This window comes from Puia sp., from assembly GCF_035546395.1.
In the GTDB taxonomy this organism is placed as follows: Bacteria; Bacteroidota; Bacteroidia; order Chitinophagales; family Chitinophagaceae; genus Puia.
On record NZ_DASZXR010000002.1, the window covers coordinates 230686 to 346028 of the forward strand.

Below are 115343 nucleotides of genomic sequence, written 5' to 3' on the forward strand. Positions count from 1 at the left end.
CCCTGATGCTGACGCCCTTCTTCATGTCCATCATGTTCCCGACCATCTTCGCCCTGGGCATCAAGGATCTCGGTGAAGAGACCAAACTGGCCTCCTCCTTCCTCGTGATGGCCATCATCGGCGGCGCCTTCACCCCCGTGATGATGGGGCTCATCTCCGATAAGACCGGAAGTATGCAAACCGCCTATATCATGCCCCTGATCTGTTTCCTCTTCATCCTCTATTTTGGAATAAAAGGATATAAGATCAAACCCATTAAAAAACCCCAACCCGCGCTCGCATGAGATACTGCCTCGCTCTCGACCTTCGATCCGACCCGGCCCTCATCGCCGAATATGAGAACTGGCACCGCGAGGTCTGGCCCGAAATAAAAGCTAGCATCCTGGACAGCGGGATCACGCAGATGGAAATTTACCGGCTGGAGAACCGCCTCTTCATGATCATGGAGACAAACGCAACCTTCAGCTTCGAAAAGAAAACCGCCGCCGACGCCGCCAACCCCGCCGTCGAAAAATGGGAACACCTTATGTGGAAATACCAGCTCGCAATACCCGGCGGCCGCCCCGGCGAAAAATGGCGGCTCATGAACAAAATATTTGAATTGAAATAATGATGTTTAGTTTAACAGGGAAACACGCAGTCGTAACAGGGGCAGGCAGTGGCATCGGCAAAGCCGTCGCCATCCTGCTGGCAAAGCAAGGCGCCACCGTGTATGTGGCCGATATCAACGAAGACCAGGCAAACGAAACGGTACGGGAAATCGGCAGCAAAGTCACAGCGCTCATCGCCGACCTCTCAGACCAACAACAGACAAACAAGATCTTCGCCAGCCTCCCAAAACTCGATATCCTCGTCAACAGCGCCGGCGTATCCCACATCGGCACCGCCGAATCCACCGAAGAAGCCGATATGGATCGCCTCTACAAAGTCAACATAAAAGGGGTCTACAACTGTCTCCACGCGGCCATCCCGCTGCTGAAGAACAACGGCGGCGGCGTCATCATCAACATGTGCTCCATCGCCGCCACCATCGGCATCCCCGACCGCTTCGCCTATTCGATGACAAAAGGCGCGGTCTACTCGATGACCCTCTCCGTGGCAAAAGACTACCTCAAAGACAAGATCCGCTGTAACTGTATCTCCCCCGCCCGTGTCCACACTCCGTTCGTCGACGGTTTCCTGAAAAAGAACTACCCGGGGAAAGAACAGGAGATGTTTGAAAAATTATCAAAGACCCAACCCATCGGCCGCATGGCAAAACCCGAAGAGATCGCCGCACTGATCCTCTATCTTTGCAGCGACGAAGCCTCGTTTATCACCGGCACGGATTATCCTATCGACGGTGGGTTCATAAAACTAAATAACTAGCAGTATGTTTCTCATCAGACACGGTCAGCTCAATAACGAAAAGCCCGGCATCATCCTTGACGGAAAGCAATACGACGCCGGCGCCTTTGGCGAAGACTATAACGAACGGTTCTTCGCCACCGACGGCCTCAGAAGACTGAAAACGTTCATAGATCAAAACAAAGGCAAGCTCCCCGAGCTTCCCAAAGACGCCCGACTCGGCTCGCCCATCGCCCGGCCCTCGAAGATTGTCTGCATCGGCCTCAACTATATCGACCATGCCAGGGAGACAAACGCAACCCCGCCGCCCGAGCCGGTCATCTTCATGAAGTCTACCACCGCCCTCGTCGGTCCCAACGATGACATCGTTATTCCCCGCAACAGCAGAAAAACGGACTGGGAAGTCGAGCTCGCTCTCGTCATCGGCAAAAAAGCCAGCTACGTGGAAGAAGGCGAAGCTTTGCAGTATGTGGCGGGTTACTGCCTGCACAACGATGTTTCTGAACGCGAATTCCAGATCGAACGCAGCGGCACCTGGGACAAAGGCAAAGGCTGTGACACCTTCGCTCCCATGGGCCCCTGGCTCGCGACCTCGGACGAGATCGCCGACCCGCACAAGCTCCGCCTCTGGCTCACCGTCAATGGCAAAAAGATGCAGGATGGCAACACCTCGAATTTCATCTTCAACATCCCCTTCCTCGTCGCCTATACCAGCCAGTTCATGACCCTGCTGCCCGGCGACGTCATTTCCACCGGGACACCGGCCGGGGTAGGACTCGGTATGAAGCCGAACGTCTACCTCCAGCCCGGGGACATCGTCGAACTGGGGATCGACCACCTGGGCCAGGCCCGGCAAAACGTAAAAGCGTATGTCGCCCGTTAAACCACAAACCATCGACGCCCACCAGCATTTCTGGCGGTTCGATCCCAACCGGGATACCTGGATCACCGACGAAATGCACAAGATCCGGCGCGACTTCCTGCCTTCTGACCTGCACCCCATCCTGCAGGCTAACGGGATCGATGGCTGCATCGCCGTCCAGGCCGATCAATCAATCGACGAAACCGATTTCCTGCTGGATCTGGCCAATCAAAACGATTTCATCAAAGGCGTAGTAGGCTGGATCGATCTTCAATCGCCAAGCCACGAAGAAACACTTTCACAATACAAAAAATACCCAAAACTAAAAGGGTTCCGTCACGTGCTACAAGGTGAAACCGATCGAGCCCTCATGCTCAAACCTGGATTCAAGCGTGGCGTAGCCGCGCTTGGCAAACACAACTACACCTACGATATTTTAATATATCCCGACCAGCTCGGCTACACAAAGGACTTCGTGGCCGCCTTCCCTGACCAACCCTTCGTCCTCGACCACATCGCGAAGCCCCATATCAAACACCGCTACATCACCGACGAATGGAAGGACGCCATCCGCGCCGTAGCCGCTTTCCCCAACCTCTATTGCAAGATCTCCGGTATGGTCACCGAAGCCGACTGGTTTGCATGGAAGCCCGAACACTTTAAAGTCTATATCGATACCATAGTGGAAGCCTTCGGAACAAACAGAATAATGTATGGCTCCGACTGGCCGGTCTGTTTGGTAGCCGCAAGCTATGATCAGGTAATTGGAATAGTCCGCGATTATTTCGCCCAATTTTCAAAAGACGAGCAAGCCGCCTTCTTCGGCGGCAATGCCGTAAAATTTTATAATTTATGAACCTCGAATTAAAAGATAAGGTGATCATCGTCTCCGGCGGCGCAAAAGGCATCGGCGAAGGCATCGTAAAAGTCCTCGCCGCAGAAGGCGCGATCCCCTTTATCGTCGGCCGCAATGAGAAAGATAACAAAGCAACCATCGCGGCGGTTGAAGCCGCCGGCGGCAAAGCATACCAGACGGTCGCCGAACTCACCGACCCAAAAGCCAGCGAGCAGGCAGTAAAAACAGTGCTCGATACCTTCGGCCGCATCGACGGCCTCGTCAACAACGCCGGCGTCAATGATGGAGTAGGACTCGAGAACGGCAACTATGAGGCTTTTGTAGCCTCGCTCCACAAAAACCTTGTTCACTATTATCTGCTGGCCCACCACGCCCTGCTCGCACTAAAGGCCTCCAAAGGCGCCATCGTCAATATCGGCTCGAAAACAGCCGAGACCGGCCAGGGCGGCACCAGCGCCTACGCCGCGGCAAACGGCGGCCGCAGCGCCCTCACCCGCGAATGGGCCGTGGAACTGCTCAAATACGGTATCCGCGTCAACGCCATCATCGTCGCCGAATGCTGGACGCCGCTGTATGAAAAATGGATCCAAACCCTGCCCAACCCCCAGGAAAAACTCAAATCCATAGTCAAAAATATCCCGCTGGAAAATCGAATGACCACTGCAGAAGAGATCGCCAACATGACGGCCTTCCTCTTATCCAAATGTTCCAGCCACACCACCGGTCAGCTCATTCACGTCGACGGCGGCTATGTCCATTTAGACCGTGCGTTAGCAGGCGCTGACAAAGTCGGCGCGTCCGAAGCCTGAGCCGACACAGTCGGCGCGTCCGAAGGACAAACATTAGCGCTTCACAAACGGTCCGCCAAAGGCGGACAACAAGAAAGGAAAATGAAGATATTAGTCTGCATAGAACCAGGTCACTTCGAATACCGCGAAGCCGACGCCCCACTCGCCCGCCCGGGCGAGTCGATAATAAAAATTAAACGCATCGGCATCTGCGGCACCGACCTTCACGCCTTCGAAGGCACCCAGCCGTATTTTGAATACCCCCGCATCCTCGGCCATGAACTCGCGGGCGACCTCGTCGACCTGGATCAGGCCCCCGGCTTCCAACCCGGCGAAGCCGTCACCATCATCCCATATTTCAACTGCGGCAAATGCATCGCCTGCCGCACCGGCAAGCCCAACTGCTGCACAACCATAAAAGTGGCCGGCGTCCACATCGACGGCGGCATGGTCGAGTACCTCAGCGTCCCGAGCAACGCGCTCGTCCACGGCAACGGCCTCTCCCACCATCAGCTCGCCCTCATCGAACCCCTCGCCATCGGCGCACACGCTGTCCGCCGCGCAGCGATCCAAAAAAATGAATTCGTCCTCGTAATAGGCGCCGGCCCCATCGGCCTCGGCGCCATGGAGTCCGCCCGCATCGCCGGCGGCGAAGTCATCGCCATGGACATCAACGACGACCGCCTCAAATTCTGCCGCGAAAAACTACAGATCCTCCACACGGTAAATCCGTCAACCAATGCAGTAGACCAAATAAGGCACATCACCCGCGGCGACATGCCCACCGTCGTCATCGACGCCACCGGCAACCGCAAGGCGATCAACGACGGCTTCCAGTACATGGCCCACGGTGCCCGCTATGTCCTCGTAGGTCTGCAAAAAGGAACCATCGAATTCAGCCATCCCGAATTTCACAAACGCGAAGGCACCCTGATGAGCAGCCGCAACGCGACAAGAGAAGACTTCGAAAAGGTCATCGCCTTCATGAAGCAAGGCCTCATCGATCCCACTACCTATATCACCCATCGGATACCCTTTGACCAGCTGAAAGATGGATTCAAAAGCCTGCTGGACCCCGCAAACGGCGTCATAAAAGCAATGGTTGAACTATGATGAACAACAAAAAGATATTATCGGTCGGCGAGCTCCTGCTCCGCATCTGCCCGGGCGGCGACTGGCTGGAAACCAACAGCCTCCCCTTCTACGTCGGCGGCGCGGAAGCGAACGTGGCCACCGCCCTCGCCCTCTGGGGTCTCCCCTCGGCCTATTTTACCGCCCTTCCCGACAACGCGATGAGCCGCGAGCTGGCCCGGTACCTCGAAGAAAAGACCATCGAGACCAGCCGTATCCTCTACCGCGGCGAACGCATCGGCATCTACTACCTGCCAAAAGGAAAGGACCTCAAGAACGCCGGCGTCATCTACGACCGCGCCCACTCCTCCTTCGCGTCGCTGAAACCCGGCTCCATCGACTGGGACACCGTCCTGGAGGACATCGGCTGGCTGCACTTCAGCGCGATCTCCCCGGCGCTGAACAAGAACGCCGCCACGGTCTGCACAGAAATGTTAGAAGCCGCAAGCACAAAGAACATCACGATCTCCCTCGACCTGAACTACCGCGCCAAACTCTGGCAATACGGCGCTGCCCCAACGGAGATCATGCCCGCCCTCGCCGATCACTGCGACCTCATCATGGGCAACCTCTGGGCCGCCGAAAAAATGCTCGGCATCCCCGTCGACCAAAGCCTCGTCGGCACCGACACAAAAAAGGACTACCTCCGGCACGCCTGGCTGACCAGCGAACAGATCATGGAGAACTTCCCAAAAGTGAAGTACGTAGCCAATACCTTCCGTTTCGACAGCGGCGAAAAAGGCATCCGCTACTTCACCACGCTCTATAACAATAAAACTCTGTATACAAGCAAGGAGTACCTCTCGGAAAAAATCCTCGATAAAGTAGGGAGTGGAGATTGCTTCATGGCCGGTCTCATCTATGGACTGAGCCAAAACCACGCGAACCAGGACACCCTCGAATACGCGACGGCCGCCGCATATCAAAAATTATTCATCCCGAGCGATGCGACCCACCAGCGCCCGGAAGAGATCAAACAATTCATGACAACGTATGAACGATAAAAAAGTCATCTTACAAAGCATCCTCGCCCAGGGTATCCTCCCGCTGTTCTACTGGGAAAGCCCCTCGGTCTGCCTCGAAGTCATCCGCACCCTCTATCGCGCCGGCGTCCGCGCCGTGGAATATACCAACCGCGGCGCCGCAGCCCTTGACAATTTCACCATGTTGAAGAAGACGCTCACAAAAGAGTCCCCCGACCTCTATCTCGGCATCGGCACGATCAAGTCCCGGACAGAGGCCGAAGCCTTCATCGCCGCCGGCGCCGATTTCATCGTAGCGCCCATCATCAACCCGGAAGTGGGGGAGATCGCCGCAAAAGCCGGCCTCCTCTGGATACCCGGCTGCATGACACCCAGCGAGATATACAAAGCCCAGGAACACAAGGCCGCCGTCATCAAGATCTTCCCCGCCAATATCCTCGGTCCCGAATTCGTCAGCTCCATAAAGGAGCTATTCCAGGGCCAGCTCTTCATCCCTACCGGCGGGGTGGAGATCGAAGAGAACAATATCCGCAGCTGGATCAAGGCCGGCGTCTGCGCTGTAGGTCTTGGCAGCCGCCTGATCAGCAAAGAGATACTCCTGAACGAAAACTACGAGCTTCTATACGAAAAAACTATGGTAGCCCTCACGATCGCGCGAAGCGTCCGAAATGAGACGAAGTCTCATTCATAAGATATAAGCGGAATTGAGGCAAAAAATTTCATTTTTCCAATTTTTTGCCGAAAATCAAAAAGAAACAGCAAAATGAACCTCAACAGAGAAAACCTAAAGCACATCACCGCAAAAGCCGTCACAAAACCCGCCGATGCGATCTTTTCCCTCCCGGAAAAAGTGCTCCAGTTCGGCACCGGCGTCCTGCTGCGCGGCCTGCCCGACTACTTCATCGATAAAGCCAACCGCCAGGGGCTCTTCAACGGCCGCATCGTCGTCGTCAAATCCACCGATGGCGGTGACGCCGGCGCCTTCGACCGCCAGGACAGCCTCTATACGCTCTGCGTACGCGGCATCGAAGAAGGAAAAAAGGTGGAAGAAAATATCATCTGCTCGGCGATCAGCCGCGTCCTTTCGGCCCGCGACCAATGGCAGGAAATAGTAAAACTCGCCCACAGCCCCGAAATGCAGATCATCATCTCCAATACCACCGAAGTGGGTATCCAGTTGGTAGATGACGATATCCGCCGCAACCCGCCCGTCTCCTTCCCCGGCAAACTCCTCGCCTTTTTATACCAACGCTGGAAAGCTTTTAACGGCAGCCCCGAAAGCGGCATGATCGTCATCCCCACCGAGCTGATCGTCGACAATGGAAAGAAGCTAAAAGGCATCGTAAAGGAACTGGCCCAGATGGGCCAGCTGGAAGCGGATTTCGTGGTCTGGATGGATAACCACTGCTCCTTCTGCAGCTCGCTGGTCGACCGCATCGTCCCCGGCAAGCCCGACGCAGCCACCCTCAAACAATTGGAGCACGATCTGGGTTATACAGATGGACTCCTCTCCATCTCCGAGGTATACCGCCTCTGGGCGATCGAAGGCGACGAAAAAGTGCGCAAGATCCTCTCATTCGCAAATGCCGACGCTGGCGTCATCATCGAACCCGACATCGAGGTCTATCGCGAGCTGAAGCTCCGGCTCCTCAACGGCACCCATACGCTCAGTTGCGGCCTGGCCTTCCTCGCCGGCTTCGATACGGTAAAGAACGCCATGGACGACCCCTCCTTCGCTACCTTTGTCGCCGATCTCATGCTGAAGGAAATAGCCCCGGCAATCCCCTATGACCTTCCCCTGCAGGAAGCCCGCGATTTCGGACTCCGCGTCCTCGACCGCTTCCGCAATCCGCACCTGCAACACCAATGGATCAGCATCACCATGCAATACACTTCCAAGCTGAAAATGCGCGTGATCCCGGTCCTGCTACGCCATTACGAGAAACATCACTTCCCACCGGCTCATATGGCGCTCGGTTTCGCAGCATATATCTTATTCATGCGCGCCCAGCCGCCCCACCCGGTAAACGATGACAAAGCCGGCTATTTTGCCGATCTCTGGCACAAATACCCCGCCCCCGAAGTGGCGACCATTACCCTAAAAGACAGATCCCTCTGGGGCGCCGACCTCTCCCAGCTGAAAGGCTTCGAAGGCTCCGTCCGCCTCTATCTCGACGACCTCATCGCCAAAGGCCCCGTAGCAACCTTAGCCCAACTTACTTCAAAAGTAATATTATGAGCACGCAAACGATACTGAAAGTCCACCCCGCCGACAACGTCCTCGTCGCCCTGACCAATCTCCCAAAAGACACGAAAGTATCCTATGAAGGAGAAGAATACACCCTCCGGGAGAACGTAAAAGCAAAACATAAATTCGCCACCGTCGACCTGGATCCCGGTGACAGCATCACGATGTACGGCGTTCTCGTCGGTAAGGCGCAACAAACCATAAAGAAAGGCGGCCTCATCAGCACCACCAACGTCAAACACGCCGCCAGCGATTTCAACATCGGCGACCGCCATACCGAATGGCTGAAACCCGACACGTCAAAATTCAGCGGCCGTACCTTCAACGGCTACCACCGCGCCGACGGCAGCGTCGGCACGGCTAACTATTGGGTCGTCATCCCCATGGTCTTTTGTGAGAACCGCAACCTCGACGTCCTCCAGCAAGCCCTCGTCGCCGACCTCGGCTATGGCCGTAACCGCACCTACCAGCTGCAATCCCAACAGCTGGTAAGTCTCTACAAATCGGGCAAGTCGGTCGAGGACATCCTCTCCACCGATCTGCAGGCCGACTACCAAAGCAATAACAACCAACGCCTCTTCCCCAACGTCGACGGCATCAAATTCCTCAACCACGACGGCGGTTGCGGCGGCACGCGCCAGGACGCCCAGGCTCTCTGCGGCCTCCTCGCCGGCTATATCACCCATCCCAACGTCGCCGGCGCCACCGTGCTCAGCCTCGGCTGCCAGAACGCACAGGTCAGCATGCTGGAAGAAGAGATAAAGAAACGCTCCCCCGAATTCTCGAAGCCGATGTATATCCTCGAGCAGCAGAAGATCGGTACCGAATCGGCCTTCCTTTCCGAGGCCATAAAGCAAACCTTCGCAGGACTCATCCTCGCGAACCGGCAGCAACGTAAGCCCGCGCCGCTCAGCAAGCTCTGCATCGGCCTCGAATGCGGCGGCTCCGACGGCTTCTCCGGCATCTCCGCCAACCCCGCCATCGGCTACACCTCCGACTTGCTGGTCGCCCTCGGCGGCTCGGTGATACTGTCCGAATTTCCCGAACTCTGCGGCGTCGAGCAAAATCTCAGCGACCGTTGCATAGACGTCCCGACAGCCGAACGCTTCTCTCACCTGATGCGCACCTACAACGACCGCGCAAAAGCCGTCGGCTCCGGCTTCGACATGAACCCCTCGCCGGGGAATATCCGCGACGGCCTGATCACCGACGCCATCAAATCGGCAGGCGCAGCAAAGAAAGGCGGCACCTCACCCGTCACCGCCGTCCTCGACTACCCCGAGAAAGTGACGAGGCCCGGTCTCAACCTCCTCTGCACCCCCGGCAACGACGTGGAATCCACCACGGCCGAAGTGGCCGCGGGCGCCAATATCGTCCTGTTCACCACCGGGCTCGGCACACCCACCGGCAACCCGGTGACCCCCGTCGTCAAGATCGCGACGAACACCCCCCTCTTCGAGCGGATGAGCGATATCATGGACATCAATACGGGAACGATAATAGAAGGGACCGAAACGATAAAACAGGCCGGCGAACGCATCCTCGATTACGTCATCGGCGTGGCCAGTGGCGAGACCCAGGTTGCGGCCGTCCGCCACGTCCAGGACGACTTTATCCCCTGGAAACGCGGAGTGTCGCTGTAAATACAAGCCGGGCCGGGCGCTTCTCGGCGCCTAGCTCGTCTTCCTGTAATTCAACACAGCCCACGTATTTAGCACCAACCCAAGCCCCAGCATCCAAAGTATCTCCGGCAAAATATCCTGGAACCCACTCCCCTTCAACACCACCGGCCGCATGATCTTGATAAAATGGCTCGGCGGGAACGTCGTCACTATCGCCTGCGCCCACCCGGGCATACTGTCCACCGCCGTAAAAACCCCACTCATCATATTGAAGATATTGATGAAAAAGAAGGACAGCGACATGGCCTGCTGCTGCGTCCCACAGTAGGTGGCGATCATGAATCCCAACCCCAGCATGGAAAAAAGGTACACCACCAGCGACCCGTACAACACCCACCAGCTGCCAAGAGGTACGACCCCATAAAAAAGCCAGCCCACAAGCAATCCCATCGTGAACAAAACAATGCCCAACACCATCAACGGGATCATCTTCCCGATGATGAACACATATTTTTTTATCGGCGTCACATTGATCTGGTCGATCGTCCCGCTCTCCTTCTCCTGCACGATATTAAAGGCAGATTGCATCGCCACCAACCCGGTCACCAGCGTCACCAGGATCGCCGGCACCATATACAGCTTGAAGTTCAACAACGGGTTGTACCAGTTGGAGGAAGCCACCGATATCGTAGGGGCAGGGTTGTCTACCTGCCACTGCAAACGGATATCCTCGTTGAAGTCCTTCACGATACTCCCAAGGTACGCCCCACCCAAATTCGCCTTCGTCCCCTCGATCGCATTGATCGCGACAAAGACCTGCTTCTGATTCTCCCGAACCAGGTCCCGCTCGAAATGAATAGGGATCTGCAGCGCCAGGTCGGCCTTGTCCTGCTCCACCATCTTCAGCCCCGCGGTATAACTGTCCTCATAGCCCTTTAGCCGGAAATACCCCGAAGAGACGATCTTTTCTATCAGCTTCCGCGACGTAGTGGAATGATCGTTGTCGACTACCACGATGGAAATATTCTTCACCGAATAGTCCGCCGCCATCGGCAGCAGGATCAGCTGGATCAGCGGCGCGATCAGCAGGATACCGATCAGCTGTTTACTTCTCAGCAGCTGACGGAACTCCTTCTCCAATAAGAATACCAAAGTCTTCATTGCAGCCTGATTTTAAATTTTCGGAGACTGATCGTAAAAAGAAACACACACATCCCCCCAAGGATCAGCAGCTCCTTCCAAATGGCCCCAATGCCGAGGCCCTTCAACATCACCTGCTTCACGATAATGAAATACCAGCGCGAAGGGACCAGGTTGGATAGCAGCCGCAGCGCGAGCGGCATGTTTTCGATGGGAAATAAAAATCCCGTCAGCAGCATTGTCGGCAGCATCATCCCCATCAGCGATCCGGTCATCGCCGCCTGCTGCGTCTGGGCGTTGATGGAAAGGAGTAACCCGATGGACAAACAGGTCATGATAAACAACACGCTCCCGAAAACCAACAACAGGAAACTCCCCTTCACCGGCAGGTCGAGAAAAATATCACTCAAAAAAAGAATGACAAATAAGTTGACGATCGAGATCAGTAGGTTGGGCGCCAGCTTGGAGATGATGATGTAGACCGGCCTGAAGGGTGACACGAGCAATATTTCCATCGTTCCCAACTCCTTTTCCCTCACAATCGCCACCGAGGTCATCATCGTGCAAACAAGCATGAGCACAAGCGCCATCACCCCCGGCACAAAGTTGGGCGCCCCCCGCAGCTCCGGATTGTACATCATTTGCATCGAAGGCACGATAGTCATCGGCTGACCGCTGCCCGCCGCCAGCTCGGTATTGAAGTCGGCAACGATCTGGTTCAGGTAATTGGTAATGGTCGTCGCCTGGTTCGGGTCGGAGGCATCGGCGATCACTTGCATCGTGGCTTTCCCCGTATGGATAACATCGTCGCCAAACCCCGCCGGAAAGGTCACCGCCATCTTCAGATCCCCCTTCTTGAACGCGGCATCGATCTGGTCGGCGCTGGCCAGCGTCCGCTGGATATTGAAATAAGGACTGCTCCCGATCTTGGCGATCAGCCGCTGGGTCACGGCGTCTTTTGAATAATCCACTACCGCGATCCGCGAATCCTTGATCTCATTGGACAACGCAAACCCAAAAAGCACGATCTGCGCGATCGGCAGACCGAACAACATCAGCAGCGTCTTCCGGTCCCGGAAGACATGCAGGAATTCCTTCCGTATAAAAATAACCAGTTGTCGCATTTAATCCCCCTTTCTTTTTGCCTTTCTGGCCAGTTCGTAAAAGACATCTTCCATCGTGGCCGCCCCATACTGCTGCTTCAGGTTGGCCGGGCTGTCCAGCGCCGCGATCACCCCATCGACCATGATCGACACCCGGTTGCAATACTCCGCCTCATCCATATAGTGGGTCGTGACGAATACGGTCACCCCGCTGTCCGCCGCTGCATAGATCAGGTCCCAAAACTGCCGCCGCGTCACCGGGTCCACCCCGCCGGTCGGCTCGTCCAGGAATACGATCTCCGGGTCATGTACGATCGATACCGAAAAGGCCAGCTTCTGTTTCCAACCCAGCGGCAGCTCCCGCACCAGCGTCCTGGCTTCCTGCTGTAGTCCCAACTCCTCCAACAGCTCCGTGGTCTTGGTCCGGATCGCCGGCCGGCTCATGCCATAAATGCCCCCATAAAACCGGATATTCTCTGCCACCGAGAGATCGTCATACAAAGAGAACTTCTGGCTCATATACCCGATACTTTTCTTGATCTTCTCGGTCTGCGTATATACGTCGAAACCCGCCACGGTCGCCTCCCCCGAAGAGGGCCCAAGCAACCCGCAAAGCATCCGCATCGCGGTCGTCTTACCCGCTCCGTTAGCACCCAGAAAGCCGAAGATCTCCCCCTTGTCCACCGTAAAGGTCAACTCGTTGCAGGCTATGAATGGCCCGAAACGTTTGCTCAGCTTGTCGGTCTTGATCACTGGTTCCATGCTAATCCTTTAAAAGATGAATAAAAACATCCTCGATACCCGGCTGGATACGTTCCATTTTTACATCCGGCAAACCCTTACCTTTCAACCACTCCACAGCTTCTCCTTCCTTCCCCCGTTCAAACGTCACATGCAACGCGTCCCCAAAGGCAAAACAACTCCTCGTCCCCGGATAGGCCCTGGCCTCCCGCAACAACCGATGCGTATTGGCCGCCTCCAGGCCGTACAGGTCCCCCGGGAACTGCCCCACGATCCCCGCCGGCGAATCGATCGACAGGATGCTGCCCTTTTGGATCAGCCCCACCCGGTCGCAAAGCCGGGCCTCGTCCATATAGGGCGTCGATACGAGGATGGTAATTCCCTCGGCTTTCAGCCGGGCCAACATTTCCCAGAACTCCTTGCGGGAGACAACGTCCACCCCCGTCGTAGGTTCATCCAAAAAAAGGACCGCGGGCTTATGAATCAGCGCACAACACAGTGCCAGCTTTTGTTTCATGCCACCCGATAGTTTCCCTGCCCGGCGGTCCTTAAAAGGTTCGATCTGTACGTAAATGTCTTTGATCAGGTGATAATTTTCCTCGATCGTCGTCCCGAACACCGTCGCAAAGAATTGCAGGTTCTCCTCGATGGTCAGGTCCTGGTAAAGGCTGAACCGCCCCGGCATATACCCCACACTGCTGCGGATCTTCGCAAAATCTTTCACCACGTCGTACCCGTTCACGACGGCCGTTCCCCTGTCGGCCAGCAACAGCGTGGTCAGGATGCGGAACAGCGTAGTCTTGCCCGCGCCATCGGGCCCGATCAATCCGAACAACTCCCCGGGCTTCACGGAAAGGGAAATATCCTTCACCGCAAGCACTTTCCCCTTATTATAGGTCTTGGTAATATGGTCCAGCGTGATCATGACTAGAATTTGACTTCACCATACATCCCCAGTTTCAAAAACCCGTCGTTCTTCACCCGGATCTTCACCGCATATACGAGGTTGGCCCGTTCATCCCGGGTTTGTATGGTTTTGGGGGTGAATTCCGATTTGTCGGAGATCCAGTAGACGGTCCCCGGGTACTCGCGGTACCGGTCCTTCCCTTCATCCGAAAACACCTTTACCGCCTGCCCCAGTTTCACCTGGGTCAGCTGTGCGCCGGTGACATAGGCCCGTAAGGTCACGGTATCGACATTGGCGATCTTATACAGCGCCTTGCCCATCGTCGTCATCTCTCCCTGCAACGCATACTTGATCAGCACCGTCCCGCCGATCGGGTTGACGATCCTTCCCTTGTCGATATTGTCCTGGATCTGCGCGGCCGACTTTTCCAATGGCGCCTTCTCACTCAGCACGGTCCGGTTCTCCGTAGCGACATTGGACTCGTCCAACGCGATCTGCTGCCTCGATACGTCGATCTGCTTCCTCAACTGATCGATCATCGAATTGATATCATCCAACTGCTTCTGAGTCGCCGCATCGGCCTTCAACAGGTTCTCCGTCCGGGTCCGCTCCCGAAGCTGCTGCGCCAACTGTACTTCCTGTACGGCCAGCTGCCGCTTGACGAGTTCGATCTGCGGATGCGGGTCCGTCGTCTTTTCCTTCAGCGCGGCGATCGACGCCTGCACCTGCTGTTTTTGCAAAACGGTGTTGGACATATCGATCTGCCCGACGATCGCGTTCTTCGCCAGCGTATCCCCCTCCTGGATAGGGAAGGAGAGGAGCTTGCCGTTCTGCTCTGCCGAGACGATCACCTCGTCCGACTCGAACACCCCCGAAGCATCGGTCACCAGCTTATGACTGTTACAAGCCACCAAAAATAGAGATCCCAAAAAGAGCATCTTTTTCATAAACCTGCTGTTGTTTTATAGTTATACTGCGCCATCAACAATTGCATTGCATGAATGACCCGCTGCTGACGCGCTTGCGCGGCAGCATTGACATCCAGTAAATAATCGTTGGCGCTGATCACGCCATTCTCCAGTTGCGCCGCCGATGATTTGTCCACGGACTCCCGCAGCCGCACGATCTCCTCATCGCTCCTGATCAGCTCCCGGTATTTCCGGACATCGGCGCTTTCCTGGCTCATGGTCAACCGGGTGTTGAACAAAAAGGTATTGCGCTGATTGGTCACCATCTCCTGGTTGTTCCGGCTGATCAGCTTCTCCTTCTTGTAGGTATAGCTGTTGCCGATCGTCCAGGTCAACCGCAATCCCGTCAGGTAATAACCGCTGAGCGAAGTGGACAGGAAATTCACGGGGTTCGGTTGGCCCAATCCGCCCTGGAAGAAAGCGCTCAGCGAAGGGAAGAGGTTCCGCCGTGTCAGCTCCTGCTGCTCCGCATAACTCCGCGCCTGCAGATCATAGGCCGCCAGCTCCGGCCGCCGGATCGAATCGCCCATCGCCGGTTCCATGGGCCTCACCAAAACGACGCTACTGTCCACAACCCGGTTAATAAACAACCCCAACATATCCGTATAGGCGGCGCGCGAAGCGCGCAGCTCGACACTATGTTGTTCCGTATTCAGCAACTCCGCCCGTAGCTTGTTCAGGCTGCTGTTGAAATCCGTCCCATTCTTCACTGCCGCCTCCACCTTCTTGATCCCGGTTTGGATATCGGCCGCCGCCAGCTCGTTCTGCTCCAGCTGCCCGTCGATCAGCAAGGCCCCAAAGAACAACTGGTTGACCCGATCCTTCAAAGCATACAAGTCCGTCGCAAGGTTCGCCTCCTGCAATTCCGCATCGGTTCGGCTCACCGTCCGGCGCTGCTTGTTGATCCCAAAATCCGTCAGCGTCTGCGACACCTCCCCATACAGCTTGTACTGGTCCTTCGGCACCGTGGGAATAGTGATGTTGATACCCGAGATCGGCGGGATGGCGATCTTGGTCACATCCGACTGGTAGGTCGCCGTTCCGTTCACTGCCAGCTGCGGATAAACGCCCTTCGCAATATTGGCAAGAGTATACTCCCTCGTTTTTTCGATCAACGCCCGCTGCCGCGTCAACGGATAGTTGGCCTCGGCAAGTCCATAACACTCGTCGAGCGTCAACCGCTGCTGACCCGACCCCCACAGGACCGTTACCAGCAAACCCAGCAAGAATAGGCTCTTTTTCATGTTTATTCGTTTGATTTAATCATTTGATTAATAAGCGGGCAAAAAAAATCAGGGCTTTCCCTTTACCATCATCCCGATCCACATCGGCACAAGCTTCCGGCGTTCATCCATATACGCGTGAAATTGCTCGTCACTGACATTCAATACCCGTTGCAGCAAAGGTTTTGCCACGAAGGGAAAGACCGAAAGCCCCACCAGGTTGGCCACAAATTGGAATGGATCCAACGTCGTCCTACCCTCTTTCTTCGCATCTACCAACTGCTGGAAGAACATCTGCCTCGCCGGCGCCAGCTCCTCTCGGAGCCTTACCGCCAGCTCCGATGAATTGCCCTGGATCTCATTGAGGATAAATAACGGCAGATCGGGAAATTCAGTCAGGAAATCGATGTATCCATTCACCACTCGCTTCACCTTCTCTTCCATGGTCAGCGTCTCGTCCGTGAAATTGGCCGACAACCCCCCAATGAATTGCCGGAAATTCTCCATCATGATCAGGTCGAACAGCTTCTGCTTGCTCCGGAAATAGTAGTTCAGCAAGGCCAGGTTAATCCCCGCCTCTTCGGCAATATCCCTCGTGCGCGTCGCAGCAAAGCCTTTCTGGGTGAACAGCTTGCGCGCCGCCTCCTTGATCCGCTCCTCGGTCGAGCCATCTTTCTTTTTTGCGCTTCTCCCGCTCGCCGGTCTTTTGCTTGGCATGCAGCAAAGCTAATCCGTCTTTTGGATTTAAACAAATTTTTTAATCAAATGATTAAAAATCATCCCTAAAAGATTGGATACCATTTCCCAGGGAAACATAATCCACCGTCCCCGTCCCCTGGAAACGATACAGGATGCCGATGATCTTCGAATGCAGGATATGCCGCGGAACGGTATAGGCGAGCTTATCATTGACAAGGATCTTCGCCTTCCCGCTGTCGGACTCGATCCGCAGCTTGACATAATCGTTGAAATTGACGCCGAGCGAGGAAAGGTCCTCCCGTTTCCCGCTGGTATAGAAATAAGTGAAATAAAGGTCCACCGTCGAAACGCATCCCGGCGCCACCAGCGGCACCCAGATGGCAGTTCCCTCGCAAAGCAAGTAGATCCGCGTCAGCTGGCAAACGGCCGAGCCCTCGGCATAGTCATTCTTCAGTCGCGTCTCGAAAACAAAATGGTCCGAATAAACATCCCCGAAATCCCGCACATTGGCGAACATCACCGTAGGCGGCGCAGGCTGCAGAAGAATGTTCTTGGCCCTGATCTGATCCACCGACAAGGTCATCTTCCCGCCGCCGATGGATTCCTGCGGCTTGAAATACACCGGCACCGGGTCCTGCTCCACCAGCGGCAGCCAGCCATCCGTTCTGATCAGCAGGCTATGCTGCTTCACCACCTGTCCATGCACCCGCAGCGAGGCGTGATAATAGTCCGGGTAATAGTATACAGAGGTATATTGGTGGCCGCTCCGGGGGACCTTCACCCGCCGCGTCGTATCCCAGCTTTGCTGGATCACCACCGAATCATCCGGACTGCGGCTGGCGTCATAGTCGAAGATCACCGAATTGGGCAAACCCGAAGTAACAGTCTTCTTGCTGCTGAAGGAATAATCCCGGGACTGGGGCGGAGGCTGCTGCCCCTTCAAAAAAAGCAGCACCAGCAGGATCACCACCAGCGGCGCCACCATCCAAACCACCTTCTTCCACCGCCACCGCCACCGCCGCACCTCCTTCTGTTCCGCCACCGCAGGTGGCGGAACAGAAACTTCCCCCGCTTTCACGCTAAAATCCCTCCAATTATCATATCCCAGGTACTGCACCAGCGTATTCAACGTGTGCGTATTCGGCAAACTCTCGTACTTCACCTTCCCCCAGATGCGCTTCAACGTGACATGACTGATATTCACCCCGGTCTTATCGCGAATCAGCTCGCTCAGCTGCAGAAAATCCTGGTTGCTCCACTTCTCGCTGTCACCCCAGCCGGTTTGTTCCTCAAAACGTTTTTTTACCTGTCGGATCAGGCTTTCATCGGTTGGCATAGTTGTAAAATTACTCGAGTTGAGTCGCCCGCCCGGTCGTGTACCAACTTGTACCAAAATGAACGGGTTATGATTCGCTTTTTACAGGGGGCTTGCTCAACTTTATATGAGCAATTTAACGCATTTATGGTACGCCTGTTCCTTTTGCTTTGCCTCATCGGACCGTCGGCTGTTTGTCCAGCCCGGGCACAGGAGAATGACCTCCTTCCAGCCGACCGCTACCTGACCAGCGTCCGGTTTACCCAACTCAACGGCGGCATCATCGTCGGCAAGGTCAAGCTTGATTCCTTTCCCGACTCCCTCAATTTCATCTTCGATACCGGATGCGGCGGCGCTTCCCTGGACTCCGCCACTGCCGCCCATTTTCAACTCCATCCCCGGGCAGCCGACGGCACCATCCGCGGCATCGCCGGAAAATGCCAGCAACGCGTCCTGGACAATTCCCGCCTCACCGTCGGCAGCCTCGTCGTCGACAGCCTTCGCCTGCAGGTAAATGACTATGATATTCTTAGTAGCGTCTATGGCCAAAAGATCGACGGCATCCTGGGCTATAGCTTTTTCTCCCGCTATCTCGTCCGCGTAGACTACGACAGCTCGAGGCTCGATGTCTTCACAAAAGGCCCCATCCGCTATCCCTCCGGCGGCTTCCTGCTCCGGCCCCGCCTCTTCGGCCTGCCCATGCTCGAAGGCCATCTGGCCGATGCGCGCGCATTCAAGGGCCGGTTCTATTTTGACACCGGCGCCGGCCTCTGCCTCCTCTTTTCGGCCAACTTCACCGAGGACAGCGCCGTCTTCAGGCCCAAACGAAAAAAACCGGTCCGCACCCAGGGCGCAGGCCTCGGGGGTAAGACCGACATGCAGCTCACAACCCTCCGCACCTTTTCCCTCGGACCCTTCCATTTCCGGCAGATCCCGACCTATATCTTCGAGGACTCCTTCGACGTCACCTCCTATCCACAACTGGGCGGCCTCATCGGCAACGACCTCCTGCGCCGCTTCAACCTGATCATCAATTATCCGCACTCCGAGATCTATATCCTGCCCAACGGCTCCTATAACCAACCTTTTGATTACAGCTACAGCGGGGTCTTCATCGCCCTCATCGAGGGCAAGGTGATCATCACCGATGTCATGGAAGGTTCCCCCGGCGAACGGGCCGGGCTCAAAGAAGGGGATATTATCCTGGAGGTCAACGGCGACAAACAGCAAAATCTGCAGGTCTATCAAACGCTCCTGCGGACCATCGGCCCCAAGGTCAAGGTGCTCGTGCGGCACGCCGATGGAGAGATGGCACTCTGCTCACTAAAGGTCAGTAGCATTCTCTAGTCACTCAGCCCAATCATATCTTCTCTCTGTCAACATTTTTCCAAATCCGGCCGTCCGCTTCTCCTCGGTCAGCCGGAACCCATGCCGCAGATACAACGCAGCAGCCGTCTCCTGCTCATGCGTCGTCCATAAATAAGCCCGCCGGTATCCGGATTCGCGAAGCCAATCCATAAAAAGCCCCATCAGTCTCTTCCCCAAACCGGCCCCGCGATACTCCGGCAGCAAAATAAAATAGCGCAGCTGCGCCACGCCCTCCTCCCGCCGCATCCCCAACAGGAACCCGACCATCCTTCCCTCCGCTTCACACACCCATACCCGGTCCTTTGCCGGGTCATACTCCAATGCAAACTCACCCAACCCCTTCAGCACATACCCCTCGAAACCCAATCCAAACTCGTTCTCCCGCGTATAGATCGACCCATGCAGCCACGCCACGAGCCCCAGGTCCCCCGGTAACAACTGCGTACGGATCGTCACCTCTCCCTTCGGCCCACCCAGCAAATGATTCACCGCCTCCATATGCCCCAGCAACTCCCCCTGCTGCACTTCGCTCAACGGCTCCAGCATCTGCCCGACCTGCTCATCCGAAGCCTTGTTCAACACGGCAAACTCCCGCATCCCCTTCTCCGTCAGGGAAAGCAAAAAAGCCCGGGCATCCCCGGGCGACTTCCTCTTTGTGATGATTCTTTCTTTTTCGAGTTTCTTCAGCAACCGGCTCAGGTAGCCCTTGTCGATCGACATAGCCCCCGTTAGTTTCGAAGCCTGCACAGGCTGCCCCGCTTGAATTTCATAGATCAGCCGGGCCTCCGCTAAAGACCAGTCACTGTTGAGCAGGTGCTGATCCAGCAATCCGATCAGGTCCGTATACCATCGGTTAAAAGCCCTTATCCTCGGAATGACTTTCCTTTTCATTCCTCGAATTTACGGAATATAGTTGACCAGGTCAACTATATTCCGTCCCGGCGCGCGAATGCGCGCTAGCTTGCCATAGCCACCGAGAATTTCTCCTTTTTAAATTCAGAGAAATTCATCCCCGTCGTATTCTTAAAAAACTTGCTGAAATGCGCGGAATCCGAAAAGCCGAGGTAATAAGCGATCTCCTTCATGCACACATCCGAATAAGCCGCCTGCCGCTTGGCTTCCAACGCGATCCGCTGCCGGATATGATGACTGGCCGGATACCCCGTCGACTTCTTCACCGTCTCGTTCAGATAATTCGGCGTCACCGACAACTCCCGGGCATACTCCGCTACCATCCGCATCGTCTTGAAATGAGTGTTCAACGAATCCATGAACTTCTGCACCAGCCCCATACTCCTGGCCTGCAGGTCCATCCCGTCCTGGGCTTCGAACTGCCGGCCAAGATAGATCAGGAAGATCTTGAAATACCGCTTCAGCAACTCCTGCCGGAAAAGATCGACATTGTTATATTCCTTCAGCAACTTCTCCATGATGATGGCCATATCACCCACCAATTCACTCTTCACCCGCAACGCCCGGCACCGGTCGAACAGCGCATACACCCCACCTGGGTATCCCAGGTCGAAATCTGCATCGCTAACCCCCGGAAAGGCCTTCGTGAACGCGATCACATATCCTTCCAAACCCTCTTCCGACGACAGTTCCCGCATTTCCCCCGGCCGGACGCAAAACAGCTGGTTATCGCTTATCTCGTATTGCCGGAGATCGAGCCGCAACAGGCCGCTCCCCTTCGTGATCCAGAAGATCTCGAAATAGTTATTGCTGTAAGCCGTAGCCTTCTCCGGCTCAGGATAGCTCGCCAGGGACTCCAGCATTTTGACGGTAAAGAACTGTCCCGAGTTATCAGTGGTGTATACGATGGAAAGACTTTCAGGCGCTTTCATAAATATCTTGTTTACGTACGATTATTCGAATTGCATGCCTGAAACTAAAACTCTGTTTATCAGTTTATTAATAAAGCCCTGGCCCTCCATTCTGACGAATCCTCGACGGTGTTTCGGGCAAAAGACGAAATATCGTCGTATTTTCAACAATGACCACTCCCGACCTCTCTGATGCCTGGATCGACTTTAGCAACCACCTGGCCGCCCTTACCTCCCGGGAACGGCTCTTCCCCCTCTTACAAACGACCCTCAAACGCCTCGGCCTTCCCGGTGAACCCGGCCTCATCCTGCTCGACGATCAACGGAAGCATTTTGAAGTTTTTCTTACCGAACCTTCGACCCGGCGCTTATCCCCTGACGATAGAAACTGGCTATCCACCCATTCCCATCCCTGGCCCGACGGTTTTTTCCACCTCGGGCTGGAAATTGCAGCGCCCATCGCGCTCAACCTCGACGAATGGATGCGCAAAAGGATCGTACCCCGCCACCTTCGGATCCTCTACGACGGTGGCATCCGCGAACTATTCGGCGCAGGCATCCACGCAGATGGCGCACTGATCGGCGGGCTCTTTCTGATAACCACCAACCGGCATATCTGGACCAAACAGGACACAAAAGCCCTTCACTTCATCGCTACCCAGCTCACCCTTACTATTGCGGGGCTTCGCGCTACCGCGGCGATCACCCGGCTCGAAAAGGAGAACGCAGCCCTCCTCTCGCTCAGCAGGGAACAGTTCCGGACGGCATATGACCATGAAGAGATCGTAGGTTCCAGCCCGGTGCTCCAACGGGTCTTCCAATCCATTGGCCAGGTCGCCGGCACCACGAGCACGGTCCTCATTCTCGGGGAAACCGGCACGGGAAAGGAGTTGATCGCCCGCGCTATCCACAACGGTTCACCCCGGAAGGATAAACCGATGATCAAGGTCAACTGCGCGGCCCTCCCCGCCAACCTGGTCGAGAGCGAGCTTTTCGGCCACGAGAAAGGCAGCTTCACCGGCGCTGTTGACCGTCGCATCGGCAAGTTCGAACTGGCCGACAACAGCTCCATCTTCCTCGACGAGATCGGCGAGCTGCCCCCCGAACTGCAGGCCAAGCTGCTCCGCGCCATCCAGGAGAAAGAGATCGAACGCATCGGCGGCCGAACTACCATCCGGACGGATGCCCGGATCATTGCCGCCACCAATCGCCGCCTGCAGGAAGAGGTTGACGCAGGCCGTTTCCGGACGGACCTGTACTATCGTCTCAACGTATTTCCCATCCATCTGCCGCCCCTCCGCGAACGCCGGGAGGACATCCCCGCCCTGACAGCTCATTTCATCGCGAAATATGCCCGCAGATCGGGCAAAAAGATCACCGGCATCGCCCCCGCCGCCCTCCGGCAAATGAGTGTCTATCACTGGCCCGGCAACATCCGCGAGCTGGAACATCTCGTCGAACGCAGCATCCTCATGACCCAGGGGCCCATCATCCGCGAGATCCACCTGCCCGTCGATAACAAGGAGAACGGCATCGCCGAACAACCGGAGACCACCGCGATAAAATCCCTCGAAGACAACGAACGCGACCATATCCTCGGCGTCCTTCGCAAAACAAAAGGCCGCATCCGCGGTAAAGGCGGTGCGGCCGAAATTCTTAAGCTTCCCCCGACAACCCTGCACTCCCGGATGAAGAAGCTGGGCATCACAAAGAAACACGAATGATCAAAGATTGCCTTTCTTCAACTCCCCCACAGCATGCGTCACCGCTCTGGCGGTAAAGGCCATATACAAAATAGAGGGACTCTGATTCCCCGTACTCGTCATACAGGCCCCGTCGGTGACGAACACGTTCTTACATTCATGCAGCTGGTTGTATTTGTTAAGCAGTGAGGTCTTCGGATCTTTCCCCATCCGGCATCCGCCCATCTCATGGATGTCCCGGCCCGGCGCCCAATGATTATCATGGGTCGTGATATTCTTCACGCCAATAGTGTCCAGCATCTCGGCGCTCGTGGTCAGGAAATCCCTCAGCAGCTTCTCGTCGTTGTCATCATAATCCACCTTCGTCACCAACAGCGGAATGCCCCACTGATCCTTCTCGGTGGGATGTAAGCTCACGGTATTGCTTTCCTTGGGTATCGTCTCGCCCTGCATATACATGTACATGGTCCATCCGCCCGGTTCGCCCATCGCAGCCTTATATTCGCCGCCGATCCCCTCCGCATCCGGTGTCCCCCGGCTCGCGCCCATAAAGGCCATATACCCGCCGACAAAATCGGTATCCTGCTTTTTCAAATTCCGGAAATTCGCCATCATACATTCCGAAGGCCGCCGCCCATAATAATACTTATCAAGAAATCCATCTACCGTCCCGCCCAGCGAACCCCGATAGTTCTGAAAAGCCACGTATTTACCCAACAACCCGCTATCGTTACCAAGCCCGTTCGGAAACCGCTTTGACTGCGAGTGCAACAGGATGAGATTGCTGTTCAGCGCAGATCCGTTGACAAAGATCACCTTTGCGAAATATTCGGTGGCCTGGTGAGTGTTGGTATCGATGATTCGAACTCCCGTCGCACGCCCTTTCTCCTCGTCATAGATGACGGAGTGCACCACGGAAAATGGCCGCACCGTCAGGTTGCCCGTTTTTGCCGCCCAGGGTAGGGTGGAGGAGACCGAGCTGAAATAGCCGCCGAACGGGCAGCCCCGCATGCACATATCCCGCGCCTGGCATTGGCTCCGGCCTTGTTGCAGATGTATCGGCTCGGCCTTCGTCAACTGCGCCCAGCGCCCCGCGATCATATAGCGATCGGGATAGTGCCGGCGGATCTTTGCCTGCAGATCCTTCTCCACACAGTTCATTTCAAAGGCCGGGAGATAATCCCCATCCGGCATCGACTCCAACCCGTCCTTGTTCCCGCAGATACCCGAGAAACGTTCCACATGCGAATACCAGGGCGCGATCTCGTCATAGGTAATGGGCCACTCGATACCATACCCGAACTTTGCCGGGTTGGTGAACTCGTAATGACTCCACCGCGGACAGGCCCGGCCCCAGATCAACGACTTACCGCCCACCTGGTAACCCCGGATCCAATCGAACGGCTTCTCCTGCACATACGGATGGTCTTTGTCGCGGATAAAAAAATGTGCCGTATCCTCCCCAAAACCCGCCGCCGTCGTGATCAGCGGGTTCTCATCGACAAACTTTCGCGGCATTTCCTTGCGATGCGGGAACTCCCAGGGCGCCATCGTCGCCGTAGGGTAGTCCTTGAGATGAACGACGTTCCTGCCCCGCTCCAGCACCAGCGTCTTCAGCCCCTGCTCGCACAATTCCTTCGCCGCCCAACCCCCGCTGATCCCACTGCCGATCACGATGGCGTCGTACAGGTGATCATTTCCCATATTTCACAGAGATTTCTTTGAAATACACAATATCATCTTTGCTATGATTTTGGATGCCGAAATATCCCTGGTCCGGCCGCCTGCCGCGCTGCGGCTCAAAATCGAACTTCCGCTCCGGAACCGGATCCCCCTCGCGATAGTCCGTCACTTTAACTCCATTGACCATTACGATCGTCCGCGGCCCATCCAGCGTGATATCCATCGTATTCCACTGCGGTCCCGGCTTCCCCGGCTTGGCCAGCGGCTTCGTCAGCGAATACAGCGTTCCGGTGATATGGTAGTCGTCCTCCTTTGACCGCTCGGGATGGTTGTCGATCTGCACCTCATAGCCGTAATGCACCGGCATCCACTCCTCCCGCGGCTCGATCGGAATGCGGATGAACACCCCCGAATTGTCGTTCTCGTCCTTCATCCGGTAAACAAGATGAAAAGTACAATCCCCGAATTTCTCCCCGGCCCAATACAACAGGCCCATCCCGCCGGCGCCATGCATCAGCCCTCCTTCCACGACCATGCTGCCGGGACCCACATGTTTCCAGCCGGTCAGGTCCTTCCCATTAAAAAGTTGTTTGGATTGTGGCGGCGGCTCCGTCCTGGAGCCCGTAAATCGCGGCGCCGCGGCCAGCAACAGGGCCACGCCGATCAGGTAGTGTGTTCTATACTTCATAAAGCAAGCTTGTGAATTGCGCGAATAGAGCGTTAACCGCCGGATGCGGTTCCAATGTGTTAAATTAGCATATTTTCTCAATACCCCAAGGCACAAACAATGATCTGTATCGCGTTGTTAGATAGCAAGAAAAAAATCGTTATATGAATATTGCTAAAAGGGTCGGCGCCTGGGGCGACCGGCACCACCCCAAGATCCTCGACCTGCTTCGTATGGTCCTCGGTATGTTCCTGTTTTTTAAGGGGATCATCTTCTTCAACAATGCCGGTTACCTCCGTTACCTGATCCTCGACACCGGGGCTATCAAAGGTTCGCCCGGCCTCATCAGCGCCATTATTTACTATGTCACGTACATGCATGTCCTCGGCGGCGGCCTCATCTTCCTCGGCCTGTTCACCCGCCTCTGGGCCCTGCTCCAGCTGCCGATTGTCTTTGTCGCGGTTTTTTTTGTCAATATCACCGCCCCCTACGTCAACTCAGAGCTCTGGCTCTCGATCCTGGTGTTGGCCCTACTTTGCGTTTTCCTGGTCCTCGGCTCCGGCCCGCTCTCGCTCGACCGGCTTCTGATGAAAAGTAAAAATAACGACGAACTAAGATGAAAAAACTATTGGTCCTTGTCGATTTTTCCGCACCCTCCGTAAACGCCGTTGCCTACGCCGCCGGACTGGCCCAGGATAAAGGCTTCGCGGAGATCGTGCTGATGTCGAATTGCTTTGTACCGCTTTTCGAACAGATCGTCCCCAATCACGACCTGCTGCAGATGGGAGAGGAAGAGATCGACCGGCGTATGGAAAGCCTTATGAAACAGCTGCTGGAGCTGAAAAGCGAGATCGGCAAGCAATTGCCGCATGGCATTTCGGTCAGGATCGCCATCGGGACCAAACCCCTGCTGCGCTCCGTGGTGGAAGAAGTGACGGCGGAATCACCCTCCCTCGCGATCATCGGCACCAGCCGCCGCGCCCCGGGAGACGACTGCAGTATCGGGCGCCAGATCATCCCCCTCGCCAGGGTCATCCCGGTCCCCGTCCTCGTCATTCCGCCGGAAGCCCGGTATCAGCCCATCCGGTCTGTCCTGGTCGCCGGTACGACCGAAGCCTCCACAACCCTGCTACCCCTTTTGAGTGATCTCGAGGTGATCCAATATGACCCGCCTCAGAAAGAGGTGATCAAAGGCGTGCTCAAGGCGGCCGCCGACCAACAGGTCCAGTTGATCGTCGCCCTGCCCCGCAAACACAGCTTCTTCTACAACCTGACCCATCAGAATATTATGCAGGGAGTCGTCCTCAACGCAGCCGAACCGGTCCTCATCCTAAAATAATGGTTATGGACCTACTGCAAAGTCCTCCAACCGCCGCAGTGATCCTCACCGGGCTTTAGCCCTCGTCCGCGCCGCCTTCTTCGCAGCCGCTGACCGCCCCGCCGGTCCCTTCGTCCGCGCCGCCTTCCTGGCCGCCGACGAACGGTCCGAAGACGAACGATTCTGAGCCGCCGACTTTGCCTGCTTCGACAAAGCCTGGTGGGAAGCCGCAGCCGAACCCTCCTTCTTCAACGCCCTCTCCGTCGCCTGGCTCCGGGTCTTCGACACCGGCTCATGCCGCTGCCCCTTTGTATAAGCGCTTTCCGCTTCTGGCATAAAACTGCTTTTTCATACGGCCAGCAATTAACGTGCCTTTGCATACTTCGCCAATTTCTCCAGCGACAACTCCGTTCCCTTCTCATTGTCCTCCGGCCGAATCCCGGGCGGGATATTCGAAAAGGTCAGCTCGACCCGGGTTCCGGTTCCCTCAGGAATGAAACCCACTTCCATGATCATCTCGCCCATGAACCGCGCATCCCTCGTGTCGAATTCAATAGCTTCAACGATTCGCTTGTTGGGTCGCAATTCCAAAAACCGGGCGCAATACCGGTCTTCCTTCACATCGCTCTTACCCTTCACCTCCCCATCCTTCTCGGGATAGAACAGCGACATGATATAACCACCGCCTTCGCGCAGCTCGAATTGGTGCACCTTGCCGGTCATCTCGCCGGGCGCAAGCCATTGCTCAAGGGCCTCCGCATCGGTAAAGGCCCGGAAACACGCTTCCGCAGAAGCGTCGATCAGTTTACTGTTTTTCGTCGTTGTCATAGGTCCATTTTTTCAGGCAAGCTTCGTTAGGGAAGCCCGTTTCGCATGCCTCAGCAAGCGCCGTGCCGGGGCATGGTTTTTTATGTGTAACCGTCGAAAAATTACTGTCGTGATCTTCCAACCCCTTGCCGCTGCTGCCACATGTCTTTCCTCCGCAGCGCCTCGTTATTCCATTTTTTCTCATTTCCATAATTCGATCCGCTGTTCCCTTCACTCCCCTGCCGGTTGGCTTGTTTCCCCAACTCGGAAGAGCCCTGCCCGAAATTCGATCCACCCTGCGTCGTCGATCCATGATGATGCCCGGCACGGTTGGGCGTACCCTCTTGAACTTCTTTTTGCTTGGTTAAACTCTTCTTCTTCATAACAGGAATTTTATGGCAAAACACGCGATTATCATGCCCGGCAAAAAGATCATTTTGGTGACCTTTGTCATCGCGCTCATCCTCGTGGCCGCCTTCTCCGGTGTTCAGGTTCATACGCTTTCCGAACGACAAAAGACGATCAAACGGGACTACAGCGGGGTCAACAACGTCAGCTTCGGCATCCTCTCGGTCAGCCGCTGGCGCGACCTCGTCATCGACGCCGTTGGTCAGCAGATCGACAGCTTTCGCCTTACCCCCGCCGAACGCGATTCCCTCCAGAAAGAAGTGGAAACTCTTCTCGACGCACTCATCGACAAGGCCGACAGTATCATCAGCCGCCCCCAGAAAAGCCTCGGCGGCAAGGTTCGCAAGCTGGTCTTCCACGCCTTCGTCAAACCCACCAACCTTCACAAGGAGACCCCCGCCTTCGCCAAAAAGATCATCGCCGGGGTCATGCGCCCCCGCAGCAGGCGCCGGCTCGCCTCCGTGGCGAAGAGTAAGCTCGAAGACCTTAGCGAACACACCTATGACAGCGCATACGAAGAGCAACGAACGCGATTCGACTCGGTCTTCAAACGCTATTCCGTAGCCAACCTCGATGACTTCAATAAACGGACGGACAATGACCTCACCGTGATCCATAAAAAGATGATGACATACGTATGGATCATGCTGGCGTCCCTCGCCGTTCTCCTCAGCCTTTGGTATCTCCTCAGAAAACAGAAACCCCTTCTCACAACCCTCTACATCCTGTCCATCTTCATGGCCCTTGTCTTCCTCGTCACCGGGCTGACTTCCGTCACGATCGAGCTCGACGCCCGCATCGACGCCCTGAACTTTCACATTCTCGGCGAGACGATATCATTTAAAGACCAGGTCATTTTTTTTCAATCCAAAAGCATCGTTGACGTTGTCATCCTGCTCCTTCAGAACGGAAAGATCAATACCATCTGCGTAGGCGTTCTGCTCCTTTGCTTTAGCATCCTCTTCCCAATAGCAAAACTGGTTTGCACCGGCCTCTATCTGATCGGTAAACGCCAATGGACGAAAAGCCGCATCGTCGGCTTTTTTGCCTTTCATTCAGGAAAATGGAGCATGGCAGATGTGATGGTGGTCGCACTCTTCATGGCCTATATCGGCTTCAACGGCATCCTCAACGACCAGCTACGCGACCTCAACATCAATAGCAGCGCCTTTACCAGCATCGCAACCAATCGCACCTCCCTTCAACCCGGTTACCTGATCTTCGTCACCTTCGTCCTCTTTGGCCTGGCCTTGTCCCAACTCCTCCATTGGTTGAATCCCCAGCCGGACTGTCACGAAACATCCACGCCGTTGCGTCGGGCGCATCGATAATAATGTTAAATTTGGAAAAACCGCGCGCCATGCCATCCATCCAGCCATCCCTCAAAACGCTGACCGTCCTCGTCCTCGCGGTCTTCGCCATCCTCCCCGCAAAAGCCCAATCCCAACGCCTCCTCCTCGCCCTCTCCAAAACCGACCATACCCTGGCCCTGGTCCATCCAAATACCCTCCAAATCATCACCCGCCTCCCCGTCGGCAGCGACCCGCACGAAGTCATCGCCTCCTCCGACGGCACAAAAGCCTATGTCACGATCTACGGCGGCGGCAGCCTCCACGAAATAAATGTCCTCGATCTCGTCGGAAAAAAGGCCCTCGGCAATATCGACACCCGTCCGCTCTACGGCCCTCACGGCATCGACTTCGCCGCCGGTAAGGTCTGGTTCTCCGCCGAAGGATCGAAGGCGGTCGGCCGCTACGACCCCGCCACCGGCAAGCTCGACTGGGCCATGGGAACCGGCCAGGACCGTACCCATATGATCTTCGTCACTCCCGATGCCAAACATATCTATACGACAAATATTACCTCAGGCACGGTCAGCATCCTCACCGACACGATCCTGCAGCCCGGAACAAACGCCCCTCCCGGCGCCCGCCCCCGGGAGGAATGGCGCCAGACCCTCGTCCCCACCGCCCGCGGATCGGAAGGGTTCGACGTGTCCCCCGATGGAAAAGAATTGTGGACCGCCGCCAGCGAGGACGGCTCCATCACCGTTATCGACCTCACAAAAAAAGCCCTTGCAGCCCGCCTGGACGCCAACGTAAAAGGCGCCAACAGGGTGAAATTCACACCTAACGGCAAACAGGTATTCGTGACCAGCCTCGGTACGGGCGACCTGACGGTCTTCGACGCCGCCACCCGTAAAGAAGTGAAGAGAATAAAGCTCGGTCGCGGCTGCGCAGGCATTCTCATGGACCCGGTCGCAGCCCGTGCCTTCGTCGCCTGCTCCGCCGATAACAATATCGCCATCATCGACCTCAAAACCCTCGCCGTCATCGGTCACCTCGACGTAGGCGGAACACCCGACGGCCTCGCCTGGGCAGGTCAGTAAAGAAAAAGCCCGCGCCGCTATTTCGGCAAAGCCTCCCGAACAGTTTTCGTCAGGCGCTGCAGATCAAAGGGCTTCGATAGAAAGGAATCAGCAAAACAACCTGCAACGCTCTTCTGCATCTCTATATTCGCAGAAAAAAGAACCACTGCAATATCCCGCGTCGCAGGCGATGTCTTCAGCTTCAGACAAAGATCCCGCCCATCGGCCGTGCCCAGTGACACATCCAGCAACACCAGCTCCGGCCGGTAATCATGGATCATATCCTCCAGGTTCTCCCACCGGGATAACGTCTTCACACTATACCCGTTCATGCTCAGCGCCATCTGCACCAGCTCAAGAATATCCAGGTCGTCATCCAGCACAAGAATACGTTTCATGTCGTAGAGTTTAAAATGGGTAATGAGAACCGGAAGGCAGAGCCCCGCTCCCTGGACTCCACCCAGATGTTCCCGTTATGCCGCCGGATAATATCCCGGCAGATATAAAGACCAAGACCAAAACCTGAAATATGGTCGGCAACTTCCTTCGATCGATAGAACCGGTCGAAGATCACCTCCTCCTCCCCAACCGGGATCCCCGGCCCAAGGTCCCGAACCTCGATGACCACTTCCACAGGCCGCTCCTCGCAGCTGACCACTACCTTTTCCTCCCCGGGCGAATACTTTACCGCATTCGACAAAAGATTCACCAGCACCTGTTCGATCCGCTGCCGGTCGGCCACCACCCGCCGGAACTTCGGCAACTCCTCCACAACGATCACATGCGTCCGGCTGACGATCCGGAACGCCGTCACCGCCTCTTCGATCAGTTCCCCCAGGTCAAACGCCGATAGCTGCAATTGCAACTGGCCTACCTGCATCTTGCTCACGTCCAGCAACTCCTGGATCAACTTCTCCAGCTTCCTGGCATTGGCAAAAGCCCGCTCCACCATCTGCTTCTTCGGCTGCTCCATCTCTACCATCGTCAGCATTTCCAAATAACCTTTAATGCTCGTCAGCGGCGTCTTCAGCTCATGACTCGCCACCCCAATGAATTCATCCTTCCTCCGCTCGTTCTCCTTGACTTTTTGCAACAGGTTGTTGAAGTTCCGGATCAGGCTCCCGATCTCATCCTCACCGCTCTCCTCCATGACCCGCGAATAGTTCCCCGTCTGGTTCACCTCCGTCATCACCTGCGCCAACCGCTCCAACCGGATAGACAGCGAAGCCTGCACAAGCCGGGCGATCAGGAAAGACGCCACAATGGCGATCGCCGTAAGGATCATCGCCATACTCAACAGGCTCCGTTTCATGGCCGCCAGGTCGGACAGGCGCGCCGACAATACGATCGTTCCCAACGACTCCCCATTGCTTCGGATAGGAAAGCTCACCTCCAGCTGCGCCCGGCTCGTGTCACCCTGCATTTTCCGCGCAAAAGCATTCCCCTTCTTGTCTAGGATCGTCGCGACGGCAATGTCCGGCGCCACACTCTCCAGCTCCCCAAGCATCTTCTCCGCCGCATCATTGTCCTGGAATTGCAGCATCGACACCGAATTGGCCGCAATCACCTGCGCCAAACTCGTGATGCTCTCCGCTCTACGTGTCTTATAGGCCCGGAACTCCGTGGCGACAAAGGTCCAGAACACGATGCCCAGTACCAGCATGCTGGTGAACACCTGCATCAGGATCAGCTTGTTTCGGATCGATATGTCTCTGATATTCTTCAAAACGTCGATTATTGGACCATGATCGCCAGCTTCAGCAGCTGACTGCTTGCTTTTAACCCCATTTTGCTGATAGCCTTCTCATTGGCCTCGAACTTCAGCTTTTCATTCACCAGCACGAAATTCAACGCCACTCCCTCTCTCGCATCACCTTTTCGCTCCCCGATGGTCAACACCCCCTTACCCAGCTTCGCGAGGATGGAACGCACCGAATACCCGCACTTGGCCGGGATAAAAAGGATATGACAATAGTCGATATCCTCCGGACTGTTGAAATGCCGCAGCACGATCCGCCGGTTGTTGACCAGGTAATTTCTCGCAAGGGTCCCCAAAGCCGAATCCAACCCCGAATGGCCCATCTCGCCGATGATAAAATCGGACTCTTCAGGACCGGCTTCCCAACTGATATACCGCGTAAAATTGTAGATATAAGCGGCTTTGAGATTGGGCTCCGTTTCCTCCGGCTGCGCAACGATATGCCCTCCGTAGATAATCAACGTCACAGCAATGAAAAGGGTTGTATGATGAATGAAAGCGCGCAAGACCGTTCTACTATAACGTGACACAGATTTTAAAAGTGGCATTCCTCCCCGGTTGCTCGAGCACCGTTGAGTAGACAAACCCGTCGGCGGTCCGGAACCCCGGGTCCAGCCATCGGACATTAAAAAGATTGTGAACCGCCACGCTGGCGCTGATCCGCTTGTCGAAGATCTTCCCGGTATGAAACACAAGGTTCGTCAGGAAATAACCGGCCACGGGCCCATAAGGATCGGTCGGGGGCGAGATACGCTGACCGACCCAGTTGCCTGAAAGCGTAACGCTGAAGACATCGGCCGCATAGGCGGTGACCCCCGCATTCCCTTTCACCCGGGCCACACCCGGCATCCTGCCCTTCATCCCCGTCGTCAGGTTCTTACCCGTCGCATCCTGCCAGGTGAAATTCGCAAAGGCCGAAAATTCCTTCACGGGTTTAACATTAAATACAGCTTCCACACCCGTCACATGAACGATCCCGGGGTTCTTGTCGGGATTGAACCCACTCAGGTTGGCAAGGATGATCACATCCGAAAGATCGTTGTGAAATCCATTCACCTGTGCGCTTACCCTTTCGGAAAACGAATACAAGACATTCCCTTCATATGAATCGATCTTCTCCGTCACCAATTTGAAATTGCGTCCCGTCTGGTAGATCTCGAGATTGGTAGGCGCGCGGAACGCATGACCATACTGTAGTTTGAAGGTCAGCTTATCCGTCGCCTCGTTGACGACCACGATCCTGGGACTGACATTCGAGCCAAAATAGCTGTTGTAGTCATATCGCACTCCTGCCGTCAGGGTCGTCTTATTCAAATAAGGCGTCTCGAGTATGTATTGGAGATAGCTGCCGAAATTCCTACGGATGTCATAGACCCGGGGCAGAAAGGTCGATCGCACATTCACCACCGTATCCTTCCCATCCACCACATACGCCGTCGGATCATAGGTCGAACCCCGGCCGCCCTTTTCGACATTGTCGCGGAAATACTGGATACCGCCCGATAGTTTCTGATGGCCGCCCAGCTCGTAAATGGCCGTCACCAGCCCCATCACCCGGCTGCTCCGGGTAGCGATCTTCGCCCGGATCATATGCACGCCGTCAGTCGTTATATAAACATAGCTGTCATCCCCCGTGCCCGTCTCCCGGTAAACGATCTGGCCGGATAGAGTCAGCCGGTCCGAAGGGCGCCACTCGTTCCGCAGATAAAGCGTCCGCAAAAAAGCGTCGTCCAACCCCGACCGCTCCCCTCGAAAGTCGCTGGACAGGATACCCAGCACACCGGAATTGCCATTGCCCTGCGGCGGCAGACCAAGATAGGTGGTCGGACTGTTGGAATAAGTACCCCAACCCATGGGCGTCCGGTACTCCCGGTATCCCAGCGTGGTCACCGTCTTCCCCCCATAATAGCTGAGTGCGCCCTTCAACCCGTACGCCTTGTTGACATAGGAACCCGAATAGTTCGGATCCCGATTGGCAAACACCGGTCCGTCCGAACTATACAAGGTCCCCGATGCCGAGACCTCCCAGTTTCCCTGGCGGACCCCCATGTTCAGCTTCTCGAAGAGGGTATTGAAACTGCCGAATCCCTGCTCCGCATGAAACCCATTCATCTCCTGGCCCTTCTTTGTGATCATATTGATCACTCCGCCAAAGGCATTGGCCCCGTAGATCGCCGACACCGGTCCCCAAATGATCTCGATCCGGTCGACATCATGCAGCGAATAGGCCGGACCGGCCATATCATTGCTACCGATGATATTGTTCTCCGCAATGCCGTCGATCATGAGTAACGCCCGCAGATTCTCCGCCCCATACATCCCGCGGAAATAAATAAGGGTGGGCGCATACCCGTTGATGTGGATCATGTCGATACCCGGCACATCCCGCAACGCGTCCTCCAGCTGCTCATAACCCCGCTCGCGGATCTGCTGGGCCGTTATAACCGTCACCGTAGACGGTGCCTGCGCCGCCGGCTGCAAAAAGCCCGACGCGGTCACGACTTTGATCTTCATCAATTGCTCGAGAGGAAGTCCCGCCAGCCTGTTCACTTCAGGGACGGTATCATGCTGCGCGTGGCCGGCAACCGGCAAAAGAAGATAAAGGAAATAACGGGGTAATCGTTTCATAGCAATTCTTGAAGGTTTGGGCCTTCTTGGAATGCTCAAAAAACAAGCCGTCCTTGCGCCGTACCGCAACGTAATAGGTAGGTGTGGAAGAATTGCCCCAGTCTGGGGCAATGGTCTTTATTTCTTCCTGGCTGTCTTCTTTTTCGCCGTTTTCTTCTTCGGCGCAGCTTTCTTTTTTGAGGCAGCCTTCTTCTTCGAAGCCTTCTTAGGCACCTTGGCCCCCGCCTTCCTCGCCTCGGACAGCCCAATGGCGATCGCCTGCTTCCGGCTCTTGACTTTCTTCCCGCTCCGGCCACTCTTCAACTGGCCGCGCTTCTTCTCCTGCATCGCCTTCTCCACCTTGTCACCTGCTTTTTTGGAATATTTTGCCATAATAATGATAGTTTTATTGCAATTGTTTGTGGATCAAACGTTGTGCCTCCCTGGGATTCATCTTCTCCAATGCCTTGAACTTCTTTCCTTCGAGCCGGTTGTACTCCGTAAAGAACGCCTCCAGTTGATCCGTGATCATCTTCGGCAGATCCTCCATCTTCTCCACGTTCTGGAAGATGTTCGAGCACTTCGGGATAGCCAGGAACCGGTCGTTCCGGATCATCTTTTTACTATCCTTCTCCTCCGACTGCTCCGCTTTGATCCCTCCAATGACCCGGCACTTGATGATGACGCCGGGAAAACTCTCAAACTCCGAGATGACGATCACATCCAGTGGATCGCCATCCTCACCCTTCGTCTTCGGAATAAACCCGAAGTCATACGGGAATACCATCCCCGAAGGCAATATCTTCTTCATCTTGAAGAACGGCGTGTTCGGGACATAATCGTATTTCTGGCAGCTGCCTTTCGGGGTCTCGATGACCACTTCTATACTTTCCATAATAAGCACCCGCTTAAAAAAGCGGGCCAATATTTGCCCCGGTTCCTCAGCAAAATCTCCAACTATGAATATTCTTCATACACTCTTCGGTGAAGGAAAGGACCTCGATAGCCTCCAAATGATCTGCCGGGCCATCGTCGCTTTCTTTCTCACCCTCGTGCTGATCCGCATCGCCGGCATCCGCACCTTCGGGAAAAAGACCGCCTTCGACAACGTCATCGTCATCATGCTCGGCTCCATCTTCAGCCGCGTCGTCGTCGGCGCCTCCCCTTTCATTCCCACAACACTGGCCTGTCTTTCCTTCGTTCTCGTCCACCGGCTGCTCGCCTGGATAAGTCTCTACAACGACACCCTCGGCCGCTGGATAAAAGGCGAAGCCTCTACGTTGTACGAAGATGGTAGACGAAATGAAAAGAATATGCGCGACGCGGTCATCAGCGAAAAGGACCTGCACGAAAGCATCCGCCACCAGCTTCATGAAGACAGCTTCGAACAGATCAAAGCCATCATCCAGGAACGAAACGGCGAGATCAGCATCATAAAAAAATAGGAAAGGATTTCCCCACTAGTGCCACCTTTTCGCAGCGGCATCATCGAGGATCAACACCCAGTCCTCCCGCTGCGAAGGCACCGGCGAAGCCTCGGGTAGGGGAGGAGTAAAACTCAGCGCCTTCGAATTGTCGAATGCCCCGATATATTTCGTCTTGCCCGTCCGCGGATCATACCAACCCGCATCAAGGATCGAACCCAGACCGGCGTTTGCCCGGATCGAAATATCCCGGCCATAGGCGCTATACACAAATGCATAGTCCTTCCCCCTCGTAGCCTGTATCCGTTCCGCCCCGCAACCGCCCTCACTGCCCAACATCCCCTGCGCAGGAACCCGGTCGGCCATCGGCCTCGACTCCACCAGCCGGCGCAGATATTTCATCTCATTGGCGCCGGGAAAGTCAAGCGCCTCCTTCCAGCCATGCAACGCCGCAAAGAAGTTGCTCCCCTTCGGTCCAAAAAAGATCACCGGCCCACAACCGTACGTGTGTCCGCAGGCCCCGGCAAACACGCTTAGATACGCAGACTTGCGCACATCATACGCATTGGCGTATCCCAGCTCCTTCGGATTGAAACACACCGGCATCTCCTCATAGATATTCTCGCCGTTGACCACCGGTTTGCCCGGTGTCCGGTTATAATCGTTGCTCACCGTTTCCCAAACCTCCGTATCCCGGCAATGACCCGTCTGCAGCATATTCAGATCGAGCCAGCCATCCTGCTGGAACCATTGCGACGAGCTGCCCGTCCCCTTTGGCTGCGGGTGAAAGGTCATCAACGCCTTGTCGGCCCCGCCTACGCCCTCGGTAACACCCTTTGCCAACGCCCGCCATACGGCTACATCGGCCGATCCCGGCCGAGGGTCCCGGTCACCCCCGATGATCCAGATGAGATTGGTCTTGTTCCGAAACCGCGCCCCGATCCATCGGCCGTAGGCATAAATGTTCTCCGCATGAAATATCTCCGGTCCCTTTCCCCACCAGTCCTTATACACCTTATCCCCCCAGGTCGGTAACAAAGCGATATACAACCCATACGAAGCCGCGACATCGATCATACTGTCGATATACGCGAAGTATTTTTCATTGGGTTTCGAGAAGGTTGTATCCATAAAAGGAAGATCACCGTTCGCATTCGGCGTATGAAGCCCATCCAATTCGGGCAATGCCACTGCCTGTATTACATTGAAACCCTGCTCCGCCCTTTTTTGAAAATAGGTCGTCGCCTCCGCCCGGTTCAGCTGGTGGAACAGCTCCCAACCCGTATCGCCAAGCCAGAAAAATGGCCTGCCGTCCGTAGTTTCCAGTAAATGATGCGTATTGCTGACTCGGATGGGTAACAGCTGTCCAACGCAGGAATGGACAACCAAAAAGAACGAAAGAAGAAACACCTCCCGGGCAATCGGGAGGTGCTTGAAAACCGTATGCATAGTACAATAACTTTCGGTCAGGGTCTACTGCGCCGGTTTTTCATAAGGATCGAGCTCAGGAAGTATTACGAAGGCGTCCCCCATTGCGGCTCACGACGAAAATGGACCGGTTGAAATAACACGGTCAGCGTGTTTTACAGTTTCGTCAGGACATCGGAATACGCATACCTGGCTACGGACAAAGAAACGTGTTCCGGGTATAACAACGGGTAAATCAACCGGAAATTGCCGGAAAAATACAGAAAACCTTTAGGGCTATATCGCTACCTTTTGCAGGTTTTGAAAGCTGATCTTCACATCCTCCAATGGCTTCGGCGCACCATCCTGCTCTACAAAGAAATATTTCATTCCGCTATCACCCGCATGCTCGAAGATGCGCTTGAAATCGATGGTGCCGTTCCCGATCTCCGTAGGCTGCTTCGTATCCTTGCTCAGATCCTTCACATGCCAGAGCGGGAACCGGCCCGCATGCTGCTTGAACAATTCCACAGGATCCTGTCCCGCCTTGGTGGCCCAGGCCAGGTCCAGTTCCATCTTCACTTCGTTCTTATCCGTATGCCCAAGGATATAGTCAAACGGCCGTACGCCCCCCACATTGTCGAATTCCGTCGTATGATTGTGATAAGCGAATTGAACCCCCACCTTCTTACACGCCTCACCGGTCTTGCTGAACACCTCGGCCGCAATCTTTATCTCGTCCAGCGTATTGACGGGAATCGATGAACAAACCAGGTAGCTCAGCCCCCCTTCCGCGGCCTTATCGGCCAACTCTTTATAGTTTTCCTTGAGATTCAGCGCCTTCGGCCGGTTCTTAAACCGCTCGATCATCGCCTTCACCCGCGCGGAATCCTGCGCCGTCCTGGCCATTTTCATCATCTGCTCAGGACTGAACGGCGCGCCGCCCACATGCGCGCTCCGCCAGTGCATCCCGGCTTCTTTGACGATCTTCGCCAACTCCTTCGGCTCGTATCCATAAAAATTCCCTTTTTCACTGCCCGCGCTCTCCACTTCTTTGTAACCAATCGCCGCCACTTCCTTCAGCGTACCCACCGGGTCCTTCACCATCAGGTCGCCCAGCGTATATAGTTGAAGACCCGCCGGCGGCATCGCCGGGAAACGGGAATATGCGGAAAAAGCGGCCTGCCCCAGTTTGGGCAGCCCAAGTCCGGCAAGCACCGCCAAACCGGATTGTTGGAGAAATTTCCTTCGGGTTGTCATAAAGCAAGTCTTTTTGTTAAACAAACATAATGGAAATTCGAACGTTAAGAGCATTTTATGAAGGCAATTGTTATCACCGCCCCCGGGGGCCCGGAAGTCTTACAAGTACAGGATCGCCCCGATCCCCAACCGGCCGGCGACGAAGTATTGATCGAAGTAAAGGCCTCCGGTCTCAACCGCGCCGACATCATTCAGCGTCAGGGCAACTATGCCGCACCCGACGGCGTCCCCGCCGACATCCCCGGTCTCGAGGTTGCCGGCATCGTAAAAGCGGGCGGCCCCGCCGTCAGCCAGTGGAAACCCGGCGACAAAGTCTGCGCCCTCATCGCCGGCGGCGGCTATGCCCAATATGTCACCGCCCGCGAAGGCCAGTGCCTGCCCATTCCGCCCAACTACGATTTTATTAAGGCCGCCGCCCTGCCCGAAGCCCTTTCCACGGTCTGGTCCAACGTCTTCCAGCGCGGCGCCCTGAAAGCCGGTGAGAACTTCCTCGTCCACGGCGGCAACAGCGGCATCGGCACCGCCGCCATCCAGTTGGCCAAAGGTTTCGGCGCCACCGTCTATACCACCGTCGGTTCCGAAGAAAAAGGCAGGGTATGCCTCGACCTCGGCGCGCAGCGTTTCATCAACTACAAGACGCAGGATTTCGCCGAAGAATTGAAGGACATCGGCATCGATGTCATCCTCGACATGGTCGGCGGCGACTATCTGCAAAAGAACATCCGCATTCTCCGCCCCGACGGCCGGCTGGTGTATATCAATTCGGTGGCCGGCAATAACCCCGCCATCAATCTCCACCAGGTAATGGTCAAACGCCTCATCATCACCGGCAGCACCCTCCGCGGCCGCGACTACGCGTGGCGAAAAGCCCTCTCCGCCGAGATCCACGCAAAAGTCTGGCCCCTCCTCAGCGCCGGCGCCTACAAGGCCCTCATTTATCAAACCCTGCCCTATACCGCTGCCGCGGAAGCCCACCGCCTCATGGACACCGGCCGGCATACCGGCAAGATCATGCTTTCCTGGGAATAGCCCGCCTCCCGCCAAACCCGAAGCCAGATCAGCCCCCAGTCGCCCCAGGGCCGCCGCCAGGCACAACCTATGCATAGACAATGATAAGCACAAACCACAGGTTATGACAAAGCAAAACACCCATTTTCAACCCGACGCCCGTCACATCGTCGTCGTCGAAGAAGCCCCCGACATGCAGACCGCCGAACGCGAAGCCGATCAATTCCTCATCGCCGAATCGAAAGCCGACGAAGCCGGCTGCTGCTATCAACGCGTGCACTCAAGCGGAATAAAACGCGATAGCGGTTACTATTTCAAGGTCGTCGCCACCTCCTGGGAGATTACCCGATAATCACCGGAATTTCAAACATTCTCCTGGCTTTTCGCCTGCGCGGCCGCAAGGAAGATTCCGAAGAGACGGTCGTACTCTGACATTTTTTTATCCGCGCAACGAATCCTTGTCATAAAAAAATGTCAGTTTTTCATGAAGATCGCGGCTGGCATCCTACTTGTTGCCTGCTTGATTGAATCCAAAAAAAGGAGGATCATATGACAAACATCATCAAAAAAGAAAATGCCCGCCCGGCAACTTTTGGAAGTGTTGTTGATCAACTCTTCCAACAGAATTTCGATCATTGGTTCAACGATGAATTCTGGGGCTTCAATGGACTGCAAACCCGAACGGGAGTACCGGTCAACCTGCTGGAGACCGACAAAACCTACGAACTGGAAATCATTGCCCCAGGGCTGCAAAAGCAGGACTTCCAGCTCAACTTCGCCGGCGACGCCCTCACCGTCTCCTTCGAACACAAAGAAGACAACAAGACACAGCCCGACAATCACCGCTGGGTCCGCAGGGAGTACCGGAAACAATCCTTCACCCGTAGTTTTAAGATCGACGATACGGTCGATGTGGACAAGGCCTCTGCCCGTTATGACAACGGCATTCTTCATTTGACCTTACCAAAAAAAGAACACGCACAACGGATTTCCCGCACGATCAACGTGCAATAGGCTTATCAATAGGCGAACCGAACGGGTCCGCCGCCTACTCTAATAAAGATCCCGTTGCACCGCGATTTTTCACGGACCGCAACGGGATCGCCAATTCAGGAAAGTAGTTGCCGCCGGTAAAACCGGTCGGCATAAATGAAAAGGGTCTCCACATGAGAAAGGATCGCCTCCTGGCAACACGCGCTCACCGGCGGCAAATATTCCTGCTCGATATTCTGAAGGATACCCGCCATCATCTTCTCCTCCTTACCCGCCAGCCGCAACGCCGCCGAAACGGAATCGACGAAAAATCCATATTGATCGAGGTTCCTCTCGACAGAATAATTCCACAACAACTCCGGATGGATCATAAGCCAACATCCACACTCATTCAATTCCCCTTCAACCGGCTGCCCTGGTAAAAAAAATCGCATCACCCCAATATCCGCCTCCTTCTTCAACCAAACAGAAAAAAAATTCAGGACCACGTTCGGCAACCGGTCCGCAGACAATCTTTTGATCCATTCAAAACGGATCACACTCACCAGCGGATGCTCCGGCGGCGGCAGCTCCATCAACCGGCAGAACTCCGGGATGGAATCGATAACCAACCCCTCAAATCCGTCAACTCGTTTCATGCCGCAAAAATACACAAAACGGACCACAGGTCCGTTGGCCAGAACCGGAGGTTCCGACCGAGCCAGACCGTGGCAACGCAGGTCTGGCGAAGGCCTCCCGACATTAGCCCTTGCGCCGCTGCCCGCGGCCGCACTGCGGCCGCCCTCAATTCGCGGCCGCCCCGCGGCCGCGTCTCCTCCACGCCGTAGGTATGCACCCAAACTCCTCCTTAAAATATTGCGTAAAATACTTCGGATTATTGAATCCCACCGTATACGCCACCTCCGCCACCGTCAGCTGGCTCTTCTCCAACAGCTCGGCCGCACGCCTCAGCCGGATATGCCGGATCAATTCCACCGGCGTCTTCCCCGTCAGCAACAACAGCCGCTTGTAAAAAGTGGTCCGGCTCGCATGAAACCGCTGGCAAAGCTCACTCACCGACAATTCGGGATTGCTCATCTCCGCCTCGATATATCCCAGCACCTGCCGCAGGAAGTCGTCATCGGCAGAAGTCACCTCCACCGGCGCAGGACCGGCCTGCACCTGTCGCTGATACTTCTTCTTCACCGTCTCATTGTACTCGATGATATTACGCATCTTCGAGAGCAGTACTTCGAAGTTGAACGGTTTCGTAATATAGTCGGCCGCCCCCGTCTGTAATCCCTGCAACACCCCCGTCTCACCCGCCATCGCCGTCAACAGGATCACCGGCGTCTGCCACGTCCGCTCATCCGTTCTTATCTTCCGGCATAGCTCGATGCCATCCATATGCGGCATGCTGATATCACTCACCACGATCTGCGGATGCCCCGATAACACTTTCCGCCAACCCTCCTTCCCATCCGCAGCCTCGATGATCTTATAGTAAGCACGAAGGTTATCCTTTAAATAAAATCTGAAATCTTCATTATCCTCCACGATCAGCACCGTCGGCGCGACGGCCGCTCCGACGTCTTCTTTCAACTCCTCCTTCACCTCTTCAATAGCCTCCTCCGGCCAGTCCGCAGCACCAAAGGCCGCCGCACCCAAGCTCGCCGCAGGCGCCCCCACCTCCCTAAACGGCAACTCCACCGTAAAACACGAACCCTCATTCACCGCACTCTCCACCACCAGTGTCCCCCCTTGCATCCGCACAAACTCTTGCGTGATCGACAACCCAATCCCACTCCCCTGGTTGATCAACGTCTCAGGGATCTCATTCTGAAAGAACCGCTCGAAGATCTTCTCCTGCTTCTCCGGTGCGATCCCGATCCCGTTATCCCGGATCGCGATCGACAAAAGCACATTCTCCGCCTCCCGCCGCCGGACCGACACCGCCACATTCACCGACCCATTCTCCGGCGTAAATTTAAAAGCGTTCGAAAGCAAATTAAAAAGAATGCGCTCCAGCTTATCATGGTCAAAACGGGTCACCAGCGAAGTACATTCCCCCGCATCATACGCAAAAGAGATGTTCTTCTTCTCCGCCAGGTCGACAAAGCTGTTCGCCGTGTCCCGCACGAACCTCACCACATCCCCCTCCCGCAAATGAAGCTTCAGCTCGCCCGCCTCCATCTTCCGGAAGTCCAGCAGCTGGTTCACCAGGTGCAGCAGCCGCTTGGCATTCCGACGGATCATCTCATAGCTGCGCCGTGAATCACCGCCCCCTCCATGCACCAGCAGCTTGTCCACCGGCGCCAGGATCAGTGACAATGGCGTCCGCAATTCATGACTCATGTTCGTAAAGAACCGGATCTTCATCAGGTCCATCTCATGCATCCGCCGCGTTTCCCGCCGTTCATTCTCCAGAGCAAACCGCATCCTCGCCCGCTGCAGCAACACCCGCCGCGCAAACAAAAGCGCCCCGGCCAACAGCAATACATACACCCCGTACGCCACCGGCGTCTTCCACCACGGCGGAAGTACAACAATGGTCAGCACAGCCTGCTGATCGTACCACTCCCCATCCACATCCGCCGCCTTGACCTTGAAGGTATAGGTTCCCGCATCCAGGTTCGTATACGTGGCCTTCCGGACCTTACCATCCGTGATCAGCCAGTTACGATTGAACCCCTCCAGCATATACGCATACTTGTTGTTCGCACTGGGAATATAACCCAGCGATGCAAACTCCAGCGAAAAGACATTCTGTTGATGCCGTAGCGTCAACTCGCTGGTCTCCGAAAGATTCTTCGTCAGCAGCACCCGCCCGTTCACGGTATCACCCACATGCACGCTCTTATCGAATAGCTCCAATCCCGTAAGCAGCAACGGCGGGGTATGCCGCTCCGGCTGGATATTCTCCGGCCGGAAGATATTGAACCCGTTAGGCCCGCCAAACAACAGGTGCCCATCCCTCGTCGCCAGCCCCGCCCGCTCATTGAACTCCCGCGCCTGCAACCCATCCGGCTCATGGAAATTCCGGCACCGGATGGCCAATTGCGAAAGCCCGGGCCTTGCCACGACCGTGATCCGCGAAAGCCCATTGGCCGTACTGATCCAAAGCCGGTGAAGACTGTCCTCCGTGATGTATCGTACGACGTTATCGGGCAACCCGTCATCCGTATTGAAAGTTTGAAAGGTCTTCCCGTCCGGGTTCAGGACACTCAACCCCTCCCGCGTACCCGCCCACAACCGCATTCGGCTGTCCAGGAACAGCCAAGTCACATTATTGGTGCTCAGCTTGGCGTCATCGGGAATAAAATGCCGGATCGCCCCCGTTCCCCGTTCGATGAATTCCACCCCATAACCGGTCCCCACCCAAACATTTCCCTCCTGATCGGTAATGATCGACGAGATATAATCGTTCAGGATCGAGTTCGGCAACGTGCTCTTGTAATGAGTGAACCGCCCGCTCCGCCGGTCCAGCCGGTCCAACCCACCCGCCAGGCTGCCCACCCAGATCCGCCGGTCCCAATCCTCGCAAAGACACATCACCCGGTCATCGGCCAGGCTGCCCGTATCGGCATCCCGGTGCCGGTAATGGATAAACCGCTTTCCATCAAAACAATCCACCCCCCCGAAATACGTCCCGATCCACAACTTGCCGTCCCGGTCCATCAACAGGCTTACAATAATATCGCTGCAAAGACTGTTTTTATCGTGATCATCGTGTACCCATTGCCGGAAGCTGTTCTTCTTCCGGTCGAAATAGATCAGCCCACCCCCGTTGCTTCCGATCCAGACATTCCCTTGCGCATCTTCTGCAAAATGGTTGATATCGTCAAAAGGAAGGGACCCGGCCCTGCCTCGCTCGTACCGGTATTGGGGAAATTGGAAATCATTCTGAGGTAAATAGCTCACCCCGTTTTTATACGTTCCCAACCAGACCGTACCCGTCGTCATATCCCGGAATAGAGAAGTGATGCTGTTGTCCGTCAGGCTCTTGCTGTCATCGTCGATATGGCTGACAAAATGCACCGAGAAATTCCGCTTGTCGACGATATCGACGCCGCCATGATCCGTGGCAAGCCACACGGCCCCGCCCCGATCCTGCACGGCCTGCAATACGAAATTGCTGTTCAGCACCCGCTCCCCCGCATCCAACGCCAGGTGCCGCCACTGCTCCGTCGGCGGATGAAAATAGTAAACCCCTTTAAAGACCCCGTTCGAACAGATCCATAGATCGTCCTGCCCATCGATAAACAACACCGCCTGGATCAGCGTATTCCCAAAATCCTTTTTCAACGCGTCCGACCGAAAACGTATCCTGCCGGTCCGGCCGTCGATCTTCTCCAACACTCCGTCCTGGTGAATCACCCAGCAATCCCCATGGCTATCCTCCCGCGCCGACGCCACCGGACCCGCCGCCAACACACCCGCCCGGAAAGAAACGATCCTCCCATCCGATAGATAATGATACACCCCGCTGTCCTTATATATAAACCAATACCCCTTTGCCGAAGGCGAAGGGGCGATCGTCAGCAATTGATAGGCCGGCAACCCCAACCGCCGCAAATACCCAGCATAGTCGCCGTCGAACCGGTCCAGGTCATAATCGTATAGCGCAAACCGCCCCTTCCGCGACTCCACCCACATCTTCCCCCCGGGCCCCTCGAACAACTGCTCGATATAATTGTCCCCGATCGTCCATCGGTCCCGCGGATCATGCCGGTAGGGGCGGAACTGGTACCCATCATACCGGTTCAAACCGGAAACGGTCCCGATCCACATAAAACCCTGCTTGTCCTTATAGATACCCGTGATATGATTATTGGAAAGCCCGGCCGTGACAGTAAGGTGGGAAAATAAATACTCTTGGGGCTGACCCAAAAGTCCGCCGGCTGCAAACAGGAGGAAAAGGCTTAGCAAGCACTTCAGTTTTGGCATAAAAAGACAATCGCTATCCCAAATATAAACATTTCACCCCCCATTTTAACCGATTTCACGCCCCTTTGTCCTACACAAGACTCCTACTTTTAACGGGAGATATAAACCGATTGCAGTGTGGCATTATGCGCGCAGGTAATCACCCGCTGGTAATCATCCAAAACTATTCTTGCGTATGAAAAAATTTATTAATCTATTGTTTGCTTGTTCGGTTTGCCTTTCTCTCTCCATTCCGTTATCCGCCCAGAACAAGACCGTCACCGGTACGGTCTCCGACCAGAACAACATCCCTCTCTCGGGGGCCAGCGTTACCGTCAAAGGCCGGAAAGGCGGAGTAACGACCGATGGCCACGGGTCGTTTAAGATCACCATCCCGTCCCAAACAGACGTCCTGGTCGTTTCCTATGTCGGCGCGCCGCCCCAGGAGGTTCACCTGGACGGCCGCACCGCCCTCACCGTGACCATAAATGTCGCCGACACCCGGCTCGGTGAAGTAGTGGTCATCGGCTATGGTACTCAACGGAAACAGGACGTCAACGGCGCCATCTCCTCCATCAGCTCGAAGGATATTGCCAATATTCCCCAGTCCAACGTCGATCAGATGCTGCAGGGCCGGCTGTCGGGAGTCACCGTCACGCAGAACTCCGGTCAGCCGGGTGCCGCCGTGAGCGTCCGAGTCCGCGGGATCACCTCTTTTACCGGCACCGAACCCCTGTACGTAGTGGATGGAGTGGCCATCGACGGGAATGCATCCCAGCAACCCAACTCCAACAGCCTTGCAGTCAACGTCTCTCCCGGCCCTCAGGAGACGTCCTTCAGCGTCCTGACCAGCCTCAACCCCAACGATATCGAGTCGGTCAACGTACTCAAAGACGCTTCGGCCACTGCCATCTATGGCAGCCGGGCCGCCAACGGCGTGATCATTATCACGACCAAAAGAGGAAGGGCGGGTCAGGGAAAACTCAACTATGATTTTTATTACGGCCGGCAGGACCAGGACAAATTCTTGAAGATGATGAATTTACCCCAGTTCGCCGCCTATGAGAACCAACTGGCCGATTTCTTCGGCACTACCCGGAGGATTGAATTCGCCGACCCCTCCAAACTGGGGCCCGGCACCAACTGGCAGAAAGCGATATTCAAAGGCGCACCCGAATACAACGGCGCCCTTTCCTTCTCCGGCTCCAATGGCAAGACGGACTATTACATCTCCGGCGGCTACTTCAAACAACAAGGCACAGTCATCGGCTCGGACTTCAACCGGTATACCTTCCATGCCGCCGTCAACTCCCAGACAAAAGACTGGCTCAAAGTCGGTTCCAGCCTCACGGCAAATCAGAACAAGACCAACGTCTCTCTCGGTAACCAATACGGGATCATCTACGACGCCCTGCTCCAGGCCCCGGACGCATCGATCTACAACGCCGATGGTTCGTTTGCGGGACCCGTGGTCGTCAATGGCGTGGCCCAGGGTTACCCGAACCCCATCGCGCTGGCCTCCCTCGTCTCCAACTACCTGGTCCGCACCAACGTTCAGGGAAACCTGTTCGCCGATGTCCGGTTCCTAAAGGATTTCACCGTGCATTCCGAGCTGGACGGGAATTTCAACTGGACCCAATCGCATATCTTCAACCCCACCTACTCCTACGGCGCCGCCGGCTCGGTACCGGCCTTCACCAATACCCAGAACGCCCTGCTCTTTGACAATACCTACGATACCTACTGGAGCTGGCTCGAACACCTCAACTATACCCACACCTTCGCGGCAAAGCATAATGTGAACGTGCTGGTGGGTCATGAGGTTTGGGAATCCAACTACGATGGCATCACCGCGGGGGTCAAACAATTCATCAGCGGCAATACGGTCCAAACCCTCAACCTGGGAAGCCAGCCCACTACCGTGGACGGAGAACCGAAGGGTAGCACGTCCATGGAATCCCTGCTGGCCCGCGCCATCTATACCTTCGATAACAAATACAGCATCACCGCCAACTTCCGCCGTGACCGGTCCTCCAACTTCGCGCCCGGCCATCAAACGGGCAATTTCCCCGGGGTCGCCGTCTCCTGGAAACTGTCCGAAGAGCCCTTCATGACCGGGATCAGCAAAACACTCAGCACGCTCAAAATAAGGGTGGGCTACGGTACCGTCGGCAATGCCAACATTGGTCAATATAAATATGGGTCCGCTATCAATGGCGTGGCCTCCGGTCTCGGCGAAGCCTTTCTCTTCGCCAACCTCCCCAACCCCAACCTGACCTGGGAAACCGCTCTCCAAAAAAACATCGGCCTGGACTTCGGCCTGCTCGACAACCGCATCGAAGGTTCGGTCGAGGTTTACAAAAAGAACTCGAAGCACTTCCTCTTCCAACAACCCCTGCCGGCCTACCTGGTCGGTGGTACCGCCGAATATTCCAATAACTCCGTAGTCCAGCCACCGTGGGTAAACGCTGGCGAGATCGAGAACACCGGCGTCGAGTTCAACATCAACAGCCGCAACATCGTCAACAAGAATTTCACCTGGTCGACCTCGCTGGTGTTCACCCACTATACCAACCACATCGTCTCCCTGAACGGGTTCCCCGCGCTGGCCGGTTACGTGACTACCGGCTTCGGCCCGACGATCCTGGCCACCTGGTCGAAACCGGGCGGCCCGGTCGGCGAATTCTATGGGTACAAATCGCTGGGCGTGATCAAGACCCAGGCCCAGTTGAACGATCTCATCGCCAATCCGCAAAACGTGCTCGGGCTGACGGGTGGCGCTACGCAACCCATCACCAGCGACCGGACGGTAGCCAGCGGAGTTTATCTCGGCGACCTCCTCTACGCAGGCCGCGATGCAAAAGGCGACCCCAACAAACAATACAACCTCGGCAACCCCAATCCGTCTTTCACCTATAGCATCGGCAACAATTTTACCTACAGGGACTTCGACCTCTCCATCTTCCTGGTGGGTTCATACGGCGGAAAGGTATTCAATGCCGTATCCCTCCAAACACAAGGTGAATATGGCCTTTATATGAACCAATTGGCGAAAGTCGCCAACTACTGGACACCCTCCAATCCGAGTTCGAATATCCCCACCCCCCGCGCTTCCTTCGGCAACAATAACTTGGTCATGTCCGACCGCTTCATCGAGAGCGGGTCCTTTCTGCGCATCCAAAACGTGCAGCTCGGGTACAATCTGCCGCAGAACATCGCCCGCAAAGCAAAACTTGCACGCCTGAGGGTATATGTCAGTGGCCAGAATCTGCATGTCTTCACCAGGTACAGCGGCCTCGACCCGGAAGTAGGTTCCCTGAACCAAAATCCTCTTTTGCAAAACATCGACTACGGCCGCTATCCGACCCCCCGGGTGCTCACCGCCGGCCTGAACGCAGAATTTTAATAAACCAACAAAAACAGTATGACACAATATAAAAACCTTCTTCTCGTATCCTGCTTCCTCCTGGCAATCGGTTCAGGGTGTAAAAAAGATTATTTCAATCGCCCGCCCGAGAACGCATTGACCGTAGGCACCTACTACCAAACAGTCGCCCAGGTACAAAATAGCACGGACATCCTCTACGCCGCACCCTGGTTCGGCCTTAACGGCAAGGCGTTCCTCGCCATCGGGGACCTGGCCGGCGGCAACGCCGCCTGCTATTCGGGTACGGACGGCTCCTTCGACGCCTTTCGCAATCTCTCGGAAGGCAACGCCACCCAAACCGTTCAAAGTGCCTGGAACGCCCTTTACACCGTTGTCGCACAATCCAACGAACTGCTGATCAACCTGCCCGGCGCCGCCACCACGGCCGGCATCCCAACCGCCACCATCAACAACGCCCTGGGCGAGGCCCACCTCATCCGCGGCCTGGCCTATTTCTACCTGGTCCGCCTCTTCGGCAACGTACCCATCATCACCAATCCGACTAATGACGCCAACACCTTCACCTCCGTACCCACAAACCCGGTGACCGATGTCTATAAGTTCATCACAAACGACATGGGTTTTGCCGTCCGGAACTGCACCGCGGGCGTCGCCAACACTGGCCACGCTTCCAGCAATTCCGCCGCCGGCATGCTCGCAAAGGTCTACCTGTACGAGCAGAATTACGACAGTGCGAGATACTTTGCCGAATTGGCCATCAATAGCGGCGAGTTCGGCCTGGTAGGGCTCGATGCCCCCGGCACTTTCACGTCGATGTTCGAACTGGCCGGTAATAATTGTAAAGAATCGATGATCGCTTTGCAATGGACCTCCAACGCAGGTTACGGATTCGGCAACCAGCTCCAGTCCGTTATCGCCGCCAATTCGACCATCACCGGCACCGGCGACGGCTACGGCGAACTGGGACCCAGCTGGGACCTGCAGGATGCATTCAAAACCGCCGGCGACTCCATCCGCCGTCACGGCACGATCATGCTGGGGAATGACTTCTATCCCGAACTCCAGAAAGCCGCCGGAGGCTACTCGGTACCTCCCAGCATCAACGAACAGGGCATGCACGCAGGCATGAAGAAATACGTCGTCGGCGACCCGGATGACAACGGCGGCCTGGCGGCAAAACAAGCCACCTCCAACAACACCTATCTCCTACGGCTGGCGGATGTCTACCTGGTCGAGGCCGAAGCCATTCTCGGAAAGGCGGCAGGCGTGCAACCCGGCTCAGGCATCCCGCTCTCGGCTTCCACCGCGGACCCGACGGCGCTGAAGTATTTCAACGCGGTTCGCCAGCGCGCCGGCCTGACCTCGCTGTCCAGCTTCACCTACCTGCAGTTATTGAACGAACGCCGCCTGGAATTCGCCATCGAAGGAGACTATTGGTACGATCTCTGCCGCATCGACGGTTTCAACAACCAACACCACCCCACAGCCATCAGTATCATCTCGGCACAAAACCGCGGCAACAGCAGCGGCGCGGGAACAGCACCCAACTACACGGACTTTACCCGCAACACATACACCGTTACCCCCACTGACAATCAGTTCCTGCTGCCCATCCCGGCATCGGAATCTTCCGTCGACCCTGCCTTGTTACAACCACCGGTTCCTTATAAGTTTTAATAAAATAGTTTATGAAAATATTACCCATCTTCATCGCAGTTCTGGCAATCGCTTCCTGCAAAAAATATGACTCCCTCGGCTATACGCCGGGTTCCGGCGCTCCAACCATTGCATCCGTCCACACCTATTTCAAGACGGACAGCACCCCGAGATTCGATACCATCGTTACCTATGCCCCAGGTGGCCAGCCGACCTATTCGAATAAACAATACGGCCCACGGCCCGTGCCGTTCGACTCGGCGACTACCGCCGGGCAACTGGGCAACTATTATCTCATCCAGGGCTCGAACCTGGGCGATGCGACAAAGGTCACGTTCAACGGGTACGTCGCATATTTCAACCGGGCCTTCAGCACCGACCATTCGATATTGGTCCAGGTCCCCTCAAAGACGCCTTATTATGGAGCGCAGGCCAATGACAGCCTCGTCGTCACCACCACCCATGGCGTCGCTGCTTACAAATTCACCATCATCCCGCCCGCTCCGACGGTCTCCGGTTACTCCGACTTCAATTTTACGTCAAAGAATAACTTCCAGATGACGCTTAAAGGGGTTGGCTTCGCCACCGTTACGGCCGTAAATGTACAGGGCGCCGTATCCGGTTCGAGCCCCGTGACCATCGTCAGTCAGAACGATTCGGTCATGGTCGTCTCCTTCGCATCTTCTACCGTGACCCGCGGCGTGCTGGCCTTCACCTATAGCTCGAACGGGAATTCCCTTACCGCCCTCGGCTCCCAGGAGCTGGTCAATATCGACGCGGCCTACCCGATCTTCACCGGCGGCGCGATCGCCTCGGGCTGGGGCAGCTGGTCCTGGGACAACGCAACGATCACCAATACAAAAGCAATGACCTCCTCCACCACCTGGAACGCACAGTTCAGCGGCGGTGGCTGGAAGATCGACGGCTTCCGCGAAGGTGGCGGGACCGCAACCGACGGTCTTGTGTATTCCCCGGATTATTCCTATCTCGTCTTCTGGGTCTTTGGCGGCACCGCCAAGGAAACCCTCTATATCGAATGGGGCAACGAAGGCTTCGCCAACGGCGGCGGCAACCAGATCAACGCCGTGCCCATCCTGCCTGGTGTTTGGAACTACGTCAAGATACCCATCAACACCCTGTTGTGGAATACATCTACCACCAACTGGGCGGCCAACAGCTCACAGCTGCTCAATACGGTGGCATTTTTCATGAACAGCAACAGCGTTACCGAACAATTGTATTTCGATGATGTCCTTATAGTAAAATAGAATGAGATTTCCCTTAGTCTTTATCCTTCTCCTGGGAACGGCGGCCTGCGGTAAACACGGGTCGCCGCAACCCAATAATCCCGGCAATAACTCGAACCCTGTCCGGCACGTCGATTCGAACTATAACCCCGTGGACCCCGTCCCGCCGGTCACCATCGGCTTCTTCGGCAACGCCTGGACGCCGCGCACCCTGTCACTGCCCGCCGACAGCCCCGTCGCCAATTCTTCCACCCTGGCCGTCAGCGACTCGCTCGTCATTGACGTAAACAAGGTACTCGCCAAAGTGCCGCCCACGATCTACGGCAACAACTCCAACCTCTGGATGGGCCAGATCATCACCCAACCCAGCCTCATGCAATACATAAAGGATCTTTCCCCCAATATCATCCGCGCCCCCGCAGGAAGCAACAGCGATCTCTATTTTTGGAACGGCAGCGACGCCAGGCCAAAGCCCTCCGACGCCCCCGACAGCATCCTCGATCTCAATGGCAATTCGATTCCTATCAACGCCTGGTACGGCGATAACACCCAGGACTGGACGCTCACCCTCGCGAATTATTATACCCTGCTCGCACAAACGAATTCCACAGGCATCATCACCGTCAACTACGGCTACGCCCGTTATTCTACAGGCGCCAGTCCCGTCGACTCCGCCGCCCACCTCGCCGCCGATTGGGTTCGGTATGACAACGGCCGGACAAAATTTTGGGAGATCGGCAACGAGACCTACGGCAACTGGGAAGCCGGCTACCGCATCGATCCGGCAAAGAACCGCGACGGCCAGCCCGCTATTGTTACCGGCGCACTCTACGGCCGGCACGTAAAGGTCTTCGCTGACTCCATGCGGGCCGCCGCAAACGCCACAGGCGCCACGATCTACATCGGCGCCACTCTCTACTCCTCCCAACCCCAGTCTTATGACAACAGCACGGTACAAAACTGGAACCAGGGGGTGTTGGCAAACGTAGGCAGCGCCGCCGACTATTACATCGTCCACGATTACTTCACAGCCTACAATGCGAATTCCACTGCCCCCGATATCCTCGCCACTGGCACCGGCGAACCGCCAAAGGTCATGTCCTTCCTTAAGCAACAATGGCAAAGCGCCGGCGCGGCCGCAAAGCCCGTCGCCATGACCGAATGGAATATCCAGGCGGTCGGCAGCAAACAAAACACGTCATATATCGCCGGCATCCACGCAGTCCTGGCCCTCGGTGGATTTATTAAGAACCAATATGGCGAGGCCAGCCGCTGGGACCTCGCCAACGCCTGGGCCAACGGCGACGACATGGGTATGTTCAATGTCGGGGACCAGCCAGACGCTCCTAAGTGGAATCCCCGTCCCGCGTTCTACTATATGTATTATTTCCAGAAATGTGTCGGCGATCGCCTGGTTGATGACTCCCTTAAAAAAGCCGATAACGATTTGATCACATATTCCTCTACCTTTAGCTCCGGCCAGGCCGGCACCGTCCTCGTCAATAGAAGCACGGCGATCCATGTGGTGTCTATCGATTTTCAACATTTCCCCGCCGGAGCCAGGTATCACTGGTATATCCTCACCGGCGGAACAGATAACGCGCCGTTTTCAGGCAAGGTCTATGTAAATGGCGCCGGACCTACGACCGCCACCGGCGGCCCCCCTGACTATGCATCCATAAGACCCGCCGGAGCCGCCCTTACCGGCACCATAAACATCACCGTTCCCCCAATGAGCGTCGTCTACCTGGTCGCCGACAAAAAATAACCATGAACAAATACTACGCGGTCCTCACCTTGCTCTGCCTGTTGGATCATACCTACCGCCGCCCCACAGCCGCTCCCACGATCGGCTTCTTCCTCGACAGCTGGACCGAAAAGAAATTCATCCTACCCGCCACCCTCGTCAACCCCCGTGCAACGCCCCTTACCATCCGTCTCGACATCCATCACTTCCATCCCGGCAAAAATGTTTATTGGTATACCCTCGCCGGCGCCGCCGCCGGCGAAGCCGACACCACCGAATTCCCCCGCAAAGTCTTCGTCAACAACAAATCCACCACCGTCCCCGCCCGCGGCGCAGTGTTCCTGGTGGTAGAGAAATGAAATTGAAGTAAAGATTACCGGGAATTGTTCTTGCGTGCGCGAATCTAAAAACCGACCAGGGCATCTTTATAAAGCTCGCCCAACCTATTGCGCAATTCCTCTGCTTTGTTGTGATCGATGTACACCGCATACAAATCCAGCCGGGACGGGCAAAACCCGTCCGAAAGCCAACCTGAATTCTCGCCCGCAAAAGAGCAAAAACCAAGTATATAGCTATTCTATCAAAATATCGTACTTCCCCAGCAATCCCCTCACCCCCTCCAACGAAAACCGCGCCTTTTTAACCCGGTTCCCCGCCGGATCGATCGAATAGTTGAACGCCCCCCGCAGATCCGCCTTCTCCAGCACGGTTCGCTCAAATACCGCATCCGCCAGATCACACCCATCAAACACCGCCTGGCTCAGATCACACCCGGTGAAGTCCACTTGCCGCAGTTGACATCGTGAAAAATTCGTCTTCTTCATCTTCATCGCATAAAAAGAGGAATGATCCAGTATGCATCCCCCGAACCCGCAGGCAAGACCAAACATCGACGCCTGATCGAACCGCATTCCCAGCATCTTGCACTCCCCAAATCGAACATCGCGAAACACCGTCGCCGATACCGCCGCCATCGACAGATTGCAACCCGTGAACACACAATCGACAAAAATAATCTCGGACAAATTGACCGAAGAAAGATCGCAGTGGAGAAACGTACAATGGTCATAGTGACCCTTTGCCGGTGGTTTTGCTTTAAAATCGATCGTCTCGAAAGTTTGATCTTCCACAAAGGCATCCATAATGGTAAGATAACGTATATTTAAAGAAAAAGCCATGCCTCCTGCGAGAAAAGACCTGGAGAACCCAATAGGTGGACTGTTCCTGATGATGATCTTTACCAGCATCTGGACAGTCGTTGCCGAAGTGGCGCTGGAATTCAAAGACTATGGCGCCATCGGCGTATTCTTCGGGCTCGTCGTGCTCTACTTTCTCGCCCATTATATAAAATTCCACCACGTCGAACAATCCCTCCCAAAGAACCCTGATGCGACCGACACCCAGGAAGAACGCCGCCGCTCCCGCCAGTTCCTCTACATCTTCGGCACCGAAGGCCTCGCCATCCTGGTCGTTAAAAACGTCCTCGTCAATACCAACCTCGACTATCTCTTCATCCCCAGCCTCGCTCTCATCGTCGGCCTGCACTTCTTCCCCCTCGCCCGCATCTTCAAACGAAAGTTCGACTACTTCGTCGCCGTCTGGACATCCCTCGTCGGCCTCACCGGCCTGGCGCTCATCATTCAAAAAACCCTGCCACCCAACACCGCCATCGCCATCGTCGCCGTCGGCTCCGCCCTGGCCACCGCCGCCAACGGCCTCCGCGCCGTCATCAACGGCAATCGTATCATCGGCCGCTCTTATCCCGAATAGCCGCCACCCGAAAGGTCATAGTTTCTTACTACCCACTCACCCTGGTTTTCACTGAAGGATTTTTGCATGTAAGCGATTGTAATTGACGAAAAAACGCGGTTTTTTCACACTAAGTGTTTTTCTTACACTTTGTCTGCATCCCAATTTGTCCCTCTTCCGTATCTTTTACTCAACTCTACCGATATGATCCCTTCCCAAAAAGACATCGACGGTGCATATGCTGCGAAGATTTATCTGGACAATCACCCGTTCCGTCAAGTCTCGATCCCTTTGCTCGTAGAGCATACCGGTCTTTCCGAAAGACGCCTCAAGGAAGCCTTTCTCTATCAGTTCCAGATCTCGCTCGAACACTACACCCAACTCCTCCTCGCCCGGCACTAACGCCCGCATCAGCCAGACCTCATTCGGCGGCGGCCGCAATCCGCGATGTTACTACAAACCGATGCCTCCCCGATACAACCGCCACCCGGAAAAACCCTTCCTTCCATGACCCCTTATCCAACACCCTCCCATCCAATACTACCGCATCATTAACCCCCGCCGGCACATCTACCTCCGCCCGCACATTCGGTGGGATTACAACCGTCCATCGCAACACCCCCGCTTGCCGCTCCCACTCGGAAGAAACAGCACCCCGCACTGTCGACAACGTAGCCCCCACATGCGTGAGCCCACCGACCGGCCGCATCCTCAACAACAGCTTATTCATCCCATACGCATCTTCCGCCGGATTGATCCCCGCCAACCCCCGGTAGAACCACTCACTCACCGAACCGAACATCGGGTGATTCCAGCTGTTCTGATCCGTCAACGCCCAGGACTCGATCAACGTCGTCGCTCCATGATCCCGCATATAGGCATAACCCGGAAATTCCCGCTGCGAAACGATCCGGTAAGCAAGATCATTCCGGTCCCATCGCCGTAGAACATCGAACAACATCTTCGTCCCAAAGATACCCGTCGACAAATGCCCGTGAGCATCCACGTCGATCAACCGCTCCAGCTCCGCAAAACTCCGGGAAGGATCCTTAGCCAGTCCCCACCATAGTGGAAACACCTGCGTCGTTTGATTCGCAGCCGTATCATAAAGCCCGGAATCACCCTGCCGGTAGCGCATATTGAACACAACCCCGATACTGTCCGCCAAACCCGACCAACGCCGCTCATCATCGACCCGACCCAACAATCCCGCCAGCTCCGCAAGCAGTTTCACATGCCCATAATAAAAAGCTCCGCTGGTCACCGGCACATGTTTCGGATTAACCGCCTCATGATCTCCGATCCCCCAATCGATCAACCCCTCCTTCGCCTTGCCGCGCAGCAACTCCACCAACCCCACCGTCCGCTGATATTGCTCCTCAAGCACCCGCTTGTTGCCATAAAAAGTATACAACTCCCGCTGTAAAAAAGGAAAGGCCAGCTGCCAGCCGATCGGCCCCGTACCCCCGCCAAAACCCTCATCCGCGATCCCATTATACGGCGCACATTCTGTCATCCCCCCGTTAGGCCGCACCGCATCCGCAAAATCCCCCAGCGTCTTGGGATAAAAACAGCTCATGTCGTAGTTATACATAAAGGCATCAGCCGTCGCGACAATATCCCCGCCATAACCCTGCTTCTCGCGACCCGGGCAATCCGACTGAACGCTGAACAGGTTGCTCAAAAAAGTATTCCGGACCATCTCCTGTATTCCGTTGAGCAGGGTATCGCTACAAGTAAAGGTACCAACGGCATCCACGTCCGTATTCAGCCCAACTCCCCACAGGTCGTCCCTCGCCGGCCGCCCGTCAAGCCCGGTGATCTCCACATAACGGAAACCATGAAACGTAAAATGCGGCTGAAAAACATCCTGCCCGTCACCCCGGCAGATATAACTGTCCTCCTGGTACGCCGTAGGCGGCGCGCCCGGCCCGCCATTGACATGCCACTGCTCCTTGATCTGTCCCGCCACGGTCGTCAACCCGTTCACATGTCCATTCGGCTGCAGGATCTCGCCATACCGGAAATGCACCTCCTGCCCCGCCCGCCCCCGAACCTTCATCCCTATCCAGCCGGCGAAGTTTTGCCCAATATCCACCACATACACCCCCGGCCCCGGCTCCGTAACAGCCAACACATCGAACTTTCGCTTCGAACGGATCGGCGGCATCATCGCCGCTACCAACCTTCCACCCGGCGCATCCACCGCCACCGCCGCCTTCGAAAAGTCCAATTTTACCCGCGCGTCGATCCTCTCCCCCAAAAACACATTGTTGCGCAGGATGCCGCTCTCCGCCACCCGCCAGCTTTCGTCGGTCGCAACCGTCTCCACGCTCCCGTCCATATACACAATGCGCAGATTGGCCAATACCTTCGGCCTGCCAATGCTCAGCGCCTCCCGGAAATTGATCCGCCCCCAAAACCGCAAGGGCAGGGGATTGTACCACCCATTCCCAAGCAGCACATCGAGGGTATTGGAACCCGTATGAAGCATCTTCCCGAGGTCATACACGCTGTAAAAAACGGTATGCCTATAATCCGTCCACGCCGGATCGAGCACCGCGTTCCCCACCTTCTCCCCATTCATCGACGGCTCATTATATCCCAGCCCGCAGATATAAAGTCTCGCCGACCGTATCTTCTTGGAAACAACAAACTCCCTCCTGAACACCGGCGCGGGGTCGTCCTTATAAAAGTCTTCATCCTTCGCCGGCGCCGGCTTTCCATCGCCGATCCACTTTCCCTTCCAGTTCGCCGCGACAAGCATGCCCGTCTCAAACCAACCAGCCTGACTCCAGCCCTTCGTCCGCCCATGTTGATCCCAAACCATCACCTTCCAGTAATATCTCGTAAAAGGCTCCAGCGGACTGCCAACCGGAACGATATTGATATTCTCGCTGTCTGTCACCTTTCCGCTGTCCCACCAATCCCCCTTCCCCCTGGCAAGCGACTCGGTACTCGTCGCGATCAGCACCCGGTAGGCAGACTGATACTGATCTGGCTTCGGCGAGGAAAGGCTCCACGAAAGCCGTGGATGCATCTCATCCATTCCAAGAGGATTGGCGCGATATTCACAAAAAAGCCCATCAACGGCAAGGTCCTGCCCGGCCACCACCAGCCGAAGCCCCATCGCAAGAATAAAATAGAGGTATTTTCGCATAAGGACAATTCAACCCCAAATATAGGGGTTAGTCCTGGTGCCCATCAACGCACCGCCAGCTGCTGCCGGTGCACGGCCTGGTAACTTCGCTTCCACTCCTGCCGCACCGCGGCATCCGGCCCCCGCATCAGCAGGATATAACTTTTATATTCCGTCGAATAAGGATGCGTCACGCTATCCACGATCGCCGCGGAAGCCCAGTTCTTCATACAGGTCCGGTCCGGGGTCGTCACGATGTAAACGTCCCGCTCATAATACGCCGGTGGCGTCCATAACGCATAGCTGGCCCGGCATCCCATCACCGGCGGCAACGAATACTTGGGCGCATAGTAATCCAGCGCCCCTGCTTCCCCGCAGTTCCCGCCGCCGTTCAACAATGCCCCGACCCGATCGACGCTGTCGAGCGATTCATAGGCCTTCGCCGCCTTCATCGCCATCTCCTCCCAGCCCAGCATATCCGCAAAGCAACGCGGCAGCGCATGGTCCCGCCGGTCCGGCCAACGCAGAAAGCCCAACCGTCGGAACAACGGAACCCGCGAATAATATCCCACCAGCTCCTTTGGCGGCATCATCGGCAGGAAACCCGTATCCAGCACGCATCCAACCACCACCACAAATACGGCCAAGCCCACTCGCCACCGGCGCGCCTCCCCGATGAAAAGCGCGCCAAATCCGAACAACACCGGGTAAACGCCCAACGCATTCTCCGCTCTGCTCCTCCCAATCACAACGGACGACAATACGCCCAACACCATCCAGCCCACCCATCGATACTCCTTGCCCGCATCGGTCCCAAATACCCAGTACAATCCTGCCGTCCAAATAACGAACCCCGGTAGATTGAAAACTAATTCGTCCCGCAGCAGTTCGATCCGCGACACCAATCCGTGGCCAAAGCCTGCCCCTAAAGGCCAGTCATGCAGCACCTGCCAGATCAGGTTCGGGATCAACAGCAGCACGCCGATCAAAAAAGCAAAATAGAAATGCAGGTTCCTCAACACCTTCCGCCCGGGCGTCAGCAGCATTCCGATCAATACCCACGCGGAAAATAACAACACCGTATATTGACTCAACACCCCAAGTCCAAATCCGAGTCCCGTCAGGTACAGTCCACCCGCCTTACCCGTTCGGCTATATCGCACAAGCCCATAAACCATCAGGGTCTCGAAGCAGACGCCGGGGAAATCGGGCGATAGCATAAAATGCACCCGCAGAAAAACGCCAAAGACAAAGGGAAGAAAAGCAAGCAGAAGCGCCGGCCGTCCGCCGCCGAAAAGAAGGATCATCCGTCCGACAAGTACATAGGTGATCGCGCCGAACATCGCCGGCCAGAACTTGATCCAGAAAAAGCCGCCGCCAAAAAGATTCGAAACCGCGGTCAAAAAAGACAGGAGCGGCGGCGATCCTATATAGCCCCATGACAAATGCTGACCTTCCGCCAAATATAGAAATTCGTCCCGATGCGGCTCATAGACAGGATGTTGCAAAAAGAACGGCAGCGCAAACTTCACCAAAGCAAGCCCATAGACCATCAACACAAGGCCCGGACGCCGCGATATGGAGGATGCATGCTGCACATTCCAAGGTCACGCCCGCCCCATCAAATGTTGCATCGCCCAAAAGCAAATCTACGCCGCCGCACGCACCAGCCAGCCCGCAGCATCACCCAGCCGCACACCACCCCCGCACCGCGCCGCTACTCCACCGGCAACCCCACCGCCTTACCCGGCGGCAACACGCTCAGCCGGTCCCCGATCCCCAACGCCGCAAAGGACTTCTGCAAGGTCTCGGAACTCTCGGTAAAATGCGACCATCCCTCAAAATGCAACGGCAGGATCATGGCCTTCGGAAAAGCACCGGCGGTGTCCAGCACATCATTCGCTCCCATGGTCACATTGAAAGGTCCCCTCGGCTTCGCAGCCCCCGCAAATACAAAAACGTTCTGCGGTTGAAATCGTTTCGCCACTTCCTCAATACCCTCATAGAACACCGTGTCCCCCGTCAGGTACAGCTCGAAACCCCGGTCGCCCTTCACAGTCACGATAAATCCCGTCACATCGCCGGTGATCTTCTCGATGCCCGCCGGGCCATGCCGGGCCGGTGTGCCCGTGATCACGATCTCATCCCCCTCAGGACTCTTAAAGGTCGCAGTCTCCCAGGGCGCCAGCCCCTTCGCATTACCGCCCAGCCGCTGCGCACCTGCCGGAGTAGTAAGCACAGTGCCCACCGCCGGCAGCAAAGCCCTGCCCGCATGATCGAGATTGTCACCATGCTGATCATGACTCAAAAGAACGATATCGATCTCACCGATATCCGCCAATGCCGGACCCGCCAGCTTTGAATAGCCTGGCCGCCCGTTTATCTCAAAACTCACCCCCGCAGGGTCCAATGTAGGATCGGTCATCAGCCGCAGCCCGCCAATCTCCAGGATGACGGTAGGTCCGCCAACGTAGGTAACAGTATAAGAAGGATTCATAATCAAATAAAGTCCGGCACGGTCGTGAAAAAGGTCTCGAACGCCTCCACATGCGAACAAAGTCCTTACCCAGTGCGGTGCATCAACAAAGGCAAAAACAGCTTTGTTCGATCGGTGGTCGACTTTTTCATACCGTTATATTAAACGGTTGCGGCAAAACATCGGACAATGACTATGCATTGGGTTTCGCCGGCCGGGGAAACCGGTAGAAGAAGATCCCCGCGAGAATGGGCAGCAGGTAACACTCGAAGATCGTGAGCCGCTCCCGCTCGAAGAAGGTGAAAGATCGGAAGAGGAGCATACAGGGAGCCATGGTAAGCAGCAGCGCGAGAACGGCGGTGGTGATCCGCAACCGCATCATCGTCCAATGCTGGTGAGAGAGGTATGAGGTTGACCCCCAGAAAAGCAGGAAAGAAAGGAGGGAAGAGCCAAAGGCCACAACGATGGAAAACCCCCAATAGAGCAGGAACTCACTAAATAAGGTCCCGCCGTCCTGGTCCTGCACCATCAGACAGCACCAGAAGAGCAATGGCCCGATAATAACGCTGGCAAGCCACACCTTCAGACAGTAAAAGAACACTTTTGCGGACATACTGTATCTTTAAGGCTGTACTAAATATAAGAAAAAATCCGACACAATGACGGGATTAACAATCGCAGGCTTTATTGTTTTTGGGGGGGTGGGCGCCTTGGTGGGCGGCTGCATAGCCTGGCTTTGGGCGAAGACCCGTCATTCGGACGAAAAGGCCCGGTCCGCCGCCGAAAGGTCTGCCCTCTCCGCCGACCTCCGCCTCGCCCAGGCCGCCAATACCACGCTCGAACAGCGCCTGCAGGACCAAAGCCGCGACCTCGAAGCCCTGAACCGAAAGTTCAGCGCAGAGTTCGAAAATCTCGCCAACCGCATTCTCGAAACAAAGGCCGAGCGGTTTACCCAGCTGAATAAGAATAATTTGGAAGCGCTCCTGACGCCGTTGGGCAAGACGATCAATGAGTTCCGCGATCAGGTCAACCGCGTATACGACGCCGAATCCAAAGAGCGCTTCTCTCTCGGCGTGAAGGTTAGAGAGCTTGCCCAGCTCAACCAGCAGCTGAGCGAGGACGCAAAGAACCTCACCCGCGCCCTCAAAGGCGAAGCCAAAACCCAGGGCCGCTGGGGCGAGGTGATCCTCGAATCGATCCTCGAAAGGTCCGGCTTGCGGAAAGGGGAGGAGTTTTTTATGGAATACCAGCTCTACGATGCGGAAGGCCGCCCCCTCCGAAGCGAGGCGAAAGGCAGCCGCATGCGCCCCGATGCCATCGTCCGCTACCCCGACGACCGGCAGGTCATCATCGATGCAAAGGTCTCGCTCAACGCCTTCGTCCGCTTCGTCGAGTCCCCCGACCCCGAACGCCAGCGGACGGAATTACAGTCCCACGTCCGTGCAATAAAGGATCATATCCAGGACCTCAGCACAAAGGCATATGACGATTACCACAAGACCCTCGACTTCGTCATGCTGTTCATCCCCAGCGAAGCCGCCTACATCGCCGCGCTGCAGGGCGACCCCGATCTCTGGAACTTTGCGTACGATCGCCGCATCCTGCTCATCAACCCTTCCAACCTGATCGTCTCCCTAAAGCTCATCGTCGATCTCTGGAAACGCGAGTACCAGAATCTCAACGCCCAGGCCATCGCCGACCGCGGCGCAAAACTCTACGACAAGTTCGCCGGATTCGTCAAAAACCTCCAGTCCGTCGGCCAGGCCCTCGACGCCGCTCAAACCAGCTACGAAGACGCCTTCAAACAACTCAGCACCGGCAAGGATAATCTCGTCATCCAGGCCACCAAACTCAAAAATCTCGGGATAAAAACAAAAGGAGAATTACCGTCCGCGCTTCTCAACGACGCTTCGGCAGAGGAGGAATAAACTGTACAACGTCTTCGGTCTTTAGACCACCCACACTCAATTCCTGGGCCATGCGGCCAAAACCAGCCTCCCCGTAAAGCCAAGCCACCGCCAAATCCAAAATTCATTAAATTTGATAAACCACAAGATCATGCGGAAATTCGGCATCTACCTGCTCTTCGTCGCAGTGGCGGTCGTCATCACCACCATCTACGGCGTCGTCCACCACCAGCTCACCTTTTCCGCCAGTCCCGAATACTATACGAAATTCAAATTCATCCAGACCAACCTCGCCGATACCGTCGCCGCCCAGCACATGACCCAGCCCCGCAGCGCCGTCGTCATCGCCGCCGTCAAGACCAGCTATCCCATCGGCCTCGCCATCGGTATTGTCATCGGCCTCATCGCCCTGTTCTTCCCCACCGCCGATACAATGTTCCCCTCCGCCCTCCAGGCCCTCGGACTCATCCTGGTGATCTCGGCGGCTATGGCCCTCTTCTGTTACTATTCCACCTCCAACGCCCATATGGGCTCGGGTATCTACGATCCCTTACCCGGCCATCTCCCCGACCTTGCCAACAAACAGGCCTTCCTCCAGGCAGCCTCGATCCAATATGGCATCCTCCTCGGCTATGTCGTCGGCGGGGCCGCCGCCCTCCTCTTCCTTTTCGTCCAAAATGGCCGCATTCGCCGAAGACTCACCGACAACGATATCCCATCCGGCGGAGCATGATCCGCTCGATGCGTAGGAACCGGGACATATTTCCCCTGGAAACCCCTTGCCCTCAATACCCGGGATTCTGCCCCAACCCCGGATTCACCTGCGTCTCCCGGAACGGGATCGCATAGATCAGCTTATTGGGGGCCACATTATACGAACTCGGTAACAAAAACGGAAACGCCTGCTTCTGCAGCACCCCATAACCCGTCATCACCGGAATCGCCTGTCCCGTCCGCAACAGATCGAACCACCGGTGATTCTCAAACGCCAGCTCCACCCGCCGCTCATGCGCGATCGTATCCCGTAAAGATCCCTGGTCAGCCGCCGTCGACGCCGGCAGTCCCGCCCGCATCCGCACCATATTGAGATAGGGTAGGGCAGCCCCCGGCTGCCCCTGCTCGTTCAGCGACTCGGCCAGCATCATCAGCACATCCGAATACCGGTATACCGGCCAGTCGTCATCGGTATTGTATATCAACGGAGTGTTATAAGGAGGATTGAATTGTTTCTTAATGAAGCGGTGCGCCAATGATGTCGTATACCCATACCCCTTGCCCGCCGTGTCGAGGTTGGCCAATATCGAAACCACGCTGTCCGGAATGAAATCGGTCTGCGCATTCAAATGCCCCTTGATCACCCCAATGCTGGCATCCAGCCGCGTATCACCCGGCTCATAGCTGTTGATCAGATCCTGCGTAGGGATATTCCAGCTGCCCTCCGTATTGTTGTAGTTGGCCGACGCCCCCAGGATCCCCCCGGTCGCCGGTGTCGTCGGAATGAAATAATAAATGAACTGGCTGGCCTGCCCATCCGTACCCGACTTATATTGAACTTCAAAAACACTCTCGGTCGAATTCTTATTCGCCGTCTTGAAGACATCCGCATAGTTTGGCAACAACGCATACCCCATCTGCGTCACCGACTGGAACAACGGCGCTGCCTTATCATATTGCTTCAAAGTCAGGTACACTAACCCCAGCTCCGTCGCCACCATCCCCCTGGTGATCGCCCCCGATTGAGGCCACTTCGACGGTGGCGAAAGCCGTCCCAACGCATCGGTCAGATCGGCCTCGATCTGCGTATACACCGCATCCACCGGACTCCGGTTCACCACCGCGTTCTTCGCATCCGTCACCTCATGCAGGTACAAGGGAACGGAGCCAAACAACCGCACCAGCTCGAAATAGTAATGCGCCCGTAAGGCCTCGGCCTGGCCGATCACCTGGTTCTTGGCGGAATCATTCATATCGGCCGGCGGACTCGCCATCTTATCAAGGATGATATTGGTCCGTTGAATGCCCTGGTAATCCGCCGTCCAAAGGGTCTGGATCGTCGTATTGGCGGAATTGTCGAGGAATTCCGCCAGCTCCTCGGCGCCGCTGCCGCCGCGGTCCTTCGCATTATAATCGAAAAATGTATTATCGGCCCGCATCTCCTCGAGATAGAAAGCCACATTCGCAGCACTCCGCAACGGCGCATAAGCCCCGGCCAACGCCTCCTGGAAGTCCGAAGCGGATTTAAAAAAATTACCCTCGTTCACCTGCCCCTCCGGGTACAACGTGACGAATTTCTTGCTGCAAGCCGCCAACGACGCAAATGCAATAAACAAAGTGATATTTCTCATAAAAGCGCATTAAAAGGTCTAAAAATTTACATTCGCCCCAAACAACACGACCCGCGGAATCGGATACGACCCCCCATCCAGCCCCGCCTGCGTCTGGTTGTCCTTCGTGTCATTCACCTCCGGGTTCTGCCCCGGATACTTGGTAAACAGAAAAGCATTCTGCAAACTCGCGTACACCCGGACGCTCTTTATATATCGCAACATCTTCTTCCCGAATGTATACCCGAGCGTAATGTTTTTCACCGCCAGGTAATCCCCCGAGAACACCCACGTACTATTGACCAACCTGTATAGCTCCGTCGAACCGCTGCGGGTACCCGGCACCTTGCCGTTACCCGGGTTCTCCTCGCTCCGCCACCGGTATTGCATGCTCTTCTCGAGGTTGAAGACCCCATCCAGGTTATGCAGGTTTTGCAGATTGGTGTTCATGATCTTGTTCCCCACCTGCCCGGCCACCACCACGCCGAGATCAAAACCGAGAAACGAAAAATTATTCGTCATCCCATAGATGAACTTCGGATTCGTCCGCCCCAGAAAGGTCCGGTCCTTGATCGTGATCGTATCATCCCCATTTACATCTCTCATCCGCGCCGACCCTACCACCGAGGTGGCATATTTCGGATACTTGGTAAAATCCGACACATTCATATAGACGCCGTCGAAGACAAACCCATACAGCTCCCCGATCCGGTGCCCCACCTGCGTCCGGTTATAATCACTGTACATACCCGTCCCGCCGATCGGCGTATTGTTCACCAGCGAGAGCACCTTGTTGTCGTTGAACGAAATATTGAAATCGGTCGTCCAGCTGAACGGCCCCTTGATGTTGTCCGTACTGACCTGGATATCGTGTCCCCAAATCCGGAACGTGCCTTCATTATACTGGATCGAAGAATACCCGGAAGCATATGGCACCGGCAGCGGCGACAACATCCCCTCCGTTCGCTTGTTGTAGTAATCATAACTGATATTCACCCGCCCGTTGAACAAGGTCAGGTCGGCGCCCAGGTCCAGCTGTTTCGAAGTCTCCCAGGTCAGGTTGGGATTGCCCAGCGTCGTGATCGATTCGCCAAGCACCGTACTGCCGTTCATGACGTAGTTGGTAGCGCTCAACAGCGAGGTCTGCGTATAGTTGCCGATATTGTAATTGCCGGTCAACCCATAGCTCCCCCGGAATTTCAAAAAGGATAGCACCCGGGTCTTGGGAAAGAACTTCTCCGAGCTCACCACCCAGGCCGCCGCGCCCGAGGGGAAGGTCCCGTATTTCTTGTTGACGCCAAACCGCGAGCTTCCGTCATTGCGGATCGTCCCCGACAGAAAATACTTCTTCTTATAATCATAGTTGACACGCGCCAGCGCCGACGCCAATGTCCACGATGTACTGTTCGAGGTCCCGGTCGTGGTAGTCGCCGCCGAGATCCACGGGGTCTCATCGGTCGCAAACCCGGTCCCCGTGATGCTCCGCAGACTCTCATAGAATTTCTGTGTCGTATATCCCGCAAGGACGTCCAGCGAATGATCCCCGAAATGCGTAGCATAGGTCAGCAGATTCTCATTGGTCCAGGAATAGGAATTGTTGGAATTGTTCATCGCCTGCGAGGAAGAGGGCTGCCTGGGTGGGATCACGCCAAAATTGCCGAACTGCGTGCCGTAATACGCATTGTAATCCTGGTTGAGGATATCGCCGTTGATAGTCGACCGGGCATGCAGCCCGTGAATGATCTCGAGATCCACATACGCATTCCCCAAAAAAGAAAAATTGGTCTGATCGTTATCCATGATCCGCTCCTGCTGCAAATAATTGGGCAAGGCATACATCCCAAAGGAAGCCGTAGACAGACTATACACTCCTTTACCCTTCCACGGCGAGATCAGCGGCGAAGAAAGATCTGCACCCGCGACCACCTGCCGGTTGCCGTTCAACGAAAGGATGCCTCCCCGCGTATTGTGATCTATCTGGTAGGCGGGGGCGATATTCAATCCCAGTTTTACCCGCGAAATAGGCCGGTATTCGGCATTGGTCCGGAAGGCAAACCGCTTCGTACCCGTATTATACAGCACCCCGTCCTGGTTGAAATAGGTCATCGTAGTGCTCGAGGACACTTTATCGGTGCCCACCGAGTAATTCACCGAATAATTCTCCATCGGTGCGGTATGGATCAAAGCTTTGTACCAGTCCGTGCCATTGCCGTATTGACTGGGATTGGCGTAATCGGAAGGGATCGCCGCCGTTCCTGTCGTCGGGTTCACCCAACCTTCATACGCGATCTTGTCGGCATAAAATCCCTGCATGAACGTAGAAAACTCCCGCGCATTCATGAGTTTGGGCCGCCCCCGCTGAGGCACCGACTGCAGGCCATAATAAACGTCCGCGGTAACGCTGCTCTTTCCGATCTTCCCCGTCTTCGTGGTTATCAGGATCACTCCATTCGAAGCCCGGCTCCCATAAAGCGAGGTCGCCGCGGCATCCTTCAGTACACTATAGGACTCGATCTGGTTCGGATCGAGCAGGTTGATGTCCCCCGTCCCACCGGCCGCATCGCTGTTCAACGGCTGCCCGTCGACAACGACGAGCGGTTGATTGCCGGACGAAAGCGAAGCGGCGCCCCGGATGCGAAAGACGATATTGTTACCCGGAATGCCGCTCGTTTGTTGGATCTGTACCCCCGCCGCCTTTCCCTGCAGCTTCTGGCCAAACTCGGTCGCGGGGATATCCGCAACCGAGGAGGCATCGACCTTGACCACGGCGCTCGACAACTCTTTCTTGGCCTGCTTCCCATAGCTGACCGTCACCTGCTCCAGCGTGTTCGCATCCCGGTCCAGTGTCACCGATATCGTCAGCTTATCGCCGACATCCACCTGCGTCGTCAGATAACCGACATGACTGAACACCAGCGTCGCATTCGGCGGTACCCGGATACTGAAAAATCCCCGCGCATTGGTGGAAACGATACCCTTGCCCGAACCCTTTACTTCCACGCTCGTGCCCGAAAGATCGTTCGCCCCGGGCAGGTGTACGAAACCGGACACTTTCGTCCCGCCGCCGGTGTCTGCCACCGAACTATCTCTCGCCGGTAAACTATCGCTTCGGGATCGTGTCGCGCACCTGCGCGGCAACATTCAAAAAAGAAAGGGAAAACAGAATACAAAGGCAGACAGCAGCGCCTCTCATCCGCACGCTGGAGGATAAAGTAAAATTCATCATAGACGGCTATTTGAAAAGGTGATAGCGCGTCAATAAACCTGTATTTCTATGCTGTCAAATACAATGCCATTAAAAAACGAAATGTTTCGTATATTTAAAGAGTCTCAGAAACGAATCGTCCCCCTATATCCTTTTCCGATCGGGATAGACTCCCCACCTATCTCGATCATCTCCGCCGTATAGGAGCTAATCCGGCGGATTGCCACGATATAACTCCGATGCACCCGCCGGAACAAATGCCCCGGGAGCAACGCTTCTATTTCCTGCGTCCCCATCTTCGTCAACCATTCGCCGCCGGCCGTCCTGATCCGCACATACTCCCGCTGACTCTCGATATAAACGATGTCGTCAAAAAATATTTTCACCCGCTTCTTCTGCACCGGCACGAATATATAGTCTCTTTCCACCCCAACAATCCCCACAGCCGGCACCTTATTCACCGCCGCCAAAAATCGATCATACTCCACCGGCTTCAATAAATAATCCGTCACGTTCAACTCAAAGCCCTCCACCGCATACTGGTGGTAGGCCGTAGTGATGATCACCGCCGGGGGTCTCGCCAGCGTCCGCAAAAAATCCATCCCCTTCAGCTTCGGCAAATGAATATCCAAAAAAAGCAGGTCGACAGTCTCCCGTCGCAAATACTCGGCCGCCAGGATCGCATCCTTGAAACTGCCCTGCAGCTCCAGGAAAGGCGTCTGTGCGATATAGTCCGCCAGCACCTTTACCGCCAGCGGCTCGTCCTCCACGATGATGCATCTTATCTTAGACATGACTCGCAAGATTAATGGTCAGGGTCGCACAAAACTCCGTCCCCCGCCGATCTACCGCCAGTTGGTGTTCGCCGTACAACAGCTCCAGCTGCCGGCGCAGGTTCGAAAGCCCGATATTCTCCCGCGGCTGCTCGCCTTCGTCCAACCCATCCGCGGAATTCCGGACGACAAACGACAGCCTCCTCTTCGCCACCGATAAATGGATATCGACAAACGGCCGGTGCCTCGTCTCGGAAGCCCCATGCTTGAACGCATTCTCCACCAGCGGCATCAGCAACAGCGGCGGCAGCGACTGCTTCATATCCTCCACGTCATAGTTGAAGTTCACCCGCAGCGATTCGTCATACCGCAATTTCTCCAGCGAGATGTAATCCCCGATGATCCGCAGTTCCTCCTCGATGGCGATATACGCGCCGCCGGCTTCATAAAGCATATACCGCAGGATCTTGGATAACCGCAGGATCGCCTCCGGCGCAAGGTCCGACTTGATCCGCGAAAGCGAATAGATATTGTTCAGCGTATTGAAAAGGAAATGGGGGTTGGTCTGTGATTTCAGGTAGTTCAGCTCCGCTTGCTGCTTTTCGATCTGCAGCTCCTGCGCCCTTTTCTTCAGCCGGTTATGGTTATAGATATACAGGATGACCCCATAGAACAGGACTGCCCCCATACTGAATTCCATCTGCGTGGAAACTTCATGGGACCCCGCCGGAATCGGCGTATAGAACCCGATCGCAACGGCCAGCTGCCGCCACAGGTACAAACCTTCCGAAAACAAAAAGAGATACGCTACACCCCAAAGCAAGCTGCGGCCAAACCGCTTCCAGCTCAACCCCGGCGCCACATATTCAAAGAGGAGATAGACCAGCGGGATCACAAAGATCAATCTCCAGGCATCGTTCAGGGTCCTCACCCCGGCATTCCCATCACTCTGTGACAGGTTATGCATGACGCAGATTACGCCATAGGCCAGGGTGATCCAGCCATAGACGCGAAGCCGTGGTATGTCGATCCGTAATGCCATCCGGCAATAAATATCGGAAAATTGTTCGGGCATTTCCAATACCCCGATCCCGTTGACCCCCAACCCCCGTTGGTAGACCCTGCCCGGTCGTCTGTTGATGCTCCTTGCAATCCAACCGGTAAAACAATAGGTTTATAAAAAAAATAAACCATGCACAAGACGATCCAGTTTGGCGAAGACGTTCCCGGTTACTCCATCCGGGTCCTAAACGAACGCGAGATCAGGGCCGCCGCCGGCATCCTCTTCCTCGCCACCTTTATCTCCCTCATGCTGATCCTCTTCAACAACAATTTCGTACCGGTAAAGTACGTCATCACCCTGTTCTTCGCCGACTTCCTCATCCGGGTCTTCATCAATCCCCGCTTCGCCCCCATGCTCATCCTCGGCAGGATCATCGTCCGCGGCCAGACCCCGGAATACGTCGGCGCCCGGCAAAAAAGATTCGCCTGGGCGATTGGCCTCTTCCTCTCCGCCACGATGTTCGTTTTCCTGGTATGGGTCAATGCCTATAGCCCCATCACAGGCATCACCTGCCTGGTCTGCCTCATCTTCCTCTTCTTCGAATCGGCCTTCGGCATCTGCCTCGCCTGTAAATTTTATTCCCTCGTTTTTCGAAAAAAGGTGCAATACTGCCCCGGCGAAGTCTGCGACCGCAAGACAAGACAGGATATTCAAAGGACCACCGTCGCCCAATGGCTCATCCTGCTGGCCTTCATCGCATTTCTCTATACGCTGACCACCTACGCATCCAGCTTCTACCACCGAAAACCCTACGATCTCTTCGGTCTCTACACTTCGGCAAAACCGAAATAACCGTGCAAGCCCTCGAATCATATTTCAGCCCCTTTCGCCGCAACATCCTCGGCCAGGACCAGTGCATCGACACAAACCACGGCAGTAAACCCCTCGTATACGCCGACTGGACGGCCGCAGGTCGCGCCTATATGCCCATCGAACAATATCTTCAAAGTGATATCCTTCCCCTCTTCGCCAATACCCATACCGAGACAACGCACACCGCCAAAGCCACCACAAAAGCCTATGAAGCCGCCAAAAGAACCATAAAGACCCATGTCAATGCAAACGAGAACGACGCCCTCCTCTTCTGCGGCAGCGGCGCCACCGCCGCCGTCAACAAGCTCCAGCGCATTCTCGGCCTCCGTTTTCCCGAACGTCTCACCCAATATGCCGGCCCCATCACCATCCGCGAAGCCGGCCGCCCCATCGTATTCGTCACCCATATGGAACACCACAGCAACCACATCAGCTGGCTCGAGACCATCGCCACAGTAGAGACCATCCGCCCCGGCGAAGACGGAACACCCGATCTCAACCATCTCCAACACCTCCTGGGAAAATATAAAGCCCGCCACACAAAGATCGCCGCGATCACCGCCTGCTCCAACGTCACCGGCATCGAAACCCCCTACCACGAGATAGCAAAGACAATGCACGAACACAAGGGTCTCTGCTTCGTCGACTTCGCCGCCTCCGCACCCTATGTCGCCATCGACATGCACCCCTCAAAAACAGGCGCCCACCTCGACGCGATCTATTTCTCCGGTCACAAGTTCCTCGGCGGCCCGGGTACCCCGGGTATCCTGATCTTCAACAAAGAACTCTACCAAAATACCGTTCCCGATCACCCCGGCGGCGGAACGATCCTCTATAGCAATCCCTGGCAGGAACACGACTACTTCGCAGACATCGAGACCCGGGAAGACGGGGGCACCCCGCCAATTCTGCAAGCCATAAAGGCAGCCGCCTGCATCCGCCTTAAAGAAGAAATGGGCATCCAAAACATCCGCGCCCGTGAGAACGAAATGCTCGAAACCCTCTTCCCCCGCCTCGCGGCTCTCCCCGGCATCACCCTCCTCGAACCCAAAAACCAGGACCGCCTCGCGATCCTCTCTTTCTGCGTCAAAGACACTCACCACGATACCGTCGTCAAGCACCTCAACGACCACCACGGCATCCAAACGCGCGGCGGCTGCAGCTGCGCCGGCCCCTACGGCCATTACCTCCTGCACATCGACCTCGACCGCTCCCACGCCATCCGTCAACGACTCGAAGCCGGCGATACAAACAGCAAGCCCGGTTGGGTCCGTCTCTCCCTGCACCCCACCATGACAACTGCCGAGCTCGGGCACATCGCCGATGCCATCGAATCCCTCGCCCTCCTCCGCTAAAAGTCGTAACTTCCGGTAATGCCCGCCAACCGGTAAAAACCACCGCCCGCGCCCCCGGCATCCCCACCCCCGACTACTCCAACGGTCAACGACCTCGGCACGCCCTGTATCTATTATGGCACCGAACAGGGGTTCACCGGCGCCGGCAGCGACAACGCCATGCGCGAAGCAATGTTCGACAAGAACACCCCCGGGCTCAACCTCCTGAACCCGGCCTGTACAATTTACCAGGAAATAGCAAAGATCGCCGCGGTCATGCGCAGCTCGGAACCGCTGCGCTTCGGCCGGATGTACTACCGCAGCGCCTTTCATCAGCCCGGCGACACACTGAATTCTCTCTACGGTGGAGTAGGAGGGGTCCCCGTCCGACAAGGCCCCGCCGGTGTCTTCATCCAGCTCCACCTCGATGGTCAGCAATTCGTTATTTTGGAATAACCCTCAATAACGCCTTCAATCTCAAATCTCTCGAGGAGGCCCCTATCAACAGTTGGTATTCGCCTGTTTCAACCCCGCGCCGCAGATCCTTGTCGAGCGAAGCGAGAACACCAGGCCCAATCACCCAGCTCACCTCCATAGACTCCCCCTTCCGCAAATGCACCCGCTTCCATCCCTTCAGCGCAATCACCGGCCTCGCCACCGACGCCACCGTCTCCCGCAGATACAACTGCACCACCTCATCCCCATCACGATCGCCGTCATTCGTCACCCGGCAACGCAACACCGCCGAATCCCCAACCCCCATCGAAGACTTGTCAAGCGTCAGCCCCGAATAAGTGAAATGCGTATAGCTCATTCCATATCCAAACGGGAACAGCGGCAACCCGCTCAGGTTATAATAGTCATCCCCACGCCCCGTCGGCGTATGGTTGTACACCCAGGGCAGCTGCGCCTCCGAGATCGGGAAACTGATCGGCAACCGGCCGCCCGGATCGGCATCCCCAAACAAGACATCCGCCACCGCATGCCCCCCTTCCTCCCCCGGATACCACACGTCCAGTACGCCCGGCACCTTATCCAGCCAGTTATTCATCGTTATCGCACTGCCACCCACCAACACCACCACCACGGGCTTATGCAGGGCCGCCACCAGTTTGATCAGCGCTTCTTCCTTCTCCGGCAACGCCAGCGAAGCCCTGTCCTGGAACTCCCCTTCATGGATTCCTACCACGGCCACGATAACATCGGCTTCCATCGCCGCTTCAATCGTTGACTCCATTACCATAGGCTCCGGATACTTCCACCACACCAATTTCAACTGCGCATTACCTACCGGCTCATTGAATTCCACCCGGATCGCATATTCCTGACCGGGCCGCAATTCAGTATTAATCAACTCCGTATGATAGGATTGCTTTACCCAATGGTCGGCGACAAGGCTATCATCCACCCACAACCGGTATCCATCATCGCCGTCAAGACCCAACACGTAAATGCCCTCCTTCGGCGCCCGCACCACGCCCGTCCATCGCGCACTGTAGAAATCATGTCCAAGGGAAGAATCCGGCATCCCCAGCGTCCACTGAAAATTGATATTCGCATCCACCCGCTTGACAGCCGGTGCGCCGCTAAGCGTCAAATTCGCAAAATATTCCGCATTCAACCCATGCGTCGAAGAACCCGGACCCGTAAACAAATTCTCCCCCGGCACCACCGTCCACTTCCGGTCCATCGGCCCCGCACCCCGCGTATAGGTCACCTTCACGCCCGCTCCCGCCCGCTCCTTAATTCCCTCAAGGATCGACACTTTATGATTGCCCGGACCACTATATCCGCCCAGCCGGGCCGTAACCGCATCTTCCCCGATCACCGCGATCGACCGGTACTTCGAAGACAACGGCAGCACCCCGGCATTCTTCAACAACACCATCGACTCCCTCGCCGCCTGCCGCGCCAGTGCCCGGTTCCCACTCGTATCGCCCCAAACGCGAACATCCGCATCCGTGACATAAGGATGATCGAAAAGCCCCAGTTCAAACTTCGCCCTCAACACCCGGCTCACCGCATCGTCGATCCGCGCCTTATCGATCCCCCCATCCAAAAAAGGAGGTATAAACAATTTCGCATGATCCATAGAGGTCTGAAACGCCACATCCATCCCCGCATTCACGGCCTGCTGCTCTGAGGTCGGCACATCCGGCGACGTAAAGTGCAACACATTGGCGCCGCCCACGGCGTTGGCGTCCGAGATCACAAAGCCGGTGAAGCCCCAGTCCCCCTTCAATTTCTTAGTCAGCAGCCATTTATTCTGCGACGCCGGCGTACCGTCGATCGCATTGTAAGCAGTCATCACCGACCGCGATCCACCCTGCTGAAAACACGCGATAAAAGGCGGGAAATACACCTCATCCAACAGCCGTTCATTATAATAGATGGGATAGCTGTCCCTCCCGCCATCCCCCACATTCGCAATAAAATGCTTCGGCGTCGTCACGATCCCGCTTCGCTCAAACGGATTCACAAACGCCACCGCCATCGCCGAGGTCAGCAACGGGTCCTCGCCATACGTTTCCTCCACCCGGCCCCAGCGCGGATCATTCGCGATATTGATCACCGGCGAAAGCACCTGCCGGATCCCCCGCTGCCTTGCCTCACCCGCAATAGACTGCGCCACCCTTCTCATCAACGCCGTATCCCAGGTGGCCGCCAGCGCGATCGACGCCGGGTACATCGTCGCCCCGCCCCGCACCACGCCATGCAACGCCTCATCGAACGCGATCATCGGGATACCCAGCCGCGACTTTTCGACAAAGAAATGCTGCAAGCCATTGATCTTCGCACGTAAGGTAGCCGCATCATCCTTTACATTATAGTCCAGCAGTTGAGCGGCTCCCTTCCGCTGCGCCGCACTCACCTGGAACCCGAACAGCCCACTACGATACCGCTCCTCCTCGCCCGCCGGGATCTCCCCGGGGATCATAAACAGCTGGAAGAATTTTTCCTCCGGGCTCATCCGCGAAAGCAGGTCGGAAACCCTTCTTTCAATGGGCTGCGTAGAATCTTTATAAACGGGAAGTTTCTGGGAAAAAGCGGCGCCGCATAACACGGTCATCGCTAAAATCATCATCGCTCTAATCATAGCCCGAATATACCCACTATCTTTGAATCATTGTCCAGCTCCAACACATACGACATTATCATCATCGGTCTCGGCGCCAACGGCGCCGCCGCGCTCTATCATCTTGCTAAAACCAACAAAAAGATTTTAGGTCTCGACCGCTTCCATCCTCCCCATCAAAAAGGCTCCTCCCACGGCGAAAGCCGCATCATCCGCCAGGCCTATCACGAAAGCCCGCTCTACGTCCCCCTCGTCAAAGCAGCCTATCCCCTCTGGACCGAGCTGGAACAGGCCAGCGGCAACACCCTCTTCCAAAAGACGGGCGGCCTCCTTCTCGGCGCCCCCGACACCACCGTCGTCCAGGGCGCAAGGTTGAGCGCGATCACCCACGATATCCCCTTCGAATGGCTCGAAGCCACGGCCATCCGCAACCGCTTTCCCGCTTTCAAACCCACCCCCGGCACCGTCGGCGTGCTCGAAAAAGAAGCCGGCATCCTCTTCCCCGAAGAATGCATCCGGGCCTTTCTCCACCAGGCCGCAATACAAGGCGCAACGATCCACACCGGCGAACCCGTGACCAGCATCACCCCGCAAAATGACATGATCACCGTCACCACCCCGACCACGACCTATCATACAGAGAAATGTATCGTTTCCGTGGGCGCCTGGCTCAATACCCTCCTGCCGGAATTACAACTCCCGCTGGCCATTCACCGCCAACCGCTGTTCTGGTTTCGGAACACGAACGATCAATTCGGGCCCGGAAAAATGCCGATCTTCATCTGGGAATATGAAAAGGAAAAGATGTTCTATGGCTTCCCCGACCTCGGCAACGGCGCCAAACTCGCCCCCCACCATGGCGGCCGCCCAATCGACCCCGACGATCTCAAAAATGACAGCACAGAAAAAGAGATCGGCGCCATCGCTATCCTCGCAAAAGAATATCTCGACTTCGACCCCGTCTTCGATCACGCCACCGTCTGCATGTACACCAACACCCCCGATGAACATTTCATCATCGATCACCACCCCCTCCACCCCAATATCATCGTCGCCAGCCCCTGCTCCGGCCACGGCTTCAAATTCAGCAGCCTCACCGGCCAGATCCTCGCCAACCTCGCCCTCGAAAAAAAGAATGACTTCGACCTCAGCCCCTTCGCAATTCGCAGGGCGGCTCTATCTCTCCACTAGCCCCCTCACATCCTCGCCAACCCGCTCCTCCCTTCCATCGGCATTCAACAATTCCAACTTCACTCCCTTCAACCGTATCCCCTCCACATGCCGCAGATACAACCCCCAGCAAGGCAACTCCCCAAACATCGAAAATTCAGGATAATCCCCCGCCTTCTCCGGCAGCGGCACCAACTCCAGCCCGCGAACCCCTCCTCCCGGATACTGCACCCGCACATTCTCCAACACCACATCCTCCACCGGGTGCCCCGCCAACCCCGCAATCACCGAAGGCAACACATTCCGTATCCCCGGCGCCACCGGCCCCTCCATGGGATAACCCGCATCGGGCTTCCCGGCCGGAACAACCACATCGACATCCGCGATCCTGATCCCGCGAACCAGGCTATAGACCGAATCCCTGTTCCGATGACCCAGTCGGATAAACAAGGCATTCCCTGTATTTGTCGCCCGGACCCCCTGAATATCCACATCCGTCATCTTTCCCCCATCCACCGCCTCCAGGGCTATCGCCGACCTGTACGTATCATAAACCCGGATATCCCGCACCGTGACCCGGTGGAACCCACCCCGGCTCGCCGTCCCGAACTTCAGCGCACTGGCGCTACTCCGGATCGTGCAATGCGCAATATAGATGTCTGCACAGCTGTCCTGCCGGTCCTCCGACTTCAGACAGATGCCGTCGTCATCGGCATTAAAAGAACTATTCGTCACCCGCACCTGCTTGCAATCGACGATATCGATGCCGTCATTGTTCCAGAAAGTATTGCTCTCCACCCGGATACTATCGACCACCAGGTTCGAACAACTCTTATAATCCTGCACCCAGTCCAGCCCGTTCTTCAACGTGATCCCCCGGATACTCACCCCATCGCAATTTTGGAAGAAGATCATCTTCGGCCTGTTTTCCTCCGCCGGCCGCACCTGCCCCCACGGATTCGGCGTCTGCCATTCCCCATCCTTGATCTGCCCGTCTTTGATCCGCTCATACAGGTCCTTTAGCAAGGCATCCCCACGTCCATCGATCACACCCCGGCCTTCGATCCCGATATTCCGCGCTCCATGAGCCTGGATCAGCGGCATCGCATTCCCCGATCCATAATCCATCCGGTGCGTACTCGCAAGCAATACCGCCCCCGAATCCAAGCGCAACACGACCCCGCTCCGCATCGTCAGGACGCCCGTTACAAACCGGCCCGCCGGCACCGACACCCTGCCACCGCCAACACCAGCCGCCGCATCGATCGCCGCCTGTATGGCTTTCGTATTGTCCCGCTGCCCATCTCCGACCGCTCCAAAACGCGTGATGTCATAATCCCCCCAGGCCGCACCCATCTCCTTCCGATATTTCGCATACATCTTCTTCACCACTGCCACCGCGTCCCCGACCGGCGCCACCGGGTAGTCCTTATGTGATCGAACCCAACTCCACTCCCAATCCCGGATCGCCGCATCAAAACCCGCAAAGTCCGGCTCCCGGCCCTCACGCCGCGCCGCCCGCAAAAAAGAAAAATATTTCTCCCATCTTACCTTATAAAAATCATTCAACAACCCACTCCACTGCCTGTTCGCATACTCATGCAACGGGCTGTTCTTATCCCCCCACAACGTGATCAGGTCCCGCGCATTCTGCTCATACAAATTCTTCTCCGCCGGCGTCACTCCCTTCCTCCGCGCATCCGCCAGCCAGGGGCCCAAAAGAAAATCCTTCTGCGTCGCCAGCAAGGCGTCCAAATCCCTGATCAGGCCGATAAACGCGGCACTCCATTTATCAAAACCCGCCATATCCCCCGCCCGCCACGCCGCAACCCACCTCCGCTGCAACACATCCCCATAGTTGGCCATCACCTGCCTCGTCATATCCACCAGGTCAAACCGATACCCCTCCGTCGTCGCATCACACTTCAAAAAAAGATCCCACGCCGGTAACAGATCCCCCGGCGCATAATTCAGCAACGTCCTCGTCCAAACGGTAGTCGAATCCATCGTCGGCCTCCCAGTCACAATACTCTCCGCCCCATCCCGGATCAGCTTCCCATTATACACCGTCCGCCGCAATACCTGCCAGGCCTCAACAGCCGCCTCCGACGAAACTCCATATCGATTCAAAACATACTGCGGCAACCACGAATCCACATCCACCGGCTCCCCCTGCCACGCCTGCTGCATCGTCAACTCATAAAGCACCGGGTTCGTCGCAATCCCCTCCATCGTCAGTCCGATCCCCTCCATCTTCCCCGACGCCGGATCGCCCAGCGCCGCCGCCGGCCCGGACGCCACCCCATCCATCCGCCCAAAAAGATTCACATTACCCCCGAAATTATTCAGCATACACCAAACCCACGGCTTATGATAAAAAGCCTGCGTCCGCTTCCACACCGGCTCGATCTCCGCCGCCAGGTCCAACAACAACATCGAGGTATCCGGCACCGCATTCAGCAACGCCTCGACCTGCGGCGCCTGCCAGAAGGTCCGGTCACTATAGAACAACCACCCCTGCATCACCCACACCGCCGCCGGATCGGCCCGCCTCATCCCCTCATACACCTTCGCACTCAGCCCGGCCAAAAAACCCGGATCGTTCGATGGCGGCTCATTCTCATTAAAAGTATCGGCCGAATAGAAATGATCGGTCCCGAACAATGCAGTCTGCTCGTCCAGGAATCGTTTCCCCAATGAAGCAAACAAGGTATCCCGCGCATCGAGGATATACACATCCCCAAACCCATTCTTCCAGTTCGTCGCCTTACACGGAGCCTCAGGAAAGCGCCTGCGGAACGCCGCCGGCACATGCCCCGTAAAAGCCGGCAACACCGGTCTCATCCCCAATTCCCGCTCCCGCGCAAGGATCTTCTTCTGCAAGGCGGCCTGCCCCTCCATCCAATGCAAGGGTAGGGGACCGCCCCACCCATCGAGGTTGCCCATCCAGAACCACGAGAAATACGCCGGCCCGCAAAAAAAATCCCGGAGGTCCCCATCCGTAAAACCCATCTTCCGGTACACCCGGTACCAGGTATATTCCTCCCCCGTGATCGCCAGCGGCAGATTGATCCCATGCAACGCCATCCAGTCTATTTCCCGCTGCCACCGCCGCCAATCCCACCACGCCATCGAATAGTTGAACGTACAATAATTGAGATAATACCGGTACCGGTAAGGCGACATCCGCCGCATCGTCCGCTCCACAACCGGCAAGTCCGCGGGCAACCGCAGGTTGTCTCCGTTCCAGGTCACCTGGCAATGACAATACTCCGTCAGGTAGAAATACAACGCGGAAGCCACGGCCACTCCGTCATTCCCTCTCAGCACGACGCGCCCGTCCCGGGACTCCACTTCGAAAACGTCGTTACCGCGATCGGCACCCAATCCCTCAACCGCAAACATCGCCGCCCGCTGCGGCACCACCCGCCCGATCAACGCCCTCGCCGCCGGAACCCAGGACGCCGTCGAAATCGTCTGCGCCTGCGCTACCTGGCAGCAGACGATCAATAAAAAAAACAAATTCTTCATAATAAAAAAGGGCCCCGAAGGGGCCCATATTGCAAATTACAAAAATTAATAACCCGGATTCTGCTTCAACGCCGGATTCACCGCCAACGCCGAGGTCGGTATGGGAAAGATCCGATGATTCACATCCGCATCCGTCTTGAACCCCCAGGCCCCCTCGAACTTCCCAAAACGGATCATATCGTTCCGATGCCAGCCCTCCCACGCAAATTCCCTGATCCGCTCATTGTACACGGAGTCCAGGGTAATGGAAGACCAGGCCGCCGACGTCGTCCGCTGAGCCCGGACCATATTGGCCAGCGAAAGCGCATCCTGTCCCCCCGTTGCCGCTCCGCCACGCAAAATGGCCTCGGCCTTCATCAGCAGGATATCCGAATAACGGAATACGGGGATGTCGTTGTTCTGATTCCGGGTAGTCGAGGTCGAGTCCGGGTAGAACTTCAGATTCCGGTATCCCATGTTCCATCCTATCTCATCATTACCCACATCAAACGGGAAGGCCGTGTTGCGCAATACGATATCGGGGGTCAGGTTCACCTGGTAAGTGTAGGGAGCAGAACCGTCGGAACCACTGTAGGTGAAGTCATACCCGCTCTTGGTGGTCGTGACCGTCACCGGCGTCCCATCGTGCCTGGTTTGCAGGCCGGTGAGCCATTGATTATTGCGCACATCTCCCGGATCGTTAAAATACGCATAGAAGGTCTTCAGCGTCGAAGCAGGACCATCCGTATGGAAGGGAACCGACCAGACGTTATAACCCGCCCCGGCTGCCACCTGGCTCATCGACCGGGGGATATCATAACGGGAATGGATGTTCACCGACCGGAAAGGAAAGGTATTGGTGAACGTGGGATCGTAGGGAATGGCAAATACGAATTCCTTGCATTGAGGCCCGTTGTTGTATGCAAACTGCGAGAAATAGCTGCCCATAGACTGCAGCGAATACAGGCCGGAATTGATCACATTGTCGCAGGCCGCGATACAATCGTTGTAACGGGCCGTGCCGGTATAGTACTCGGCATTGAGGTACAGCTTTGCCAGCAACGCGTAGGCCATGTACTTATTGGGCCGGCCGTATTGGGTGGAGGCTACCGACGAATTCAGGTCCGGCAGGGCGGCCTTTATCTCCGATTCGATAAAACTGAACACCTGCGCCCGGGCCACATTGGTGTGTGGTGTAAAGTCTCCATATACGGTGTCGATAGGCACATTGCCATAGTTGTCCATCATAAAGAAATAGGCCAGGGCCCGGACGGTCCTGACCTCCGCCAGCCAGGTGGCCTTGGTGGCCGCCGTGCCGGTCGCGGCCTTAAGAATGGAAGTGATCTGATTGCACTCGCCGATGATCGTCGAAAGCCAGGTCCAGTTGCCATTGACATAGCCGTTGTCCTTGGTCCAGCTATGATAGTGCATCTGCTGGTTTTGCGCACCGTCATACCAGTTGCCGCCTCGTGCCGGCATGATGCCTTCGTCCGTGCTATAACTCTGCTGAAAGAAAAATTCAACGCCATAGTTTCCTCGCAACGCGACATAAACGGGACCCACCACCTGGTTATACTGCGTAGAATCCTGCGGAAATGAACTGGGGGACAATTCCGATGTGATGGGCTGATTGAGCTTATGACACGATGCGATCAGGGCTCCCAGCAGCACCGGCAATATGATATAAGAAAGTAATTTTTTCATACGAATCCTTTTGATTAGTCGGTTAAATTTAGAAGGAAGCATTCAGGCCGAACAGGAACTGCCTGGTTTTGGGATAGAAATTGTTGTAGTCGATCCCCGGGGAGATACCACCCTGGTTGATCTCGGGATCGACGCCTTTATATCCCGTGATGACAAAGAGATTGTTCACGGAGGCATAGAGCCGCAGAGACTTCACATACTCACCGATGCCCTTGAAATTATATCCCAGTGTGGCATTATCGAAGCGGAGATAGGACCCGTTCTCGATGAATCGTGAAGAATACGTATAGGCCGTGGCATTGTTGATGGATTCGCCGGCCACTTCCTTCAGGATATTCGTGTATTGCGCCGTCGTCGGCCGGAACAGATCGGCCCGGGTTGCATTGAAGATCTTTACCCCGAACGTGCCCCGTAAAAAGACCGTCAGATCGAAATTCCCATATCGCACCTTGTTCGACCAGCCCAGGATAAGCCTCGGCTGCGCGTCGCCTGCATAGTGATAATCGGTACCGATCACCGGGGTAGTAGTGACCTTGCCGTCGCCGGACAGGTATTGGGAGACCCCGGTGGAGCTCTTACCGGTGTATTGGGGGGTGAAGAACTCGCCCAGCGGCTTGCCTGCCTTCAGTATCTGCAGCGTACTGCCGGACTGCCCGCCCCCTTCGGGGTCGGACAACCGAACGGAATCGCCACCCGCGAACAACGGATTCGTAAGGCTGGTGATCTTATTGGTGTTGTGCGCCAGGTTGAGGCTGGAAGACCAGCCGAGATTTCGCTTGCTGATCACCTCGGCAGTCACGCCCAATTCGATGCCTTTATTGTTCATGCTTCCGCCATTCGCATAGATGGAGCCCGCAGGGACGAGGATAGGATCCACCTTGTAACTGTAGATCATCCCTGTCGTATTCTTATTGTACACATCCACCGTCACGAGCAGCCTGTTGTGCAGGAGCCCGAGATCGACGCCGATGTCCGTAGTCGCAGTCTTCTCCCAACGGAGGTTGGGATTGGACGCCTGGATCGGACCGTAGGCCGCCACATTCGACCCGCCATAATAAAAAGTACCGTTGTTGCCGGAAAGGAACTGCGCCGTATAGGCATTGAATCCGGTGGAGTTGCCCGTGACGCCATAACTGCCCCGCAATTTAAATTCGCTGAACAGGTTCTGGTTCAGCATAAAATTCTCCTGGCTGACGCGCCACGCCGCACCGACGGAAGGGAAATAACCCCATTGTTTGTTGGCGCCGAATACAGAGCTGCCGTCCCGCCGGATCGAACCTTGCAGCAGGTATTTGTCCTTGTAGTTATAGTTCACCCGGCCAAAATCGGAGATGAGCCGCGTTTTGGAATACAGCCCGTCATTACCCAGGCTTATCTGGTAGCCGGTGAGTCCATAAGGGTTGCTGAGCGCAAGGTTATCATAGGAAATGCTGTTCACGGGGAAATTGGCCGTAGTCACCGTGAAGCCCTGGTTGGTCACCTGGTCCTGGTAGGAGTAACCGACAACGGCGTTGATGGTATGGCTACCGAACTTGCCGTCCCAGGTCACGAAATTCTCCAGTGTCTTGGTAATATTCTGGTAGGAACTCCGCGTCGCCTGGCCGTTCTTGCCGAAGGTCTGTTGGGTGTGACCCGCCAGCCCCGGATCGGGGTTGTCGTACATATTGGTGTACTTGCTCGTAAAATAACTGTCCAGGAATTCCCCTTGCAGACTCGAATAGTTCTGATACGAGAGGTTCAGATTGTACTTCAGTCCGAAGGGGAGCCTGGCCTCCGTAAAGAAGCTCGCCCCCAAATTATTATACTTGGTGTTCAGCGAGCTGTGGTTCATCATGGCCACCGGGTTGTAATAGTTGGAATGGTTGAAGTCCTCGAAATAGCTGCCGTCTGCATTCTTCACAGGCGACACCGGCAGGTACAGCGCGGATTGCAGCAACACTACATTCCGGTATGCGATATCGTCAGCACTGCTGTTGGAGTTGGTGACATTGAAATTGAATTTCAGCCTGTCCTTCAACGCATACTGCTCGACGGCCAGCCGCCCGATGATGCGCTGAAGATTGCTGCCCTGCAGGATACCCTCCTTATTCGCATAATTGAGACTGGCAATATAGTTGCCATGTTCGCTCCCCCCGCTGACGGAAATATTGTGGTTGGTGGAAGCGGCCGAGTTCCGCTCGATCGACTTCTGCCAGTCGGTATTGGCTCCCAGGTCGTCGGTGGGCGACAAGGCCATATTGTTCTTGGTGACGAAGGCTCTTAATTCCGTCGCACTCATCATGCTCAGCTGGTTGGACACCTTTTCGAGCCCGGCATAGCCGCCGTAAGTGACCTGCGCCTGGCCGGCCTTGCCTTTCCGCGTGGTCACCATGATCACGCCATTGGCGGCGCGGTTACCATAGATAGCAGTTGCCGCCGCATCCTTGAGGATGTCGATGGAGACGATATCGTTGGGCGCAATCAGCGAAATATCCGCCCCCGGTACCCCGTCGATGACATAATAAGGGGTCTGGCTGCTGTTCAGCGTGGAGGCTCCGCGAAGAATAACCGCCGCAGGCTTGTTGGGATCGCCACTGGCCGTAATATTCAGCCCCGGAACCTTGCCCTGCAACAACTGACCGACATCGGTGATCGCCCCGGCGTTCAGGTCATCGCTCTTAACGGTGCTGATGGCGCTCGAAAGGTTCCTCCGCGTCTGCCGGCCGTAACCGATCACCGCGATCTCATTCAACGCCGTACTGGACTCGGCAAGGCTCACCTCGATCGTCTCCTGGTCCGCCACCTTCACCTCCTTGCTCTCATATCCCACATAGGAAAAGACCAGTACATCGCCTTTGCGCACGGTGATCGTAAACTCACCCTTCTCATCGGTCGTCGTTCCCTTACGCGTCGCTTTCACCGTCACGCTCACACCGCTCAACGCCTTGCCGCCGGCCGTGAGGACCTTCCCCCTGATCGTTGCCAGGGGGACCGGCGCCTCATCCACCGACTCCCGCGCCCGGATCACCACCGTCCGCTCGACGATGACATACTCGAAAGGCTGATGCTCGAAACATTTTCGTAAAACGCTGTCCAACGAGGCATCCCGCAATTGCAGGGTGACCTTCGACGCATTGGCAAGATGCCGGCTGGGGTACCAGAAGGAATACCCGCTCTGCCGCTCGATCTCCTTGAAAACCTTCTCCAGCGGCGCCTCATGGACCGACAACGTAATCGTTTGTGAGAAGCCGCCCGCAGACACCTCCAGACAGGCCGCAAGCAGAAGGAAAGCCGTCAGTTTCATTACAAGCAAGGTTTTGGTCCTGATTTTGCAATACGCAATCAGATTCATAATTTTAGTTGTTTGGGTTAACAAATAAGCAGTGCTTCGAACGCTTGTTTATGGAAAGCTTAACTCAACATCCGCCGGGGACGGGCCAACGTTCCCGGTTTTTGTTTTCGTTAATTAGATCGTACTACAATTTTCTTATTCTCTGCCTCCAATCTTACTCCGCTGATATTCAATATTTTCAACACACCGGCAAGACTGGTGTTCCTCGGTATCCGTCCTGTAAACCGGTCAGAAGACATTTTTCCCGCGTAAACCACCTCCACATCATACCACCGCGCGATCTGCCGCAAAATTTCCGGTACATCCGCCTCCTCGAACCCAAAGGCCCCGCTCTTCCAGGCCACCACCTGCTCCAGGTCCGCCAACTCCCGCTTCTTCAGTCCCATCGCCGAACCGACCGCCTGCTGTAAGGGCTTCAACACCACATTCTCATCGCCCCGAACCACCCGCACGCCGCCATCGACGAGCGTAGTCCGCGCATCCGGCTCATCCGCATACCCATTGACGTTAAATTCGGTACCCAGCACCTCTATTTCCTGGCTTCCACCCGCAGCGCCCTCCACGGAAACCCGGAACGGCTGCTGCGCGTTTTGCGCCACCTGGAAATAGGCCTCGCCCCGGATCTCCACCCGCCGCTCAGTTCCCATAAAGGCCGTCGGGTACCTTATCGAAGAACCGGCATTCAACCATACCTTCGTCCCATCCTGCAATTCCAGCCGGTACTGCCCGCCCTTGGGCGTCGTCAGCCGGTTGTACACCACCGCCCCCGTCCCGCCGGCTCCTCCCGCCCCCTCAACGGCCGTGTACTTCAATCCCTCAACCCCCGTCTTCACCACCTCCGCACCGCCCTGCCGGCGGATACCCCCCGAGCCCGTACTGTCAAGCACCACCTGGGAACCGTCCCCCAGTTCCAACACCGCCTTATCACTCCCCGGCAAGACATCCCCCGCCGGCGCCCTGCGCACAACCGTCACCACCGGCACACTGGCCTTCGACCCCTGAAAGGCAAAATAACCTCCTCCCGTCGCCAGCACCAGCACAGCCGCAGCCACCGCCACCCGGCGCCAGGACATCTTCCGGACCACCGCCTGGGAGCCCATCGCCCGCCGGATATCCTCCGGCATCCCCTTTTTCAATTGTTGGAAAACCCGGGCCTGCCCGGGATCGAGCACAAGCTCTGAATCGTCAAAGGTCTCGAACCACTCGAACAGCCGATCCCGCTCTTCCGGCGTGATCGTGCCATTCATCCATTTCTCGCTCAACTCCTCCATCTCCCGGGAATAAGGTTTCTGCGTCATGGTGCCTTTTTCTTTACATAGCCCCATAACAAATCCCCATCCCTTAGTCCGAAAGAAAAAAATCAAAAGAAAATCGTAAACAAATGGGAGAGCCCCATTTTTAACTTCCGAAGCGCATTGGCCAAATGGGCCTCCACCGTCTTCTCGGCAATCCCAAGTTTCGAAGCAATTTGCTTTTGCGTATACCCCTTATCCCTGCTCAGCTGGAAAATGATCCGGCATTTCTCGGGCAGCGCCCGAACCTGCTCAGCCAGCTGGGATTGCAATTCCCGGGCATCGACCTGCTCCAACACATCCTCCACCGACTCATCCCATCCTCGCAAGGCCTGCTCCTGCAACCGCTGCCGCCGGCTCCGTTTCGCCAGCCGCTTCAGGACTTCGTATTTCACCGCCACCGAAAGATAGGTATTCAAGGTATGCTCGAGGACCAGCTCCTCCCGCCGCTTCCAAAGATTGCAAAACACCTCCTGAACCACCTCCCGGGCCTCCTCAACTTCCCCAAGGCGATGCAGGGCCACGGCCATCAGCCGGTCCCAATACCGCCGGTAAAGACAACTGAAAGCCTCGGGCTCTCCCCGCTGAAGCAACTCCAGCAGCTCAGTGTCGGTATGGTGATCGCGAACGTTCATCGGCAAACAATTTCAACAAGGTTAAAAATAGAAAAAATTGTTCATATCGAACAACACCTGCATCACAACCGGACAGTTTCAACCGTTCGGATGAGAATAACCTCCTGTCAATGATACGCTTAAAAAAATGGCACCCAATTCGCCGCTCAAACCCCAAATCTCATCCCATGTTCCGCAACTATATCCACATCGCCTGGCGAAACCTCCTCCGGAATAAAGGCATCTCCGTCATCAACATCGGCGGCCTCGCCCTCGGCATCGCGAGCTCGATCATTCTTCTCAGCTATGTCACCTTTCAGCGCAGCTTCGACGGGCTAAACACCGCCAAAAAGGAAATATATCGGGTCAACCTGGATGTGATCCTAAGCGACCGGCTCGCCATCCATAGCGCCGAGAACTATTCCGCCCTCGGCCCTGCCCTCAAACACGACTTCCCCGAGATCGCCGACCAGGCCCGGCTCTATAACCTGGGGTATAAAAACAACTGCGTCTTCAGCTCCGGGAATAACTTCTTCAAGGAGACAAAATGGCTCTACGCCGACGCTTCCTTCCTCGACATCTTCACCATCCCCTTCCTCACCGGCGATCCGCACACCGCACTTGTCCAACCCTTTTCCGCGATCGTCAACGCGACCACCGCAAAAAAACTCTTTGGCCCCGACGGGGTCCGCCAGGCGATCGGCAAGCCGATCCAAATGACCGACGACGATCGCAACTCCGAGCTCTGCACCATCACCGGCGTATTCAACGACGTCCCCGATAACTCCCACCTGAAATTCAACATCCTCCTCTCTTACACCACCCTTGACCATCGGCGCCGGGGCGAATTGGAGCGTTTCGAAAGCAATTGGGACCGCAAAGACTTCTACACCTATATCCGCCTTCGCCCCGGGGTCGACCCGGTGCAACTGTCCTCCCGGCTACCCGACTTCATCCACCGCCATATCCCCGCTGAATCCAGCCGGGGCCAGGAAAGCCGCATCTCGCTCCAACCCCTGACCTCGATCCACCTCAGCCCCGGCCTCCAGGACGAACCCGAACCCACCGTCAATGGCAAAGCCATAAATTTCCTCACCGGCATCGCCTTCTTCATCATCTTCATCGCCTGGGTCAACTATATCAACCTCACCACCGCCAACTCGGTCTACCGCGCCAAAGAGATCGGCATCCGCAAAGTGCTCGGCTCAACCCGCACGAGGCTCATTAAACAATTCCTGGCCGAATCCATCGCCCTCAACACCCTCAGTGCCGCCCTCGCCGCCGCCGCAATCTATCTCAGCCAACCTCTGCTCCACGATTTCTTTTCCATTCGCCTCCCCCTGGCCTCCCTCTTTACAAATGGCTATGGAGGACTCTTCGGAGCCTTCCTCCTGTTGGGCACCTTCCTCTCGGGCCTGTATCCAGCCCTGGTCCTCTCCGCCTTCCGGCCCGTCCTCGTGCTAAAAGGAAAGCTCGCCTCTACGGCAAAAGGATTGACCCTCCGGCGCGGCCTGGTCGTATTTCAGTTCACTCTTTCCATTCTGCTGACCATCGGCACGGTCGTCGTCTACCAGCAGGTCCACTTTATGCTTCACCAGGATTTGGGAATAAAGGTCGACCAGGTCATGATCCTCGACCGCCCGGGCCGCTGGGATACCGCAAGGTCCACCCATAACGGGCTGGTCCAACGGTTCAAAGACGCAGCGATGCGGGACCCCGGCGTAAAAGCCATCGCTATGTCCGACGAAAAACCGGGCAAAGAAATTCGGTGGCCCTCTACCTTCTCTCTCATTGGCCCCGCACACCCCATTTCGGTCCCCATCAATACTACATTAATAGATGAAAATTATGTCCCCGGCCTGGGCCTCAAACTGCTGGCAGGACGCAATTTTTCAAAAGACTACAAGACCGACGGCCACTCACTGGTCCTCACGGCCTCCTCCACCTCCGTCCTGGGTTTTGCTCACCCCCCCGATGCCATCGGCAAGCCCATCCGGATGGATGGCGACGTCTATACCGTCATCGGTGTCGTCAACGACTTTCACCAGCTATCCCTGCAAACGCTGGAGACCCCGGCCGTATTCCAATTCGGCGGCGACGACCTCCGTCAATTCGAATACTACTACATCCGGCTGAACTCCACCGGCATCGGCCCAACCGTCGATCGCATCCGTACGGCCTGGACAAACAGCTTCCCCGATAACCCCTTCGAGTATACCTTCCTCGACGAAACGTTCAATACCCAGTATCAAAGCGAACTCCGCTTCGGCTACATCTTCGGCGTCTTCTCGGTCCTGGCCATTGGCATCGCCTGCATCGGACTTCTCGGCCTCGTAGCCTTCACGATCCGCCAGCGCACAAAAGAGATCGGCGTCCGTAAGGTACTCGGCGCCGGTACAAAGGATATCCTCATTCTGCTGGGAAAAGATTTCATCGGGCTGATCGCCCTGGCCAACGCCATCGCCTGGCCGCTGGGGTGGGGGATGATGAATAGCTGGCTCAAAGACTTCGCCTATCGCATCCAGATCGATTGGTTGGTTTTTGTGGGCTCCGGCCTCGCCGCACTCTCCATTGCCATGGCGGCTATCGCCTTCCAGGCGGTGCGAGCGGCCCTCGCCAACCCGATCAACTCCCTGCGAACGGAATAAAAATGCGGAACACACTCCCTTCACCGGGATGACTGCTCGCCTCGATCGTACCCCCATGCCGTTCCACGATCTTTTTGCAGAGGGAAAGCCCAAGACCCGTTCCCTCATACTGATCCTTGGGATGCAGCCGCGTAAAAGTCGAGAAGATATTCTTCGCATACGCCTGCGGGAAACCGATCCCGTTATCCCGCACCTCGATCTCCACCCATGGCCGTCCACCAGGACCACCGTTGCGGGTATAGGCAGTAATGACCACCCGGGCAGGAACACCCTTCCTCGCAAACTTCAACGAATTATTGATGAGATTATAAAAAAGTTGGTACAACAACATAGGCGCCCCATGCACAACCGGCAAATCATGCGTTTCGATCCGCGCCTCCTTCTGCTGGATCACCACCTCCAGGTCCGTAACGATCTGCCCGATCACCTCGGCCAGGTCCACCGCCGCATAATCCTCCTTCAGATTGGTCACCTTCGAATAGTTGAGAACGCCCTCGATCATCATGAACATCCGATCCGAAGCGCTGACGATCTTCTCCACGAAATGCCGGCCGGTCTCGGAAAGCTTCGATTCGGGATCGCGTAACAACCGGTCGGCAAAGAATCGCACCTTCCGCGTCGGCTCCTTCAGATCATGCGAAGCCACATGCGCAAATTGCAACAGGTCGTCATTGCTTCGCTGCAATTCCTTCGTCCGCTCGCTCACCACCTGCTCCAGTTGCTCCTCGCTTCTTCGCAAAACCTCCTCGGCCGCCTTCAGCTCGGAAATATCCCTCGTCGTACCGGCGATCGCGCTCACCTCGCCCCGCTCATCCAACACCGGCGCAAAAATATAATCGTAGATCCGCCGGCCCAGCTCCGCATGCGGAAAGGAGACCTCCCCCCGGATGGCTTTCTTCGTGGCCACCACCCTGTCGATCTCCCGCTCATGCATCTCCGCATGCCAGGGCTCATAACCCAACTCCAGCAATCCCCGCCCCCTGGACTCCTCCCAGCTTCGGCCCCACATCGCCAGCAACGCCTTGTTGGCAAAAATGAACTTATAGTTCAAATCGAAAACATAGATAAGATCCGGGGTACTGTCGGCAATCGCCTCATAGATCCGCCGCTGGCCTTCCATTTCATCTCGCGTCAGCTCCAACTCCCGCTCGATCTTCCTGGCCATCACCACCGGCAGCGCTTGCTGAAGACAGCTCACAAAGATCCCCTCTACACGGCCCAGTTCATCGGTCACCCCTTCGAAACAATAGGTCCAGGTCGTCGGCTCCGAATTCCAGGTCCGGGCAAGGGGGAAAAAGGCCTGCCCGCTACGCACCCCGGCCCCGCCGTTCCGAACCCCTTTGACAACCGGTAACAGCAGGGGAAGACACTCCGGGTATACGTCGCCGATCGGCAGACCGGTTGGAAAACTATTTTTTCTTCGTACGTCGAGATTCTCATTGAAGACGGAATTGTAAAAAAATCGGAGCTCATCCCCCCAAAGCAGGAATGCGGGGATCGGAACTTTCATCATCATCTGCTGCGCCGTCTGTAACGTGGACGGCAAAGGGGCCATGACTTGCATAAATAACGATTATCAGACCAAATTTGGGTATAATTTTCCCCAACTCTGTCCGCGACTATACCGAATTTGGATGCACCGAAAGCATCCAGTATTCGAAGATCACCTTCAAAGTATGCTCCATCTCCGCCATCGACGTTCCCTTTTTAAAATACCCTTGAACGGTCATATCCAGGTAGGCCCTTGAGATCGCGCCGGAGTCGACGCTGGTCGTGCAAAAGACAAACGGGATACTCTTTTTCCGCAGCTCGGGATGATCGTCGACCATCTTTTTGAATTCGAGGCCCGTTTGCATGGGCAGGTTCACGTCGCAGAAAATAAGGAACGGCTGTCCATCCGCGATCAGGAATTCGAATGCATCCGGCGCATTGTCAAAAAAGATCAGCGGGTTAGGGATTCCCAGACCGACGATCAGCTCCCGGAACATATCCTGGTCGTCCGTATCATCCTCGATAAGCACGATAGGTTGCGATGATTTGAGGCTCATATTACCCATAATGTAAAAAACGTGCCGTTTTTCCTATTTTCACCGCATGAAAAGACACCTCCTGCACCCCCTGTTCCTTTTCTGTTCGTTGATCTCCGGAGCCCAATCCCCTGAAACCCCTGCCGCATCCGGCAACGCCCCCCGAATAGTCAACATCGTCAACTTCATCCGCCTCCTCGAACCAAGGGACTCCGCCATCACCCAGGACGTCCTCTACCAAACGGTCGTGGATCAGCTCGCGCTCATGCGAAAGCACCACCTCCGCGGCACCTTCCTCCTCCAGTACGACGCCCTCATGGACCCTCGCTACCAGGCCCTGCTGAAACCTCTTCCAAAAGATTCCTTCGACATCGGCGCCTGGTGGGAACTCCCCCAACCCCTGATCGAAAAGGCCGGCCTGCCCTGGCGCGGCCGCTACCCCTGGGACTGGCGCGCCAATATCGGCTTCTCCACCGGCTATACGCCAGGGCAACGCGAACGCCTGATCGATACCTATATGGAAGACTTCAAAACCATCTTCGGCGACTATCCCGCCTCCGTTGCCTCCTGGTTCATCGACGCCCACAGCCTGCAGTATATGTACGATAAATATCACATCGTGGCCTCGGCCAACTGCAAGGACCAATACGGCACCGACGGCTACACGCTCTGGGGCGGCTACTGGAACCAGGCCTACTATCCCAGCAAGACCAACTCTTACATGCCCGCCCAACACGCGACCCAACAGATCCCCGTGCCCGTCTTCCGCATGCTCGGCAGCGATCCGATCCGCCAGTATGATAACGGCCTCGGCCACTCGCGCCAGGACGTCGTCACCCTCGAACCCGTTTACACCTTCGGCGGCGGCGACTCGACGTGGGTCAACTGGTTCTTCAACACGCTAACCTCCGGCAACGAGCTCGGCTTCAACTATACCCAGGCCGGCCAGGAGAACTCCTTCACCTGGACCGCCATGGCAAAAGGCCTCGGCCTGCAGTTCCCGCTCATCGCCCGCCTCCGCGACCAGGGCCGCCTGCAGGTCCGGACTCTCGCGGAATCCGGCCGCTGGTTCAGCAAAAAATACCCGATCACTCCCTCCACCACCTTCACCGTCACAAAAGACCTCCCCGGCAGCGACCAAAAAACGATCTGGTTCGACAGCCGCTTCTACAGGATAAACCTCCTCTGGGAAAATGGAACCCTCCGCATTCGCGACTGGCACCTCTTCGACGAACGCTTCCCCTCCGTTTATGAAACAAAACCCGCCACCGCCAACGAATGCTCATTCTTCACCCTTCCAATCGTCGACGGCTATCTCTGGAGCAGCAAAGACACCCTCGCCGGCCTGCGCGCTATGGCGATCATCGACGGCAAGACGGTCCCCCTCCAGGGCGGCGACCCCTCCTTCCAACCCGTCGGCGACTCGATGATGATCATCCGCTGGCCCCTCACCACCGCAAAAGGAAGCCTCGTCATCACTCTGAAAGAAGACCGGTTTGAAATAAGCTGGCCCGACGCCCCCGCCTTCCCCTGGTTCTTCGAACTCCGCACCGCCGCCGGCGCAAAACTCCCCTTCGGCAAGATCAACCCCCACAGCCTCGAAGCCCATTCCGGAAAGACCAGGTACCGCGTCACCGCCACACAGGGTTTCTTCACCGATCCCGTCGATGGCGCCGCCTGGCGCGCGCATCCACAGGAAAATACCATCCGGCTTCTTATGGAAAATCGGTAAATTAGGGGGACATCCTCCAACCATGCTCAAAAACCACCTCAGGGTCTCCTGGCGCCATCTCAGATATGTAATTCCTACAATGTCGCCGTCACCGGCAAAGAATGCTGTTCAAAGGAAAACGAGTTGAACGAACGCCAGCTCAAAGTGATCCGCCGCATGTCGCAATCATACCTTTCGGCGAAGCCGGTGGACGCAGCACAAAGTATCAGGTCAATTGGGACACGCCTCCCCCGGATGCAATCCCTCCTTATCCTTCACCAACACCGCCTCCCCATTGACCCATCGCACGATCCATAAACTGTCATAATCCTCATCCCGCCAATGCAGCCGCTCATCCCGCACTCCCAAACACCGCGCGATCGCCGGCAACCGGCTATGCTCCCACACCACAAAGACTGTCCCTCGCAAAGCCTTGATCGCCCCGGCAAGCGCAGTCGTGTCGTCCTCCCCGAAAGCCGTACTGATCAGTAAATTGTACTTCGACGCAAACGGTACGATGGTCTCGAACATCCGCGAATGTTTCGTCGTATCCCCCTGGCCAAGCGCCGGCACATAGATCGCCGCCGGCAGCCCAAACCGCGAATACAACACCGGCACCAGCTCCAGGCTCCGGTTCATTCCCTGGCAAGTCAGATTATATCCCTTCGCCGGCTTCTCCGCATGCCGGATCAGCACGACCCGCAAGTCGCTACCCTGGGCAACTGCCCGCTCAATCCCAAAAAAGCCCAAACAAAAAAGAAGGCTGCCCGTAAAGGCAGCCACTCTCAAAAAAGACAGGTTATCCATAGTTTAATGTTGATTCCCCGAACCATTTATCTGGTAACAACCAAGATCGGCCCCGGGTAAAGTTACTTCAGTTGCCCCATATATAGGATCCATCGGCACGACGGTCAACGGCTTGATGGTAGTATTCCCCTTGCCGATCAGCGGTGAGCCAGGCTGGATATGAAAATCGAAATTGCCAATGGCCGTATAAGCAAACAGCGGCTGACCCACCACCGGCAGCGGATAGTTCACGAATTTGGGATTCTCATATTGAACCACGGGCGTACCATCATAAGAGTTAACCTGCGGGTCCGGATAATAGAAGTTGGCCGGCAGATACAACGAAGGATTCGGAATATCGGTCGGCTGCGGCTTGGTGCACACCCCGCCATAAGTAAAGAACTGGTTGGCGATGACCAGCGAATCGGCCCACTGGTAGTTGTTACCATAGCTGAGATGGGCAGTATCGGCGACAGGGTTATTGACCACACGATAACCCACGCGGCAGTTGACAAAGACATTATTGTAAAATGCGCCCTCCGCACCCTGTTCGAAGTCGATGCCGCCCGCTCTCGATCCGGCCTGGATCCGAACGCCGCCATTGACAAATGTGCTGTTGTACATGACGATATTACATTGCGGAGCTCCGACCGGCTGACCCTTATTGGATGCCTTCTGACCGTTGTAGGCCGAGCCGATGAAGAAGTTGTAGGCGATCGTGCCGACCGATCCGCCTTTACAGTTCACGATGTCGCCACCGCTGCCGCCACACTTTTCAAACGTATTGCGGAAGACATGGAGCTTCCCGTTGGAAATACGCATACAGTCATCAGTCCCACCATAGAACCACGAATCCTCTACAATACAGTTCCCATTGGGATTCTGGAAAAGGAAGTCGAAGGATGTCCCGGGGCTCTGTGCAACGGCCGGCCCGTCGACGGTGCCATAAGCCGCCCCGGCGAAATCGAGGTGTGTCCATTTGAGGACCAGCAGCGGACAGGTTACATCGCATAGGATGCCTTTCCAGAGTCCTTTATGCGCCGGGTCCTGGTTGAGGGGCAGATTCGGGGTATTGTCTTTGGCGATGCCTTTGACGGTGAAGTAGTTGGGCTGCGCCTTCGTGCCGAGGCTTATGAGGGTGCCATGAACGATGATACCCGAACTGGTGTCGGCATAGACGGTTACCCCTTGTTCGAGGATGAGGGTATCGCCCGCAGGAACGTTGATGGTACAACCCAACACATACGTTTGGCCGGCCTGCATAACGCCTTTGATAGAGCCGCAGAGCGGAGTATTGGTAGGAATGGCGCCGCCCGGCGGAGGCGGGGCATGATAGACATAAATATCCTGTTTGTCATGTGCCCATTTGGTACAACCAGAAAGAACCAGCGTACAAAGAAGAAAAAAGGGAAGAGTTATTTTATACATGGTCGTGTAATAGTTTGTCGTTTAAAATTTAAACCGGAGGCCACCCAGGTAGCTGATCTTATAGATATCCCACTGCGCAATGGTGTGGCTGCTGTTATCCTGGAAGGGAATGGTATAGCCGGGCGGCATGGTGGCATTGACCTTGCCATAGGGGAATTTGATGTATTCCTTGTTCGGCGAATTGGTGATGTTGTTGAGCTTGCCGAAAAAGACCAGCCGGCGGGTGATATGCTTTTCAAGCGACAGATCCAGTTGGGCAATCGGTTTTCCCCAGATATCCAGACCATAGAACGGCGATACCTGCACGATGCGGGTGCCGGTATAAGCAAGGGCCAGTTGCGCATCGAGACCCCACGCCGGGTTCTTCAACAGAAGCGAGAAATTGCCGACATGGTCCGCCTGACCCTGCAGGGGCCGGGTCTGATTGACGTTTTCAGTCTGGATACTCCCATTGAACAGGCCGATGACGCGTTTGGTCGTCGTTACTTCGGAATGCGTATATGTGTAGTTCGCAGAGACCCCGAAGATGCCCCAATATTTAGTGAAGACGAGCTCGGCGCCGAAATTGGTGGCATGGTCGGTGTTCTGGGGTTTAATATACAGCGAGCTGGGACCGTTGAGATTGGTTACATAGTATTCGATGGGGTTTTGAAGCCGTTTGTAAAAGCCTCCAACCAGCAGTTGATCGGCCAGCCCGGGAAACAGTTCGTAACGCAGATCGAGGTTATCGGCCTGTACGTGCTTCAACTGGGGGTTGCCCTTGTACGTGAATTCTTCATTCGAATTGTCGGTGATGGGCACCAGGTCCCCAAAGCCGGGACGGCTGATGGATTTGAAATAAGACAGCCGCAGGGCCTCGTTGCTCCTGAGACTATACTTGAAGTGCAGGCTGGGCAGCACGTCGGTATAATGGTAGGAGGCATACGCGCCTTCGATGGAGGTGAGGGGCAGCGCCGTATGATAGTCGTCCTGCGTGTTCTCTACCCGTACCCCGCCAAGCACTTGCAATTTCGGGGTCAGCAGGAACCGGGCCTGGATGTAACCGGCGCCGATCTTTTCGTGCGCCGTGTAGGTATTGGCGTTGGCCGCCGTATTGATACCCTGGTTTTGACCCGAGGCCTGGAAGTACAACGGTACACTCTCGATGTTGCTGAAAAGAGTGTTGGCGCCGTCGGTCGATTGCAGCGAATACTCGTTATTATAGATGTCCCGGGTCTTGGAGCGATACAAACCCCCAAGCTGGAAGGCCACCTCGCGGTGAAAGAGCGTGGGCTTGTATTCAAGGTTGCCATAGCCGGCCCAGTCCTTGTCGGTGTTGTGGAGCCAGCGATGGGTGACGACATTGGAAGTCCCGGTAGGCACATAATTGTGAATGCTGTCGACCTTGCCGGAACCCTCGCGATAGACGAACTCATCCCAACTGTAGGTAGCCATATCGGGGACCTGCTGCCTGGCAGAAGAATAGACACCGCTCCAGTCGAGTTTTACTTTGCTCGACAGCCGGTGGTCGCCATGAAGCGTAGCATTGTAGATATCCTGGATCTGCCACCGGCTGCGATACTCGGGTTTGACAAGGGTCTGTGTCGCTGTCGAATTCAGGCCTGCCGAGCTGCTGTCCGGCGTAAAGCGCGTTTCGAACTCGTCCTGGTGGAGGTAGAGGTTGAAGAGAGAGACCCGGTTGCGATCGTTGAAGATATAATCGATCTTGTTCTGCAAACCGATACGGTTGGTCCGGGTGCTATACGTCCGCACATAGGAATCCGAAGGGTTGAGCTGGTTGGGCTCGGGCGTAGCCTGGGGCTGAGCGTCCGGAACAAGCCGTTTGGAGACCGCCCCTTTGTAGAGGTCCTGGTAGCTGGCCGAAAGGATAAAACCCAGCTTCTTATTCAGGAAGCGATCGCCAAGCGTAAAGCCCAGAGTATTGTTGAGGGGTGTAGCCCTTTTGTAGAAGTCCAGGTTATGCAGCGTAAAGTCCGAAGGCGAAGCGGCATACTGGTTGCCATGAATCTCCGCAGGCGACTGTTTGTCGATACCCGAATGAGGGAAAGCGATAAACGGATTGGAGTTGAAAATAGTAGAGTAGCCGAGCGAGCCGTTGGCGCTGAAAATGAATTTGTCCGGCGCATTCTTCATCACCAGGTTCATCGTCCCGCCGATAGCATCGCCTTCCATATTCGGAGTTAACGCCTTGATGACTTCCAGGCGTTCGATCATTTCCGCCGGGAAGATATTCATCGGAACAAAACGATATTTGTCATCGGGGCTGGGGATCTTGATCCCGTTCACCAGCGTATTGTTGTATCGCTGGTCCATCCCCCGAATGATAGCATAACGGCCGTCACCCGTATTGTCCCGCTGGATGACCACCCCGCTGACGCGCTGAAGGGCGTTGGCGACGGTTATGTCCGGCGAGATCTCGATGGTCCTCGCAGAAAGGATGTTCTGCACCATATCCGCCCGTTGCTCCGCCCGGCGGGCTTCGTGGTCCGAACCGGCGCCCCCGGCCGTAGTCACAAAGGCCTCCTGCATCACCGTGGCGCTGGCCTGCATCGGGATATCCACCTTGGTCTCACCGGCGGACCTCACCTCTACATCGGTGCCGCTACCCGCAGGATAACCCACCGTCGATACCAGCAGCCGGTAGTTGCCCGCGGGAACCCGCAGCACAAAACCACCGTCCAGGTTCACCACGGCCCGGTACGGCTTGCCCGTCACCGTCACCACGGCCCCGATCAGCGGCTCCCCCGTCTTATTATCGTAAACTTTGCCTTTTATCGTCTGGCCAAACACCGGCGAAACGAATAACCCAAAAACCAAGAAGATTCCGATCCTGCACAGCCAGCAGGGTAGTCTCATTTGCATAAGCTTTGATTTGTTTTCAATGCCGCAAAGAAATCGGCAAAACCCGCACCCCGCATCAGCCCGGGCAAGGATTAGCGATTGCATAATGGTTTCGTAATGCACTGTTCACCAAAAACTCAAATCACGACCAGACTCCATTCAGGTTTCCTCCAGATTTTGGGATTACGGAGATTGTTAACGAGTTGTTAGCGAACGGCGTAATTTTGCCGGCATGAACGCCCCCGCACTCGATCGGCTCTCCTCCTTCGCACCCACCCCCCGGATGCCCGTCCTCTTCGTCGGCCACGGCAACCCCATGAACGCCATCACCGAGAACGAATTCGTCGCCGGCTTCCGCGAAATAGCCGCAACCCTCCCAAAGCCCAACGCCATCCTCTGCATCTCCGCCCACTGGGAAACCCGCGGCACCCAGCTCACCGCCATGGAACACCCAAAAACGATCCATGACTTCGGCGGCTTTCCAAAACAACTGTTCGACGTGCAATATCCCGCCCCCGGCAGCCCGGAGCTGGCAAAAGAAACAAAATCCCTGATGACAGGCGCCGACGTCACCCTCGACACCCGCTGGGGCCTCGACCACGGCGCCTGGTCGGTGCTAAAACATTTTTATCCAAAGGCGGATGTCCCCGTCGTCGAAATGAGCCTCGATACCACGCAAACCCCGCAAGCGCACTACGATCTCGCCAAACAACTACAAACCCTTAGGGAAAAAGGCGTCCTGATCGTCGGCAGCGGCAATATGGTCCACAACCTCCGGATGGTCGCCTGGAACCGCCTCGACGAGAAATATGCCTATGACTGGGCAGAGGAAGCAAGCGAAAAAATGAAAAAGTACATCCTCGCCGGCGATCACCGGCCCCTCATCGACTTCCGCTCCCGCGGCCAGGCCTTCGACCTCGCCATCCCCACCCCCGAACACTACCTCCCCTTACTGTACGTCCTCGCCCTGCAACAACCCGGCGAAATGCCGCAGCTGTTCAATGATTCTCCCATCGCCGGCTCGCTCACAATGACCTCCGTCCGGATCGCGTAAGAATCCTTACGCGAATAGCGGATCTTTTTATTCCTTTGTTGTATGAAGCAGGTATTGACCGTCATTATTACATTAATTATGGGTTGCTCTCAACCCCTCTTCGCCCAACCGTCGCGCTATCCCATCATCCCCTGGCCCAGCTCTCTCGCGCCCGCCGCCGGGGAATTCACCATCACGCCGCAGACTTTGCTAAACTCCGATCCCGTTTTTGCAAACGAGGCGGAGATGCTGGCCACGCTCCTCGGCGTCAAACAAACAACCGGCGCCGCATCGATCGAATTGCACCCCGATAACTCAATTGCCGCCGAAGAAGGGTACAAGCTGGTCATAACCCGCGAAAAGGTCCTGCTCACCGCCCGGACCCCAACCGGCATGTTCCGCGGCATCCAAACCATTCGCCAGCTACTTCCCCTCGCCGGCAAAGCCCTGCTCCCCTGCGTCACCATCTCCGACGCTCCCACCTATGCCTGGCGCGGGATGCACCTCGACGTCTCCCGCCACTTCTTCTCCATCGATTACCTCAAACGATTCATCGATCTCCTCGCCCTCTACAAGATGAACAAATTGCACCTCCATCTCACCGACGACCAGGGCTGGCGCATCGAGATAAAGAAATATCCCCTCCTCACGGAAAAAGGCGCCTGGCGCACGTTCAATAATCAGGACTCGGCCTGTATTCGCCGCGCAAAGGACGATCCCGATTTCACCATCGATCCCGCCCATATCATCCGGAGGGACGGCAAAACACTTTACGGCGGCTTCTATACGCAGGACGAAATGCGCACCCTTGTGGCATATGCCGGCACCCGCCATATCGACATCATCCCCGAGATCGATATGCCCGGTCATATGATGGCCGCGATCGATCAATACAACTGGCTCAGCTGTGACAGCACGTCTTCCTTCGGCGCCCTTTTCTCCAAACCGATCTGCCCCTGCCTGCCGGCCACCTATCAGTTCGCCCAGGATATCTATACGGAGATCATGGACATCTTCCCAAGCACTTATCTCCATATCGGCGGCGATGAGGTCGATCGCACGCTCTGGGCAAAATCCGAAGACTGCAAACGCCTCATGCAGCAAGAGGGACTCAAGACCACCGCCGAGCTCCAGGCGTATTTCATAAAAAAGATGGAAGCCTTCTTCAACTCGAAAGGCCGTAAACTCATCGGCTGGGACGAGATCCTCGAAGGCGGCGTCACCCCAACGGCCTATATCATGTACTGGCGTACCTGGGTGCCAAAAGCACCCATCGAAGCCGCGCAACACGGCAACTATGTCATTATGGCCCCGGGCAACCCCCTCTACTTCGACGGCACGCAAGACCGCAACTCCCTGCCGAATGTCTATCACTTCAACCCCATCCCCGCAGGGCTGACGCCCGAACAGGCAAAGCTCATCCTCGGCGCCCAGGCGGAGATCTGGACGGAGATGATCCCCAACGAGCAACGCGCCGACTATATGTTCATGCCCCGGATGACGGCGCTCGCCGAAGTGCTTTGGTCCAAAGATCACAACTATGACTCCTATCTCGACCGCCTGCAAATGAATTACCCCCGGCTCGATCAGCTGCACGTCCGCTATCGCCTCCCAGATCTCTCCGGCTTCCTGCAATCCAACGTTTTCCTCAACACCGATACGCTCCGGATCGCAAAGCCGCTAAAAAGCATGACCCTCCGGTACACCACCGACCATACGGTGCCGACGGCTCAGTCCCCGGCCCTGGATGCACCGGTCGTCATTCGCGACGACACCCATTTCCGCATCGCCGCCTTCCGCCCCGACGGCTCCCGCGGCGACATTGACGATCTCGACTACAAAAAGGAAACGCTCGCCGAACCCGCAGCGCCGATTAAAACACAACCTGGCCTCACGGTCCATCGGTTCCTGGGATCATTCAAGCAAGTCGCCGCAATGGCGACCCGCCAACCGGACACTTCCGCCATCGCCACCAACTTCAATGTGCCAAAAGCGCTCGAGGCACCCGCGTTCGGCCTTCAATACCGCGGTTATCTGCAAGTTCCCACCGACGGTATCTACAGCTTCTATCTCACCTGCGACGACGGCGGCATCCTTACCATCGCCGACCGTGAAGTGATCAACAACGACGGTAACCATCCGCCATTGGAAAGAACCGGCCAGGTAGCACTGAAAAAGGGCCTGCAAAAATTCGATCTCGATTTCATCGAAGGCGGGGGTGGCTACACGCTTCAACTGAAATATAGTTTCAACGGCTCAAAACCACAGGACATCCCCGCCACCTGGCTAAAACATTCCTCGGAACCCAAACCCTACGGCGCTCTCCCCACGCCCAGGCAGCTCGCCTGGCACGAAATGGAGATGTACTGCCTCATCCACTTCGGCGTCGACACCTATACCGATAAAGAATGGGGCTACGGCGATGAAGATCCCAAAATCGTCAACCCGGTCAACTTCGACGCAAAACAGATCGTCGGCGCAGCAAAGGCCGGCGGCTTCAAAGGCGTTGTCATCGTCGCCAAACACCACGATGGCCTCTGCCTCTGGCCGACAAAGACGACAGAACACAATATCACAAAAAGTCCATGGCGCAATGGTCATGGGGATATGATAAAAGAATACCGCGAGGCCTGCGATGCCCTCGGCATGAAGATGGGTCTGTATTGCTCACCCTGGGATCGCAACAATCCTCAGTACGGTACGCCCGAATACGTAAAAACCTATCGCGCCCAGATAAAAGAATTGTATTCCAACTATGGCCCGCTCTTCATCTCCTGGCACGACGGCGCCAACGGCGGTGACGGCTATTACGGCGGCGCCCGCGAGACGCGGAAGATCCCTCGCACCACCTACTACGGCTGGGACACCACCTGGGGAATCGTCCGCCGGCTCCAACCCGGCGCCTGCATCTTCGGCGACGTCGGTCCCGACGTCCGCTGGGTCGGCAATGAGGAAGGCCATGCGGGAACTACCTGCTGGGCGACCTATACTCCCGAAGCCCCCGATCCGGGCAAAAAGCCCGCCAACGGGTATAACAAATACTGGCTGGCCACCAACGGCACCCGTAATGGCGAGTTCTGGCTGCCCGCCGAATGCGACGTGCCCTTCCGCCCGGGCTGGTTCTATCACCCTTCACAGAACGGCAAGGCCAAAACTGCCGGTCAACTGCTCGATCTCTATTATCAAAGCGTCGGCCGCGGCGCCGACCTGGACCTCGGTCTCGCCCCCAACCGCGATGGCCGCCTCGAGGCGGGAGACGTTGCCAATCTTAAAGCCTTCGGCGATCTGCTAAAACGCATCTTTGCCGTCAACCTCGCCAAAGGCGCAACGTTCACGGCCAGCAATATTCGCGACAACAACGCGGCACTCTACGGCCCGGCCCATCTCCTCGACGCCGATCGCTATTCCTACTGGGCCACCGACGACAAGGTCACCACCCCCGAGCTGACCCTCACGCTTGCCAAACCCGCCAGCTTCAACGTCATCCGCCTCCGGGAAAATATCAAGCTCGGCCAGCGGATCGACTCCTTTGCCGTCGACGCACTCAAAGACAATAACTGGGAGACCATCGCCACCGGCAACAGCATCGGCGCCAACCGGCTCCTCCGTTTGCCCGCAACGATCACCACCAACAAACTCCGCCTCCGGATCATCTCGTCCCCCGTATGCATCGCGCTCAGCGACCTCGGCCTCTTCCTCGAACCGGCTCACGAAACTGCAGTCACCGCCACAAGCACCGCCAAAGCAACCTGGCCGATCAAACCCGCCGAAAATGTAACCCTTCCGCAGGACTTCACCATCGATATGGGTAAACCCCAAACCATCAAAGCCTTCACCTACCTTCCCCGCCAGGATAAACAGTCCGCCGGCATCATCGACCGCTATGCCTTCTATCTCAGCGCCGACGGCTCCCACTGGCGAAAGGTCGCCGAAGGCGAATTCGGAAATATCCGCGCCAACCCGCTGGAACAAACCATCCCCCTCGATCACCCGCAAACTGCGCGCTATTTCAAGTTCCAGGCCCTGCATGTCATCGAAGGCGAAAGCATCACCCCGGCAACCCTCGGCATCCGGTAGGCCCGTTACCCCGCCGTGGACCCACATTGTCCGGCATTTTCTTGAAGAATTGCGCCCGGACCGCAATCGACCCGCTCATAAACAGGACAAACAAAATAATCATTTTCATTTTCGAAGGATTAATAGTATGGCTAAAATAAAAGACACGATCGCCAGTAGCAGAAGCAGCCGCGGTATCCATTTGGTCGATTTGGTTGCCGGCATCGGTTCCCTTTTTGTTTACCTAAAGGTCCAGGCATAAAAAAGACGTTCGCCGCAGAGTCGACGAACGTCAAAAAATAATCGTTAAAGCTCCCTTACGCACTCCACCGTAGCACAGCCGTCAACATCCCCTCACCCTCCCTGAAATAAAACCTCGTCCCAAGCTTCGCTGCCAGGTCCGCGGCAATTTGCAAACCCAAACCAGAGTTCCCACTCGATATCTGCCCACTCCCGATCCGCGCATTCAAGGCCTCTGCCAGACCTTCAGCCCCCGAACTGCGGATCGTCAACTCCGTCTCATCGCCCCGGATCACCACTACGCCGCCACCATACCGAACGGCATTCTGCAACAAATTCCGTAATATGACCGAAAGGAAATTCTCATCCGTATCCCGTACAAGCCCCGCCGGAGTCTCATTGATCATCGCCACCCCTCCATCCTGCTGCCGGATCAACCCGATCTCCTTATCGACGACCTCCGCGATCGACACCGGTCGCATCACCGGGGTAAAATGCTGCATCTGGCTCTTGCTCCACAAAAGCAGATCCTCCATCGTTTCCAACACCGACTCCGACGCCTTCTTGATCTTCTCCTCATGCTGCCGCCCCGCATCCCCGGTAAACAGTTCCGGCTGCTCCTTTTGCAGCTGCATCAGGCGGACGATCCTGCTCACCGGACTTCGCAGATCATGACCAATGATGCCAAAAAGCCGCGCCTTTGTCTCATTGGCGATCCGCAGCTCGCGGCTCAACCGCTCCTTGTTCCGATAGAAAAAATACAACAACAACGAGATCACTCCCATTGCAGCCAGCCCAAGCGCCAGCAACAACCGCGTCCTCGAGGCGTTCTCCAGCTCCAGGGCCCGCAGCCGGTTCTCCTTGTCAAGCACATCGATCCGCTGTTGCTTCTCGTTCGTCTGATACCGGGTCTCCAGGTCCGCAAAGGTCCTTGACAACTTTTCCTTGTTGAGCGAATCCGTTATCTCTGCGTACTCTTTATCATATTGCAGGGCAGCCGCGGTATTGCCCCTTCCCTCTTCGGCCATCGCCATATATTTCAGATCGGTACTGTACAGCTCTTTGTCCAACTGCTTTGCCACCGGCATCGACCGGTCCAGCAGCTCTATCGCCGGTTCGAACCGCCCGATCCCCACATCATACCTCGCCCGCGCCATCTGCACCTGGAAATTCAACAACGGAGAATTTACCTTCCCGGCCACCACTTCCGCCTTGGCGATCCACGGATCAGCTGCCGCATAACTCTTTTGATCCAGGTAATAGATCGCAATATTCAGATCGGAAGAGACGATCTCGGAGGGAAATAACAACGGATTCCCGACACCGGCCTCCAGCTTCCGCTCATAATGCAACGCGGAGTCGATCCTGCCCGAGGTCGTAAATGCCTCGACAAAGGAACTGGTCAACCGGTTCGCCACATTCGGCGAAACAGCCGCCCACCGCTCGCCCTTGCGCAAGGCGTCCAGGCTCTTGTCGGCCATCCCCGTATTCAGATAAAGCTTCGAAAGCAGATCGCATTGAATGGCGTAATCGAATTTTTTCTTCGGGTTGCTCGTGGTGTCCACCTCTTTTTCCCGCAGCTGAAGGCTTCGGATGAAATAATCCTGCGCGGAACTATAAAAGGATTTGTACTGGTAGTAATTCCCAAGGGCATAATACCCATCCTCCAGCAGATCCCGGTCCCGCGTAGTATCCACGATGGATTGCAGGATATTCTTCACGCTGTCCACCTTGGTCGCTTGCTGTAACTGGAAATCAACCGGGATCAGCACCACGCAGGCCCTCGAGATCTGCCGCGTGTCCCGGGCCTGTTGCGCAGCATAAAGGCTCTGGGAAAAAAAATATTGAGCGCTGTCGAAACGGTTGGCATAGTAATAACCCAGGCCAGCGTAGGTAAAGAACCGGCTTCGGTTGGCCGCATCGCCCGGTTGGCTCATCGACAATCCTTCCAGCCCCGCCTGCCGCAGCTGGGCCTGGTTGGCGCTGGCATTCAGCCTTAACCCCTCGCACCAGCTGACCCAGGCCTTCATCCGCGCACCATAGTCGGTCAGCTTCCCCAGGTCCGGTGGCGCCGGCGCGGACTGCCCAAAGACCCCCAGCGAAAGCACAAAGAACAACACCGAAAAGATCCCCTTCAAAACGGATCTATAAAGCTTTCCCACCGGCAGCTCTTCCTCCCCCATCAACACTTTCATCGAGCCGGTGCCCGTCACCCGCTCCTGGTTCACAACATAGCTGCGATGAATCCGGATGAACCGGTCTTCAGGAAGCTTTTCCTGCAAGGCGGCCAGCGTCGTCAGCACAAGATACTGCCGGTCCGTCAACACCACGCGGGTATAGTCCTTCATTGCTTCCAGGTACAGGATATCGTTGACCCGGATACGCATCTTGTCATGGCCTTGCTTGATCACCAGGCAGCCCTTCTCCTGCTCCCGGACAAAGGCGAAGGCATCGCTACGAAGCCGGCAAAAATGGTGAAGCCGGTTCACACATCGCGCGAACCGGTCCGCCGCCAGCGGCTTGAGCAAATAATCGAAGGCCTCGATCTCATAGCTTTCCACCGCAAATTCTGGATGAGAGGTGATAAATATAGGGATGCAGCCCTTGCCACCAGCGATCTTGACCAGCTCCAGCCCGCTGATCCCGGGCATTTCGATGTCGAGGAAAAGGACATCGGGGAGATGTCTCTCGATCAATTCCGCAGCCTCCAGCGCCTGCGAACAGGAAGCCACCCGTCGCAGGAACGGGAATTTCTTCGCCTCCGTCTCAACACTGAGCCGGTCGAAATCGTCGTCATCGACAATAATATAACGCAGGGGTTGATCCATGGCAGCAGGGCCGCTTCCACTAAATTTAACCCTATTTCTTCATGCGGACAAGTACGGCGCCGTCTCCGTCGGATTTCCGGCCCGAACAGCTGTCCTCGATCACGGAGAAGCTGACCGAGTCGTCAGAAAACCAGTTCGTCCGGTATTTGGCCCAATATCCAAACCCACAGGAACTGTCACTGATAGACACCGTGGCCCCGTCCGACTTATATTCTCCACCGACCTTCCAGGTTTCTCCTTTAAATGTGGCCTCGAAATGACCGTTGGAATGACAAACCATTTCGCCGGTGTGCTTATTGCCATAGGCAACCTTCCAGTGACCGACGAGCGACCTCCGGGCGCCGACAAAGCTGAACAAAAGAAAAATGCAAATTGCGGCTAAAAATGAATTTTTTCTCATGATGGGGTGTTTTTACCAAAATTGGGCCCGCTCGCACCCTGCTCTCCAAAATTACCGACCAAATGCACAAAATAATCGTCGAACAGACTAATGCATCTCCCAGATCGCCTTCAGACAAAGATTCCTCCCCATGTCAAATATCCCCAGACGGCCGTTCGGCGAAGCCGTATAATATTCAAAATACTGTAACCGGCTCAGATGCGACTGGTAAGCCACGTTGAACAGGTTATTCACCATCGCCTGCAACTGCAACCGGCGCCGCTCTCCAACCTTCAATTCCACATGGACCATGCAATTCACCAGCGTATAAGCTGACGTCGGCGTCTCCGTCTGGTAAAGCCCCAGGTACCGATCCTGCCGCCAATTATGATCCAACTCGGCCCGCACCCGCCAGATGCCCCGCTCAAACTCCGCCACACTCAACAACCGCGGTGGCGGAATGAATGGCAGATACTCCCCCTCACTCCCCGTCTTCCGATATCGCCCGGCACGGTTGAATCCGTATACACAGCTAAACGTTTCCTCAAAGCGAAGCCCACGCCAAAGGGTAGGGGAGATGCGCAGCTGCGCGTCTCCACCATACACCTGCGCATCTGTCTGCTGAAACTGGAAGGTCCGGTTACCGGGAACGATCACCAACGGAACCCCCACCGCATCAACGGCCTGGTCCTGGTAGATGTAGCGGTTGATATGATTGTTGAAGACATTCACCCCGAACCCCCAGTCAGCCCAGTCGCCGGTCAGGCCCGCATCTTCCTGCAGGCTGAACTCCGGCGAAAAATTCAGGTTGCCGATATAGTAGATATGCGCCCCGGGGTCCAACCCGTTGGACGCCATCTCCGTGATGTTCGGCGCCCGGTAACCCCGCGCGATATTCGCCTTCGCGCTGATGTTGTCACTCAGCCGCACCGTCGCACCGATACTCCCGGATACTCCCTGGAAATCCAGCGCAAAAGGCGCGAACGGATGCAAGGCGCCCAAGGTATCTTCCGATCCCGTTTGCCGGTAAAAGCCGGTCAACGGGTTGGAACTGGCATACATCTCGTCTCCCCGCACGCTCCGCCGGTCATATCGGACACCCCCCGCAATCGTCCAGTTGCCCTTCTTCCACTTGCCGTACAGGTACGAACCCAGATCGGACAGTCGATAGTCGGGTATCGGGAAATCCGTAGCAGCCGCATCATTGCGATTCAACTGGTACATCCCATTCACCCCCGCCGATAGCTCCAGGTTGAAAAAGACCGGTGCGTTATACCGTAATCCATAGCTAACGGTCCGCAAAAGCAGGTATTCCCCTACCTGCTCCGGCGACGTCGGGTGATTGTACTCCCGGCGCCTGTTCTCCTCATAGCCCAGCGACAGCCGGATATCGCCGATCCCCAGCGAATACCCGTTATCGGTATACACCCGGAGGTCCTGGATACGCTGCGTCAGGGCACTCAGATCATAGCTGTTCAATTGCTTTTCCGGCACCGGCGGCCGACTCTTGATATCGTCCACAAAAGGTTCCAGCACGTTCTCCCCCGGCGACTCATACACCTGGTAGGTAAACTTCCGCGTCAGCGAATCCCGGCTTCCGTCGGGGATGCCTTGATGGTTATCATACCAGGTGACATTGAAATGCGAATACCCGTCCCGGGAACTATACCCAAGGAAGGCCGAAGCATTGCCCGTCCGGAAACCGGTATTGTACACCCGGCCGTCCACCGGGTTCGTATAGCCCCGGGCGATGCGCTCGGATCCCCGCAGCGCCCAGCTCCAATGCTCCGAACCTCTGGATACCATCAGGCCATTGCCCACAAGCCCATTATTGGATTGATACTCCGACAATACCCGGACATGCAAGGCTCCATCCTGCCCATGAGGTACCGCCGGAAAGAGTTGCAACACCCCCGCAATGGCGTCTGATCCATAAAGAAGACTCGCCGGCCCCTTTATCACCTCCGCCCGCTCGATAGCATAGTCATCCATCGGCACGCCATGTTCATCCCCCCATTGCTGGGTCTCCACCCGCAACCCATCGTATAAGGTCAACACCCGGTTGTACCCGAGCCCGTTGATGAAAGGCTTGGAAACATTCGGGCCCGTCTTCACCACAGCCAGCCCCGGCGCATGCGCCGAGATGGCGTCGATCACATTCGCTGCGGAACTCTGCTCGATATCCTTCGTCGACACGGTCTTCATCGCCAGCGGACTCTCACGGATCGACATCGCTCGCGAAACCCCCGTGACCACCACCTCATCCAGTTCTGTTAAAACTCTCTCCAGCACTACCTCCACCCGCGTTTCCCCCGCCGCCACCCGCATCGCCGACGTCCTGCTCTGAAAACCGGCATGCGAGATCACCAGCGTTCCGCTATCCCCGGCCGTCAGCTCCAGCCGGAATTGCCCCCCACTGCCCGTCACCGTTCCAAGCCGCTTCTCCGCTGTCCACGAAACAGAGGCTCCTGCCACCGGCTTCCCATCCGCCTTCACCGTCCCCGTCACCAGGCCAGGCTGCGCCACTGCCTCCCCGGCCAGACCAATAAAAAGAAGAAAGTAGAGAACTCTCATGGCGCTTCTATTTATGGCAAAACTACAAAGTTAGATGACTCTAACAAAATAATTCCCTATATTTATTCCATGAACACGCTCACGGAAGAGAACTACCTGAAAGCCCTCTTCAACCTCGCCGGCGAGAACGGCGAGACCAACGTCAATGACCTCTCCCGGCACCTGGGCATAAAAATGCCCACCGTCACCAGCATGATGAAAAGACTGGCGGAGAAGAAATTGGTTCACTATGAAAGCTATAAGCCCATCCGCCTCACGGAAAAAGGAAAAAAAGAGGCCGGCCTCATCGTCCGCAAACACCGCTTGACCGAAATGTATCTCGTGGAAAAAATGGGCTTCGGTTGGGAAGAGGTCCACGACATCGCCGAGCAGATCGAACACATCCAATCTCCCGTCTTCTTCGACAAGATGGACCAGCTGCTCGGCTTCCCAAAACTCGACCCCCACGGCGCCGTCATCCCCGACAAGAATGGCAAGCTCGCATGGATCGCCTACCTCCGCCTTTCGGATTGCCGCCCCGGCGACACCGTCCGACTCTGCGCCGTCGTCCACGGCGCCTCCGACTTCCTCCGCTTCCTCAACAACCGCGGGATCCGCCTCGGCCTGCGTATTAAAATAAAGTCCGTCGAAACCTTCGACGCCTCCATGGTCCTTGCCTACGAAAACCGTACGGAAACCCTCGGCGCCACCGCCTGCGAGCGCCTCCTCGTGGAAAAAATAAAATAGTTGTTACATTTGATAAAACCTTTCGCCATGCTTCCTATCCGAACCAGCTGGACGATGATGTCCCTTATCGTCGTCACGCTCCTCAGCGCACAGGGTATCTCCTGCACCCAAACCGGACCCGGCACCGAAGCCCTCCAGGCCCAGGTCCAACGCCTGCAACAGCGCCTCGACAGCGCCTATACCCCCGGCCTCGGCGAATTCATGTCCGGTATCCAGGTCCACCATGAAAAGCTTTGGTTCGCCGGTAAGGCCGCTAACTGGGAACTCGCCGGCTTCGAGCTCGGAGAAATAAAGGAATCCCTCGACGATATCCGCCATTATTGCACCGATCGGCCCGAAGTGGCCTCCCTTCCCATGATCCTTCCCCCGCTCGATAGTCTCGCCGCCGCCGTCAAAAAACAGGACCCCGCCGCCTTCAACAGCGGCTTCACCCTGCTCACCACAACCTGCAACAACTGCCACCAGGCGACAAAGCACGGTTATAATGTCATCCAGGTCCCCACGACCCCGCCATTCTCAAATCAAGTATTCAGCACCAAATGAGACCCATCCTCCTCACGATCCTGCTTCTGACAGCCACCCGCATCTTCGGCCAACCCACCAGCCTCCCCCGCATCCAAACTAGTAACGGCCACCACACCCTGCTGGTGGACAACGAACCCTACTTCATCCTCGGCGGCCAGGCCCACAACTCCAGCGCCTGGCCGGCGCTCCTGCCCGCCGTTTGGACCGCCGCCGGACAAATGCACCTCAACACCCTCGAACTGCCCGTGTATTGGGAGCAGGTGGAAGAACAACCCGGAAAATTCAACTTCTCCCTCGTCGACACCCTGCTGGCCCAGGCCCGCGGGCATAACGTCCGTCTCGTGCTCCTCTGGTTCGGCACCTGGAAAAACGGCAGCAACCACTACATGCCGCTCTGGATGAAGCAGGACCCGCAAAAATATCCCAACGTCACCGGCATCAGGGGGCAGCCCATCGATTCGCCATCACCCCTCAGTGAAACGACCCTCGAAGCCGATACAAAAGCCTTCACGGCCTTCATGCGCCACCTCAGGCAGGCCGACGGCGACAAACACACTGTGATCATGGTACAAGTAGAGAATGAATCAGGCTCCTGGGGCAGCGTCCGCGATTATTCGCCAAAAGCCCAAAAGCTCTTCGAGGGCCCTGTGCCCACAGTTCTCACAACTGTTATGAACATGGGGAAAGGGTCCTGGCGCCAGGCATTCGGCGATCGCGCCGACGAATGCTTCCACGCATGGTCCATCGCCTCCTTCATCGGCAGAGTCGCCGCCGCCGGCAAAGCCGAATACCCGCTCCCCCTCTATGTCAACGCCGCCCTCCGCGATCCGCTGACCAACCCCACCGCAAACAATTATGAAAGCGGCGGACCCACCGACAACGTCATCCCTATCTGGAAAGCGGCCGCCCCCGCCATCGATCTCCTGGCCCCCGACATCTATCTCGACGGGACCGGCAAGGTCCAAAAAGTGCTCGAACTCTATTCCCGCCCCGACAACCCGCTCTTCATCCCCGAGATCGGCCTCCGCGCAGAGAACGCAAAATACTTCTACGCCGCCCTCGCCAATGGCGCCATCGGTTTCTCACCCTTCGGCATCGACGACAACGGTGCCGGCGAATCCCCCGAAGAGACCACCGGCCGTCTCGCCCCCTTCGCCGCCAACTATGCACTCGCCGCCCCGCTCATACCCCAGCTCGCAAAATGGGCCGCTGCAGAAAAGGTAAAGGCCGTAATGGAACCCGACGACCACTCCGAACGGACTATCGATCTCGGCGCCTGGAAGGCCGTTGTCCATTTCGGCCTGGGCGAACGCGAGACCCTGACTCCCAATCCCGAGAAAGACGGAAGCCTGCTGGTCGTCACGATAAACGAAAATGAGTTCATCCTCATCGGGAACAAATGCCACGTCATCTTTCGCCCCGACGGCCCAAACGCAAGCCGCCCCTGGCAATACGGAAAAGTGGAAGAAGGTAGTTACGATCACGGCGAGTTCAAACCCCGCCGCATCCTCAACGGCGACGAAACGGACTGGGGCGGCCCGCACTTCGGCCGAAAACCCACCCTCCTCCGCGCATCCCTCATTGCGCGATAAATTAAATATGCCGCTGCTGAATAAACTCCGACACCGGATCACCCTTGATCGGATGCTCCAACCGCTCCTGGAATTCGCGATCGAATTTCGATAGTGTATCCTTCAGGGTCTTGCCCTGCCCAAAAATACCCCTCTCGGGGTCCGGCCCGAGCACACAACAATATTCACCCCCATCCCGGTACACCACCGGGTGCGTCTGCTTTACCGAATCGGGGACGTCCGCCGAATCATAATCGACGCGGACAAGCACAAGCCCCTCTGTATTCATTTGTTCCATACCCGGTGCCCTGCAATTCCAATGCCCGCCGCTTGCCAATACGCCTTTGCCAATATCGTTGTATATTTACAAATATAACGGACCCCGGACCGGCAAGTGAATTTTATGAAACCAAAACTCATATACTCGCTTCTTTTGTACTTCTGTTTGACAGAAAATACATATTCTCAGTCGACAGGCAATCTTCCATCCGTTGAAGTATTGGGAGAAAGAAGAATATCCAACATTGTCCGATTACCGGAGATCGGCGGAACAACGATCTTTTCGGGTAAGAAAAATGAAGTCCTCCTGCTCGACAGTATGAATGCCGATCTTGCACAGAATAGAGCCAGAGATGTATTTGCGCGGGTGCCGGGTATATCTTCCTGGGAGTTGGACGGTTCGGGTACTCAAACCAGCGTCGCTGCAAGAGGATTGAGTCCGCACAGATCATGGGAATTCAACGTAAATCAGAATGGCTGCAATGTTAATAATGATTTATATGGTTATCCTGAAGCAATGTACAATCCTCCGCTGGAAGCTGTGCAGGAAATTCAAATTATCAGGGGATCCGCTGCTCTTCAATATGGACCTCAGTTTGGCGGCATGCTCAACTATGTAATTAAAAAGCCCGACACTACAAAACCATTGGGGTTTGAGACACAGCAAACCTACGGCTCATTCAATACTTTCAATTCATTCAATTCAATAGGTGGGGGAAAGGGGAAATTTACTTATTCCGCTTTCTTTAACTATCGCAGCAGCAATGGATGGCGCCCCAATTCCAACTACGATTTCCTGAATGCATACGGAAGCGTACACTATAAGCCGACAGACAAAATGGATATCGGCGTTGAGTATTCAAGGGAAAACTATGTGCAGAAATTTGCAGGTGGGCTCACCGATTCCATGTTTGCTGCCAACCCCCGTCAGTCCACAAGAAGCAGAAATTATTTTAACCCCATAATTAATTTAATTTCTCTGCTTTTCGATTACTCCATGAATTCTAAAACAGAGTTGAGTGTGAAAGCCTATAGTTTGCTTGGACAAAGAAATATGGTGATTGCCAATCCTAACTTAGCCACTACCGCAGACACCATCATTAAGGCAATCGGTTCCTATTCACCAAGACAGATAAACAGGGACTATTATCGGAGCTATACTGTTGATGCAAGGATGATAAGAAAATACAACCTGTTCGATCACGAAAGTGCATTGTCGGCCGGCGTGAAATATTCAAACATCTCTACCGACAGAAAACAAACCGGAACGGGAACCACAGGCACCGATTTTGACCTCACCCTAAAAGGTGCTTATGGCATCGATCTCCTTTTCAGAACCGTTAACTATGGTGTGTTTCTCGAAAATCTTTTTCGGATCACCGATAGACTTTCCGTCACTCCCGGCATAAGGTACGATTATCTCAATTCAACCCTAAATGGAACAGAACATGATGTGTACAACGATTTCCGTCCTGTTTCGCATTCAACGTCCAGAAATATTTTGGTTTCAGGAATAGGGGCGCAATACAAGACTGACGGGAATATAGATATTTATGGGAATTATTCTCAGGCATATCGGCCGATCCTTTATTCAAACCTTATCATTGGCTCAAGCACGGCCGTGATCGACCCGAACTTAAAAGATGCAAGCGGGCACAATGCAGATATTGGAATAAGGGGAAAGATTAAGAATATTTTGAATTTTGATGTGAGTGCATTTGAATTGTTTTATGGAAACAGGATCGGAAATATAACATTGACCGGCAACACCGGCAATCCCTATACTCTTACGACCAATGCAGGTGATGCTCGGAATAGGGGAGTAGAGGCTTACCTGGAAATTCATCCTTTGAATTTCAAAAATGAGCATCCTAACTCCGACCTATCGATATTTTCATCATACGCCTATAACGATGCAAAGTATCTGAACGGGAATTCCGGAAAAGTTAACCTGGCTGGAAAAATACTGGAAGAAGTTCCGCAATACATTAGCCGTTCCGGCATAACCGGCACGGTGAAAAATATATCTGCGACATTTTATTATTCCGCCGTTGGCGGATCGTGGTCGGATGCAAACAATACAGCTGCTTCTAAAACAAATCCAGGTGTAGGCTATGTGTCTCCTTATCAGGTGTTGGACTTTGCCATGAGCTATAAATTTCATGGCAACTATAATATCGGAATAGGCGTAAATAATCTGACAGATAAAAAATACTTCACCCGAAGAACCGAAACGCTTGTATATCTTGGTAAAGGGGTACTGCCGGGGGATGGCAGATCAGTCTATTTTTCGTTCGGCGCAAAGTTCTGAAAAAAGATCCGGATGATCGGGCAAAGCCCCGCCACCCGCATCCACATGGTGCCGCGCCTTTTCATCGTCGCCGCAACCCATCCACCATCCCGTTCAAATGCGCGAATGGAACCCCCTCCTGCGCCAACAGCTTCTCAAAACCTGCCGTTCCCCGGCTGATCTTCGCCCAGCCATGCGCCATAAACCCAAACCCGATGATCAGCCGCAACGCAAGCGCCGCCGCCGATTGTCTCCGCTCATTGATCATACTTCAACTTTTTATTCCAACAATAGTGAACACTACAAGCAACAACCCGATCCCCACCAGTCCCCAATACACATACCTAAAGAAGGCCGATCCGGCCAGCTTCCGGTTGAGATACCTTCCCAAAAAGATAGTAGGCGCCACCACCGGCAGACAGATCAGTAGATCGCTCAGCAC

At 55.9% G+C, this 115343-nt stretch carries 93 protein-coding genes (2 of these 93 only partly in view); 42 read left to right on the plus strand and 51 right to left on the minus strand.

All coding sequences use genetic code 11. From position 1 onward, the window contains the following. The 11 genes from fucP to VHE34_RS02105 all read left to right on the plus strand — a co-directional run. A protein-coding gene (fucP, locus tag VHE34_RS02055) for an L-fucose:H+ symporter permease (protein ID WP_325584052.1) crosses the window boundary here: on the plus strand, window positions 1–284 show its end. It extends 991 nt beyond the left edge of the window; only the last 284 of its 1275 coding nucleotides appear in the window; its start codon lies beyond the left edge, outside the window; it ends in the stop codon at window positions 282–284. Continuing rightward, window positions 281–610, plus strand: a complete 330-nt coding sequence (locus tag VHE34_RS02060) for an L-rhamnose mutarotase (protein ID WP_325584054.1) — start codon at window positions 281–283, stop codon at window positions 608–610. The genes fucP and VHE34_RS02060 overlap by 4 nt, the downstream gene beginning before the upstream one ends. A gap of 2 nt (window positions 611–612) precedes the next feature. After that, window positions 613–1368, plus strand: coding sequence for an SDR family NAD(P)-dependent oxidoreductase (locus VHE34_RS02065; protein ID WP_414709846.1), 756 nt, complete (start codon window positions 613–615; stop codon window positions 1366–1368). A gap of 4 nt (window positions 1369–1372) precedes the next feature. Beyond that, window positions 1373–2230 (plus strand): fumarylacetoacetate hydrolase family protein, encoded by an 858-nt coding sequence (locus VHE34_RS02070; protein WP_325584058.1) that lies wholly within the window; start codon window positions 1373–1375, stop codon window positions 2228–2230. After that, the gene (locus tag VHE34_RS02075; RefSeq protein ID WP_325584060.1) at window positions 2217–3065 is read left to right on the plus strand and encodes an amidohydrolase family protein; all 849 of its coding nucleotides are present in this window, start codon (window positions 2217–2219) and stop codon (window positions 3063–3065) included. The genes VHE34_RS02070 and VHE34_RS02075 overlap by 14 nt, the downstream gene beginning before the upstream one ends. Then, window positions 3062–3874: an SDR family oxidoreductase gene (locus tag VHE34_RS02080; protein WP_325584062.1), complete on the plus strand. Its 813-nt coding sequence runs from the start codon at window positions 3062–3064 to the stop codon at window positions 3872–3874. Before VHE34_RS02075 ends, VHE34_RS02080 begins: the two co-directional genes overlap by 4 nt. A gap of 81 nt (window positions 3875–3955) precedes the next feature. Further along, complete coding sequence (locus tag VHE34_RS02085) at window positions 3956–4966, plus strand: zinc-binding alcohol dehydrogenase family protein (RefSeq protein ID WP_325584064.1); 1011 nt, start codon at window positions 3956–3958, stop codon at window positions 4964–4966. Continuing rightward, the gene (locus VHE34_RS02090; protein ID WP_325584065.1) at window positions 4963–5988 is read left to right on the plus strand and encodes a sugar kinase; all 1026 of its coding nucleotides are present in this window, start codon (window positions 4963–4965) and stop codon (window positions 5986–5988) included. Before VHE34_RS02085 ends, VHE34_RS02090 begins: the two co-directional genes overlap by 4 nt. Next, on the plus strand, window positions 5978–6658 hold the full coding sequence (locus VHE34_RS02095) for a bifunctional 4-hydroxy-2-oxoglutarate aldolase/2-dehydro-3-deoxy-phosphogluconate aldolase (protein ID WP_325584067.1): 681 nt from the start codon (window positions 5978–5980) through the stop codon (window positions 6656–6658). Before VHE34_RS02090 ends, VHE34_RS02095 begins: the two co-directional genes overlap by 11 nt. A 72-nt stretch (window positions 6659–6730) precedes the next feature. After that, window positions 6731–8206, plus strand: coding sequence for a tagaturonate reductase (locus VHE34_RS02100; protein WP_325584069.1), 1476 nt, complete (start codon window positions 6731–6733; stop codon window positions 8204–8206). Next, window positions 8203–9858: an altronate dehydratase family protein gene (locus VHE34_RS02105; protein ID WP_325584071.1), complete on the plus strand. Its 1656-nt coding sequence runs from the start codon at window positions 8203–8205 to the stop codon at window positions 9856–9858. The genes VHE34_RS02100 and VHE34_RS02105 overlap by 4 nt, the downstream gene beginning before the upstream one ends. 30 nt (window positions 9859–9888) lie before the next feature. On the opposite strand, the gene VHE34_RS02110 is transcribed toward VHE34_RS02105, so the two are convergent. The 8 genes from VHE34_RS02110 to VHE34_RS02145 are packed head-to-tail and all read right to left on the minus strand — an operon-like array spanning window position 9889 to window position 17954. Continuing rightward, window positions 9889–10998, minus strand: coding sequence for an ABC transporter permease (locus tag VHE34_RS02110; RefSeq protein WP_325584073.1), 1110 nt, complete (start codon window positions 10996–10998; stop codon window positions 9889–9891). Then, the gene (locus tag VHE34_RS02115) at window positions 10995–12101 is read right to left on the minus strand and encodes an ABC transporter permease (RefSeq protein WP_325584075.1); all 1107 of its coding nucleotides are present in this window, start codon (window positions 12099–12101) and stop codon (window positions 10995–10997) included. The genes VHE34_RS02110 and VHE34_RS02115 overlap by 4 nt, the downstream gene beginning before the upstream one ends. Further along, window positions 12102–12842 (minus strand): ABC transporter ATP-binding protein, encoded by a 741-nt coding sequence (locus VHE34_RS02120; protein ID WP_325584077.1) that lies wholly within the window; start codon window positions 12840–12842, stop codon window positions 12102–12104. Window position 12843: 1 nt separating this feature from the next. Further along, window positions 12844–13746, minus strand: coding sequence for an ABC transporter ATP-binding protein (locus VHE34_RS02125; RefSeq protein ID WP_325584079.1), 903 nt, complete (start codon window positions 13744–13746; stop codon window positions 12844–12846). Window positions 13747–13748: 2 nt separating this feature from the next. After that, the gene (locus VHE34_RS02130) at window positions 13749–14675 is read right to left on the minus strand and encodes an HlyD family secretion protein (protein WP_325584081.1); all 927 of its coding nucleotides are present in this window, start codon (window positions 14673–14675) and stop codon (window positions 13749–13751) included. Beyond that, window positions 14672–15940, minus strand: a complete 1269-nt coding sequence (locus tag VHE34_RS02135; RefSeq protein ID WP_325584083.1) for a TolC family protein — start codon at window positions 15938–15940, stop codon at window positions 14672–14674. The genes VHE34_RS02130 and VHE34_RS02135 overlap by 4 nt, the downstream gene beginning before the upstream one ends. A 48-nt stretch (window positions 15941–15988) precedes the next feature. Continuing rightward, the gene (locus tag VHE34_RS02140) at window positions 15989–16636 is read right to left on the minus strand and encodes a TetR/AcrR family transcriptional regulator (RefSeq protein ID WP_325584085.1); all 648 of its coding nucleotides are present in this window, start codon (window positions 16634–16636) and stop codon (window positions 15989–15991) included. 52 nt (window positions 16637–16688) lie between these two features. Continuing rightward, window positions 16689–17954, minus strand: a complete 1266-nt coding sequence (locus tag VHE34_RS02145) for a hypothetical protein (RefSeq protein ID WP_325584087.1) — start codon at window positions 17952–17954, stop codon at window positions 16689–16691. Window positions 17955–18080: 126 nt separating this feature from the next. Here VHE34_RS02145 and VHE34_RS02150 point away from each other — a divergent pair, with 126 nt between their 5' ends. Then, complete coding sequence (locus VHE34_RS02150) at window positions 18081–19280, plus strand: aspartyl protease family protein (RefSeq protein WP_325584089.1); 1200 nt, start codon at window positions 18081–18083, stop codon at window positions 19278–19280. Here VHE34_RS02150 and VHE34_RS02155 read toward each other — a convergent pair whose 3' ends face one another. Beyond that, window positions 19281–20192, minus strand: coding sequence for a bifunctional helix-turn-helix transcriptional regulator/GNAT family N-acetyltransferase (locus VHE34_RS02155; RefSeq protein ID WP_325584091.1), 912 nt, complete (start codon window positions 20190–20192; stop codon window positions 19281–19283). 65 nt (window positions 20193–20257) lie between these two features. After that, window positions 20258–21145, minus strand: a complete 888-nt coding sequence (locus VHE34_RS02160; protein WP_325584093.1) for a helix-turn-helix transcriptional regulator — start codon at window positions 21143–21145, stop codon at window positions 20258–20260. 149 nt (window positions 21146–21294) lie between these two features. Here VHE34_RS02160 and VHE34_RS02165 point away from each other — a divergent pair, with 149 nt between their 5' ends. Then, window positions 21295–22848 (plus strand): sigma-54 interaction domain-containing protein, encoded by a 1554-nt coding sequence (locus tag VHE34_RS02165; RefSeq protein WP_325584095.1) that lies wholly within the window; start codon window positions 21295–21297, stop codon window positions 22846–22848. Here the strand turns inward: VHE34_RS02165 and VHE34_RS02170 are convergent, their stop codons facing one another. Together VHE34_RS02170 and VHE34_RS02175 are read right to left on the minus strand one after the other, a co-directional pair. Beyond that, window positions 22849–24531, minus strand: a complete 1683-nt coding sequence (locus VHE34_RS02170) for a GMC family oxidoreductase (protein ID WP_325584097.1) — start codon at window positions 24529–24531, stop codon at window positions 22849–22851. Continuing rightward, window positions 24521–25198: a DUF1080 domain-containing protein gene (locus VHE34_RS02175; RefSeq protein ID WP_325584099.1), complete on the minus strand. Its 678-nt coding sequence runs from the start codon at window positions 25196–25198 to the stop codon at window positions 24521–24523. The genes VHE34_RS02170 and VHE34_RS02175 overlap by 11 nt, the downstream gene beginning before the upstream one ends. A 143-nt stretch (window positions 25199–25341) precedes the next feature. Here VHE34_RS02175 and VHE34_RS02180 point away from each other — a divergent pair, with 143 nt between their 5' ends. Both VHE34_RS02180 and VHE34_RS02185 read left to right on the plus strand, forming a co-directional pair. Further along, window positions 25342–25797: a DoxX family membrane protein gene (locus VHE34_RS02180; protein WP_325584101.1), complete on the plus strand. Its 456-nt coding sequence runs from the start codon at window positions 25342–25344 to the stop codon at window positions 25795–25797. Next, on the plus strand, window positions 25794–26516 hold the full coding sequence (locus VHE34_RS02185) for a universal stress protein (RefSeq protein ID WP_325584103.1): 723 nt from the start codon (window positions 25794–25796) through the stop codon (window positions 26514–26516). The genes VHE34_RS02180 and VHE34_RS02185 overlap by 4 nt, the downstream gene beginning before the upstream one ends. 45 nt (window positions 26517–26561) lie before the next feature. Here the strand turns inward: VHE34_RS02185 and VHE34_RS02190 are convergent, their stop codons facing one another. From VHE34_RS02190 to VHE34_RS02200, 3 genes are all read right to left on the minus strand, one after another. Next, the gene (locus VHE34_RS02190; protein WP_325584105.1) at window positions 26562–26831 is read right to left on the minus strand and encodes a hypothetical protein; all 270 of its coding nucleotides are present in this window, start codon (window positions 26829–26831) and stop codon (window positions 26562–26564) included. A gap of 27 nt (window positions 26832–26858) precedes the next feature. After that, window positions 26859–27323: an SRPBCC domain-containing protein gene (locus tag VHE34_RS02195; protein WP_325584107.1), complete on the minus strand. Its 465-nt coding sequence runs from the start codon at window positions 27321–27323 to the stop codon at window positions 26859–26861. Between the two features lie 101 nt (window positions 27324–27424). Beyond that, on the minus strand, window positions 27425–27685 hold the full coding sequence (locus VHE34_RS02200) for a hypothetical protein (RefSeq protein WP_325584109.1): 261 nt from the start codon (window positions 27683–27685) through the stop codon (window positions 27425–27427). A 12-nt stretch (window positions 27686–27697) separates the two neighbouring features. Between VHE34_RS02200 and VHE34_RS02205 the strand changes: the two genes are divergently transcribed. Beyond that, entirely contained in the window at window positions 27698–29041 is a 1344-nt protein-coding gene (locus tag VHE34_RS02205; RefSeq protein ID WP_325584111.1) for a paraquat-inducible protein A, read from the plus strand. 29 nt (window positions 29042–29070) lie between these two features. Continuing rightward, window positions 29071–30099, plus strand: a complete 1029-nt coding sequence (locus tag VHE34_RS02210; protein WP_325584113.1) for a YncE family protein — start codon at window positions 29071–29073, stop codon at window positions 30097–30099. A 17-nt stretch (window positions 30100–30116) separates the two neighbouring features. Here VHE34_RS02210 and VHE34_RS02215 read toward each other — a convergent pair whose 3' ends face one another. The 6 genes from VHE34_RS02215 to VHE34_RS02240 all read right to left on the minus strand — a co-directional run bounded on the left by VHE34_RS02215 (window position 30117) and on the right by VHE34_RS02240 (window position 35339). Continuing rightward, the gene (locus VHE34_RS02215; RefSeq protein WP_325584116.1) at window positions 30117–30476 is read right to left on the minus strand and encodes a response regulator; all 360 of its coding nucleotides are present in this window, start codon (window positions 30474–30476) and stop codon (window positions 30117–30119) included. After that, window positions 30473–31804, minus strand: coding sequence for an ATP-binding protein (locus tag VHE34_RS02220; protein WP_325584118.1), 1332 nt, complete (start codon window positions 31802–31804; stop codon window positions 30473–30475). Before VHE34_RS02220 ends, VHE34_RS02215 begins: the two co-directional genes overlap by 4 nt. An 8-nt stretch (window positions 31805–31812) precedes the next feature. Next, a complete protein-coding gene (locus VHE34_RS02225; RefSeq protein ID WP_325584120.1) occupies window positions 31813–32304 on the minus strand; it encodes a YfiR family protein in 492 nt (163 codons plus the stop codon). Window positions 32305–32353: 49 nt separating this feature from the next. Then, window positions 32354–34465, minus strand: a complete 2112-nt coding sequence (locus tag VHE34_RS02230) for a TonB-dependent receptor plug domain-containing protein (RefSeq protein WP_325584122.1) — start codon at window positions 34463–34465, stop codon at window positions 32354–32356. 117 nt (window positions 34466–34582) lie between these two features. After that, window positions 34583–34837 carry a DUF6496 domain-containing protein gene (locus tag VHE34_RS02235; protein WP_325584124.1) on the minus strand — a complete coding sequence of 85 codons (255 nt, stop codon included), beginning with the start codon at window positions 34835–34837 and terminating at the stop codon, window positions 34583–34585. Between the two features lie 13 nt (window positions 34838–34850). Continuing rightward, entirely contained in the window at window positions 34851–35339 is a 489-nt protein-coding gene (locus VHE34_RS02240; protein WP_325584126.1) for an inorganic diphosphatase, read from the minus strand. 64 nt (window positions 35340–35403) lie between these two features. Here VHE34_RS02240 and VHE34_RS02245 point away from each other — a divergent pair, with 64 nt between their 5' ends. Next, on the plus strand, window positions 35404–35889 hold the full coding sequence (locus tag VHE34_RS02245; RefSeq protein WP_325584128.1) for a DUF421 domain-containing protein: 486 nt from the start codon (window positions 35404–35406) through the stop codon (window positions 35887–35889). 15 nt (window positions 35890–35904) lie between these two features. On the opposite strand, the gene VHE34_RS02250 is transcribed toward VHE34_RS02245, so the two are convergent. Continuing rightward, window positions 35905–37317: a glycoside hydrolase family 140 protein gene (locus VHE34_RS02250; protein ID WP_325584130.1), complete on the minus strand. Its 1413-nt coding sequence runs from the start codon at window positions 37315–37317 to the stop codon at window positions 35905–35907. A gap of 255 nt (window positions 37318–37572) precedes the next feature. Continuing rightward, a complete protein-coding gene (locus tag VHE34_RS02255; protein WP_325584132.1) occupies window positions 37573–38535 on the minus strand; it encodes a sugar phosphate isomerase/epimerase in 963 nt (320 codons plus the stop codon). A 57-nt stretch (window positions 38536–38592) separates the two neighbouring features. Between VHE34_RS02255 and VHE34_RS02260 the strand changes: the two genes are divergently transcribed. The 3 genes from VHE34_RS02260 to VHE34_RS02270 all read left to right on the plus strand — a co-directional run bounded on the left by VHE34_RS02260 (window position 38593) and on the right by VHE34_RS02270 (window position 40557). Further along, window positions 38593–39564: an NAD(P)H-quinone oxidoreductase gene (locus tag VHE34_RS02260; protein ID WP_325584134.1), complete on the plus strand. Its 972-nt coding sequence runs from the start codon at window positions 38593–38595 to the stop codon at window positions 39562–39564. A gap of 103 nt (window positions 39565–39667) precedes the next feature. Then, complete coding sequence (locus VHE34_RS02265; RefSeq protein WP_325584136.1) at window positions 39668–39895, plus strand: hypothetical protein; 228 nt, start codon at window positions 39668–39670, stop codon at window positions 39893–39895. Between the two features lie 197 nt (window positions 39896–40092). Further along, a complete protein-coding gene (locus VHE34_RS02270; protein WP_325584138.1) occupies window positions 40093–40557 on the plus strand; it encodes an Hsp20/alpha crystallin family protein in 465 nt (154 codons plus the stop codon). A 95-nt stretch (window positions 40558–40652) separates the two neighbouring features. Here the strand turns inward: VHE34_RS02270 and VHE34_RS02275 are convergent, their stop codons facing one another. Together VHE34_RS02275 and VHE34_RS02280 are read right to left on the minus strand one after the other, a co-directional pair. After that, window positions 40653–41174: a hypothetical protein gene (locus tag VHE34_RS02275; protein ID WP_325584140.1), complete on the minus strand. Its 522-nt coding sequence runs from the start codon at window positions 41172–41174 to the stop codon at window positions 40653–40655. Window positions 41175–41319: 145 nt separating this feature from the next. After that, window positions 41320–45444, minus strand: coding sequence for a hybrid sensor histidine kinase/response regulator transcription factor (locus VHE34_RS02280; RefSeq protein ID WP_325584142.1), 4125 nt, complete (start codon window positions 45442–45444; stop codon window positions 41320–41322). A 193-nt stretch (window positions 45445–45637) separates the two neighbouring features. On the opposite strand from VHE34_RS02280, the gene VHE34_RS02285 reads away from it, so the two are divergent. Genes VHE34_RS02285 through VHE34_RS02305 form a run of 5 tightly spaced genes read left to right on the plus strand, consistent with a single transcriptional unit; the run spans window position 45638 to window position 53838 of the window. Further along, the gene (locus VHE34_RS02285) at window positions 45638–48847 is read left to right on the plus strand and encodes a TonB-dependent receptor (protein ID WP_325584144.1); all 3210 of its coding nucleotides are present in this window, start codon (window positions 45638–45640) and stop codon (window positions 48845–48847) included. Between the two features lie 18 nt (window positions 48848–48865). Then, complete coding sequence (locus VHE34_RS02290) at window positions 48866–50506, plus strand: RagB/SusD family nutrient uptake outer membrane protein (RefSeq protein ID WP_325584146.1); 1641 nt, start codon at window positions 48866–48868, stop codon at window positions 50504–50506. Between the two features lie 11 nt (window positions 50507–50517). Further along, window positions 50518–51753, plus strand: a complete 1236-nt coding sequence (locus VHE34_RS02295; RefSeq protein WP_325584148.1) for a hypothetical protein — start codon at window positions 50518–50520, stop codon at window positions 51751–51753. A gap of 1 nt (window position 51754) precedes the next feature. Continuing rightward, window positions 51755–53500: an alpha-L-arabinofuranosidase gene (locus VHE34_RS02300; RefSeq protein WP_325584150.1), complete on the plus strand. Its 1746-nt coding sequence runs from the start codon at window positions 51755–51757 to the stop codon at window positions 53498–53500. 2 nt (window positions 53501–53502) lie between these two features. Next, window positions 53503–53838, plus strand: a complete 336-nt coding sequence (locus tag VHE34_RS02305; protein WP_325584152.1) for a hypothetical protein — start codon at window positions 53503–53505, stop codon at window positions 53836–53838. A 213-nt stretch (window positions 53839–54051) separates the two neighbouring features. On the opposite strand, the gene VHE34_RS02310 is transcribed toward VHE34_RS02305, so the two are convergent. Beyond that, window positions 54052–54621, minus strand: coding sequence for a pentapeptide repeat-containing protein (locus VHE34_RS02310; RefSeq protein ID WP_325584154.1), 570 nt, complete (start codon window positions 54619–54621; stop codon window positions 54052–54054). 34 nt (window positions 54622–54655) lie between these two features. On the opposite strand from VHE34_RS02310, the gene VHE34_RS02315 reads away from it, so the two are divergent. Further along, window positions 54656–55249 (plus strand): hypothetical protein, encoded by a 594-nt coding sequence (locus tag VHE34_RS02315; RefSeq protein WP_325584156.1) that lies wholly within the window; start codon window positions 54656–54658, stop codon window positions 55247–55249. Between the two features lie 183 nt (window positions 55250–55432). Then, a complete protein-coding gene (locus tag VHE34_RS02320) occupies window positions 55433–55630 on the plus strand; it encodes a hypothetical protein (RefSeq protein ID WP_325584158.1) in 198 nt (65 codons plus the stop codon). A 19-nt stretch (window positions 55631–55649) separates the two neighbouring features. On the opposite strand, the gene VHE34_RS02325 is transcribed toward VHE34_RS02320, so the two are convergent. From VHE34_RS02325 to VHE34_RS02340, 4 genes are all read right to left on the minus strand, one after another. Continuing rightward, a complete protein-coding gene (locus VHE34_RS02325; RefSeq protein ID WP_325584160.1) occupies window positions 55650–58388 on the minus strand; it encodes a family 78 glycoside hydrolase catalytic domain in 2739 nt (912 codons plus the stop codon). A 44-nt stretch (window positions 58389–58432) separates the two neighbouring features. Then, window positions 58433–59965 (minus strand): glycosyltransferase family 39 protein, encoded by a 1533-nt coding sequence (locus VHE34_RS02330; RefSeq protein ID WP_325584161.1) that lies wholly within the window; start codon window positions 59963–59965, stop codon window positions 58433–58435. A 119-nt stretch (window positions 59966–60084) separates the two neighbouring features. After that, window positions 60085–60864 carry an MBL fold metallo-hydrolase gene (locus tag VHE34_RS02335; RefSeq protein ID WP_325584163.1) on the minus strand — a complete coding sequence of 260 codons (780 nt, stop codon included), beginning with the start codon at window positions 60862–60864 and terminating at the stop codon, window positions 60085–60087. A gap of 172 nt (window positions 60865–61036) precedes the next feature. Next, a complete protein-coding gene (locus VHE34_RS02340; RefSeq protein WP_325584166.1) occupies window positions 61037–61456 on the minus strand; it encodes a hypothetical protein in 420 nt (139 codons plus the stop codon). A 46-nt stretch (window positions 61457–61502) separates the two neighbouring features. On the opposite strand from VHE34_RS02340, the gene VHE34_RS02345 reads away from it, so the two are divergent. Together VHE34_RS02345 and VHE34_RS02350 are read left to right on the plus strand one after the other, a co-directional pair. Next, the gene (locus tag VHE34_RS02345) at window positions 61503–62771 is read left to right on the plus strand and encodes a DNA recombination protein RmuC (protein WP_325584168.1); all 1269 of its coding nucleotides are present in this window, start codon (window positions 61503–61505) and stop codon (window positions 62769–62771) included. A 112-nt stretch (window positions 62772–62883) separates the two neighbouring features. Beyond that, window positions 62884–63483: a hypothetical protein gene (locus VHE34_RS02350; protein WP_325584170.1), complete on the plus strand. Its 600-nt coding sequence runs from the start codon at window positions 62884–62886 to the stop codon at window positions 63481–63483. Between the two features lie 52 nt (window positions 63484–63535). Here the strand turns inward: VHE34_RS02350 and VHE34_RS02355 are convergent, their stop codons facing one another. The 4 genes from VHE34_RS02355 to VHE34_RS02370 all read right to left on the minus strand — a co-directional run bounded on the left by VHE34_RS02355 (window position 63536) and on the right by VHE34_RS02370 (window position 70094). Continuing rightward, window positions 63536–65095: a RagB/SusD family nutrient uptake outer membrane protein gene (locus VHE34_RS02355; protein ID WP_325584172.1), complete on the minus strand. Its 1560-nt coding sequence runs from the start codon at window positions 65093–65095 to the stop codon at window positions 63536–63538. 18 nt (window positions 65096–65113) lie between these two features. Continuing rightward, window positions 65114–68152, minus strand: coding sequence for a SusC/RagA family TonB-linked outer membrane protein (locus tag VHE34_RS02360; RefSeq protein WP_325584174.1), 3039 nt, complete (start codon window positions 68150–68152; stop codon window positions 65114–65116). Between the two features lie 252 nt (window positions 68153–68404). Further along, entirely contained in the window at window positions 68405–69073 is a 669-nt protein-coding gene (locus tag VHE34_RS02365; RefSeq protein WP_325584176.1) for a LytTR family DNA-binding domain-containing protein, read from the minus strand. Beyond that, window positions 69066–70094 carry a sensor histidine kinase gene (locus tag VHE34_RS02370; RefSeq protein ID WP_325584178.1) on the minus strand — a complete coding sequence of 343 codons (1029 nt, stop codon included), beginning with the start codon at window positions 70092–70094 and terminating at the stop codon, window positions 69066–69068. The genes VHE34_RS02365 and VHE34_RS02370 overlap by 8 nt, the downstream gene beginning before the upstream one ends. A gap of 150 nt (window positions 70095–70244) precedes the next feature. Between VHE34_RS02370 and VHE34_RS02375 the strand changes: the two genes are divergently transcribed. The 3 genes from VHE34_RS02375 (at window position 70245) to VHE34_RS02385 (ending at window position 72718) form a co-directional block, all read left to right on the plus strand. Beyond that, complete coding sequence (locus VHE34_RS02375; RefSeq protein WP_325584180.1) at window positions 70245–70907, plus strand: DUF4395 domain-containing protein; 663 nt, start codon at window positions 70245–70247, stop codon at window positions 70905–70907. A 2-nt stretch (window positions 70908–70909) separates the two neighbouring features. Continuing rightward, window positions 70910–72283 (plus strand): aminotransferase class V-fold PLP-dependent enzyme, encoded by a 1374-nt coding sequence (locus VHE34_RS02380; RefSeq protein ID WP_325584182.1) that lies wholly within the window; start codon window positions 70910–70912, stop codon window positions 72281–72283. A gap of 159 nt (window positions 72284–72442) precedes the next feature. Further along, window positions 72443–72718: a hypothetical protein gene (locus VHE34_RS02385; protein WP_325584184.1), complete on the plus strand. Its 276-nt coding sequence runs from the start codon at window positions 72443–72445 to the stop codon at window positions 72716–72718. Here the strand turns inward: VHE34_RS02385 and VHE34_RS02390 are convergent. Further along, on the minus strand, window positions 72705–75359 hold the full coding sequence (locus VHE34_RS02390) for a glycoside hydrolase family 3 N-terminal domain-containing protein (RefSeq protein ID WP_325584186.1): 2655 nt from the start codon (window positions 75357–75359) through the stop codon (window positions 72705–72707). The genes VHE34_RS02385 and VHE34_RS02390 overlap by 14 nt on opposite strands. Window positions 75360–75389: 30 nt before the next feature. Between VHE34_RS02390 and solA the strand changes: the two genes are divergently transcribed. Further along, window positions 75390–76529, plus strand: a complete 1140-nt coding sequence (gene solA, locus VHE34_RS02395) for an N-methyl-L-tryptophan oxidase (protein WP_325584188.1) — start codon at window positions 75390–75392, stop codon at window positions 76527–76529. On the opposite strand, the gene VHE34_RS02400 is transcribed toward solA, so the two are convergent. The 5 genes from VHE34_RS02400 to VHE34_RS02420 form a co-directional block, all read right to left on the minus strand. Continuing rightward, a complete protein-coding gene (locus VHE34_RS02400; protein WP_325584190.1) occupies window positions 76515–80039 on the minus strand; it encodes an alpha-N-acetylglucosaminidase TIM-barrel domain-containing protein in 3525 nt (1174 codons plus the stop codon). The two genes, solA and VHE34_RS02400, sit on opposite strands and share 15 nt — an antisense overlap. A gap of 45 nt (window positions 80040–80084) precedes the next feature. Then, on the minus strand, window positions 80085–81722 hold the full coding sequence (locus VHE34_RS02405; protein WP_325584191.1) for a RagB/SusD family nutrient uptake outer membrane protein: 1638 nt from the start codon (window positions 81720–81722) through the stop codon (window positions 80085–80087). Between the two features lie 28 nt (window positions 81723–81750). Beyond that, the gene (locus VHE34_RS02410; RefSeq protein WP_325584193.1) at window positions 81751–85005 is read right to left on the minus strand and encodes a TonB-dependent receptor; all 3255 of its coding nucleotides are present in this window, start codon (window positions 85003–85005) and stop codon (window positions 81751–81753) included. A 158-nt stretch (window positions 85006–85163) separates the two neighbouring features. Beyond that, a complete protein-coding gene (locus VHE34_RS02415; RefSeq protein WP_325584195.1) occupies window positions 85164–86351 on the minus strand; it encodes a FecR family protein in 1188 nt (395 codons plus the stop codon). 62 nt (window positions 86352–86413) lie between these two features. Further along, window positions 86414–86980: an RNA polymerase sigma-70 factor gene (locus tag VHE34_RS02420; RefSeq protein ID WP_325584197.1), complete on the minus strand. Its 567-nt coding sequence runs from the start codon at window positions 86978–86980 to the stop codon at window positions 86414–86416. A gap of 167 nt (window positions 86981–87147) precedes the next feature. Here VHE34_RS02420 and VHE34_RS02425 point away from each other — a divergent pair, with 167 nt between their 5' ends. Beyond that, window positions 87148–89607: an ABC transporter permease gene (locus VHE34_RS02425; protein ID WP_325584199.1), complete on the plus strand. Its 2460-nt coding sequence runs from the start codon at window positions 87148–87150 to the stop codon at window positions 89605–89607. Here the strand turns inward: VHE34_RS02425 and VHE34_RS02430 are convergent. Both VHE34_RS02430 and VHE34_RS02435 read right to left on the minus strand, forming a co-directional pair. Further along, window positions 89585–91171, minus strand: a complete 1587-nt coding sequence (locus VHE34_RS02430; RefSeq protein ID WP_325584201.1) for a sensor histidine kinase — start codon at window positions 91169–91171, stop codon at window positions 89585–89587. The two genes, VHE34_RS02425 and VHE34_RS02430, sit on opposite strands and share 23 nt — an antisense overlap. A 55-nt stretch (window positions 91172–91226) precedes the next feature. Beyond that, a complete protein-coding gene (locus VHE34_RS02435; RefSeq protein ID WP_325584203.1) occupies window positions 91227–91655 on the minus strand; it encodes a response regulator in 429 nt (142 codons plus the stop codon). 46 nt (window positions 91656–91701) lie between these two features. Here VHE34_RS02435 and VHE34_RS02440 point away from each other — a divergent pair, with 46 nt between their 5' ends. Next, complete coding sequence (locus tag VHE34_RS02440; RefSeq protein WP_325584205.1) at window positions 91702–93366, plus strand: hypothetical protein; 1665 nt, start codon at window positions 91702–91704, stop codon at window positions 93364–93366. A 210-nt stretch (window positions 93367–93576) separates the two neighbouring features. Here the strand turns inward: VHE34_RS02440 and VHE34_RS02445 are convergent, their stop codons facing one another. From VHE34_RS02445 to VHE34_RS02455, 3 genes are read right to left on the minus strand one after another with little or no spacing between them, the layout of a single operon-like run. Then, entirely contained in the window at window positions 93577–94152 is a 576-nt protein-coding gene (locus VHE34_RS02445; RefSeq protein WP_325584207.1) for a histidine phosphatase family protein, read from the minus strand. Between the two features lie 3 nt (window positions 94153–94155). Then, window positions 94156–95559 (minus strand): hypothetical protein, encoded by a 1404-nt coding sequence (locus VHE34_RS02450; RefSeq protein WP_325584209.1) that lies wholly within the window; start codon window positions 95557–95559, stop codon window positions 94156–94158. A 21-nt stretch (window positions 95560–95580) separates the two neighbouring features. After that, a complete protein-coding gene (locus tag VHE34_RS02455; protein ID WP_325584211.1) occupies window positions 95581–98421 on the minus strand; it encodes a TonB-dependent receptor in 2841 nt (946 codons plus the stop codon). Window positions 98422–98632: 211 nt separating this feature from the next. Here VHE34_RS02455 and ygiD point away from each other — a divergent pair, with 211 nt between their 5' ends. Both ygiD and VHE34_RS02465 read left to right on the plus strand, forming a co-directional pair. Beyond that, window positions 98633–99454: a 4,5-DOPA dioxygenase extradiol gene (gene ygiD, locus VHE34_RS02460; protein WP_325584213.1), complete on the plus strand. Its 822-nt coding sequence runs from the start codon at window positions 98633–98635 to the stop codon at window positions 99452–99454. Window positions 99455–99496: 42 nt separating this feature from the next. Next, the gene (locus tag VHE34_RS02465) at window positions 99497–103510 is read left to right on the plus strand and encodes a family 20 glycosylhydrolase (protein WP_325584215.1); all 4014 of its coding nucleotides are present in this window, start codon (window positions 99497–99499) and stop codon (window positions 103508–103510) included. A 296-nt stretch (window positions 103511–103806) separates the two neighbouring features. Here VHE34_RS02465 and VHE34_RS02470 read toward each other — a convergent pair whose 3' ends face one another. The 3 genes from VHE34_RS02470 to VHE34_RS02480 all read right to left on the minus strand — a co-directional run bounded on the left by VHE34_RS02470 (window position 103807) and on the right by VHE34_RS02480 (window position 109510). Then, a complete protein-coding gene (locus VHE34_RS02470) occupies window positions 103807–106557 on the minus strand; it encodes a LytTR family transcriptional regulator DNA-binding domain-containing protein (RefSeq protein WP_325584217.1) in 2751 nt (916 codons plus the stop codon). Between the two features lie 31 nt (window positions 106558–106588). After that, the gene (locus VHE34_RS02475; RefSeq protein WP_325584219.1) at window positions 106589–106957 is read right to left on the minus strand and encodes a hypothetical protein; all 369 of its coding nucleotides are present in this window, start codon (window positions 106955–106957) and stop codon (window positions 106589–106591) included. Between the two features lie 87 nt (window positions 106958–107044). Continuing rightward, window positions 107045–109510 (minus strand): TonB-dependent receptor, encoded by a 2466-nt coding sequence (locus tag VHE34_RS02480; RefSeq protein WP_325584221.1) that lies wholly within the window; start codon window positions 109508–109510, stop codon window positions 107045–107047. Between the two features lie 69 nt (window positions 109511–109579). Here VHE34_RS02480 and VHE34_RS02485 point away from each other — a divergent pair, with 69 nt between their 5' ends. The 3 genes from VHE34_RS02485 to VHE34_RS02495 are packed head-to-tail and all read left to right on the plus strand — an operon-like array spanning window position 109580 to window position 112353. Next, on the plus strand, window positions 109580–110236 hold the full coding sequence (locus VHE34_RS02485) for a metal-dependent transcriptional regulator (protein WP_325584223.1): 657 nt from the start codon (window positions 109580–109582) through the stop codon (window positions 110234–110236). A 27-nt stretch (window positions 110237–110263) separates the two neighbouring features. Further along, window positions 110264–110779 carry a hypothetical protein gene (locus tag VHE34_RS02490; protein ID WP_325584225.1) on the plus strand — a complete coding sequence of 172 codons (516 nt, stop codon included), beginning with the start codon at window positions 110264–110266 and terminating at the stop codon, window positions 110777–110779. Beyond that, the gene (locus tag VHE34_RS02495) at window positions 110776–112353 is read left to right on the plus strand and encodes a DUF5597 domain-containing protein (protein ID WP_325584227.1); all 1578 of its coding nucleotides are present in this window, start codon (window positions 110776–110778) and stop codon (window positions 112351–112353) included. The genes VHE34_RS02490 and VHE34_RS02495 overlap by 4 nt, the downstream gene beginning before the upstream one ends. Window position 112354: 1 nt before the next feature. On the opposite strand, the gene VHE34_RS02500 is transcribed toward VHE34_RS02495, so the two are convergent. Further along, window positions 112355–112630, minus strand: coding sequence for a hypothetical protein (locus VHE34_RS02500; RefSeq protein ID WP_325584229.1), 276 nt, complete (start codon window positions 112628–112630; stop codon window positions 112355–112357). Between the two features lie 105 nt (window positions 112631–112735). On the opposite strand from VHE34_RS02500, the gene VHE34_RS02505 reads away from it, so the two are divergent. Next, window positions 112736–114922, plus strand: coding sequence for a TonB-dependent receptor family protein (locus tag VHE34_RS02505; protein WP_325584231.1), 2187 nt, complete (start codon window positions 112736–112738; stop codon window positions 114920–114922). Between the two features lie 61 nt (window positions 114923–114983). Here the strand turns inward: VHE34_RS02505 and VHE34_RS02510 are convergent, their stop codons facing one another. Together VHE34_RS02510 and VHE34_RS02515 are read right to left on the minus strand one after the other, a co-directional pair. Beyond that, on the minus strand, window positions 114984–115169 hold the full coding sequence (locus tag VHE34_RS02510) for a DoxX family membrane protein (RefSeq protein ID WP_325584233.1): 186 nt from the start codon (window positions 115167–115169) through the stop codon (window positions 114984–114986). Window positions 115170–115172: 3 nt separating this feature from the next. Beyond that, window positions 115173–115343: the final stretch of a sulfite exporter TauE/SafE family protein gene (locus VHE34_RS02515; protein WP_325584235.1), read on the minus strand. The gene runs 570 nt beyond the window's last position; 171 of the gene's 741 nt are visible here — the last part of the coding sequence; the start codon falls outside the window, past its right edge — the gene reads right to left on this strand; the stop codon is at window positions 115173–115175.

Coding starts and splice junctions, on each gene's coding strand:
- VHE34_RS02060 (WP_325584054.1), top strand. CDS start 281: ATGAGATACTGCCTCGCTCTCGACCTTCGATCCGACCCGGCCCTCATC.
- VHE34_RS02065 (WP_414709846.1), top strand. CDS start 613: ATGTTTAGTTTAACAGGGAAACACGCAGTCGTAACAGGGGCAGGCAGT.
- VHE34_RS02070 (WP_325584058.1), top strand. CDS start 1,373: ATGTTTCTCATCAGACACGGTCAGCTCAATAACGAAAAGCCCGGCATC.
- VHE34_RS02075 (WP_325584060.1), top strand. CDS start 2,217: ATGTCGCCCGTTAAACCACAAACCATCGACGCCCACCAGCATTTCTGG.
- VHE34_RS02080 (WP_325584062.1), top strand. CDS start 3,062: ATGAACCTCGAATTAAAAGATAAGGTGATCATCGTCTCCGGCGGCGCA.
- VHE34_RS02085 (WP_325584064.1), top strand. CDS start 3,956: ATGAAGATATTAGTCTGCATAGAACCAGGTCACTTCGAATACCGCGAA.
- VHE34_RS02090 (WP_325584065.1), top strand. CDS start 4,963: ATGATGAACAACAAAAAGATATTATCGGTCGGCGAGCTCCTGCTCCGC.
- VHE34_RS02095 (WP_325584067.1), top strand. CDS start 5,978: ATGAACGATAAAAAAGTCATCTTACAAAGCATCCTCGCCCAGGGTATC.
- VHE34_RS02100 (WP_325584069.1), top strand. CDS start 6,731: ATGAACCTCAACAGAGAAAACCTAAAGCACATCACCGCAAAAGCCGTC.
- VHE34_RS02105 (WP_325584071.1), top strand. CDS start 8,203: ATGAGCACGCAAACGATACTGAAAGTCCACCCCGCCGACAACGTCCTC.
- VHE34_RS02110 (WP_325584073.1), bottom strand. CDS start 10,998: ATGAAGACTTTGGTATTCTTATTGGAGAAGGAGTTCCGTCAGCTGCTG.
- VHE34_RS02115 (WP_325584075.1), bottom strand. CDS start 12,101: ATGCGACAACTGGTTATTTTTATACGGAAGGAATTCCTGCATGTCTTC.
- VHE34_RS02120 (WP_325584077.1), bottom strand. CDS start 12,842: ATGGAACCAGTGATCAAGACCGACAAGCTGAGCAAACGTTTCGGGCCA.
- VHE34_RS02125 (WP_325584079.1), bottom strand. CDS start 13,746: ATGATCACGCTGGACCATATTACCAAGACCTATAATAAGGGGAAAGTG.
- VHE34_RS02130 (WP_325584081.1), bottom strand. CDS start 14,675: ATGAAAAAGATGCTCTTTTTGGGATCTCTATTTTTGGTGGCTTGTAAC.
- VHE34_RS02135 (WP_325584083.1), bottom strand. CDS start 15,940: ATGAAAAAGAGCCTATTCTTGCTGGGTTTGCTGGTAACGGTCCTGTGG.
- VHE34_RS02140 (WP_325584085.1), bottom strand. CDS start 16,636: ATGCCAAGCAAAAGACCGGCGAGCGGGAGAAGCGCAAAAAAGAAAGAT.
- VHE34_RS02145 (WP_325584087.1), bottom strand. CDS start 17,954: ATGCCAACCGATGAAAGCCTGATCCGACAGGTAAAAAAACGTTTTGAG.
- VHE34_RS02150 (WP_325584089.1), top strand. CDS start 18,081: ATGGTACGCCTGTTCCTTTTGCTTTGCCTCATCGGACCGTCGGCTGTT.
- VHE34_RS02155 (WP_325584091.1), bottom strand. CDS start 20,192: ATGAAAAGGAAAGTCATTCCGAGGATAAGGGCTTTTAACCGATGGTAT.
- VHE34_RS02160 (WP_325584093.1), bottom strand. CDS start 21,145: ATGAAAGCGCCTGAAAGTCTTTCCATCGTATACACCACTGATAACTCG.
- VHE34_RS02165 (WP_325584095.1), top strand. CDS start 21,295: ATGACCACTCCCGACCTCTCTGATGCCTGGATCGACTTTAGCAACCAC.
- VHE34_RS02170 (WP_325584097.1), bottom strand. CDS start 24,531: ATGGGAAATGATCACCTGTACGACGCCATCGTGATCGGCAGTGGGATC.
- VHE34_RS02175 (WP_325584099.1), bottom strand. CDS start 25,198: ATGAAGTATAGAACACACTACCTGATCGGCGTGGCCCTGTTGCTGGCC.
- VHE34_RS02180 (WP_325584101.1), top strand. CDS start 25,342: ATGAATATTGCTAAAAGGGTCGGCGCCTGGGGCGACCGGCACCACCCC.
- VHE34_RS02185 (WP_325584103.1), top strand. CDS start 25,794: ATGAAAAAACTATTGGTCCTTGTCGATTTTTCCGCACCCTCCGTAAAC.
- VHE34_RS02190 (WP_325584105.1), bottom strand. CDS start 26,831: ATGCCAGAAGCGGAAAGCGCTTATACAAAGGGGCAGCGGCATGAGCCG.
- VHE34_RS02195 (WP_325584107.1), bottom strand. CDS start 27,323: ATGACAACGACGAAAAACAGTAAACTGATCGACGCTTCTGCGGAAGCG.
- VHE34_RS02200 (WP_325584109.1), bottom strand. CDS start 27,685: ATGAAGAAGAAGAGTTTAACCAAGCAAAAAGAAGTTCAAGAGGGTACG.
- VHE34_RS02205 (WP_325584111.1), top strand. CDS start 27,698: ATGGCAAAACACGCGATTATCATGCCCGGCAAAAAGATCATTTTGGTG.
- VHE34_RS02210 (WP_325584113.1), top strand. CDS start 29,071: ATGCCATCCATCCAGCCATCCCTCAAAACGCTGACCGTCCTCGTCCTC.
- VHE34_RS02215 (WP_325584116.1), bottom strand. CDS start 30,476: ATGAAACGTATTCTTGTGCTGGATGACGACCTGGATATTCTTGAGCTG.
- VHE34_RS02230 (WP_325584122.1), bottom strand. CDS start 34,465: ATGAAACGATTACCCCGTTATTTCCTTTATCTTCTTTTGCCGGTTGCC.
- VHE34_RS02235 (WP_325584124.1), bottom strand. CDS start 34,837: ATGGCAAAATATTCCAAAAAAGCAGGTGACAAGGTGGAGAAGGCGATG.
- VHE34_RS02240 (WP_325584126.1), bottom strand. CDS start 35,339: ATGGAAAGTATAGAAGTGGTCATCGAGACCCCGAAAGGCAGCTGCCAG.
- VHE34_RS02245 (WP_325584128.1), top strand. CDS start 35,404: ATGAATATTCTTCATACACTCTTCGGTGAAGGAAAGGACCTCGATAGC.
- VHE34_RS02250 (WP_325584130.1), bottom strand. CDS start 37,317: ATGCATACGGTTTTCAAGCACCTCCCGATTGCCCGGGAGGTGTTTCTT.
- VHE34_RS02255 (WP_325584132.1), bottom strand. CDS start 38,535: ATGACAACCCGAAGGAAATTTCTCCAACAATCCGGTTTGGCGGTGCTT.
- VHE34_RS02260 (WP_325584134.1), top strand. CDS start 38,593: ATGAAGGCAATTGTTATCACCGCCCCCGGGGGCCCGGAAGTCTTACAA.
- VHE34_RS02265 (WP_325584136.1), top strand. CDS start 39,668: ATGACAAAGCAAAACACCCATTTTCAACCCGACGCCCGTCACATCGTC.
- VHE34_RS02270 (WP_325584138.1), top strand. CDS start 40,093: ATGACAAACATCATCAAAAAAGAAAATGCCCGCCCGGCAACTTTTGGA.
- VHE34_RS02275 (WP_325584140.1), bottom strand. CDS start 41,174: ATGAAACGAGTTGACGGATTTGAGGGGTTGGTTATCGATTCCATCCCG.
- VHE34_RS02285 (WP_325584144.1), top strand. CDS start 45,638: ATGAAAAAATTTATTAATCTATTGTTTGCTTGTTCGGTTTGCCTTTCT.
- VHE34_RS02290 (WP_325584146.1), top strand. CDS start 48,866: ATGACACAATATAAAAACCTTCTTCTCGTATCCTGCTTCCTCCTGGCA.
- VHE34_RS02295 (WP_325584148.1), top strand. CDS start 50,518: ATGAAAATATTACCCATCTTCATCGCAGTTCTGGCAATCGCTTCCTGC.
- VHE34_RS02300 (WP_325584150.1), top strand. CDS start 51,755: ATGAGATTTCCCTTAGTCTTTATCCTTCTCCTGGGAACGGCGGCCTGC.
- VHE34_RS02305 (WP_325584152.1), top strand. CDS start 53,503: ATGAACAAATACTACGCGGTCCTCACCTTGCTCTGCCTGTTGGATCAT.
- VHE34_RS02310 (WP_325584154.1), bottom strand. CDS start 54,621: ATGGATGCCTTTGTGGAAGATCAAACTTTCGAGACGATCGATTTTAAA.
- VHE34_RS02315 (WP_325584156.1), top strand. CDS start 54,656: ATGCCTCCTGCGAGAAAAGACCTGGAGAACCCAATAGGTGGACTGTTC.
- VHE34_RS02320 (WP_325584158.1), top strand. CDS start 55,433: ATGATCCCTTCCCAAAAAGACATCGACGGTGCATATGCTGCGAAGATT.
- VHE34_RS02325 (WP_325584160.1), bottom strand. CDS start 58,388: ATGCGAAAATACCTCTATTTTATTCTTGCGATGGGGCTTCGGCTGGTG.
- VHE34_RS02335 (WP_325584163.1), bottom strand. CDS start 60,864: ATGAATCCTTCTTATACTGTTACCTACGTTGGCGGACCTACCGTCATC.
- VHE34_RS02340 (WP_325584166.1), bottom strand. CDS start 61,456: ATGTCCGCAAAAGTGTTCTTTTACTGTCTGAAGGTGTGGCTTGCCAGC.
- VHE34_RS02345 (WP_325584168.1), top strand. CDS start 61,503: ATGACGGGATTAACAATCGCAGGCTTTATTGTTTTTGGGGGGGTGGGC.
- VHE34_RS02355 (WP_325584172.1), bottom strand. CDS start 65,095: ATGAGAAATATCACTTTGTTTATTGCATTTGCGTCGTTGGCGGCTTGC.
- VHE34_RS02365 (WP_325584176.1), bottom strand. CDS start 69,073: ATGTCTAAGATAAGATGCATCATCGTGGAGGACGAGCCGCTGGCGGTA.
- VHE34_RS02370 (WP_325584178.1), bottom strand. CDS start 70,094: ATGGCATTACGGATCGACATACCACGGCTTCGCGTCTATGGCTGGATC.
- VHE34_RS02375 (WP_325584180.1), top strand. CDS start 70,245: ATGCACAAGACGATCCAGTTTGGCGAAGACGTTCCCGGTTACTCCATC.
- VHE34_RS02385 (WP_325584184.1), top strand. CDS start 72,443: ATGCGCGAAGCAATGTTCGACAAGAACACCCCCGGGCTCAACCTCCTG.
- VHE34_RS02390 (WP_325584186.1), bottom strand. CDS start 75,359: ATGATTAGAGCGATGATGATTTTAGCGATGACCGTGTTATGCGGCGCC.
- VHE34_RS02400 (WP_325584190.1), bottom strand. CDS start 80,039: ATGAAGAATTTGTTTTTTTTATTGATCGTCTGCTGCCAGGTAGCGCAG.
- VHE34_RS02405 (WP_325584191.1), bottom strand. CDS start 81,722: ATGAAAAAATTACTTTCTTATATCATATTGCCGGTGCTGCTGGGAGCC.
- VHE34_RS02410 (WP_325584193.1), bottom strand. CDS start 85,005: ATGAAACTGACGGCTTTCCTTCTGCTTGCGGCCTGTCTGGAGGTGTCT.
- VHE34_RS02415 (WP_325584195.1), bottom strand. CDS start 86,351: ATGACGCAGAAACCTTATTCCCGGGAGATGGAGGAGTTGAGCGAGAAA.
- VHE34_RS02420 (WP_325584197.1), bottom strand. CDS start 86,980: ATGAACGTTCGCGATCACCATACCGACACTGAGCTGCTGGAGTTGCTT.
- VHE34_RS02425 (WP_325584199.1), top strand. CDS start 87,148: ATGTTCCGCAACTATATCCACATCGCCTGGCGAAACCTCCTCCGGAAT.
- VHE34_RS02430 (WP_325584201.1), bottom strand. CDS start 91,171: ATGCAAGTCATGGCCCCTTTGCCGTCCACGTTACAGACGGCGCAGCAG.
- VHE34_RS02435 (WP_325584203.1), bottom strand. CDS start 91,655: ATGAGCCTCAAATCATCGCAACCTATCGTGCTTATCGAGGATGATACG.
- VHE34_RS02440 (WP_325584205.1), top strand. CDS start 91,702: ATGAAAAGACACCTCCTGCACCCCCTGTTCCTTTTCTGTTCGTTGATC.
- VHE34_RS02445 (WP_325584207.1), bottom strand. CDS start 94,152: ATGGATAACCTGTCTTTTTTGAGAGTGGCTGCCTTTACGGGCAGCCTT.
- VHE34_RS02450 (WP_325584209.1), bottom strand. CDS start 95,559: ATGTATAAAATAACTCTTCCCTTTTTTCTTCTTTGTACGCTGGTTCTT.
- VHE34_RS02455 (WP_325584211.1), bottom strand. CDS start 98,421: ATGCAAATGAGACTACCCTGCTGGCTGTGCAGGATCGGAATCTTCTTG.
- ygiD (WP_325584213.1), top strand. CDS start 98,633: ATGAACGCCCCCGCACTCGATCGGCTCTCCTCCTTCGCACCCACCCCC.
- VHE34_RS02465 (WP_325584215.1), top strand. CDS start 99,497: ATGAAGCAGGTATTGACCGTCATTATTACATTAATTATGGGTTGCTCT.
- VHE34_RS02470 (WP_325584217.1), bottom strand. CDS start 106,557: ATGGATCAACCCCTGCGTTATATTATTGTCGATGACGACGATTTCGAC.
- VHE34_RS02475 (WP_325584219.1), bottom strand. CDS start 106,957: ATGAGAAAAAATTCATTTTTAGCCGCAATTTGCATTTTTCTTTTGTTC.
- VHE34_RS02480 (WP_325584221.1), bottom strand. CDS start 109,510: ATGAGAGTTCTCTACTTTCTTCTTTTTATTGGTCTGGCCGGGGAGGCA.
- VHE34_RS02485 (WP_325584223.1), top strand. CDS start 109,580: ATGAACACGCTCACGGAAGAGAACTACCTGAAAGCCCTCTTCAACCTC.
- VHE34_RS02490 (WP_325584225.1), top strand. CDS start 110,264: ATGCTTCCTATCCGAACCAGCTGGACGATGATGTCCCTTATCGTCGTC.
- VHE34_RS02495 (WP_325584227.1), top strand. CDS start 110,776: ATGAGACCCATCCTCCTCACGATCCTGCTTCTGACAGCCACCCGCATC.
- VHE34_RS02500 (WP_325584229.1), bottom strand. CDS start 112,630: ATGGAACAAATGAATACAGAGGGGCTTGTGCTTGTCCGCGTCGATTAT.
- VHE34_RS02505 (WP_325584231.1), top strand. CDS start 112,736: ATGAAACCAAAACTCATATACTCGCTTCTTTTGTACTTCTGTTTGACA.
- VHE34_RS02510 (WP_325584233.1), bottom strand. CDS start 115,169: ATGATCAATGAGCGGAGACAATCGGCGGCGGCGCTTGCGTTGCGGCTG.